The sequence below is a fragment of the Streptomyces sp. SLBN-118 genome (assembly GCF_006715635.1).
Taxonomy (GTDB): domain Bacteria; phylum Actinomycetota; class Actinomycetes; order Streptomycetales; family Streptomycetaceae; genus Streptomyces.
Genome location: NZ_VFNP01000001.1, coordinates 1,373,948 through 1,488,538, shown reverse-complemented (window position 1 = coordinate 1,488,538; position 114,591 = coordinate 1,373,948). Strand labels below are relative to the sequence as shown.

The window sequence follows — 114,591 nt, the reverse complement described above, 5'->3', positions numbered from 1 at the left end:
CTGGGAGCAGCTGCGGCAGATCCCGTACGGCGAGACACGGACCTACGGGGAACTGGCCGAGGCGCTCGGCAACGCCGGTGCCTCCCGCGCGGTGGGTCTGGCCAACGGCAAGAACCCGATCGGGATCATCGTCCCCTGCCACCGTGTCATCGGCTCGAAGGGCAGCCTCGTCGGCTACGGCGGCGGACTCAACCGCAAGCACCGGCTGCTGGCGTTCGAGTCCGGCACGCCCGACGACGCGCTCTTCTGACAACCGGGTCCGGCGGCGCTCACAAGCGCTTGAGCAGGGCCGGCAGCGACTCACCGATCGGCTCGCGCACGACCTCGTCCGCCAGCTCGTCGTACGGCGTCGGCTCGGCGTTGACGATGATCAGCCGGGCGCCGTGCTCGGCGGCGACACCGGCAAGCCCGGCGGCGGGCTGCACCTGGAGGCTGGTGCCGACGGCGATGAAGACCTGGCATGCCTTGGTGATCGCGAGAGCCTCGCCCAGTACCACGGGGTCGAGCCGCTCGCCGAACATCACCGTGGCCGACTTGAGGATGCCGCCGCACTCCATGCACGGCGGATCCTCCTCACCGGCCTCGACTCGCGCGAGCGCTTCCTCCATCGGTGCCTTGGCATGGCACTTGGTGCACACCACGGTCCGTGCGGTGCCGTGCAGTTCGAGCACCTTGCGCCCGGGCAGGCCGGCCAGCTGGTGCAACCCGTCCACGTTCTGCGTGATCACCCGCACCGGCACCCCGGACCGCTCCAGCTCCGCCACGGCCCGGTGCGCCGTGTTGGGCTCGGCCTGCAGCGTCCGGTTCTTCCGCCGCATCTGCCAGGACCGGCGGCGGATCTCCGGATCGGCCATGTAGTAGTCGTAGGTGACGAGCTTCTCGGCCTCCGGATCGCGCCGCCACAGGCCGTTCGGCCCGCGGTAGTCGGGGATGCCGGAGTCCGTGGAGACACCGGCGCCGCTCAGGATCACGACGAGAGGCTTGTTCATGGGCCGAGGGTAGGACGCCTGTCCGCACGAGGCGAACGGAAATCGGGGCGGGGACCATGGCCGGCACGGTTCGGCTGTTCGACACCGGCTGAGTGGGCACTGCCGATCGGATGGGTGGAGGCTGGAGGCAGGGGCGACACCGGTCCCCGCGGTCACCAGCGATGCCCCCGCGGCGGCGGTAGCGCGAGCGGGCAGGAAGGAGAAGCCCATGAGGGTCGGTGTGCTGACCGGCGGTGGTGACTGCCCCGGGCTCAATGCCGTGATCCGCAGTGTGGTGCGCAAGGGCGTCCAGGATTGGGGGTACGAATTCATCGGCTTGCGCGACGGCTGGCTCGGCGCGATCGAGGACAGGGTCGTCCCGCTGGACATCTCCGCCGTACGCGGAATCCTTCCCCGAGGGGGGACCATCCTCGGCTCCTCCCGTACCAATCCGCTCAAGGAGGAGGACGGGGAAGGCCGGGTACGGGACACCCTTGCGGCGCACGGCATCGACGCGCTGATCGTGATCGGCGGCGAGGACACTCTCGGCGTCGCCACCGAGCTGAGCCGCCGGGGAATCAAGGTGGTGGGGGTACCGAAGACCATCGACAACGACGTGTCCGGGACGGACTACACCTTCGGTTTCGACACCGCCGTCGGCATCGCCACCGAGGCGATCGACAGGCTGCATACCACTGCCGAGTCGCACATGCGGGCGCTGGTGGTCGAGGTCATGGGCCGGCACGCGGGCTGGATTGCCCTGTACGCCGGCGTTGCGGGTGGCGCCAACGCAATCCTCATTCCTGAGCGGCCGTTCGACATCGATCAGGTCTGCCGCTGGGTGGAGAGCCGATTCAAGATCAACTATGCGCCGATCGTCGTCGTGGCGGAGGGGGCGATGCCCAAGGAGGGCCAGATGGTTCTCAAGGACCGGACGGTCGACGAGTTCGGGCACGTACGGCTGTCCGGCATCGGTGAGTGGGTGTCCCGGGAGATCGCCGATCGCACCGGAGAGGATGCTCGCACCACGGTCCTGGGCCACGTCCAGCGGGGCGGTACGCCGAGCCCGTACGACCGGTGGCTCGCGACGCGCTTCGGTCTGCACGCCGTCGAAGCGGTCAGGGACGGGGCCTTCGGCATGATGGTGGCCGTACGCGGTACGGACATCGTCCGCATCCCCCTCACCGATGCCACGGCCAAGGCCAAGACGGTCGATCCTTCGCTCTACGACGAGTTCGAAGTCTTCTTCGGCTGACCGGCCGGGCCGCAATTCCTGTCGCGGTCAGCCGGCATACGGCACGATCGCCACCGGGCAACGAGCGTGGTGCAGCACCGCGTGGGCGACCGGCCCGAGCCGCCCCTCCGGCGCCCCTGACTCAGTGTGCCGCCCGATGACCAGCAGGTCCGCACCCGAAGACGCGGTCAGCAGTGCCACCGCCGGATGGAGCAGCCGGACATCGGGCTGCACGGCGACCTCGGGGTACTTCTCACGGAACGCCCGCAGGGCGTCGGACAGCAACAGGAGCTCCTGATCCTCCCAGGTGGCGCGGTCCTCCTCAGTGACGTCGAGCATCAACGGGGACACGGAGTCGGCGGGAAGCGCCCACGCGTGCACCACCCGCAGAAGCGCGTCGTGCCCCCGGGCGGCAGCGAAGGCGAAGTCCGCTGTCTCGTTGATCGGTTCGTGCGCGTCAAGACCTGTCACCACGCGCGCCGGCCCGTCCGCCGCCGGGGCCTCCTCCTTGTCACCTTTATCCGCTGCCTGCCCGGGAACCACCACCACGGGACAGGCGGCGGATGCTGCGGTGCTCAGCGCCACCGATCCCATCACGAGGCCGTCGAAGCCGCCCGTACCCCGGGCTCCGACGACCAGGAGCCCGGCGCTCGCCGCAGCCGACAGCAGGGTCTCGGCCGGATACCCGGACATGTGCTCGCTCCGTACGACGAGGTCCCGGTACCGCTCACCGAGGTCGGCGACCGCGTGCTGGAGCACCTCTTCCCCGACTTGCTGCCATGCCTCCGCGGCGGTCACTGGCATGACCAGACCGGGCGCAGGCGGTGTGGCGTGCACCAGCCGGAGCGGCGCCCGGCGAAGTGTCGCTTCCCGGGCAGCCCAGTCGGCCGCTGCCATGCTGCGTGCTGAGCCATCGATCCCCGCTACCACCGGCAGTCTCATCGCGCCTCCTTCGCCTCGCCGGATGCCTCTGACGCGCCGCACACCCGAGCGGTACTCCCACTGTTCCACGGCCGGCCCCATCCAGCCGCTCCCCCCCGCCGAGTCGGGCGCTCCCAGGGTCCCGGCAAGCCGTTCGACCTCCGCGTCGGCCGTCGATCCCGCCGTTGCCCTCACCGCCAACGTACGCAGCGAGTCCTCGCTGCCGCGAGCCGATTGGATCCGGTCCGGCATGATCGGCGGGACAGGACTCAGGCGGGCGGCAGCCCGTTCTCCAGCTCCACCGTCCCACTGCCCTTCTCCAGCGCGTCCAGAGCCGCCAGTGCACGGTGACCCAGCGAGCCCAGCAGGTGTACCGGGATCTCGTCACGGGACACCAGCCGCCAGGAGACCAGCTCATCCTCCGGCAGCCGGATCGCCACGAACTGAGCCTCGGTCAGCACTCCGCCGTCGTACACGTACGCCGCGATCGGCGGTCGTGCGGCGCCCTGCACCCAGTCCACCGCCAGCAGCGCGCCCGGCTCCACATCGAGTCCGATCTCCTCAAGGGTCTCCCTGCGGGCGGCCTGTCGCGGGGTCTCGCCCAGATCCGACTCGACGGTTCCGCCGGGAAGTGCCCAGCCCTCACGGTAGTTGGGCTCGACGATCAGTACACGTCCCTCGCCGTCACGGATGAGGGCGGCGGCGCCCGCGAGGATGCGGGGCAGGGAGGCGATGTACGTGGCGTAGTCAGAGGTAGTCATTGTGGGAAGCGTAACGGGGGTGCGGGCGTCAGCCCTTGGTGCCGGGTGGGCGTTTCCGGCCGAGCGGCTCTCCGGCCCCCGACAGCTGAAGGCACACCTGCGAACCGTCCGACAGCGCAAGCTCCATTGTGTCCGTGTCGCGTCAACTCGCTACGAGCGCCGCCAACCGCACCGTACGCTCCGCCAGTTCGCTGATCCGTACGCCGTCGAACCCGAATACCGCGGTACGCAGCCGGTCCTCCAGAGGCTCCGTCCACTGCGCGGGGATGGCGGCCGCCCCGCCCAGCACACCCGCCACCGAGCCCGCCGTCGCCCCGTTGGAATCGGTGTCGAGGCCGCCGCGGACCGTGAGGGCGATGGTGGAGGTGAAGTCGCCCGCGCCGTACAGCAGTCCGGCCGTGATGACGGCAGCATTCGGAACGGTGTGGATCCAGCCCAGGCCGCCCGTCTCCGCGGCCAGCTCGCCGAGCGTGTCGGACCAGGACGTGCCGGAGGCGTGCAGGGCCACGGTGTGGCGTACCGCGCGCGCGAGCCGGCAGCCCGCGGGGATACGTTCCAGCGCCGCCTCGACCGCATCGCGCGGGATGTTCGCGGTGAACGCGGCGGCGATCAGGGCGGCCGCCCACATCGCCCCGTACACGCCGTTGCCCGTGTGCGAGAGGACCGCGTCACGGCGGGCGAGCGCGGCGGCGCGGCGCGGGTCGCCGGGACAGGTCCAGCCGAAGATGTCGGCGCGGATGAGCGCGCCGATCCACTCCTGGTAGGGGTTGTCGCGCGTGGCGCTGACCGGGGGCGTGAGACCGTTCGCGAGATTGCGGTAGGCGGCCCGCTCGGCGGTGAACGTCTGCAGGAACGGCAGATGCAGCAGCCAGGCCTCGCCCACCTGCTCGGTGGTGAACCCGAAGCCGCGGCTCTCCAGAAGATGCAGCCCGAGGACGGTGTAGTCCACGTCGTCGTCCCGGCAACTGCCGTGGATCCGGCCCCGTACGCACTCACGCCACTCGGGACGCAGCTCGAATTCGCCGGGCATCGCGTCGGCCGGCGGCCCGGGGAGGTAGTCGGTGAGCGGGAGCGCGTCGGTGCGGCGCAGATACCGGTCGATGCGGTCGCGGGTCCAGTAGTCGCCGCGCTCGACGGGCTTGCCGAGCATGTTGCCTGCGACCCGGCCCAGCCAGCCGCCGAGGATCCGGTCGGCGAGGTCGACGTGCTGTAGGCCCATACGTCCGGTTTACCGAATCGGCGCCGGAATCGCTCGGCAGTGCCCCAGTATGGTGCGAAATGTCAGATCATGATCAGGTGGCAGACCATCTGAACGTCCGGATAGGGTCGGGGCGGCGCGACTGCCTGTTCGAAAGCAAGGGATAGCAAGGTGACGGACGGAGCAGTTATTCAGCCCGCGCATGTGCTCGTCGCGGCTGACAAGTTCAAGGGCTCGCTCACGGCCGTAGAGGTCGCGGAACGGGTCACCGCGGGCCTCCTGCGGGTCGTACCCGGTCTGGCGGTCGAGACCCTGCCCGTCGCGGACGGCGGCGACGGCACGGTCGCCGCGGCGGTGGCGGCCGGTTTTGAACGCCGCGAGGTCCTGGTGACCGGGCCGCTCGGCGAATCCCTCACCGCGGCGTACGCCCTGCGGGAAGGCACCGCGGTGGTGGAGATGGCGGAGGCCTCCGGGCTCCAGCACCTCCCCGAGGGCGTCTTCGCCCCCCTCACCTCGACGACGTACGGCTCCGGCGAGCTACTGCGCGCCGCGCTCGACGCGGGAGCCCGGACGATCGTCTTCGGCGTCGGCGGCAGCGCGACCACGGACGGCGGCGCGGGCATGCTCGCGGCCCTCGGCGCGCGCTTCCTGAACGCGGACGGCGAGCCCGTCGGCCCGGGCGGCGGCGGCCTGCGCGATCTCGCGTCCGCGGACCTGTCCGGCCTCGACCCCCGTCTCAAGGGCGTCGACCTGGTCCTCGCAAGTGATGTCGACAACCCGCTGACCGGGCCGAAGGGCGCGCCCGCGGTGTACGGCCCGCAGAAGGGCGCGACGCCCGAGGACGTCGCCACGCTGGACGCCGCGCTCACCCACTACGCGTCCGTCCTCGGCCCCGAGCAGGCCCGGCTCCCTGGCGCTGGGGCGGCCGGCGGCATCGGCTACGGCGCGCTCGTCGCCCTCGGCGCGAGCTTCCGGCCCGGCATCGAGGTCATGCTCGACGTCCTCGGCTTCGCGCCGGCACTGTCCCGGGCGACCCTCGTGATCACCGGCGAAGGCTCCCTCGACGAACAGACCCTCCACGGCAAGGCTCCCGCGGGAGTCGCGGCGGTGGCCCGCGCCCAGAACATCGAGGTCGTCGCGGTCTGCGGCCGCCTGGCGCTGCCTCCCGAGGCGCTGGGCCGGGCGGGGATCCGCCGGGCGTATCCCCTGACGGCGCTGGAGCCGGACCCGCGGAAGTGCATGGCGGAGGCGGGGCCGCTGCTGGAGCGGGTGGCGGAAGGTATTGCGCGGGACTTCCTGCGGTAGGGGTTCCCCCACCCCGCCCCCTTCGAGGGTCCTGGTTTCGCGGGCGTACCCCGCCGCCCGGAGCGCTGTTTGAACCTCGGCTCGGTGGCGCCGGGGTGTTCCTCCCCCTACGGCCTGGCGGCCGTGGGGGGCACCCCCGCCCCGAAAACTTGGGGGCAGGCCCCAACCCCGGAGCGGCCCGCACACGGTCACCGATACCGAACCGCGCAAGCCCAGACCCGCACCGAAACCCCCTCACCCTTGTGCCCGTGCACAATCCGCACGCCGCATCGCTGGTCATGCGCAGCGATTCGGGCATACCGCCTGGACGGTACGCCCGGCCGGTGCTGGTGTGTGCCCCCACAGGGCAATTTCGAACAAGCCCGGAAAGGGGGTCCACATGGCTGCCACCTCTCTCGAAGTGCGCGAGCTGTCCGTCGGCTACGGGCCGGTACGGGCACTGCGCGACATCTCCATCGATGTGCCTCAGGGCACGATCGTCGCCGTCCTCGGCGGCAACGGTGCCGGCAAATCGACCCTGCTGCGCGCCGTCTCCCGCACCCTTGGCTTTCAGCGTGGCCGCGTCACGTCCGGCAGCATCAGCTTCGACGGCCGTCCGCTGGAAGGCCTGAGCGCGGCCGGGGTCGTCGCCGCGGGCGTCGTCCAGGTCCCGGAAGGGCGGCAGGTCTTCGCACGGATGACCGTCGCCGACAATCTCCGGGCGGGGGCGCTGGGCGCGACCGGCGGGCGCCGGTCGAGCGCCGAGGCTCTGGCGCGGGTGCATGAGCTCTTCCCCGTCCTCGCCGACCGCGCGCATCAGCGTGCGGGACTGCTGTCGGGCGGCGAGCAGCAAATGCTCGCGATGGGAAGGGCGTTGATGGCCCGGCCGCGGCTTCTGCTGCTCGACGAGCCGTCGCTCGGCCTCGCCCCGCTGATGGCGGAGCGCATCGCCGAGACCGTGCAGGAGATCAACGCCACCGGAACGTCGGTCCTGCTGGTCGAGCAGAACGCGGCGATCGCGCTGCGGCTTGCCTCGGCGGCGTACGTACTCGACGTCGGCGAGGTCGCTCTCTCGGGCCGGGCGGACGAACTCGCCGCCTCGGACGAGGTACGGCGCCGGTATCTGGGCGTGGTCGACGAGACGGCGGCGGCCGACGCAGTCACCGCGCAGGCGTCGGCTCCGGCCCTGAGCAGGTGGTCGGCGTGAGCGAACCCCGTCCCCTGGAGGAAGGCGCGGCAAACCCCAGCGGCCCCGCCGTGCCCGCCCTCGACGTCACGGACCTCACCGTCCGCTTCGCCGGGCTCACCGCCCTCGACTCGGTCTCCTTCACCGTCCAGCCGGGCAGCGTCCACGCCCTCATCGGCCCCAACGGCGCTGGAAAGTCCACCACCTTCAACGTCCTGTCCGGCGTCTACCGGGCCACCTCCGGCAGCGTCCGCTTCGGCGAGAAGGAGCTCACCGGGCTCCCTCCCGACCGCATTGCCGCACTCGGCATCGCCCGTACCTTCCAGAACCTCGCGCTCCCTCCGCACGCCACCGTCGCCGACAGCCTGCTGCTCGGCCGCCACAGGCTCACCCGCGCCGGGTTCCTCGCCGCCGGGCTGCGACTGCCGTCCGCCGCCCGCGAGGCGCGCCAACACCTGGACCGGGTACGGGAGATCGCGGAGTTCACCGGACTCGGCGGCGATCTGGACCGACCTGCGGGAGCACTCCCGTACGGAAAGCAGAAGCTCGTCGAACTCGGCCGCGCCCTGTGCATGGAACCGCGGCTGCTGCTCCTCGACGAGCCCGTCGCAGGGATGACCGCCGACGAGCGGCGGCAGACCGCCTCCGTCATCGCGGGCGTACGAGACAGCCTCGGCATATCCATCGTGCTTGTCGAACACGACATGGGGGTGGTGATGCGGCTCGCGGACGCCGTGACCGTACTGGACTTCGGGCGCCGGATCGCCGACGGCACTCCCACCCAGGTACAGAGCGACCCGGCCGTCGTACAGGCCTATCTAGGAACGGAGGCCCAGGTATGACGACCTTCACCGAACTACTCCTCGGCGGACTGTCCATCGGCTCCGTCTACGCGCTGATCGCGCTCGGCTTCGTCGTCATCTTCAAGGCCACCGAAGTCGTCAACTTCGCCCACGCGTCACTGCTTCTCGCGGGCGGATATGTCACCGCCGTACTCCACGACGACATCGGCTTCTGGGCCGCGCTCGCCGTCGGCATCGCGGGCGCCGCCCTCGTCGGCGCGGCCGTGGAATTCCTCGTCATGCGGCGTTACCGGGGCTCCGACCACAGTGTCCTGGCCATCGTCACCATCGGCGTGGACATCCTGCTGACCACCGAACTCACCCGCCGTATCGGCACGGACGTCCTCGCACTCGGAGACCCGTGGGGCGATCGCGTCGTCACCATCGGGGACATCACCGTCGCACAGACCCGTATCGCCGCCTTTGTGTCCGCGGCCCTGCTCATCACGGTGTTCCTGCTCGCGTTCCGCTACACCTCGTGGGGCGTGTCGATGCGCGCGGCGGCCGAGAATCCGGAAACCGCGGCGCTGATGGGCGTACGTCTGGGCCGGGTCTCGCTCGCCGCCTGGGCGGTCGCGGGCGCGCTCGCCGCCGTGGCCGCGCTCTTCCTCACCGTCTTCCCCACCCCGGGGCTGGAACGTGCCACATCCCTCGCCGCACTCAAGGCCTTCCCGGCGGCGATCCTCGGCGGGCTCGACTCCACCACCGGCGCGCTCGCGGGAGGTCTGATCGTCGGTGTCACCGAGTCGTTCGCCACCGGCTACCAGGGCGAACTGTCCTTCCTGGGCCGGGGGATCGGCGATCTCGCGCCGTATCTGGTGATGGTGCTCGTCCTGCTGCTCAGGCCGGCCGGACTCTTCGGTACGAAGGAGCCCGCCCGTGTCTGAGACGCTGAAGAACCCCGAGACAGAAGTGACGACGAGCCCCCGGGCGGACGTGAAAAGCCCCAGAGCCTACGTCACGTCTCCCCAGGCATATCTCTGGGTCGCCGGCACCGTCTTCCTCCTGGCTCTGCCCCTCTACCTGGACCGCTTCTGGCTGCAGGCCGGACTCTTCGCGATGGCCGCCGCGATCGGCGCGATCGGCATCAACCTCCTCACCGGCGCCACCGGGCAGCTCTCCATGGGGCACGCCTTCTTCCTGGCGGTGGGCGCGTACAGCTACTGCGTCCTGGCGGGCGAGAGCGGAGTGGAGAACGGCCACCGCCTCACCGGCCTCGGCCTGCCTACCTGGCTCGCCGCCGTGCTGGCGGTGCTCGTCGCAGGCGTGGCAGGCGGCCTGTTCAGCCCGATCGCGGGACGGCTGCGCGGCGCGTATCTCGGCATCGCGACGCTCGCGCTGATCTTCATAGGCCAGCACGTCCTCTTCAACGCCAGTGATCTGACAGGAGGATTCAACGGCCGGGCCGTTCCACCCCTCTCGCTCTTCGGCATCGACTTCGACGACAGCGAGACGGTCATCGCAGCCGTCCCCTTCCAGTCCGCCGAGAAGCTCTGGTACGTGGCGCTGCTCGCCCTCATCGGCTGCGGCCTCTTCGCCCGGGGAGTGCTACGAGGCCGCCCCGGCCGCGCGATGAACGCCGTCCGTGACCACCGCATCGCCGCGGGCGTCATGGGCGTCCCGGTCGCCCGCTACCGGGCCGCCGTCTTCGTCCTGTCCTCGATGTACGCGGGACTCGCGGGCGTACTGATCGCCCTGGTCTTCCAGCGCACCGTCCCCGAGTACTTCGGGGTCATCCTCTCCCTCGAATTCCTCGCCATGATCGTGATCGGGGGCCTCGGCACGGTCGCCGGCGCCGTCGTGGGCGCGGTCTTCGTCTCCCTGCTGCCCCAGATCCTCACCCACTACAGCGACACCCTCCCGCTGGTCTCCGCCCCCGGCACGGGCGGCGTCGCACCCGGAGAGGCATCTCGCTACCTGTACGGCGCCGCGGTCGTCGCGGTCGTCCTTTTCCTGCCCGGCGGACTCACCCGTCTCATCACCTCGCGCAAGACCCCACGGGAGTAGACATGAAGCCACGTCTGTACCTGGCGGCGCTGGCCGCCGCCCTGACCCTGACCAGCTCAGCCCTCGCCGGATGCAGCTCGAAGGCCACCGAAGGCGGCGGTTCCGAGAAGGACGCCGCAGGAGTGAAGACCGGCGAAGGCGTCACGGCCAAGACCATCAACCTGGGCGTGCTCACCGACATGACCGGCGTCTACGCCTCACTCGGCAAGAGCGTCACCCAGGCGCAGCAGCTGTGGGCGAAGCAGACCAACGCCGCCGGCGGCATCTGCGGCCGCAGCATCGAACTGACCGTCCGCGACCACGGCTACGACCCGCAGAAGGCCGTCGCCGGGTACACCGAACTCGAACCGAAGGTGCTCGGCTTCGCGCAGTTCATCGGCTCGCCCTTCGTCGCCGCGGTCAAGGGCCGTATCGACGGCCAGGACAAGGCGCTCGTGGTGCCCCAGGCCTGGTCGGCATCGCTGCTGGGCAGCCCGTACATCCGGGTCGTGGGTGCGACGTACGACATCGAGACGATCAACGCCGTCGACTATCTCCTCAGCCAGAAGCGCATCGCCAAGGGCGACAAGATCGGCCATGTCTACTTCGAGGGCGACTTCGGGGAGAACGCGCTGAAGGGCTCCAAGTACGCGGCGCAGCAGGCCGGTCTCACGGTTGTCGAGCAGAAGATCAAGCCGACCGACAACGACATGTCCGCACAGGTCGCGGCGCTCAAGAAGGCGGGCGTCAAGGCGGTCCTCATCAGCGCCGGGCCGCGCCAGGCGGCCTCGCTGGTCGGCGTCGCCGCGGCAGGCGGGTTCAACGTCCCGATGGTCGGCAACAACTCCGCCTTCGCTCCGCAGCTGCTGGGCACGCCGGCGGCACCCGCGCTGACCAAGGACTACTACGTCGCCGCCTCCACCCTCCCCATCGGTGACCAGGGGGCGGGTCCGGCGAAGCTGGCGAAGGAGTACAAGGCCGCCTACCCGAAGGACGGCCTCGACAACGGCGTGGTCGCCGGTTACACGGCGGCGAGCGTCTACGGCGAGGTGCTGAAGAAGGCTTGCGCGGCCAAGGACCTGACACGAGAGGGCATCGACAAGGCGCTGCTGACCATCTCTGCCTACGACAACGGCTTCGGCATCACGAACAACTTCTCCGACCCGGCGGCTCCGTCGACGCGGCAGAGTCTGATCATGAAGCCGGACCTCAAGGTGCCGGGCGGCCTGAAGGTGGTGCGGCCGGCGGCGGTGTCCAAGTCGGCGGAGTCGTACAAGTCGGGCAGCTGAGGGGCCGCAGGCTCGCACGCGACCATCGGCCGCGTTGTCCTCAACCGCCGGACGGGCTTCTTTCGCCCGTCCGGCGCGTTGGTGTGTGCGGGCGTCCCCTGCGGGTCGCTCGCGGAAATCGCCTGTCTCGCATGAGCTGCTGAGGCCGCGAACGACGCCTGGGCCGCCCCGGGCACCGAGGCCGGGCCGCTCGGTGTGCTCCGGGGCCCAGGACGGCACCTGCCCGGCCCTTGAGCACGTCCAGGACAGCGACCAGCACATCCGGGGCGCTTACGGTGCGTAGGGCGACCGGGCCCACCCGGCGGGGAGCCGATCACCAGAGGGCGCGGGACGTGACGAGGGCCCGAGTGCGGATCGCGCGGATCGCACCCGGGCCCTCGTCGTACGTACGCTTCGCGCTACGGCAGCTGCGCCGCCCGCGCCTCGCGGTTCTCGCGGCGGTTGTCACGGAACGTGTTCACACGTCGCGCCGTCGCGAAGAGCGGAATCGTCGCCGCCATCACGATCTGCAGCGCGCAGCCGGTCTGGAGCAGCACCTGACCGCCCGGGGCGTCGAACGCCCACGCCGCCAGCATCCCCATCGCGGCGACGATCCAGCCGAGCATCGCCACCGCGAGGACGCCCCGCGGCTTGGGGTACTCGACCCTGCTCACCATCAGCCATGCCGTGCCGATGATCGCCAGCAGCGTCGGGATGAACGGCAGCTCGAGCAGCACGATCGAGACCACCGTGAGCGCTCCGAAGGGGCTCGGCATGCCCTGGAACATGCCGTCCTTCATGGTCACGCACGAGAATCTGGCAAGCCTCAGCACCACCGCCAGCAGCACGACGATCGCGGCCACCGCCGAGACCTTCTGCTGGGCGTCGTCCGCGACCATTCCGTACACGAGCACGAAGTAGGCAGGGGCGAGCCCGAAGCTGATCAGGTCGGAGAGGTTGTCCAGCTCCGCGCCCATCGGCGAGCTGCGCAGCTTGCGCGCCACGAGTCCGTCGCAGAGGTCGAAGATCGCGGCCAGCAGCATGAGGATCACGGCGGTCGCCGCGCTGTTGCGCGCCATGCCGCTCTCGTTGCTGCCGGTGAGGTGCGGGATCAGGATCCCGGTGGTGGTGAAGTACACCGCCATGAATCCGCACGTGGCGTTACCGAGCGTGAGGGTGTCGGCTATCGACAGCCGCAGTGAGAGCGGCATCTCCTCGGTGTCGTCCTCGGCCTCTGCCTCGGCGACCCAGCCTGCCTGTGTGTCGGGATCAATCACGGTCAATTCGAGTCACCCCCGCGGTCGTGGTCTGACCGACCTCGACGGCGACGTCGACACCTTCCGGAAGGTAGATGTCAACGCGCGATCCGAAGCGGATCAGACCAATGCGCTCGCCCTGCTCGACCTTCGTCCCCTGGGGGATGTACGGCACGATGCGCCGGGCGACAGCACCCGCGATCTGCACCATCTCGATGTCGCCGAGCTCGGTGTCGAAGTGCCAGACAACGCGCTCGTTGTTCTCGCTCTCCTTGTTGAACGCCGGCACAAAACCGCCGGGTACGTGCTCGACGGACGTCACCGTGCCCGCGAGGGGGGCGCGGTTGACGTGGACGTTCAGCGGGCTCATGAAGATCGCGACGCGGGTACGTCCGTCCTTCCACGGCATGATGCTCTGCACCACACCGTCGGCGGGGGAGATGACGCGGCCCTTGGCGATCTCTCGCTCGGGGTCGCGGAAGAACCACAGCATGCCCGCCGCGAGCGCGGTGGTGGGCACGGCGATGGCCGCCGCACGCCGGGAGCGACGCGAGCGGGCAAGGCTGAGTGCAGCGGTGGCGACGGTCGGCAGAAGCCACGGCGATGCTCCGCGCGCAAGGCGGACGCGGCCGCGTGGTGCAGAGGTTTGGCTGTGGGGCATGGATGACCTTCGTAGCGGATGATGCCGCGCAGGCAACGGGGGACGGCGGCTTTCTGGGCGATGCTATCGGTTGCGGGCCGCAACTGGGAAAGCAAGAGCCCGAGTCGGCGGCCGGAAGACGATGACAGGGCGTGATCGCCTTCGCGGCCGAACCGGCTCATACGCGACAATCAACCCTGGAATCGGTACTCCTCGAGCAGCCGACGGCCGATGATCATTTTCTGGATCTCGGCGGTACCTTCGCCGATCAGCAGCATCGGAGCCTCACGGTAGAGGCGCTCGATCTCGTACTCCTTGGAGAAGCCGTAACCGCCGTGGATACGGAAGGCGTCCTCGACGACTTCCTTGCAGTACTCGGAGGCGAGGTACTTCGCCATCCCTGCCTCCAGGTCGTTTCGTTCCCCGGAGTCCTTTTTGCGTGCCGCGTTCACCATCATGGCATGCGCGGCCTCGACCTTGGTAGCCATCTCGGCCAGCTTGAACTGAATCGCCTGGTGCTGGGCGATCGGCTTGCCGAAAGTGTGACGTTGCTGGGCGTAGGAGACGCCCAGTTCAAAGGCACGCTGTGCGACGCCGCAGCCACGTGCGGCGACATTCACGCGACCGACTTCCACGCCGTCCATCATTTGGTAAAACCCTCGGCCGGTGGTGCCGCCGAGTACCCGATCGGCCGGAATGCGCAGTCCGTCCATGATGAGTTCGGTCGTGTCGACGCCCTTGTAACCCATCTTGTCGATCTTCCCGGGGATGGTGAGGCCGGGGCGGACCTCTCCGAAGCCGGGCTCCTTCTCGACCAGGAAGGTCGTCATCGACTTGTGGGGGGCGGTGCCCTCCGGGTGTCCTTCGTCACTCCGGCACAGAACGGCGACCAAAGTGGACGTTCCGCCGTTCGTCAGCCACATCTTCTGGCCGTTCAGGACGTACTCGTCGCCGTCCTTGACGCCCTTGGACGTGATGGCCGACACATCGGAACCAAGACCCGGCTCCGACATCGAGAACGCGCCACGGACCTCGCCGAGCGCCATGCGCGGCAGGAAGGTGTCCTTCTGTTCCTGGGTGCCGTGCTGCTTGAGCATGTACGCCACGATGAAGTGCGTGTTGATGATGCCCGAGACGGACATCCAGCCACGCGCGATCTCCTCGACGCAGAGCGCGTAGGTGAGCAGCGACTCGCCCAGGCCGCCGTACTCCTCCGGGATCATCAGCCCGAACAGGCCGAGTTCCTTGAGGCCTTCGACGATCTGCGTCGGGTACTCGTCGCGGTGCTCCAGCTCGGTGGCGACAGGGATGATCTCCTTGTCGACGAAGTCCCGGACGGTGGCCAGGATTTCCTGCTGGATGTCGGTCAGACCTGCGGTCTGGGCGAGACGCGCCATGGCTACTTCTCCTGTGCCTTCAGCTCCGGGCGGCCGGGCTGCTCGCCGCCGCGCTCCTTGATGTACGTCTCGGTCGGGACCATCACCTTGCGCCGGAACACGCAGACGAGGGTGCCGTCCTGCTTGTAACCCTTCGTCTCGACATAGACGATTCCGCGGTCGCTCTTGGAGCGTGACGGGGTCTTGTCCAGGACGGTCGTCTCGCCGTAGATCGTGTCGCCGTGGAAGGTCGGCGCGACGTGCCTCAGCGACTCGATCTCAAGGTTGGCGATGGCCTTGCCGGAGACGTCCGGGACGGACATGCCGAGGAGCAGCGAGTAGATGTAGTTGCCGACGACGACGTTCTTGCCGAAGTCCGTCGTCTTCTCCGCATAGTTGGTGTCCATGTGGAGGGGGTGGTGGTTCATGGTGAGCAGGCAGAAGAGGTGGTCGTCGTACTCGGTGACCGTTTTTCCGGGCCAGTGCTTGTAGACAGCGCCGACCTCGAACTCCTCGTAGGTGCGTCCGAACTGCATGATCAGGCCTCCGGGGCTTCGAACTTCGAGGTGCGCTGCATGCCGGCGGCGCGGCCCTTGCCGGAGATGACCAGCGCCATCTTGCGGCTCGCCTCGTCGATCATCTCGTCGCCGAGCATCGCCGAGCCCTTCTTGCCGCCCGCCTCGGAGGTGTAGTACTCGTACGCGTCAAGGATCAGCTCGGCGTGGTCGAAGTCCTCCTGCGAGGGCGAGAAGATCTCGTTCGCGGCGGCGACCTGGTCCGGGTGCAGCACCCACTTGCCGTCGAAACCGAGGGCGGCCGCGCGCTGCGCGACGGCGCGGTAGCCCTCCGGGTTGCGGATCTGCAGGTAGGGGCCGTCGATCGCCTGGAGGTTGTTGGCGCGGGCGGCCATGAGGATCTTCATCAGGATGTAGTGGTAGGCGTCGGCCGGGTAGCCGGGCGGCTGCTCGCCGACGACCAGGGACTTCATGTTGATGGACGCCATGAAGTCGGCCGGGCCGAAGATGATCGTCTCCACGCGCGGGGAGGCCTGCGCGATCGCGTTGACGTTGTTCAGGCCCTGCGCGTTCTCGATCTGCGCCTCGATGCCGATCTTGCCGACCTCGAAGCCCATGGTCTTCTCGATCTGGGTGAGCAGGAGGTCGAGGGCGACGACCTGCTGGGCGTCCTGGACCTTCGGCAGCATGATGCAGTCGAGGTTCTGCCCGGCGCCCTCGACGACGGTGACGACGTCGCGGTAGGTCCACTCGGTGGTCCAGTCGTTGACCCGCACGACCCTGGTCTTGCCCGTCCAGTCGCCCTCGTTGAGGAACTTGACAATGGTGTGCCGGGCCTCGGGCTTGGCCAGCGGAGCGCAGGCGTCCTCCAGGTCCAGGAAGACCTGGTCGGCCGGCAGGCCCTGGGCCTTCTCCAGGAAGCGAGGGTTCGAACCCGGGACCGCCAGGCACGAGCGACGCGGGCGGAGACGGTTGACGGTCATGCGGGGACCTCCAGAGGGTCGAGCTTGTTCGCTTTCCGGATCTCGTCGACGATACGGCCGATGATCTCGGTGATGCCGAAGTCCTTCGGGGTGAACACGGCGGCCACACCCGCCGCCTTCAGATCGATGGCGTCGCGTGTCGGGATGATCCCGCCGACGATCACCGGAATAGGGGTATCTCCCGGGCCGCCAGGCCCAGGGGAAGCCGCGGCGCCGGCTTCGCGCAGCCGCTCCAGCACATCCGGCACCAACTCGGCGTGCGAGCCGGACAGGATCGACAGGCCCACACAGTGCACGTCCTCGGCGAGGGCCGCGTTGACGATCTGCTCGGGTGTGAGCCTGATGCCCTGGTAGACCACCTCGAAGCCCGCGTCGCGGGCCCGTACGGCGATCTGCTCGGCACCGTTGGAGTGCCCGTCCAGACCGGGCTTGCCGACAAGGAGCCGCAGCCGTCCGGAGCCGAGCTCGTCGGCGGTACGCGACACCTTCTCGCGGACGAGGGCGAGCGGCGTGCCCGCCTCGGCGGTGACGGCGACAGGTGCGCTGGAGACGCCGGTGGGCGCGCGGAACTCGCCGAAGACATCGCGCAGCGCCCAGGACCACTCGCCGGTCGTGACGCCCGCGCGGGCGCATTCGACGGTGGCGGCCATCAGGTTCGTGGACCCTGCGGCGGCCTTCTTCAGTGCGGCCAGCGCCTCGGTCGCCCGGGCCTCGTCGCGGTTGTCGCGCCACTCGTGGAGCTTCGCGACCACCCGCGCCTCGTTGGCCGGGTCGACCGTCATGATCGCCTCGTCCAGGTCCGCGGTGAGCGGGTTGGGCTCGGTGGTCTCGAATATGTTCACGCCGACGATCTTCTCGTCGCCCGCTTCGATCCGGGCGCGCCGTTCGGCGTGCGAGGAGACCAGCTGTGACTTGAGATAGCCGGACTCGACGGCCGCCATCGCGCCGCCCATCTCCTGGATCCGGGCGATCTCGTCGAGGCACTCGTCGACGAGGGTGTCCACCTTGGCCTCGATGACGTGCGAGCCCGCGAAGATGTCCTCATACTCCAGGAGGTCGCTCTCGTGAGCCAGCACCTGCTGGATACGCAGCGACCACTGCTGGTCCCAGGGCCGGGGCAGGCCCAGGGCCTCGTTCCAGGCGGGAAGCTGGACGGCACGCGCGCGTGCGTCCTTCGAGAGGGTCACGGCCAGCATTTCGAGGACGATGCGCTGGACGTTGTTCTCGGGCTGGGCCTCGGTCAGGCCGAGAGAGTTGACCTGGACGCCATAGCGGAAGCGCCGCTGCTTCTCGTTCTCGATGCCGTACCGCTCGCGGGTGACCTTGTCCCAGATGCGGCCGAAGGCGCGCATCTTGCACATTTCCTCGATGAAGCGGACGCCCGCGTTCACGAAGAAGGAGATACGGGCGACCACATCGCCGAACTTCTCGGCGGGCACCTGACCGGAGTCGCGGACGGCGTCCAGCACGGCGATCGCGGTGGACATCGCGTACGAGATCTCCTGGACCGGTGTGGCGCCCGCCTCCTGCAGGTGGTAGCTGCAGATGTTGATCGGGTTCCACTTGGGGATGTTGGCCACCGTGTACGTGATCATGTCGGTGGTCAGCCGGAGAGAGGGGCCGGGCGGGAAGACATGCGTCCCGCGCGACAGGTACTCCTTGACGATGTCGTTCTGCGTCGTCCCCTGGAGCTTGGTGATGTCGGCGCCCTGCTCCTCGGCGACCACCTGATAGAGCGCCAGCAGCCACATCGCGGTGGCGTTGATCGTCATCGAGGTGTTCATCTGCTCCAGCGGGATCTCCTGGAACAGCCGCCGCATGTCACCGAGATGCGAGACGGGGACCCCGACCCGGCCCACCTCGCCGCGGGCGAGGATGTGGTCCGGGTCGTAGCCCGTCTGCGTCGGCAGGTCGAACGCGACCGACAGGCCCGTCTGGCCCTTGGCGAGGTTGCGCCGGTAGAGCTCGTTGGACGCCTCGGCGGTCGAGTGACCGGCGTACGTCCGCATGAGCCACGGCCGGTCCTTCTGACGCTCTGTCATGTGTGCGTCTCTCAGACGTTGCGGAAGCGATTGATGGCGTCGATGTGCTTGGCGCGCATCTCCTCGTCGCGGACGCCCAGTCCCTCGCGCGGGGCGAGGGCGAGCACTCCGACCTTGCCCTGGTGGAGGTTGCGGTGCACGTCGTACGCGGCCTGGCCGGTGTCGTCGAGCGAGTAGACCTTCGACAGGGTCGGGTGGATCTTGCCCTTGGCGATCAGGCGGTTGGCCTCCCACGCCTCGCGGTAGTTGGCGAAGTGCGAGCCCACGATCCTCTTCAGCGACATCCACAGGTAACGGTTGTCGTACTCGTGGTTGTAGCCGGAGGTGGAGGCGCACGTCACGATCGTGCCGCCCTTGCGGGTGACGTACACGCTCGCGCCGAAGGTCTCGCGGCCCGGGTGCTCGAAGACGATGTCGACGTCCTCACCGCCGGTGAGTTCACGGATGCGCTTGCCGAAGCGCTTCCACTCGCGCGGGTCCTGGTTGTGCTCGTCCTTCCAGAACTTGTAGCCCTCGGCGTTGCGGTCGATGATCGCCTCGGCGCCCATCGCGCGGCAGATGTCCGCCTTCTGCGGGCTGGAGACCACACAGATCGGGTTGGCGCCGCCGGCCAGCGCGAACTGGGTGGCGTACGAACCGAGTCCGCCGCTCGCGCCCCAGATCAGCACGTTGTCGCCCTGCTTCATGCCCGCGCCGTTGCGCGAGACGAGCTGGCGGTACGCGGTGGAGTTGACCAGGCCCGGAGACGCGGCCTCCTCCCAGCTGAGGTGCTGCGGCTTGGGCATCAGCTGGTTGGACTTCACCAGCGCGATCTCGGCCAGACCGCCGAAGTTGGTCTCGAAGCCCCAGATGCGCTGCTCGGGGTCGAGCATCGTGTCGTTGTGGCCGTCGCTCGACTCGAGCTCCACGGACAGACAGTGCGCGACGACCTCGTCGCCCGGCTGCCAGGCGTTGACTCCGGGGCCCGTGCGCAGCACGACACCCGCCAGGTCGGAGCCGATGATGTGGTACGGCAGGTCGTGCCGCTTGGTGAGCTCGGAGAGCTTTCCGTACCGCTCCAGGAAGCCGAAGGTGGCCATCGGCTCGAAGATGGAGGTCCAGACGGAGTTGTAGTTCACCGAGCTGGCCATCACTGCCACCAGAGCCTCGCCCGGCCCGAGTTCGGGCACCGGCACGTCCTCGACATGGAGGGACTTGCGGGGGTCCTTCTCGCGGGTCTCGAGACCCGCGAACATCTCGACCTCGTCCTTGTGCACGGTCACCGCGCGGTACGAGTCGGGGAGGGGCAGTGCGGCGAAGTCGGCGGACGTGCTGTCCATCGACTGGATCGCGTCCAGGATTTCCTTCACGGGGTGCCTCCGGCGAAGCGCGTTCGGGGAACGCTGAGGGGGAACGTCGGGTTGCTGCTGTGGAGGTGTGCCGTCGGTTCGGCGGGGTGGTGCTGTTGGCAGCGCTGGTGGGCGCGAGAGGTTGCCTGTGACGCAGGCGTCCGGGCGCACAAACCGATGGTTTGCGGGGACAGCCGGCGTACGAATCGTCTCTGCACGCCGGCCGCCCGGACTCCTTCAACGTATGGCACGCCGTGCCAGCTCGCAAGACACTGCGTGCCAACAATTTCTCTTCGATGTCATCTGACGGGCATGTGCGAGCAGCAACGGCCGCCTGAGGAGAGGCGGCCGTTGCGGTGCGTGTTCACTTGCGTGCGGGGGGTGAGGGTGGCGGGGTGCCGCGCGGGGCTTGTCCCTCGCGCGGTCAGGCCCGGTGGTTGCTCAGGGCGCGCTCGATCGTGCGCATGACCTCGTCCAGGGGCGCATCCGTCCGCGCCACCGTCACCAGGACGTCGTCGCTCGTCCGCGTCGAGACCGCCGCCGGACCGGTCCGTTCGCCCTGCGGCGTGCGGCCCGCGCCGATGCCCGAGCCGAAGGTGTCGCGGACGATCGCGAAGGCGTGGTCCAGCTGGGACTCGACGTCCCCCCGGCCGCCCGCCCGCAGCCAGCGGCGCAGCACGTGATTGTGCGCGGTGACGACCGCCGACGCGGCCACCTCCGCAAGCAGCGGGTCGTCATTGCCGTCGTGGTGGTCGCGCTCGTCGAAGTGGCCCAGCAGATAGCGGGTGAACAGCCGCTCGTAGCGGGCCACCGAGGCGATTTCCCGCTCCCGCAGGGTGGGCACCTCACGGGTCAGGCGGTAGCGCTCGACGGAGACCGCCGGGGAGGCCGCGTACATCCGCATGACCTCCTTGATGCCCCGGCACACCGTGTCCAGCGGATGCTCGTGCGCCGGAGCCGCGTTGAGCACCGCCTCTGCGCGTACGAGCGTGTCGTCGTGGTCCGGGAAGATCGCCTCTTCCTTGGAGCGGAAGTGGCGGAAGAAGGTCCGCCGGGCGACCCCGGCCGCCGCGGCGATCTCGTCGACGGTCGTCGCCTCGTAGCCCTTGGTCGCGAACAGCTCCATCGCCGCGGCTGCCAGCTCGCGGCGCATCTTGAGGCGCTGGGCTGCGGCGCGACTGCCCGCGGCACTTTCCGGAGCGTCGGGAGTGGCTTTCGTGCGGGTGGGCTTGGCGGGCTGGGGCATGAGCTGAACGTACTGCATTCGTGCAGCCGAGTGCGCCTGTGGGTGCGGTGCCCCGGGGGCATCGGGCGGGCCGCCCGAGGGATCGAGCAGCCCGCCCCAGCCCGCTTCGCGATCAGCGCCGGGCATATTCGCGGAAACCACGGCCCGTCTTGCGGCCGAGGCAGCCCGCGGCCACCAGGTGCTCCAGCAGCGGCGCCGGGGCCAGGCCCGGGTCGCGGAACTCGCGGTGCAGCACCTTCTCGATGGCGAGGGAGACATCGAGCCCGACCACGTCGAGCAGCTCGAAGGGGCCCATCGGATAGCCGCCGCCCAGCTTCATCGCGGCGTCGATGTCGTCCAGGGTGGCGTAGTGCTCCTGGACCATCTTGATCGCGTTGTTGAGGTAGGGGAAGAGCAGGGCGTTGACGATGAAGCCGGCCCGGTCGCCGCAGTCCACCGGGTGCTTCCGGATCTTCGTGGTGACCTCGCGGACCGTGGCGTGGACGTCGTCGGAGGTCAGGACCGTGCGGACCACCTCGACCAGCTTCATCGCCGGGGCCGGGTTGAAGAAGTGCATTCCGATGACGTCCTGCGGGCGCGAGGTGGCGCGGGCGCAGGCGACGACGGGCAGCGAGGAGGTGGTGGTGGCGAGCACCGCGCCCGCCTTGCAGATCTTGTCCAGGGTGGCGAAGAGCTGCTGCTTGATCTCCAGATCCTCGGCGACCGCCTCGACCGCGAGGTCGACCTCGGCGAAGGCGTCGAGCGAACCGGCCGGGGTGATCCTCGCGAGCGTTTCGTCGCGGGCCTCGGCCGTCATCCTGCCCTTGTCGACGGAGCGTGAAAGCGACTTGGCGATACGGGACTTGGCGGTCTCGGCCTTCTCCAGCCCGCGGGCGGCGAGCACCACGTCGTATCCGGCCTTGGCGAAGACCTCGGCGATACCGCTGGCCATCGTGCCGGAACCGGCGACGCCGACGGAGCTGACCTCGCGGCCGCCCGAAGCCTCGGCGGCGGGCTGCGGGGTGAGCGCGTCCCGCACCACGTCGCCGGTGCCAGGGGCGGCGTAGGTGTAGAAGCCGCGGCCCGACTTGCGGCCGGTCAGGCCGGCCTCGCTGAGCTGCTTGAGGATGGGTGCGGGGGCGTGCAGCCGGTCGCGGGACTCGGAGTACATCGCGTCCAGCACGGTACGGGCCGTGTCGATGCCGATCAGGTCGAGCAGAGCCAGCGGGCCCATCGGCAAACCGCAGCCGAGCTTCATCGCGGCGTCGATGTCCTCGCGGGAGGCGTACTTGGCCTCGTACATCGCGGCGGCCTGGTTGAGATAGCCGAACAGCAGACCGTCGGCGACAAAGCCGGGCCGGTCTCCGACCGCGACGGGCTCCTTGCCGAGCTCACGGGCGAGTGCGGTGACCGCCTCGACGGCGGCCGGGGCGGTCAGCACCGAGGAGACGACCTCGACCAGCTTCATCGCCGGGGCGGGGTTGAAGAAGTGCAGGCCGAGCACGCGCTCGGGGTGCTCGGAGTCGGCGGCGAGCCGGGTGACCGACAGTGCGTTGGTGCCGGTGGCGAGAATGGCGCCGGGACGGACGACGGAGTCCAGGGCGCGGAACACCTGCTGCTTGGCCTCGTACGACTCGGACACGACCTCGATCACGAGGTCCGCATCGGCAGCGGCCTGCAGATCCGAGAAGGTGCGGAAACGCGCGAGGGTGTTCCGGCGCTCCTCCTCGGTCATCCGCTCGCGTTCGACGGCCCGGGCGGTGGAGGCATCCAGGGCCGTGACGGCCCGGCGGGCGGCGGCATCGCTGATGTCGATGCCGATGACCTCACGGCCGGCGCGGGCGAGGACTTCGGCGATGCCGGTGCCCATGGTGCCGAGGCCGACGACGGCAATGGTGTGGAGAGGGGTGTCCATCGTGGGACTCCAGGGATGAGTGACGACTGATGAGGGGGCGCGCGGGCGGAGCGCGCGCCGGTGAGAGCGCGACGAGGCGCGAGGCGCGACGAGCGCGACGAAGCGCGGGGCGCACGGAGAAATCGCCGCACCGGACGACATACGCGTCGTGGTGCGGGCCGACGGACTCTGTCCCGGAGTCGCGCCGAACGTCGTGCAGGAACTGCCGAACCGACAAACACTCGCGGCGGCTGCGTCACCAGGCCACCGTGAGCTGCGGGGGTTACCCGCTCACTTGAGATTAACTTGCGAGTAACGAGCGCGCCAGAGGTGAGGCGATGTGATCTGGATCGCTGAGGCGGCGCCGCTACCCTGGCCGCCATGGATGAGGAATTACGGGCGCTGGCTCAGCGGCTTCGGGGCGAGTCGGGCGGCTCGATCGCATACGAACGCCTGCTGACCACACAGGACCGGGAGGAACTCGCGGGCGTCCTCACGGAACAGGAAAGGCCCCTGTGGGCGCGCGAGATGGCCGCCTTCCGGCTCGGCTGCGTGGGGGACCGGCGGGCCTTCGAGTCCCTGGTCCTGCTCCTCAACCACCGCGATCCCGAACGTTGTGTCGCTGCCGCGCACGCCCTGTCCCGGCTGGCCGACCCCCGCACGCCGCGTGCCGCGGCCGCGCTCGCGACGAACGAGCTGCGGGTCGCCTATGCGCTGGTCCCCGTACGCCTGCTCACGCGCATCAGGGCCCCCGAGTCCGTACCGGCCCTGATCACCGTGCTGCGGCGCAGGCTCGCCCCCGGCGACCCGCACTGGAGGCTGGCGCTCGCCTGTGTCGAGGGGCTGGGCGCGCTGGGCGACGAGCGAGCGGGGGAGGTCCTCAGGTCGGCGTGCACGCATCCCCGCCTGGCTGCGGCGGCGGAGGCGGCGCTGGCACGTCTCGGCTGACGCGGGGCCGGCGCCTGGCGCCTGCGGCGGGCCTTCACCCCACCCCGCCTCCCCCTATGGCCTGCCGGAAAACCAGCCCGTCCGGCGTTTGAGGACATGCGGCCGAAGGTCGCATACGGGGGTCTGGGGGCTCGCCCCCAGTTCAGGGATGGGGGTACCTCCCATGGCCGCCAGGCCGTAGGGGGAGGGCGGGTAGGGGAACAACCCCCAGGACCCGCCTAGCCCTTGAGGCGTCGCGCGTAGCGGACTTCCGGGACCGCGACGCCCTCTACCTCGAACGGCTCCTCCACTCCGTCCGGGGCGAAGCCCGCCTTGGCGTAGAAGCGGCGCGCGCGGTCGTTCTCCTTCAGGACCCACAGCAGCATCCGCTCGAAACCGTCCGCCTCGGCCCGCCCCGTCAGCTCGTCCATCAGCGCCCGCCCCACCCCCGTGGAGACCCTGTCCGGCAGCACGTACAGCGCGTAGAGCTCGCACACCCCGGCGGCCGGCTGGCCCTCGCCCCTGCTCGGTCCGAAGCAGCCCCAGCCGACCACCTCGCCCTCGCGCTCCGCGACCACATTGGTCACCACGCCGTCGCCCTTGGCGAGCATGTCGCGGCGCCGCGCCGCATCCATCTCCACGCTCATCGCATCGAGATACGACGTCGGTATCAGCCCGTCGTAGGCGAACTGCCACCCCCGCACCCGGATGGTCGCGACGGCCTCACAGTCGTCGAGCGTCATGTCCCGCACCCGGGCGTCCATCACTCGCCCTCCTCCCCGAGGAGCGCGAACGCCTCAATCTCCACGAGCAGTTCGGGGCGGAAGAGCGCGGCCACCTGGACCGCCGAGCTCGCCGGGAGCCGCCCCGCGTCGATCACCGCGTCGCGCGCCGCCCGGACCGCCGGCAGATGCGCCACGTCCGTGACGAAGTAGGTCAGCTTGACCACGTCGTCGAAGGACGCGCCCGCCGTGGCCAGGCAGCGGCGGAGGTTCTCGAAGACCTGCCGGGCCTGCGCCGCCGGGTCCCCCTCGCCCACGACCCTGCCGTCCTCGTCGAGGGCGCACTGCCCGGAAATCGCCACGAACCGGCCGGTGCCCCAGACAACATGGCTGTATCCGCTGCCGGGGGCCACGCCTTCGGGGGCATGTACACGGGTGAGTTGCGACGTCATGCGTCCATCCTTGCGTACGCCACTGACAATCCCGTCCGAATTTCGCCCAGTTCAGAGCAGCGTCAGCTGCGTCGGCTCCGGAAGAACCGCCGGATCGGGCTCCAGCGGCACCCGGACACGCCGGGGCATGCCCCGGTCCGCCGGCCCTATCCCGAACTCCGTGGCCAGCTCGTGGACATGGCGCGTGATCCGGCGCTGGTACCACTTCGGCGCGTAGGCTCCTTCCGCGTACAGCCGCTCGTAGCGCTGCACCAGATGCGGATGGTGCCGCGCCACCCAGGCCATGAACCACTCGCGCGCGCCGGGCCGCAGGTGGAGAACGAGCGGGGTCACCGATGTCGCCCCCGACGCGGCGATCGCACGGACGGTCGCGCGCAGTTGGTCCGGTTGGTCGCCGAGGAAGGGGATGACCGGCGCCATCAGCACCCCGCAGCCGATGCCGTTGTCGGTGAGGGTGCGCACCACGTCGAGGCGGCGCTCGGGCGAGGGCGTGCCGGGCTCGACGGTGCGCCACAGTTCGCGGTCGGTGAATCCTACGGAGACGGAGATGCCCACCTCGGTCACCTCCGCCGACTGTCGCAGCAGCTCCAGATCGCGCAGGATCAGCGTGCCCTTGGTGAGGATCGAGAACGGATTGGCGTGGTCGCGCAGGGCGGCGATGATGCCGGGCATCAGGCGATAGCGGCCCTCCGCCCGCTGGTAGCAGTCGACGTTCGTCCCCATGGCGACATGCGCGCCCTGCCACTGCCGGGACGCGAGCTGCCGGCGCAGCAGCTCCGGAGCGTTGATCTTCACGACGATCTGGGAGTCGAAGTCGAGCCCGGTGTCGAGGTCCAGATAGCTGTGGGTCTTGCGCGCGAAGCAGTAGACGCACGCGTGCGTGCAGCCCCGGTAGGGGTTGACGGTCCACTCGAACGGCATCCGTGAGGCGCCCGGCACCCGGTTCAGGATCGAGCGGGCGCGGATCTCATGGAAGGTGATGCCGCGGAATTCGGGTGTGTCGAAGGTTCTGGTGGTCACCGCGGACGTCGCGAAGAGCGCGGTGTCCCCGGCCGCCCGGGGGTTCTCGGCCAGATTGTCCCAGCGCATGGCGCCTCCTCGGTAGCACTGACCACAGAATAGAACACTTGTTCCCTCGATCGCCGCAACCCTGTTCCCCGAACCGGACCGAACCGGGCAGGGGTCGGACCCGAAGCGGATTTGGGCGGCTGGTTGCGAGGTGATTGGCTAGCGGCACCCCCGAAGAACCAAGTGCTGGAGGAACAGGAATGGCGCAGGTCGAGGCCACCACGGAACGGATCATCTCGGCGGACGCGGAGAAGGTGTTCGACGCGCTGGCCGACTACGAGAACACCCGCGCGAAGCTCCTGCCCGAGCACTTCAGTGAGTACGAGGTCCGCGAGGGCGGCGACGGCGAGGGCACCCTCGTCCACTGGAAGCTCCAGGCGACCAGCAAGCGCATCCGTGACTGCCTTCTCGAAGTGACCGAGCCGACCGACGGCCGGCTGGTCGAGAAGGACCGCAACTCCTCGATGGTCACCACCTGGACGGTCACCCCGGCGGGCGAGGGGCGGTCCAAGGTCGTCGTCAGCACGGTCTGGAACGGCGCGGGTGGCATCGGTGGATTCTTCGAGAGGACCTTCGCCCCCAAGGGACTTGGGCGCATTTACGACGCGGTGCTCGCCAAGCTGGCCGCCGAGGTCGAGAAGTAGTCCACAGGCGGTCGAGCAGTGGGTCGGGAAGTAATCGACCCGAACACTCACCGTTTCGAGTGGTTTTCCCCGCGGCTTTGTGATGCGCCCGCGCGTCACGGGTCGCGGGAAAGCCCCTGATGAGCGCCCGACGCGCCCCCCTCCAGGGCGAGTTGGCCCCGCGAAGTGTCCCCGCTCTCAATTGCGTCCCGCTTGCTCCCCGTTGGCGTGGAATGCGAAGAATTACGCCGCGCAGTCGCGACGAGGGGAGCAGTTACGTGGGCGGGATCACTCTGGTGAAGGACGAGCAGGCCGCGGCCGCAGCGGCTCCGCCTCCACCGCCCGGGCCCGCCGACAGCACCGCGCTCAGCCCCCGCCGCGTACGCCTCGTCTTCACCGGTCTGATGCTCGCGCTGCTCCTCGCCGCGCTGGAGCAGATGATCGTCGCCACCGCCCTGCCGAAGATCGTCGGTGAGCTCCAGGGCGTGGAACGGATGCCGTGGGCGATCACCGCCTATCTCCTCACGGCCACCATCGCCCTGCCCCTCTACGGCAAGCTCGGCGACCTCTTCGGCCGCAAAGGTGTCTTCCAGTTCGCGATCGTCGTCTTCGTCGTCGGCGCCGCACTGGCCGGCCGGTCGCGCAGCATGGACCAGCTGATCGCCTTCCGTGCCGTCCAGGGCCTCGGTGCCGGCGGCCTCATGATCGGCGTGCAGGCGATCATCGCCGACATCGTCCCGGCCAGGGCACGCGGCCGTTTCATGGGACTCATCGGCGCGGCCTACGGACTCGCATCCGTGACGGGACCCCTGCTCGGCGGCTTCTTCACCGACCATGTCTCCTGGCGCTGGTGCTTCTACTTCAACGTGCCCCTCGGCCTGGTCACCCTGCTCGTGATCACCGCGGTTCTGAAGCTGCCGAAGCCCGCGGTCCGCGGACGGCTCGACATCCTCGGTGCCCTGTTCCTGGCCGCAGCCTCCACTTTCCTTGTCCTGCTGACGAGTTGGGGCGGCACTCAGTACGCATGGGGCTCGCGCGTCATCCTGGGACTGGCTGCCGGGGCCGCGGGCTGCACCCTGCTGTTCATCGTCGTGGAGAACTACGCCACCGAGCCGATCATCCCGCTGCGGCTGTTCCGTGACTCGGTCTTCCTGGTCACCAGCCTCCTCGGCGCTGTCATCGGCGTCGCGCTCTTCGGCGCGGCCAGCTATCTGCCGACCTTCCTCCAGATGGTCGACGGCGTCAGCGCCACCAAGTCCGGGCTCCTCATGCTGCCCATGACGGGCGGCATCGTCGTCGCCTCGATCGTCTCCGGACGGCTCATCACCCGTACCGGCCGCTACAAGATCTATCCGGTTCTCGGCAGCGCGGTCTCGGCCGCCGGGATGTGGCTGCTGTCCCGCCTGGACGGGGGCGCCCCGCGGCTGGAGCACAGCATCGGGCAGGCCGTACTCGGTATTGGCATCGGACTGGTGATGCCGGTTCTGGTCCTGGCCGTGCAGAACTCCGTACTGCCCGCCCAACTCGGCACCGCCACCAGCGCCGGCATCTACTTCCGGCAGATCGGCGGCAGCATCGGCGCCGCTGTCTTCGGCACCCTCTTCGCCCACCGCCTCACCCGCGCCCTCGCCGACCGCCTCCCGGCCGGCGCCTCCCTGCCGGACCCGCGGTCCATCACCCCCGAGCGGGTCCATGGCCTGCCGCCCGCCCTGCGCGACGGCTATGTCCAGGCCTACGCAGACGCGATGCCGCGGATCTTCCTCTATCTGGTGCCGGTGCTCACGCTCGGCGTGTTCATCGCCTTCTTCCTCAAGGAGAAACCGCTGGTGTCCCACATCGCCTCCGCCGAAACCGCGTCCGTGCCCAGGGCCCGCAGCGCGCCCGCGTACAGCTCCGGCGTCCCGGTCTGCGGAACCGTCCAGCACCACGACGGCAGCGGCGTCTCGCGCGCCGCCCTGACCCTCATCGACGTCTACGGGAGCCAGATCGGGCGCGGCGCGAGCGGCGAGGACGGGCGGTATGCGCTGAGCGTGCCGGGCTCCGGTTCGTATGTGATGATCGCGGCGGCCGGCGGGCATCAGCCGCAGGCGGTCACCGTCACCGTCGGCGAGCGGCCTGTCGAGCTCGACGTGGTCCTCGGCGGTGCCGGACGCCTCGCCGGGACCGTCGTCACCGCGGACGGCTCACCCGTGCGGGACGCGGCCGTCACGCTCACCGACGTACGCGGCGAGGTCGTCGCCTCGACCCGCAGCTGCCGTGAAGGCGGCTACCAGTTCACGGAGCTGGTGGCGGGGGAGTACACCCTCGCGGCGAGCGCCCCCGCCTTCCGTCCGGCCGCGCTCCCGGTGAGCGTGCAGGCCTCCCGCGAGACGAGGCAGGACATCGAGCTGGCGGGCGGTGCGATGCTCAAGGGGACGGTACGGGCGGGCGGCGGGCGGCCGGTCGAGGATGCGCGGGTCACTCTGCTCGATGTGGCGGGCAATGTGGTGGACACCCTCACCACGGGCCCCGACGGCACCTTCCGGTTCGTCGACCTCTCCTCGGGGGAGTACACGGTCATCGCCGCAGGTTACCCGCCGGTCGCCACGGTTCTGCAGGTCGCGGGCGGGGGGCGCACCGAGCGCGATCTCCAGTTGGGGCACGAGGACTGATCCGTCGTCAGTTGCGAGCGGGCGCACTACCTATTCCTCCGTTGCCCGGCGCAGCGCGTGCGCGGCGCCGTACCGTGGTGGTAAGGCCGCAGGAACTGCGGCGGGGAAGGAGCCTGTCACCCATGGACAGTGGTGTTCCGCCGACACCGCCACAGCAGTACGCCGTGGCCGGCCGGATTCCGCTTGCCGTGGTCGTCGTGGACGGTGACGGCCTGGTCTCGCACTGGTCGACCGGTGCGCGGCGGCTTTTGGGCACCACCAGGGACGAGGCGGTGGGCAGGCCCGCCGTGGACCTGCTCCCGGTCACCGGAGCGCTGGCCCCCGAGGGCGAGTACGACGCGTACGACGGCTATGGCGGCCTCGGCCCCGGACTCGACGCCTCGCTGAACGGCCTGACCTCCTATCCGGCGGCGGGCAGGGCCCGGCTCTCCGAGCCCGGACGCGACCGGGTCGACGTGCTGTGGTGGGCCTATCCCATGGTCGGCCCCGGCGAGGAGCGGCTGCTCGTACTGGCCGCGGACGCCGCGCAGTTCGCGGGCGAGGACGAGAGCGTCGAGCGGATCGCTCCGGGATTCGCCCTGCACACCGAGTTCTCCGGCTCCGACGAACTGGCGCGCAGGCTCCCGGAGATCCTGCCGAGCATGAGCGTTCGGCAGTCGACGCGGATCGTCTCCCAGGTCCTCGAACTGGGCTATCCCGTACTCGAGTTCAGCCATCACGACCGGGTGCCGGTCACACCCGACTGGGGCGTGCCCCGGCGCGCGGAACGCAAGGCGCGGCAGCGGGCCGCCGAAGCCGCGGCCGCCGCGGGCCGGGCGGTGGACACGGCCGATCTCGAGCAGGACCTCGAGTACGCCGCGGTGCGTGAACGGCTCGAGTTCCTCAACGAGGTGAGCGGCCGCATCGGCTCGTCCCTCGACCTCGCCCGTACGATCCAGGAAGTCAGCGCGGCCGTCGTGCCGCGCTTCACCGATGTCGCGGGCACCTACCTGCGCGAACAGGTCGTCGCCGGCGAGGGTTTCCCGGACGGACCGCCCGACGCGACCACGATGTGGCACCGCGTCGCGGTCGAGCATGTGGACGAGCCGGGCCGCTGGGACGATGTGGTGCCGGTCGGCGAATCCATGCCGTTCCCCGAACACACCCCGTTCTTCCAGTGTATGACCACCGGCGATCCGGTACTGGTGCCGCGCATCAGCGAGCAGATGGGCACCGCCATCGCCTCGCAGTTCGAGAAGCGTGACATACGGCCGCTCATCAGCGGGCGCTCCATGCTGGTCGTTCCGCTGAAGGCGCGCAATGTGGTGCTCGGATTCATGATTCTGCTGCGCCACCCCGAGCGCGCCCTGTTCAACGACATGGACCGAGTCACCGGGGCCGAGCTGGCCGCGCGCGCCGGGCTCGTCCTCGACAACGCCCGGATGTACACCTACCAGGAGAATGTCGCCGAGACCCTCCAGGACTCGATGCTGCCGCAGGTCACCCCGCGGATGGCCGGATGCGACACGGCCACCCGCTATCTGCCGGGCACCCTGCTCGGGCGGGTCGGCGGCGACTGGTTCGACTCCGTCAAGCTGCCCGGTTCCCGCACGGCGCTGGTGGTCGGCGACGTGATGGGCCACGGCCTCAACTCGGCAGCGATGATGGGCCAGTTGCGTACGGCCGTACAGACCATGGCCGCGCTCGACCTGCCGCCCGAGCAGCTGCTGCGCAATCTCGACGACCTGGCCCAGCGCCTGGGCGAGCACTATCTCGCGACCTGTCTGTACGCGGTGTACGACCCGATCGGCAATGAGCTCCAGATGGCGAACGCGGGCCATGTGCCGCCTGTGATCGTCCGGGCGGCCGACGGGCGCAGCGAACTCCTCGACCTGCCGACCGGAGCGCCGATCGGTGTCGGCGGAGTGCCCTTCGAGAGCGTCCGTGTGCCGGTGGCGTCCGGCGACCGCCTGGTGATGTGCACGGACGGCCTGGTCGAGGTGCGGGGCGAGGACATAGGCGTCGGGCTCGCGACGCTGTGCGAGTCCGCCGCGCACCCCGCCGCCTCCATGGACGACGCCTGCGACACCATCATCCGCTCGCTGAACACCCGCGGCGGCCGCAAGGACGACGTGGCCCTGCTGATGGCCCGGCTGAACGGCATCGATCCCGAGGACGTGGCCGTCTGGGAGCTCTCCCGTGAAGCGCGCGAGGCGGGCAGGGCACGGCGCCTGGTCCGCGGGCAGCTGCGCTCCTGGGGGCTGGCCGAGCTGACGGAGACCGTGGAACTGCTGGTCAGCGAAGTGGTCACCAATGCGGTACGGCACGCGAGCGGCCGGAGGGCGGAGCTTCGCCTCGTCCGGGCGGGATCACTGCTGTGCGAGGTGGCCGACGAGGACCACAACCTGCCGACCATGCTGGACGCGCGCCCGGCGGACGAACTCGGACGCGGACTGCGGGTGGTCAGCGCCCTGGCCCGGGAGTGGGGCACGAGCCGCACGACCGATGGGAAGACGGTCTGGTTCGACCTGGCGCTGCCGTAAGTCACTGCGCGGAGTCCCGGCCGGTCGCTCGAACGTCACGTGAAGGAATGCGCCGGGTGCTTTTCGCGGCAACCATGGAGCGATAGACCGAACTTGACGTTGTGTCACCACCCCTGGGGAGCAGGTCATGAGCGTGACGACTCGGTACAAGGACGCCTGGGAGGGCTTTTGGGGCGAAGCCTCCGCGGAGCCCGGATCGGTCTTCTGGGACGCGGAGCCGACGCTGACCGCGGGACTGCATCTCGCGCTCTACGAACCGTATGTGGACCATCCCGCGCTGACGCTCCTTGACCTGGGATGCGGCAACGGAACCCAGACGCTGTTCCTGGCCGACCGTTTCCCGAAGGTGCTCGGCGTCGACCTGTCGTCCGCCGCGATCGGCCTCGCCCGAAGGCAGGACAAGCAGGGCGGCGCGCAGTTCCGGGTGATCGACGCAGTGGACGGTGAGCAGGTGGCGCGGCTGCATGCGGAACTGGGCGAAGCCAACGTCTACATGCGGGGCGTCCTGCACCAGTGCGACCCCGAGGACCGCCAGCCGCTGGCGGACACGATCGCCACACTCGTCGGCGAGCGCGGACGCGCCTTCGTGGTGGAACTCGCCGAGGCGGCCGGCCAGAAACTGATGGGCCTCGCGAAGTCGCCGTCGGGCCCTCCTGCGAAGCTCCAGCCGGTCTTCAAGCACGGCATCGTGCCGGGCGCGGTGGCCGACGCGGAAGTGGCCGAGTTGTTCACAGCAGCCGGTCTCGACGTGCTCGCGAGCGGTGAACTGCCCCTGACGACAACGGAGTACGCCCCGGACGGCTCGCGCATAGAGCTTCCGTCGACGTGGCTGATCGTCGGCAGGAACGGATAACGCCCCGCGGACGCGGCGGCGCCCGGCGGCCGGTCGGCGGACCTTCGGTGGACCGGACCACTGGCACCCGAATCGGTCCTGGCCCGGGCGTTGAACGACGCGTACCGTGATGCCGTGAAGATCCTCATCAGCGCCGACATGGAAGGCGCGACCGGTGTGACCTGGCCTGCCGATGTGCTGCCCGGCACGCCCCAGTGGGAGCGCTGCCGGACCCTGTTCACCTCGGACGTGAACGCCGCGGCACTCGGTTTCTTTGACGGTGGCGCCGACGACGTGCTCATCAACGAAGCGCACTGGACCATGCGCAATCTGCTGCTGGAGCATCTGGACGACCGGGTCCAGATGCTCACCGGCAAACACAAGTCGCTGTCGATGGTCGAGGGTGTGCAGCACGGCGACGTGGACGGTATCGCCTTCGTCGGGTACCACACGGGCGCGGGCACCGAAGGCGTGCTCGCACACACCTATCTCGCCAACTCGATCACGGGCGTGTGGCTGAACGGCATGCGCGCGAGTGAAGGGCTGCTCAACGCGCACGTGGTCGCGGAGTACGGCGTGCCGGTGGTGCTCGTCACCGGAGACAATCTGACCTGTGTGGACGCCGACGGATATGCGCCGGACGCCCGCAAGGTCGCCGTGAAGGACTATGTGTCACGGTACGCGGCGGTGTGCCGCACCCCTGGCCGGACCGCGTCCGACATCCGCGCGGCGGCAAAGGAGGCGACGACCCTGGCCGGGCGCCGCGAGCCGGTGCGGGCCGGCCCGTTCACCGTGGAGCTGGAGTTCGACGCGGAACATCTCGCCGCGGCGGCCACCGTCGTTCCGGGGGTTGCGGGCAGCGGTGAGCGCAGGGTCGCGTACACCAGCGAGACGATGTATGTGGCCATTCGTACCTTCAAGGCGGTCACGACGATCGTCTCGGCGGCAATGGAGGAGCAGTATGGCTGATGTGACAACCCCCATCGACGTTCAGGCGCTCGACGAGGTGGTGACCTTCACCTCCGAGCTGATCCGGATCGACACCACCAACAGGGGCGGCGGCGACTGCCGGGAGCGGCCCGCCGCCGAGTACGCCGCCGAGAGGCTCGCCGGTGCCGGACTCGAGCCCACCCTGCTGGAGCGCACACCGGGGCGCACCAATGTCGTCGCCAGGATCGAGGGAACCGACCCCTCCGCCGACGCCCTGCTTGTCCACGGCCATCTGGACGTGGTGCCCGCCGAGCCCGCCGACTGGGCCGTGCACCCCTTCTCCGGGGAAGTCCGCGACGGCGTCGTCTGGGGCCGCGGTGCGGTCGACATGAAGAACATGGACTCGATGATCCTCGCGGTCGTCCGGGCCTGGGCGCGGGCCGGAATCAGGCCCCGGCGCGACATCGTGATCGCGTACACCTCCGACGAGGAGGCCAGTGCCATCGACGGCTCGGGCTTCCTCGCCGACCACCACCCCGGCCTCTTCGAGGGGTGTACGGAAGGAGTCAGCGAATCCGGGGCCTTCAGCTTCCACGCCGGACCCGGGATGACGCTCTACCCGATCGCGGCCGGTGAGCGCGGCACGGCCTGGCTCAAGCTCACCGCACACGGCACGGCCGGACACGGCTCCAAGGTCAACCGTGCCAACGCGGTGACCCGGCTGTCCGCAGCCGTCGCGCGGATCGGTGAGTACCAGTGGCCGGTGCGGCTCACCCCGACCGTACGGGCCGCGCTGGCAGAACTCGCCCGGCTGCATGGCATCGAGGCCGATGTCGAGGCGGACGGTTTCGACGCCGACGCGCTGATGGCGAAGTTCGGCAGGGCCGCCGCCCTGGTCCAGCCGACCGTCCGCAACAGCGCGAATCCGACGATGCTGGAGGCGGGTTACAAGCTCAATGTGATCCCGGGGCACGCGACCGCCTATGTGGACGGGCGGATGGTGCCCGGCGGCGAGGGCGAGTTCAAGGACACCCTCGACCGGCTGACCGGTCCCGACGTCGAGTGGGAGTTCCACCACCGCGAGGTGGCTCTGCAGGCACCCCTCGACTCCCCGGCGTACGCCAAGATGCGCGCGGCCGTCGAACTCTTCGACCCGGACGGCCATGTCGTGCCGTACTGCATGCCGGGCGGCACCGACGCCAAGCAGTTCTCGCGCCTCGGCATCACCGGATACGGATTCTCGCCGTTGAAGCTCCCCGTCGGCTTCGACTACGCGGCCATGTTCCACGGGGTCGACGAGCGCGTCCCGGTCGAGGCGCTGCACTTCGGGGTCCAGGTTCTCGACCACTATCTGCGGTCCGCATAGGGGGAGTCGGTCATGCTACCCACGGGAGCCTATGGAACCTGGCCATCGCCGATCGGCGCGGCACTCGCCGCCTCGCACGACGGCCGCCCCGAGTTCCTCGGCCTGATCGGCGACGAGGTGTGGTGGACGGCGCCGCGCCCCACCGAGGGCGGCAGACGCACGCTCATGCGCCGACGCGCCGACGGCGCCGAGGAGTCTGTACTCCCCGCCCCGTGGAATGTACGCAGCAGGGTCATCGAGTACGGCGGGCACCCCTGGGCCGGGGCCCGGCGCCCCGGCGGCGGTCCGCTCGTCGTCTTCGTACACTTCCCCGACCAGCGGCTGTACGCGTACGAGCCGGACGCACCGGGGTCCGCGCCGCTACCGCTCACCCCCATGTCCCCGGTCGGCGGCGGACTGCGCTGGGCCGAACCCCAGCTCCACCTGGAGCGGGGCGAAGTCTGGTGCGTACTGGAGGAGTTCACCGGCGAGGGGCCCACGGACGTACGCCGGGTGATCGCGGCCGTGCCCCTGGACGGCTCAGCGGCAACGGACCGCGGCGCGGTACGGGAACTCTGCGACGACCGGCACCGCTTCGTCACCGGGCCCCGGCTCTCGCCGGACGGGCGGCGCGCCGCCTGGATCGCCTGGGACCATCCGCAGATGCCCTGGGACGGCACCGTCGTCATGCTCGGCGAGGTGAACGAGGACGGTCCCTTCGGCGGGGTCCGGCCGGTCGTCGGTGACACGGACGAATCGGTCTGCCAGGTCGACTGGGCTCCGGACGGCTCGCTGCTCTTCGTCTCCGACGTGAGCAACTGGTGGGAGCTGCAAAGGATCCGGCCGGACGCGCTGGGGCCGGATGCGCCCGTGTCCGGCGTCGTGCCGAGCACCGCCCTGTGCCCCGGCCGCGGGGAGGAGTTCGGCGGACCGCTGTGGAAGATCGGCCTCAAGTGGTTCCATCCGCTGGGGAACGGACTGATCGCGGTCATCCACGGCAAGGGCACCACCGCCCTCGGGGTACTCGACCCCGAGACCGGGGAAGTCGTCGACGCCGCGGGGCCCTGGACCGAGTGGGCGTCCACCCTCGCCGTGCAGGGAGACCGGGTGATCGGCGTCGCGGCCAGCCCGCGCAGCGCGTACGAGGTCGTGGAACTCGACACCCGCACCGGGCGGACCCGGGTCATCGGCTCGGCGCACGACGACCCCGTGGACCCGGTGTACTACCCGGAGCCGCAGATCCGCACCTTCACAGGGCCCGACAGCCGCGAGATCCACGCCCATATCTATCCGCCCCACAGCCCCGACCGGATCGCGCCCGACGAGGAACTGCCGCCGTTCGTGGTGTGGGCGCACGGCGGCCCCACCGGGCACGCCCCTCTCGTCCTCGATCTGGAGATCGCCTACTTCACCTCGCGCGGCATCGGCGTCGCCGAGGTCAACTACGGAGGCTCCACGGGATACGGCCGCGAGTACCGCGACCGGCTGTGCGAGCAGTGGGGTGTCGTCGACGTCGAGGACTGCGCGGCCGTGGCCGAGACCCTGGCCGCCGAGGGCACGGCGGATCCCGGGCGACTGGCCATCCGCGGCGGCAGTGCCGGCGGCTGGACCACCGCGGCCTCCCTCGCCACCACCGACCTCTACGCCTGCGGCACCATCATCTATCCGGTTCTCGACCTGATGAGCTGGGCGACCGCGACCCATGACTTCGAATCCCGGTACCTGGACTCGCTGATCGGCCCGCCCGCCGAGGTGCCCGGCCGCTACCGCGAGCGCTCGCCGCTCCAGCACGCCGACCGGATCGGCGTGCCGTTCCTGCTGCTCCAGGGACTCGACGACGTGATCTGCCCACCCGTGCAGAGCGAGCGCTTCCTGGCGCAGATGGCGGGCCGCGGCATACCGCACGCGTACATCGCCTTCGAGGGGGAGGGCCACGGCTTCCGCAGGGCCGACACCATGGTCCGCGCGCTCGAGTCCGAACTGTCCCTCTACGCCCAGACCTTCCGCATCAGCCGCCCCGACATCCCCCTGCTGGAGCTGAAGAAGTGACCCTCGAGCCCCTGACGCGTCCGGAGCGATTGAGGCCGGGAGCCAGGATCGCTGTCGTGGCGACCAGCGGCCCCGTCGCCGACGACCGGCTCGAAGCGGGCCTGGAGATCCTTCGTGGCTGGGGCCTGGACCCCGTCGTGATGCCCCATGTCCGCGACCGGCACCCGCGGCTGCCGTATCTCGCGGGGACGGACGAGGACCGCGCCCGCGATCTGACCCGGGCCTGGTGCGATCCGACGGTCTCGGCGGTGATCTGTGCCCGCGGCGGATACGGCGCGCAGCGCATGGTCGACCTGCTCGACTGGAGTGCCGTCCGCGCGGCCGGTCCCAAGATCTTCATCGGCTACAGCGATGCCACCGCACTCCATGAGGCCTTCGCCGTCCGGGCGGGCCTGGCCACTCTGCACGGGCCGATGGCCGGCGCACTGACCTTCCTCAAGGACGAACGCACCCGCGAGTCGCTGCGCGCCACGCTCTTCGAGCCCGATTCGGTACGCACTCTGGGCCTGGAGACGGCCCGGACCCTGGTCCCCGGCCGGGCCCGGGGCGTCACCCTCGGCGGCTGTGTGAGCCTGCTCGCAGCGGAACTCGGCACGCCGCACACCCGGCCGTCGGCGCGCGGCGGTCTGCTGCTGATCGAGGACGTGGGCGAGGAGGACTACCGGCTCGACCGGATCCTCACCCAACTGCTGCGCTCCGGCTGGCTGGAGGGTGTCGCGGGCGTCGGGCTCGGATCGTGGGAGGACTGCGGTCCGTACGAGACGGTGCGGGCGGTGCTGCTCGACCGGCTCGGCGGCCTTGGCGTGCCGGTCGTGGAGAAGCTGGGCTTCGGGCACGGCGCGCCGGCGCTGACGATGCCGTTCGGGGTGCGGGCGGTGCTGGACGCGGACGCGGGCACGCTGACGCTGGACGAGCCGGCTCTGCGGTGAGGGGTTGCGGGGGTGGTGCGCCTGCGGCAGCGTGTTCCCCACCCCACCCCACCCCACCCCGCCCCATTCCGTAGGTAACCGGGGCTCCGCCCCGGACCCCCGCGCCTCAGTCGCCGGCCTGGCGGAAAACCAGCCCGTCCGGCGTTTGAGGACATGCGGCCGAAGGTCGCATACGGGGTCTGGGGGCTTGCCCCCAGTTCAGGGATGGGGGTACCTCCCACGGCCGCCAGGCCGTAGGGGGAGGGCGGGTGGGGAACAGGCCCGCCGCAGGCGCCACGCACCCCCGACGCCGCCTAGTCGGCCGACAGCGCCGCGTACCCCGGACGGATCACCTCGTCGATCAGCCGGCGCCGCTCCGGCAGCGGCAGGAACGCCGACTCCACCGCCGCGACGGTGAAGTCCTCGAAGACCCCGGGCCCGTAGCCGAACGCGTGCACCATGTGCTGGAACTCCTCGCTCATCGTGGTGCCCGACACCAGCCGGTTGTCCGTGTTGAGCGTGACGCGGAAACCGAGGCGGCGCAGCAGGTCGATGGGGTGCGTCGCATAGTCCTTGGCTGCGCCCGTCTGGAGGTTGGACGTCGGGCACACCTCCAGAGCGATGCGGTTGTCGCGTACGTACGCGGCGAGATGGCCCAGGTCCACGGTGCCGTCGTCGTGCACCGTGATGTCGTCGGTGATGCGGACACCGTGACCGATCCGCTCGGCGCCGCAGATCTGCACAGCCTCGTGGATGGACTCGGCGCCGACGGCCTCGCCCGCGTGGATCGTGAAGTGACAGTTGTGCCGCTTCAGATGCTGGAAGGCGGGCAGGTGGCGGGACGGCGGGTTGCCGATCTCGCCGCCCGCGATGTCGAAGCCGGCGACCCCGCTGTCCCGGTGGGCGACCGTCAACTCGGCTATTTCCAGGGAGCGTTCGGTGTGGCGCATGCCCGTGAGCAGGGCACGGACGGTGATCCGGCCGTCGCTGCGGCGCTCACCCTCGCGGAAGCCCGCGTTGACCGCGTCGACGACCTCCTCGAGGGTCAGGCCGCGCTCCAGGTGCTGCTCGGGGGCGTACCGCACCTCGGCGTACACGACCCCGTCCGCCGCCAGGTCCTCGGCGCACTCCGCCGCGATGCGCTCCAGCGCCTCGCGGGTCTGCATCACCGCGCAGGTGTGGGCGAAAGTCTCCAGGTAGCGCTCCAGCGAACCGGAGTCCGCGGCGTCGCGGAACCAGACCGCCAGCTCGGCCGGGTCCTCGGTGGGCAGCCCGCGGTAGCCGCACTCCCGGGCCAGCTCGATGATCGTGGCGGGGCGCAGACCGCCGTCCAGATGGTCGTGGAGGACCGCCTTGGGTGCGCGGAGGATGTCAGACAAGTGCATCCCGGGAGTGTACGGCACGTCCGGGGGCGATGCCGTGACGGGCGTCTCCCGCGCTGTGGCCGCTCTCAGGCCGACTGGAGTACGGGCAGGGCGGGCGCCCCGGTCGGCAGCATGTGCTTGGCCGCAAGGATCGGGGTGTCCTCGACCCGCACCACTTGGGTGACCAGCACCGCAGGAGTGTCGGCCGCCCGGCCGAGCTGTTCGCCGCGACGCTGTCCGAGAAGCGTCGCGCTCACCCCGCTGTGGCCGGACAGCGTCACCCCGCGGGAGGCCCCGACGAGGACCGCGAGCATCGAGGCGGCCGGAGCGGGCGCGGCCCGCAGCGCATCGGCGAAGGCCGGATGCGCCCGATTCAGGACCTCCTCGGCGGCCGCCCACTCGTGGCTCAGCGCCGCGGCCGTGCCCTCCCCGGCCAGCAGTGACTCCCAGAACCGCAGCTCGGCCCCGGCAGGCGCGAGCAGGTGCTGGGTGGTGAAGTCGGTGGGTTCCTCCACGGCACGCAGCAGGGGCCGCACCCTCAGCGGTGAGCCGGGCGACAGCAGCTCTTCCAGTGGCTGGATGTGCTCGTAACCGCGGCGCGGGGGGCGGTCATTGACGGTCCGGCCCACTCCCCGGCGTACCGAGAGCAGTCCGTCCTCCTGGAGCAGTAGCAGCGCCTCGCGCAGGGCGGGCCTGCTCACCCCCAGCTCGGCCGCGAGCCTGGGCTCGGACGGCAGGGTGGAGCCTGGCGGATAGATGCCTTCGTGGATGGCGTCCGCGATCCGCTCGTACAGGACGACGACCGGCCTCCGCTGCTGCCCGCTGACTGCCACTGACCCTCCTCGGCTCATTTGTCAGCAAGTAGATACCAATCTATGCGGCTGCTACTTGTCAGACAAGGTTGATCGATGTGCGGGACGAGCCGTGCTCCCCGCCGCTGACGCACCGGGCACCTCACCCGTACGGCCCGCTTCACCACCCCCACGGGACCGGGATCCCTTTAGGCTGGCGCGATGCCCGAGAATTCCCCCGCCTCTCCGTACCTCGCCACGGGCCCACGGGTCGGCGTCCGCCACTACACGTACGAGGACGGCGAGGAATTCACCGAGCTGGTGCGCCGCAGCACTGAGCACCACCGGCCCTGGCTCTTCCCGCCCACCACGGCCGAGACCTATGCCCTCTACGCGCAGAGGCTCATCGAGGACCCGACGCGGGCCGGATTCCTTGTCTGCGAGCGGGAGTCCGGCGGGATCGCGGGCTTCATCAACATCAACAACATCATCGCGGGCGGCTTCCGCTGCGGGGCGATCGGTTACGGCGCTTTCGCGCATGCCGTCGGGCGCGGCCTGATGGGCGAGGGCCTCGGACTGGTCGTGCGATACGCCTTCGGCGTCATGGGGCTGCACCGTCTGGAGGCCAACATCCAGCCGCTGAACACGGCGTCCATCGGCCTCGTGCGCCGGGCGGGCTTCCGCCTTGAGGGCTTCTCGCCCGACTTCCTCTTCATCGACGGCGCCTGGCGCGACCACGAACGCTGGGCGATCACCAGCGAGTTGCTCGTGCGCCGGCCGCCGGCGCATTGAAGTTCTGTGCCTTTGCCGAAGCCTGACGGAAGCCTGACCCACGGATCCCCTGGTCAGGGTGGCGACCTCCGTGTTCCATGGGCGTCATGACAACCGTGCGGCGTACCGTAGTGTCCCTGCCCGCCGCCCCCGTGGGGCCGCCGAATCCGCTGCCCGCGCTGCGTCCGCTCGACGAGATGCACGCCATCGACGAGCGCACCAAGCGGGAGCTGCCGCGCGAGATGGCACGGCAGATCGGGTACGAGCCACTGCGCACGCTGCTGCCGGTGCGGGTACTCGACGGCTACGGCCGCCGGCGCACCGAGACACCCCTCGACGCGATCGTGATTGAGAACGAGCGGCTGCGGGCGACGGTACTGCCGGGCCTCGGCGGCCGTGTCCACTCACTGCACCACAAGCCGACCGGGCGTGAACTCCTGTACCGCAACCCGGTTTTCCAGCCCGCCGACTTCGCTCTCAACGGCGCCTGGTACTCCGGCGGCATCGAGTGGAACATCGGCGCCACCGGACACACCACGCTGTCCTGCGCACCGCTGCACGCCGCCGTCGTACCCGCGCCGGACGGGGGCGAGATGGTCAGGCTCTGGGAGTGGGAGAGGCTGCGCGATCTGCCCTTCCAGGTCGATCTGTGGCTGCCCGACGGCTCCGACTTCCTCCATGTCGGCGTACGGATACGCAATCCGCACGAGCGCCCCGCGCCCGTCTACTGGTGGTCCAACATCGCCGTCGAGGAGCACGAGACGACCAGGGTGCTCGCACCCGCCGAGGAAGCCTGGCACTTCGGATACGAACGCAGCCTGCGCCGCGTGCCCGTGCCCCCATTCCGGGGCGCGGACCGTACGTACCCGCTGCGCAGCGAGTATCCCGCCGACTACTTCTACGAGGTGCCCGCCGAGGCCCGTAAGTGGATCGCCTCGCTGGACGCACACGGTCACGGCCTCGTCCAGACCTCGACCGATGTGCTGCGCGGCCGCAAGCTCTTCCTGTGGGGCTCGGGGCGCGGCGGACGGCGCTGGCAGCAGTGGCTGACCGAGCCCGGTACAGGAGGCTATGCGGAGATCCAGGCCGGGCTCGCGCGCACGCAGCTGGAGCACGTACGCCTCGACGGGGGCGGGGAGTGCAGCTGGCTGGAGTCCTACGGACCGCTCACCGCCGACCCTGCGGCCGTCCACGCCGAGGACTGGGCCGCGGCGCGTGCCGAGGTGGAAACCCGGCTGGAGCAGGCCCTGCCACGGGAGGCGGTGGACGCCGCGTACGAGGCCTGGCGGTCCTGTGCGGACGCCGAACCGGGCGAGCGGCTCGCCACCGGATCGGGCTGGGGAGCACTGGAGGTGCTGCGCGGCGGACACAAACTGCCCGGCACACCCTTCGACGAGTCGACGCTCGGCGAAGAGCAGGCGCCCTGGAGGGAGTTGCTGAGGACCGGCGTCTTCCCGGCGCCTCGCAGGGTCGTCCCGCCCGGCCCCTCGCTCGTCGCACCGCACTGGCGCGACATGCTGGAGACCGCGCCTGCGGAACCGCTGACCGAGTACCACCTGGGTGTCGCGCAGTGGCACGCGGGCGACCTCGCCCAGGCCGTACGCAGCTGGGAGCGCGGACTCGGACTCGCGCCGTCCCGCTGGCCGTTGCTGCGCTGCCTCGCGGTCGCCGACCTGGAAGGCGGCCACATGACGCGCGCCGCCGAACGCTACGCCGAAGCCTTCGACGACCTGTGCCAGGAGCGCCGCGACAACGGAGAGACCTGGACCTCGGCAACGGCAGCCCTCGGCCGGGAGGCCATCGCGGCGCTGCTCGCCGCCCGCCGCACCGACCAGGCCCGCGCGGTCTGGGAGCGTCTGCGTCCGGCGGTCCAGCAGCGCGGCCGCTTCCGGCTCGTCGAGGCCCAACTCCTCGTCGCCGAGGGCCGCAAGGACGAGGCCCGCGCCATTTTCGACGCGGGCTTCGAGGTGGCGGACCTGCGGGAGGGGACGGAGATCCTCGAAGAGGTGTGGTCGCGGATCACCGACGAGCCACTGCCCGAGGAGTACGACTACCGGATGCGCCCTTCAGGGGGCTGAGGCCTCCACGCAGGGCGGGTCACGCTTCGGCCTTGCGGTCCACGTACTCGAACACCGCACCGTCCGGGTGCACGGCGATCAGATTACGGCCCACCGGGGTCGGCACCGGACCCGCGATGATCCTCGCGCCGACCTCGGAGAGCGTGGCGTACGCCTCGTCCACGTCCTTCACCGCGATCGTCGCCGTCACCTTGCGCAGCACCTCCAGCTCCGACTCCGGTCCGCTCATCAGCAGGAAGCAGCCGACGGCAGCCACCGAGACGCCGCCGCGCTCGAAGCGCAGGGGCGTGGCTCCGGTGAGCCGCTCGTAGAAGGCAGCCGCGGCCTCAAGGTCGTCGACGCAGATGCGAAGCGTGGTTCCGAGGATCTCCATACGAGCGAGCGTAGTTCGCGGCGGCGGGCCGCGAAATCGATTGTCACATTTGTTCTCGATCAGGCCCGGCAGAGCACTTCGCCGTGCGGGACCATGAACCAGGCGTCGTCGTCGGCGCCCCATTCCCGCCAGCCGCCGGAGATCGCCGCCAACTGCTCCGCTGTCGCATGTCCGCCGTCGACGGCGAGCTTCGCGTACACCGACGCGGTCGTGCGGTCCGCCCACAGGCCGCTCCACCAGGCGCGCTCGTCGCGCGCGGCGAAACACCAGGCCGCGGCGGACGCGGTGATCTCGCTGAAGCCTGCCGCCCGGGCCCAGGACAGCAGCCGGCGGCCGGCGTCGGGCTCGCCGCCGTTCGCACGGGCGACGCGCCGGTACAGCCGCTGCCAGTCGTCGAGCGCCGGGATTTGGGGAAACCAGGTGAACGCGCCGTAGTCGCTGTCGCGTGCAGCGACGATGCCGCCGGGGCGGCAGACCCGCCGCATCTCGCGCAGCGCCTGCACCGGATCGCCGACATGCTGCAGCACCTGGTGGGCGTGGACGACATCGAAGGAGTCGTCGGGGTAGTCCAGCGCGTGGACATCGGCGACCGCGAAGCGGACGTGGGCGACACCCCGCCCGGCGGCGGTCTCGTGCGCCTGGACCAGTACGTCCTCGGCGGCGTCGACGGCCGTCACCCGGCCCGGCGCCACCAACTCGGCCAGATCGGCGGTGATGGTGCCGGGACCGCAGCCCACGTCCAACACGTCCATGCCCGGGCGGAGTTCACCGATGAGATACGCGGCGGAGTTCGCGGCTGTCCGCCAGCGGTGCGAACGCAGCACCGACTCGTGGTGCCCATGGGTGTAGACGGCGGTCTCCTTCGGCATGGCCGGTCTCCTTCTCCGGAAGCGGGTAACGCCACCGTATGCCGGTATCCCGTATTCCGAGACCTGCGTCTTGACATATGGGACGGCCCCGGCTCAGAGCAGGGCCTGCGGGCGATAGACGGTCAGCGCCTCGACCTGCTTGTCCACGATCAACTCCCTGGGCGCCGGGGTCACTTCACCGTCATAGGCCATCACCGTGCCCGGTTCGAGCCCGGAGACCCGCACCTTGTGCAGCAGCTGCGCCGCGTGCACCGGCGAGCGGCTCAGCGGCCCGGCGAGCGCCGCGGCCAGCAACCTCAGCCCGGGCCAGCGGCCGCCGTGCACCACGCGCACATCCATCAGGCCGTCGGCCAGATCCCGGCGGTGGCCGGGAGCGGGGCCCATCGGCCGATAGATGCCGTTGCCGGCGAACAGCAGCCACATCGGGCGGCGGCGGCCCTGGACCTCGGCCTCCAGCGGGTGTTCGCCGCGCAGCACCCGCGCCGCCGCGAGCACCCCGGCCGGCCAGCCGCCGATGAGCGGCGACCAGCGCTCACGGATGCGCACCAGCTCCGGATAGACGCCCAGGCTGAAGGTGTTGAGGAAGTGGCCCGGCTCGCCGCCGGGTCCCGGTGTGAAGCGCCCCAGATCGACGCGGACCGCCTCGCCGCCCGCGAGAGCCCGGCAGGTGTCCTGAACCGTCTCGATGCCCAGGTCGTACGCGAAGTGGTTGAGCGTGCCGCCCGGGAAGACGGCGAGCGGAACATCGCGCGCGGCGGCGACGGCCGCCGCCCGGTTGACGGTTCCGTCGCCGCCCAGGACGCCCAGCGCCCGGCCGCGGCCCGCCGCCTTCTCCAGCTCCGCCGACAGCTCGCCGGGCGCGCACTCCACCACTTCGGCGAGAGGCAGCAGCTCACGCACCAGCCGGGCCGAATCCGCCGAGCCCGCCTGCCGGTTGACCACGACGACCAGGCCCTTGCCCGCGCGCAGCGCGGGTGCGTCGGCGTGCGGCCTGCCGGGCGGCGGAAGCTGAGAACGGGTCGGCACCGCGCCGCGGAGCGCGAACGCGGCACCCACCCCCAGCGCCGCGCCCACCAGCACGTCGCTCGGATGGTGCACGCCCGTGTAGACGCGTGAGAACGCGACAGAGGCGGCCACCGGCGCGACGACCGCGCCCCAGGCCTTCGACTCCAGCGCGACGCCGGTCGCGAAGGCCGCCGCCGATGCGGCGTGCCCGGAGGGGAAGGACGTGGTGAACGGCTGCCGCTTCAGCTGCCGTATCACGGGCACCACGTCGAGCAGGGGCCGCGCCCTGCGCACCGAACGCTTGCCGATCGTGTTGATGGCGGCGGAGGCGAGCGCGAGCGAGGCCATACCCCGTACGGCGGCCCGCCGCGAGCGCGCTCCGCGCCCGAGCGCGGCCATACCGGCGGCCGTGCCGAACCAGAGCAGCCCGTGGTTGGCGCTGCGGCTCAGCCGTGGCAGCACCGGCTCGGCGAGCGGCCAGTGCCGGGCGGCGACGGCATGGTGGACCTGCCTGTCCCACGAGCCGAGCAGCTCAGAGACCCGGGCGCGGATCTGCGGCATTCCCTGTGTGTGAGTCTGTGTCTGCGGGTCGAACATGGAACGCGGGTACCCGGTGGGCGGCGCCGCCACGCCGTACGGCGCCCCGCCGATCGCGGCTCCCGCACGGCGGGCTCGCGCAAACCTCCGTATAAAGGGCTCGTGGGGGCCGGTGACCGGTCCTGGGGACACACGGAGGTGACGGCAATGCAGATGGCTCCGGAAGACCATGGCCCTGTCCGTTACGGTCCTCCCGCCCCCGCGTCCGGACTGCCCGCGCTGCCCGAACTCGTCGATGTGCTCGCGGCCGCGTCGGGCCGTGCCGTGGGCGAGCCGCCCGGCGGCGGCCCCGAACTGCGTGAGGCTGCCTGCGGCTACTGGTGGCGGCGCGGCCTGCGCTCCCGGCCCGAGGAGGTGGCCGCGGCCTCCGGCGCGCAGCCCCTGCTGCTCGCCCTGATCGGGGCGCATGACGGCGATGTGCTGATGCCGCGCCCGTGCCCCGCCTGGTGGACTCCGCAGGTCCGGCTGCTGGGCAGGCCCGCCTACCATGTGCCGACCCCGGCGGAGTGCGGCGGTGTGCCCGACCCGTTCGCCCTGCTCGAGACCGTACGCAGAGTGCGCGCCGAGGGCGGCAAACCCCGGCTGCTGCTGATCTCCGTCGCCGACGATCCCACTGCGACCGTCGCCCCGCCCGAGACCGTGCGCGAGGCGTGCGAGGCCGCCGTGGCCGAGGGGCTGCACATCATCAGCGACGAGACCTGGCGCGACACCCTGCACCGGCCCCACGACACGGTGCTGCTCAGCCCCGCGGAGATGTGCCCCGAGGACGTGACGATCATCAGCGATCTGGCAGGAGCGCTCACGCCCGACTCCTGGCCGGTGGCCGTCGCCCGCTTCCCCAGCACCGACGAGGGCGCACTCAGGCGGGCCAGGGCCCTCGACATCCTCACCGCGCTGGGCGCGGTCGTCGCCGAACCGATCGCGGTGGCCGCGGCCCACGCCCTCGACGAGCCCGGCCCGGTCACCGAAAGGGCCGAGCAGGCGACCGCGCTGCACGCGCGCGTGGCCGCGGCAGTGCACCGCACGGTGCTTGCCTCCGGGGCCCTGGCCCGGCCGCCGCAGGCGGGCCGCCACCTGTATGCCGACCTCGGGCCGCTGCGCTCCCGCCTCGCCGAGCGGGGTGTGACCGACTCCATGGAACTCGAGGAGTATCTGAGCGACCGCGTCGGTGCGCCCGTTCCCGGCGGTCACCGGTTCGGGGACCAGCTGGGCGCGCTGCGGGTACGGCTGACCACCGGGCCGTTGCTGGGATCGACTCCCGAGCAACGGCAGGAGTCACTCACCTCACCGGCACCTCTGGAATTGCCGCACGTGGCCGGGGCGTTGAGCATTCTTGGAACGGCCTTCGACGAACTGCGTTGAACGGAGCCCCGGGATGACGGAACAGACGGAGCAGGCGGAGCACTCGGGCCAGGCGGACGACGCGGCACAGACAGACCACGCGAGACAGGCACACGACGCGGCACAGGCGACCGGCCCCGCGTCGGCAGACGATTCGGCCCAGGTAACCCACCCGGCACAGACAACCCAGCCCGCACCGCTGGACCACCGCGCACCGCTGGACGACCCCGCACCGCTGGACGACCCCGCACCGCTGGACCACCGCGCACCGCTGGACCACCGCGCACCACTGAACCACCCCGCACCGCTGGACGGCCCCGGCGTGCGCTCCCGGCCCCGCCCCCTCGGAGAGGTCCGCAGCTGGCCGAGGACCTTCGCCGACCGGCTCACCGCACCCCTGCCCGGCGTGCGCGCCATGGCCCGCCTCGCCACGGAGGGTGCCGTGCGCCCCGGCCCCGACGGGCTGCGCGACATTCCGCTGCTGCCCTTCGCGCCGGGGCCGCTGCCCGCCGTGGACACCGCGACCGTCGCCGTCACCTGGGCGGGACACGCCAGTTGGGTGCTCGCCATCGGCGGGCTCACCGTCCTCACCGACCCCGTCTGGTCCCGTCGCATCCTCGGCACCCCGGCCCGGATCACGCCTGTCGGAGTGCGCTGGGAGGATCTGCCGCCGATCGACGCGGTGGTCATCAGCCACAACCACTTCGACCATCTGGACGCCCCCACCGTGAAGCGACTGCCGCGCCACACCCCGGTCTTCGTCCCGGCGGGCCTCGCCGGCTGGTTCCGGCGCCGCCGCTTCACCCGCGTGACCGAACTGGACTGGTGGGAGTGTGCGGAGCTGGGTGATGTCCGCTTCGATTTCGTCCCTGCCCACCACTGGTCCAAGCGCACCCTCATGGACACCTGCCGCTCGCTCTGGGGCGGCTGGGTGCTGACCGACCGGCTCGGCCAGTCCGTGTACTTCGCGGGTGACACCGGCTACGGCCACTGGTTCAAGGAGATCGGCCGTCGCCACCCGGACCTCGATATCGCGCTGCTGCCGATCGGTGCGTACGACCCGCGCTGGTGGCTCAGCGACGTGCACACCGACCCCGAGGAGGCGGTACGCGCCTTCGAGGATCTCGGCGCGCGCCATATGGCGCCGATGCACTGGGCGACGTTCGTGCTCTCCGCTGAGCCTGTCCTGGAGCCGCTCAGCCGGGTCCGCGCCGCCTGGGAGAGAACCGGCAGGCCGCGGGAGCGGCTGTGGGACCTGCCGGTGGGCGGCTCACGCCTGCTGGCCGGTTGAGCCCGCCGAGCCGGGGCGCGACCCGCGCCGCATCCGGCGCCACAGCGTTGGCGCCCCGCTGATCACCACGGTCAGTGTCACCGCAACCACCACGCCCTTCCACGGCTCGTCGAACAGCGAGCCGCCGAGTATCCCGATCAGCCCATACGTCGCCGCCCAGGCCAGGCATGCGGGGATGTCACCGCGTACGAAGAAGCGCAGCGGCATGCTGCTCAGCAGACAGGCCAGCATGACCGGGATGCGCCCGGCCGGCACCAGCCGGGAGAGCACCAGCACCGTCACCCCGTGCTCGTCCAGTTTGGTCTGCGCCTGGTCGAGCCGGTCGGGCGCGGCGCGGTCGGTCAGCGCCGCGAGCCACCGTGAACCGTTCTTGGAGCGGATCCCGCGCTGGCCGAGCCAGTACAGCGTCACATCCCCGAGGAAGGCGGCGAACGACGCCACCAGAAACACGAACAGCAGCGACAGCGGGGCTGTCTGATGAAAGGCCACCACCGCCGCCGAACTCACCACTGCCCCCGTGGGCACCACCGGCACCAGCGCACCCAGCGCCACCAGGAGAAACAGCGACGGATAGCCGACCGCCTGCTGTGTCGACTCCGGCGGCAGCCTGCCGACGATCTCGGACAGCTGCCCGAGCGACTCCCAAGGCTTCGAACTCACCGGGCAGCCTCCGGCCTGACCCGCTCGCCGTGCCCCAGCCTGTGAACCGCCACCCGTGGAGCCAGCCGCGCCGCCTTGCGTTCGAACTCCTCGCCCGGGGCGTAGAACTCGTGCGGCCGTATCCCGTCCATCCCGATCGGCCAGTACGTGCCGTAGTGCACGGGCACGGCCGCGCGTGGCGCCAGCGAGGCCAGCGCCTGCGCCGCCCGGCCCGGGTCCAGATGCCCGTGGCCGAGAAACGGCCCCCAGCCACCCACCGGCAGCAGTGCCACATCGACAGGGCCGACGTCGTTCGCCATCGAGTCGAAGAGCCCGGTGTCCCCGGCGAAGTACGTGCGCGCTTCGCCGCTGATCACATAGCCGAGCGCCGGTGAACGGTGCGGCCCGAGCGGCAGCCGCCGCCCGTCGTGCAGGGCGGGCACGGCCCGCACCACCAGATCCTGGACCCGTACCTCGTCACCGGGTGCCACCTCGGTGACCCGCAGACCCAGCCGGGCCAGCCCCGGCACCGACCGTGTCGCGGCGCGCGGCACCACCAGCCGGGTGCCCGGAGCCAGCCGGGCCAGCGAGGGCAGATGCAGATGGTCGGAGTGCAGATGCGACACGAGGACCGCCTCGGCGACCGTCGCCTCCGCGGGCGGCAGCTCACCGCGCCGCCTGCGCAGATGCGCGAGCCTGCGCACGAAGAGCGGATCGGTCAGCACCCGGACGCCGGAGTCCTCGACCGTGCAGGTGGCATGGCCCCACCAGGTGACCTCCACGTGCGCCTCCTCCCTGCTCCCGTACGCCCCGAGCCTAGATGCCTGCTCCGGGTCCTGGAGCCCCGAGCCCGGAGTAGGGTCGGCGTCCGGTGACCGCGAGTGCAGAGGGATCTTCCATGGACGGCTTACGAGTGGCGGCCATCGCCAGCTTGACCCCCCTAGAAGAGCTGGACCGCGATCCCTTTCTGGTCGACACCCGCAGCCAGCACGCCATGTGCGCCCGCTGGGCCTCCGAAAAGGGCTATGTCGTCACCCGGCAGCTCCTCTGCTACGGACTGCGCCCCGACCACTGCGCGCTGTGGAGGGACATCGGCACGGGCAGCGCCGATCTGTTCCTGGCGCCCAACGAGCGGGTGCTCGCCCACGCCGTGACGTCGTTGCCGGACTTCGTCGCCGAGTGTGAACGCAGAGGCGTACCGCTGGAGACGGCGAACCTCGACGAGCCCGTCTACGACGCTGCGATGAAGGCCAATGTGCATCGCAGGCTCTCCATGCCGACCGCCGGTTACAACGGCTGCTGACCACACCGCCAGGCCCGCAGGACATCCGGCCGGACAAGCTGCGCCCCTGTGCCAGGCTGGAGACCTGATCCAGGGGTGAGGTGAAGGCGACGTGGGCGAAGGGCGATGGCGTACGGCCGGCAGAGCCCTGGTGCGGGTGATCGTGGTGTGGGCGGTGTCCACGCTGACGATGCTGGCGCTCGCCGGGCTGCTGCCCGACTTCCAGCTGCAGTCCGGCGACGGGGACTCCATCACCAGGACCGCCGTCACCGCGGCCTGGGGCGCGGGCGCCTTCGGTCTGCTGACCGCGCTGGTCTGGCCGGTCGTCGTTCGTGCGCTGCTGCTCGTACCGGCCCTGATACTCGGCCTGTTGGTGTTCTTCCTCAACGGCTCGCTGCTGCTGATCGCGCTCTGGCTGATCCCCGACGGGCGCGGCGCGGCCGATCCGGAGACCGCGGTCGTCGTCGCCGCCGTGATGTCCGCCGTCGCGTCCGCCACCTCCACCGCGCTCGCCGTCCGCGACGACAACGCCTACCGTCGTCGGCTCTCCCGGCTCGCGGACCGGCGAAGACGAAGACGCGGCGAGGACGAAGGGCCCCCTCAGCCGCCCGGCATTGTCTTCCTTCAGCTCGACGGGGTCGGACACGAGGTCCTGCGGAACGCGGCCGACGACGGCGTCATGCCGACCGTCGCCGGGTGGATCGGCGCCACCCACCGGCTCAGCGCCTGGCGCACCGACTGGTCCAGCCAGACCGGCGCCAGCCAGCTCGGCATCCTCCACGGCTCCAATCATGACGTCCCCGCCTTCCGCTGGTACGAGAAGGACAGCGGCCGGGTCATGGTCAGCAACCGGCCCGCGAGCGCCGTCGAACTCCAGCGCCGCGCCGTCGAGCGCTCCGGCGACGGCGGACTGCTCACCGTCGACGGCGCGAGCCGCGGCAACCTGTTCAGCGGCGGAGCCGACCAGCTCGCGCTCGTCCTGTCCGTGGCCGCCAGACGAGGCAAGGCCAACCGCTCTAGGGCGGGCTACTTCGCGTACTTCTCCGACCCCGCCAATGCCGTGCGTACCGCGCTGTCCTTCGTCGCCGAAGTCGCCCGTGAGACCGGGCAGTCGACGCGGGCACGCCTGCGCGGCGACCGGCCGCGGGTGGGGCGCGGCGGGCTCTACCCCTTCATCCGGGCGTTCGCGACGGTCATCGAGCGCGATGTGGTGGTCGCCGCGGTGATGGGGGACATGCTCGCCGGACGCTCCGCCGTCTACGCCGACCTCGTCGCGTACGACGAGGTGGCACACCACTCCGGGCCCCACAGCAAGGACGCCTCGCAGGTCCTCGAACGCCTCGACCGGTCGATCGCGCTGATCGCCAAGGTCGCAGAACACGCGCCGCGCACCTACCGGATCGTGCTGCTGTCCGACCACGGCCAGAGCCCCGGAGAGACCTTCGAGAGCGTCTACGGACTCACCCTCAAGGATCTTGTGCGCGCCGGGTGCGGACTGCCCGTCCCGCGCCGGGCCGAACGCTCCAAGAGCGGTGCGGAGGCACGCGACGCCGCGGGCGTCGCCCTGCGCACGGCGCTGCATCGAAGGCGCGCCGAAGAAGCGGACGAGCATCCGCAGGCAGGCTCGGACCCGATCGTGCTCGCCTCCGGCAACCTCGCGCTGATCTCCTTCCCCGACACGAAGGAGCGCCTCAGCCGCGAGCAGATCGAGCGCCGCCACCCGGCGCTGCTCCGGACGCTCGCCAGCCATCCGGGCATCGGCTTCCTGCTGGTACGCAGCGAGGAGTACGGCTCCCTGGTTCTCGGCCCCGACGGCGCCGAGGTACCCGTCGGAGCGCTGGCCGACAACGGCCCGCTGGATGTCTTCGGCCCCGGCGCCGCGGAGGCCGTACGGCGCACCGACTCCTTCCCGCACGTCGCCGACATCATGGTCAACTCGATGTACGACCCGAAGACGGGCACCGTGCACGCCTTCGAGGAACAGATCGGCTCGCACGGCGGGCTCGGCGGCGAACAGTCCGAGCCCTTCCTGCTGTCGCCGCTGGACCTGTCGGCGCCCGTCGAACCCGGCGCCGAACTGGTCGGCGCCGAGCGTGTGCACCGCGTGCTGCGGCGCTGGCTGCGCGAGTGCAATGGGCCGCAGGCGCCGATCGGGCCTGCCGCAGAAGCCTCACCTCCGGATACGTTGACGCCGTAGGAAGTCCGGCGGACCGGGAGTGTGCCCCTTGCGTGCTGTGATGTTCGAGGAGTTCGGCAAGCCGCTCGACGTACGCGAGGTGCCCGATCCCGTGGCGGCACCCGGCGGCGCGGTGATCAGGGTCGAGGCGACCGGGCTGTGCCGCAGCGACTGGCACGGCTGGATGGGCCACGACTCCGACATCACCCTCCCGCACGTCCCCGGGCACGAACTGGCAGGTGTCATCGAATCGGTGGGCGAAGGCGTCGTCAACTGGCGCCCCGGCGACCGCGTCACCGTGCCGTTCATCTGCGCCTGCGGCCGGTGCGCGGCGTGCGCGCGCGGTGCCCAGCAGGTGTGCGAGCGCCAGGAGCAACCCGGCTTCACCCACTGGGGGTCCTTCGCCGAGTACGTGCCCGTCCACCACGCCGACACCAATCTGGTCGCCCTGCCCGATGCGATGTCCTTCAGTACGGCCGCGAGCCTGGGCTGCCGGTTCGCGACCGCCTTCCGCGCGGTGGTGGCGCAGGGCAGGGTGCGGCCGGGGGAGTGGGTCGCCGTGCACGGCTGCGGCGGCGTCGGCCTGTCCGCGGTGATGATCGCGGCGGCCTGCGGGGCGAGGGTCGTCGCGGTCGACGTCTCGCCGGACGCGCTGGAGCTCGCGCGGACTGTCGGCGCGCAGGTGTGCGTGGATGCGTCGGCTGCCGGCGCGGGCGTCGCCGATGCGGTCCGCTCCGTTGCCGGCGGGGGTGCGCATCTGTCACTGGACGCGCTGGGCGCGCCGGTCACCTGTGTCAGTTCCGTCCAGAGCCTGCGCCGTCATGGCCGCCATGTCCAGGTCGGCCTGCTGCCCCAGGGCGTCCACCTGCCGATGGACCGGATCGTCCCGCTGGAGCTGGAGATCCTCGGGAGCCACGGCATGGCGGCGCACGCGTACCCCGAGATGATGGCGATGGTGGCGTCGGGGGCACTGCGGCCGGGCATGCTGGTGACGAGGACGATCGGCCTCACGGAGGCGCCAGGGGCGTTGGCGGCGCTCGGAGGGGGGTCGGGGACCGGGGTGACGGTGATAGTCCCGCCCGGGCGGTAGGGACTTCCGCCCCGTGGGGGTCCCCCCGGACGAAGTCCGGGGGAGTTCGAGGCGCGGGGTCTGGGCGGAGCCCCATCGGGAGTCCCGCGCCGCCAACCACCCCGCCACCGCCCCGTTTTGGATCGCCGCGCGATCATCAATACCATCCGGTGATGATCACAAGAAATCGGCTGGCGGCCGCCATGTGCGGCCTGCTCGCCGCCCTGGCCGTCGCCCTCCCCCCACCCGCCGCCGCCGACGAACCGGCAGCCAAGCCGCCTTCCCCCAAGGTCGAGCTCGTCCTCGACGTCAGCGGCTCGATGCGCGCGCGGGACATCGACGGCCAGACCCGGATGTCCGCCGCCAAGCAGGCGTTCAACGAGGTCCTCGACGCGGTTCCGGGCGAGGTCGAGCTCGGCATACGCACCCTCGGTGCCAACTACCCCGGCAAGGACAGGAAGGTCGGCTGCAAGGACACAAAGCAGCTCTACCCCGTCGGGCCGCTGGACCGGACCGAGGCGAAGACCGCCGTGGCGACCCTCGCCCCCACCGGCTGGACCCCGATCGGTCCCGCCCTGCTGGGCGCGGCCGAGGACCTCAAGGGCGGTGACGCGACCCGGCGGATCGTCCTCATCACGGACGGCGAGGACACCTGCGCCCCGCTCGATCCGTGCGAGGTCGCCCGCGACATCGCCGCCAAGGGGATCCATCTCGTCATCGACACGCTGGGCCTTGTTCCGGACGCCAAGACCCGTAGCCAGCTCACCTGCATCGCCGAGGCCACCGGCGGTACGTACACCTCCGTGCAGCACACCGACGAACTCTCCGGCAGGGTGAGCCAGTTGGTGGACCGGGCCGCCGAGCCGGTGATCACGCCGGTGGCCACCGAGGGCGCGGCGGAGTGCGCGAAGGCCCCGCAGCTCAAGGCCGGTTTCTACAGCGACCGCGAGAAGTTCGGCGAGCACCGCTGGTACCGCGTGGACGTCCTGCCCGGCCAGGAGTTGCGCGCCTCGGTGAGCGTCGCGGCCGACCGGGCCGTCAACAACGACTACGGGGTGCTGCTGCGGGCTGTTACCGTCCACGGCCGCGAGATCGTCCGCGGCTCGGAGGCGGGCGACGGACGCACCGATGTGATTTCCACCGGGCTGCGCTATCCGAAGGCCGAGCCGGCGGACTCCGACGGGGTGAAGCCCGCGTCGGAGACCGTCTGCCTCCAGGTCAGCAACTCCTTCTCGGCGCCCGCGTCGGTGAAGACGGAGCCCGGGATGCCCGTCGAGCTCACGGTCGACGTCGTGGACGCGCCCGACGAGGCGGCCGACGTCGCCGCCTTCGGTCTCGGCCGTGGCTGGTGGCTGCTTGCCGTCCTGGTGCTCACCGGCCTGGTGGCCGGTCTGCTGTGGGGCTGGATCTCACGCTGGCGCATCGCCGTATGGAGGACCAACTGATGCGTATCGCACATGTGTTGACGACCGCGCTGCTGGCTGCCGCCGCGCTGACCGGCACCGCCGGCTCAGCCGTGGCGGACGATCCGAAGCCCAGCCCCGGCACGAGCGGGGACAAGGCCGGACCGACCGAGGCCGGCACCGGCTTCCGTGACGCGACCGCCGTCGAGCAGGGGCAGAAAGCCACCGCCGAGGCGTCCGAGGGAGACTACCTGTACTGGGTGTTCCCTGCCGACGCGGGCAGCCGGACCACGGTGAGGGCCACGATCACGCTGCCCGAGCCGGCGGCCCGGCACGGCGCCTCGACGTGGCGGCTCGATGTGTACGACGGACTGCGCAGGCGCCAGTCCTGCATGTACGGCATGCAGAGCAGGGGCGCGGCCAAGGAGGCGGCGTCGGTCGAACTGTCCTGCACCCTGCGTACGGTCCGCTCCTGGGCCGAGCCGTGGGACAACGACCCGTTGCCGGGCAGCTATTACATCCGGCTGACGGTCACCGATCTGCCCGAGGAGGACCTCGGCCTGCCGGTGAAGGCAGAGGTCGAGGCCACATCGGTCGACGCGGGCGGCGCGTACGCGGGCGACGGTTCGCTCTCCGCCCCGCTGGTCCCCGGCACGGCCACCCGTGTGCGGGACGCAGGGAGCGCGCCGAAGCCGGCGGCGGCCACACTCGGCGAGCCGGACGGCGGCTGGACGGCGGGATGGTGGTCGGACCGCTGGCTCTGGACCGCGGCAGGGGGCCTGCTCGGCGCGCTGGCGGCCATCGGCGGCTACTCCCTCACCCGGGGATCCGGACGCCCCTCGCGCGTACCACCGGCGGGCTGAACAGGGCGGTGGCCACGGCGCGATCCCGTGGCCACCGCGCCGTGCACATCACGCGTCCTGGAGCGCCGCGAGCTGTCGGGCCAGCGTCTCCTTCGACTGGAACGTCGCCCCGAACAGAGCCACATGCTTCCAGTGCAGCGTCCCGTCGGCCGCTATGACGAAGACGGCACGCCGCAGACCGATGCCCGGCGCCGCGATACCGAAGGCCCGCGAGACGGCCCTGTCGGTGTCGGCGAGCAACGGCATCCGCAGCCCGTACTTGCGGGCGAACGCCTCATGGCTGTCGACACTTTGCGGGCTGACCGCCCAGACCTCGGCCCCGCAGTCCGTGAACGTCTCCAGACCACTGGAGTACGAGCACAGCTGCTTGGTGCAGACGGTGGTGTCGTCGCCGGGATAGAACGCGATGACCAGCGGACGGCCCCGCTGCTCGCTCAGCGTGAAGTCGCGTCGCTCGAAGACGTCGTCGACCAGAATCCCGCCGGGGAGGGTGAAGTCGGCGACGGACTGGCCGTGTTCAGGTGATGCTGCCAAGGGAACTCCTGCGGCTGAGGGGGCTGGACGGACGGGCGTGCTGCCCGGCCCTTCGCCGATGGCGTCGTCGAAGGGCCGCGTACCCACACAGTCCACGCCGAAGCGGGTCCCGGATGGAAGACGAACCGGCGATCGTGGCCGGGTTGCAATCCAAGGTCATCGGCACAACCGATGATGTGGAGAGTCAGCCGCCTGCCGCGGGGGAACACGTCGCGGATCTCCTGGAGCGTCAGCTCCCGGTCGTCGGCGAGCGTTGCGACATCCATGAACAGAACGGTGAAGCCCTCGGCCTCCCGCAGGCGCAGCGCCTGAGCCAGCATCGGAGCGGTGGACCGGGCCAGCCGGCCGCTCACGGCGAGCCATACCTGCGGCCCGTCCACCGCCAATACACGTACCCGTACGGTCGCTCGCACCTGCGCCCCCAGAACCCGGTCCGGCGCACCGCCGACCGGTGCCCCGCCACGCGACTGTGATTCGGCGCCGGCCAGGCCCGGGATTGCTCAGAGTCCGGTGTCTTTACCCGTGAGGGAACACTCTTCGAGCAGCAGGCCCGGACCGGCACCTTCTGGGCGAGGCACGGTCCGGCTCGGCGCGGGCGCCCTGCCGTGTCCGATCCACGCCTCCAGCGCCGTGAATGCCGAGCGGTGGCAGGGCGTCAACGGCCGGAGTCTGCCCGGAAACACGTCGTACAGCGAGTCGACATGCGTGCCGCCCTCGATCCGGTAGTAGCGCAGCAGCCCGCCGCGGCCGGCGTTGCGCACCATCCGGGCGTACACATCGGAGTCCCGGCCGATGGGAAGCAGGACATCGAGAGTGCCGTGCAGGGTGATCAGCGGCTTTCCGATCCGGCCTGTCAGTCCGATCGCGTTGACGGCACGGCGGACCTCCGGGGGCCGGGCGGCGTACACATAGTCCGCGTCGCACGCGGGCGTGCCGGGCGCACAGTACGGGGTGCCCGCCTCGGTTGACCCGTCGTAGCCCGGGTCCAGCTCCTCGCGGTAGATCCGCTGGGTCAGATCCCAGTAGTACTGATGGTGGAACGGCCACAAGACCTCCGACCCCACCGGATACCCGGCGGCAATCATGGCACGGTGCGCCTCGTCCGCGCCTGGTCCGCCCGCGGCATACACCGGATAATGGCGCAGCGCGGGCGGCAGAAAGGTCAGCAGATTGGGTCCGCTCGCCCGCCAGAGCGTCCCCTCCCAGTCGACACCGCCGTCGTACAGCTCCGGATGGTTCTCCAGCTGCCAGCGCACCAGATAGCCGCCGTTGGACATGCCTGTGGCGAGGGTGCGGGACGGCGGGCGGTGGTAGCGCTGGGCGACGACGGCGCGTGCGGCCCTGGTCAACTCGGTGACCCGGTCGTTCCATTCGGCGATCGCCTCGCCGGGCGCCTCGCCGTCGCGGTAGAAGGCGGCCCCGGTGTTGCCCTTGTCGGTCGCGGCGAACGCATAGCCGCGGGCGAGGACCCAGTCGCCGATGGCACGGTCGTTGGCGTACTGCTCGCGCACGCCGGGAGAGCCCGCGACGACCAGTCCGCCGTTCCAGCGGTCGGGCAGCCGGACGACGAACTGCGCGTCGTGCTGCCAGCCGTGGTTGGTATTGCCGGCGGACGTGTCGGAGAAGTAGCCGTCGATCTGGATGCCCGGCACACCGGTGGGCGTGGCAAGGCCCGCCGGGGTCAGCCCGGCCCAGTCGGCCCTGTCCGTGTGACCGGACACGACCGTCCCTGCGGTCGTCAACTCGTCGAGACAGGAGACCGCTTGGTGCTCGGCGCCCGGCACATGCAGGCGGGCGATCCGGGTGCAGTGGCCGGACGGCGATGTGTCCGGCTGCTGGGCGACGGCCGGGAGCGCGGCGACCGAGAGCATGAGCGCCGCCGCGTAGGGAACGGCGAGGGGCAGGGGCACGGAGAGACCTCCTGTGGCGTACGGACTGTGGCGTCAGGGGCAGTTGCCGTCGGCGACGACGTAGTGGCCGACGGGGGATTCCTTGAGCGTGTGTGTGACGAAGGTGTTGTAGAGGCCCATGTTCTGTTGGGAGCCCTTGGCGTACGCCTGGCTGCCGTCGGTGGTGGCCCGCCCCGCCTGCACCTGGCGGTAGTTGTCGGTGGTCCAGCAGGTCGCCTTCGCCCCTCCGGCGGTGGTGGCTGTGACCGTGCCGGAGCGGGCGCCCTCAATTCCCGCGGCGTCGCGGGCGGCCACGCTGTAGCCGTGGGCAGTGCCCGGGGCCAGACCCGTGTCGGTGAGAGCCGCGGCCGGCGGGGTGGCGACACGCGTCCCGTCCCGGTACACCGCGTAACCCGCGGCTCCTTCAACTGCCGTCCATGTCAAGGAGATCGACGTGTCCGTGACACCTGTCGCCGCGAGCCCGGACGGAGCCGGGAGACTGCCGGGGCCCGGACTCGTCGTGGAGAGGCCGAAGAACTCGGTGATCCAGTAGCCGGAGCAGATCGAGTCGATGAAGTTCGCGGTACCGGTCTGCCCGCACTGCTGAGGCCCGCTGCCCGGATCCACGGGTGTCCCGTGACCGATCGCGGGCACCCGGTCGACCTCGACGACGACCGTGCCGCTGCCGTCCGCCGCAAGATACTGCTCCCGGCGCGTCTGATTCGGCCCGATCGTGGACGTACGGTCCGGGCTCTGGTCCACACCGTGCACCGCGGTCCACTGGTCCCTCAGCTCATCGGCGTTCCTCGGCACTACCTTCGGGTCGTTGTCGCCGTGCCAGATCGCCACCCGCGGCCGGGGCCCGGAGTACGAGGGATAGGCGTCCCGCACCCGCTGTGCCCACACCTCAGGCGTACGGTCCGCACCCGGGTCCATACAGGTGAGGGCACCCATGTCCCTGGTGCAGTCGTACGGCAGCCCCGCGACCACCGCGCCCGCCTCGAAAACGTCCGGATAGGCGGCGAGCATCACCGCGGTCATGCCGCCACCGGCCGACAGGCCGGTGACATACGTACGCGCCGCATCGCCGCCGTAGGCACTCTCCGCATACGCGACCATCTGGCGGACGGACGCGGCCTCGCCCTGTCCGCGCCGGTTGTCGGCCGTCTGGAACCAGTTGAAGCAGCTGCTCACATTGTTGGCGGAGGTCGTCTCGGCGAAGACCAGCAGGAAGCCGTGCCGGTCGGCGAAGGTCGTGAGACCGGAGTTGTCGGCGTAGACCTGGGCGCTCTGCGTGCAGCCGTGCAGCGCGACCACGACCGCCGGGTGCGCGGGCAGGCCCGCGGGCCGGTACACGTACATGTTCAGAGCGCCTGGATTGTCGCCGAAGCTGCTCACCCGCTCCAGAGGCACGGCCGCCTGGGCATCGGGCGCCGGCGCGAGCCACAGGGCGGCCACGAGCAGCACGAGGACGGCGGCCAGACGGCCGACCGGCTTGGACAGACGTTCACGCAACGGCATCAGGGCCTCCCGCAGGCGTACCGAGGTGCGGCCACAGTAGGAACGCGGCGGTGGGGGAGGAATGGTGACGGGACCCATAGGGCGATGCGGGGACGGCGGTGCGGGGACTGTTGCGGGGGTGGGGGTGGGGTGCTACGCGGGTGCGGTGCACGTGTAGGTGCCGCTGCGCGGGGCCCATTACCTCCGGTGTAATCGACGGCCCCCACTCCACCCCGCCACCCTTGGCTCACTGGAACTCGCGCGGCGCGCTCCGTGCGAGCTCCGGGTCCGACCAGCCCGAACCACGACCTCGATGGAGGCTGATCCGCCATGTCCGCCACCCTGCTCGCCGGCATCTCCCGCACCACCGAGCCGCAGACGATGCTGCGCCGGTTCCTCACTCTCGACGCCGTTGTCACCGGACTGAACGGGCTGGCATACGCCGCGGCATCCGGCCCCCTCGGGCGGCTGCTCGGAGTCGACGCGGCCCTCCTCCTCGAAGTGGGCGTCTTCCTCGCCCTGTTCGGGGTCGGAGTCGGCTACCTGGCCGCGCGCAGCCGGCCCCCGCAGCTGCCCGTGAAGCTCGTCATCGACGCCAATCTGCTGTGGGCCGTCGTCAGCGTCGTCGCGCTCGCGCTCTGGTTCGACCCGACGACCGCAGGGGTCGTCTGGATCCCCTTGCAGGCCATGACCGTCGCCGGGTTCGCCGCTCTGCAGTGGTCGGCGCTGCGCGCGGCCACTACTCCATGAGCGACTGCAGATACTTGGCCGTCGCCGGATCCGCGGGGAGAAGGGTCTCGATGGCCAGCTCGGCGACGGTCACATCCATCGGAGTGTTGAAGGTGGAGATGGACGAGACGAAGGACAGCACCCGCCCCTCGTGCTCGATCTGCAGCGGAAGCGCGAAATACGGATGGGGCACCGGGTCCTCACCGTCCTCGGGGTCGGCGCCGGTCCCCGGAAGGGGATAGGCGGCGACCTCGTCGTACAGCGCGCGCAGCGGCCCGGAGCGGACCAGTGCGATCTGCCGTTCCATCTGGGCCAGCAGGTGAGCGCGCCACTCCCGGAGATTGCGGATCCGCGGGGCGAGGCCCTCGGGGTGGAGCGTGATCCGCATGGCGTTGAGGGGCGGCGTGAGCAGGTGCTCCGGCAGCCCCTCCAGCAGCATCGCGATGCCCCGGTTCGCGGCGACGACGGTGTACGAGCCGTCGACGACGATCGCCGGATACGGTTCGTAGCCCGTCAGCAGCCGCTCCATCCCCTCGCGCAGTGCGCCCATCGACGGATCGTCGAGAGGCGTCTCGGTGAATCGGGGCGCGTAACCGGCCGCCAGGAGCAGGGCGTTGCGCTCCCGTACGGGAACGTCGAGGTGCTCCGCGAGGCGCAGGATCATCTCCTCGCTCGGGCGGGAGCGTCCCGTCTCGATGAAGCTGATGTGCCGCGCGGAGGAGTCGGCCCGCAGGGCCAGTTCCAGCTGGCTGATCCGGCGCCGGTCGCGCCAGCCACGCAGCAGCGGGCCCACTCCGGTGCCGGACGCGACAGTTGTCATACCCGAAACCGTAGTACGGCCCGTCTGCGGCGCGCGAAGGCCATACGGAGGCGATCTAGGTCAATGTGACCTGCGTCACAAAATTATGAAGCCGGAGGCTCGCTGGTTACGCTCGGGAGCTTCGGATTCATAGCAAATGGGACAGGAGTCTCCTTATGTCCGAGAGTCCCGCGACATTGGACTCGGACGAGTACGCGCGGCTGTATTCAGGGCGGCAGCCACAGCTCGTCGCGTACGCACGCTCCCTCACCGGCAATCCCTGGGTGGCCGACGATCTCGTCGCCGAGGCGCACTTCCGGGTCTGGCGGCAGCTGTCCTCGGGGTACTCGGTCGACGACGTGCCCGCATATCTGGCGACCACTGTGCGTAACCTTTCTGACGCGGACGGGGATCCGGACCGTCGGATCGCGTACGTCGAGCTCCTCGCGCGCGTCCTGCGACAGCTGCCGGAGCGCTGGGTCAAGGCGCTCTGGCTGGCCGAGGCCGAGGATCACCCCCTTGACGTGGTGGGACACCGTGTGGGCGCCGGACACGGAGCGACGGCGGTGCTGCTGCACCGGGCGCAGGAGGGCATGCGGCAGGCATTTCTTCGCGCGCACCCCGGGGTACCCGACGACCCCGGGTGCGGGAGGCACTGGAAGCGGATACCCGCGCATGTGGGGGAGGCGGCCGAGTCGCCGAGGCAGGCCGGGGAGATGTGCCTCCACATGGAGGACTGCGAGGATTGTCGCGCCCGGCTGGACCTGCTGACCTGCGCGAACGACCGTCTGTCCGCGCTGGTCGGACCTGCGTTGCTGGTGCTCGAGAAGGAAGCCCCGGCCGGAACGGGGGTTTCCGGCCGGGGCGGCACAGGGTGGGGACGACTCTCGTCTCCCCGCATGCGTGAACGATAAACCATCCCGGCCGCTCCCTGTTACCGCGGGTTAGGCCTAAGAAGGGCGTAACGTTCCGTCACTGACCGCTGCCCCTCGGTACCACCGTCGCGAGCACCGACGGCAGGGGGTACCAGTCGGCCGAGGCGACGCTCGCGTAACGGCCCGCCAGCAGATTGACGCGGTCCCGCGCCTGCGTCTCGGTCGGGTTGGTGTCGTCGATCGCCGGCGCCACGTTGTGTGCGTCCGTCATGACGACGAGGTAGTGGTTCCGGTCGTACCACGAGGTGTCGACGGTCCCGCCCGTGTACGTACCGGCGTCGCCGTCGAAAAGCACGAACCAAGGGCGGATACCCGCGTCGGCGTACCGGGTACGGGGATCACCCGCGGCGGCGCCGTGCACAGCAGGGAACGCGGCCGCATCCCGGAGGCGTCCCGCGGCGGCGAGAGCGCGCAGATGCATCGCGTACTCGCGGTCCGTCCACAGTGAGTCCGCAGGATTGCCCTCCTCGACCGTGCCGGGGATGAGCTCCACCACGAACTTGCCCGCCATGGCCGAGCGGGCGGGCCAGCCGTTCGTCCTGACCGCCGTGTCGAGATCCGGGAGACCCCCCGCCAGATCGGCCGGGCGGAACAGGGCGTCGCCGAGCCGGGCGGAGAGCAGCGCGTCGAGCGCGGCGGGGCCGCGGCCGTTGTTGTTCTGGAAGCCGTCCTTCATCTCCACCTTGATGAGGATGGGCCGGTGGCCGGGGTGGGCGTCGTGCCATGCCTTCATGTCCGAGAGACAGCCGCCGAGGTCCTGATTTCTGGCCCTGGTGCGCAGTTGGGCGGGGCTGGAGGCGTTCTCGCAATTGTTGTTGTTGCCAAGGGGGTTGCTGTGCGACACGCGCCACGACCGGCCGAACACGTTGGTCCAGACGTCGAGTTCGAGCATCCCGGCGCCGGAGTCGAGTGCGTCGGCGAAGTACGGGTACTTGGCCTTCTCGTAGGCATTGTGAACGCCGACCCAGGTGGCGGAGGAGTAGGGCAACTGCCCCGGATCCACCGAACCGGGCGTGGCCGCCTCCGCGGGCGCGAGCAGCGCGGAGGCGAACAGTCCGGCCGCGACGGTGGTTGTCAGGGCCGCGCGCTTGAGGTTCCCCATGGTTTCCCTGCCTTTGTGTCGAATGCGTCGATGCGATCAAGTCGACGTAAAGGTAGGGGAGTTGAGTGAACCGAGGGGAGACGTGGATCAGCCGTTACGGATGCGGCGGATGTGTGCGGGGGCCTGTTCCCCAACCCCTCCCTCGCTCCTGCGGCCTGGCGGCCGTGGATGTGCTGGGTACACCCCCGCGAATACTGGAAGCCGCAGCCGAGGAAGTAGACGCATTGCCAAGTGGGCTGTGGACTGACTGCTAACGACTCCCGCCTCCCTTTTCGAAATCATTGATTCCGCACGGTTCGAGCAAGGGCTCGAGCCGCCTGGAAGGAGTCGTGACAATGCGTTTGGCTGCCCGTATGGGGACCCTGGCCGCTGCCGGGTCCATGCTCGCCGGAACTCTCCTGATCCAAGGAGCCGCTCCCGCGAACGCCGCCGGCATCACCTTCTCTTCGTTCTACTACGGCAACGGCCGTATGATCACTGCCTACATCGACGGTAATTACGCCGCCACCGCCGAGTGGGTCCAGGACCCGCCCGCCGGCGGAGGGCCCGGCGACAACCTGTGTGTCACCGACGACCGCGGCGACGGCTTCTGGGCGACGGCAGGGATCAGCGCCAACCGGAGCGTCAGCAGTAAGGGAAAGCCCTCACCCTCCCGCACGTGCAAGGGTGGCGACCTGCCCGAGGACCACACCTTCGTCATGAAGCTGTGTGTCACCAACGGCGCCCGGGCAGCCTGCTCCAAGGCCTACGACATCAGCTCCTGACCCGGACAGGCCCTAACTGCGAGTCGACTTCGGTCCACTCATCGCGTGGTGCCGGTAATCCTTCGGCGGAAGGTTGTACGCAGTGCGGAACGCACGGCTGAAGTCGGCCGCGCGGAAGAAACCCCAGCGGGCGGCGATGGCGTGGATGGGGGTGGACTGCAGTGCCGGATCGGTGAGGTCGCGGCGGGCGGCCTCCAGGCGCCGCAGACGGATCCAGGCAGCGACGGTGGCCTCCTCGTCCTCGAAGAGGCGGTGCAGATAGCTGATGGAGATGTGGTGCGCCGCAGCGATCACGGCCGGAGTGAGCTGCGGGTCGTGCAGATGCTCCTGGATGAAGTTCTTGATGCGCAGGACGAGGGTCCGTCGGTGGGTGTCCGGGGGGAGGACGCTCTCGGCTTCGAGGGTGTGGGCGAAGAGTGCGGCGACCAGATCGGTCAGGACCGTTCCCAGCCGAGCGCCGTCGGAAGGCTGGTAGGGGGTGGTGTCCGCGATCAGCTGGGTGAGGAACTGCGTCAGCAACGCGCCGATCCCCGCCCCGGCCGGTACCCGCCGTGGGATCGTGCGGCCGGTCACGCCGTGCGGGAGTGCCAACAGCGATTTGGGGACCTCGAGTCCCACAGCCGTGACGGGGGCACTGCCGGTGCGGATCTCCCACGGCACCGAGGTGTCGTTGATGTGCAGGTCGGACGGCCGGTAGACGGCCTCGTGGCCGTCCCACCTGCCAATCCCCGTCCCGCCCACGACAAGTGAGAGGTGGTACAGCTCCGGATCGGACTGACGGATCAGTTTCGGCGTGCGCCGGATGACCAGCTGCTGGAACGTGGCCGGCCACACCGACACGGCACCGAGGTCCAGCACACGCTGGGTGGCCCGGAAGTCGTGGGCGTGGTCGCTGCTCATGCGCACAGGAGCATGGGTTTGCCCCACACGCTCGGCCCAGTAGTCCAACCGGTCCGCCGCCGGCACGTCCTCACTGCGGAAAACCATCTCGTTCAGCACGCGTTCGCCCCCTGGATCGTGGGTCTCAGAAGATCACACAGGGCGCCGATAAGCGTCTGATGAACGGATGCGTGCACCGCACGCCGCGCCCCGAAGGGCAGGGGCGCTGATCAGCCGGACCTTTGCCCGCCATCGGGATGCGCCGAAGCAGCCGGAGCAGCCGGACGGACGGACCGCGGGCCGAGCGGTGTGCGGCAGCGCGTGCGCTCACCCCTGCCGCGAGGGACCATGGCCCCATGCTTCTCGTACGGCTCGCCGACGCGTCGCGCGACGTCGCCGCCACCTCCGCCCGCTCGCGGAAGATCGCCGCGCTCGCTGGGCTGTTCGCCGAGGCCGAGCCCGATGACGTCGGGCTCGTCATCTCCTATCTCGCCGGACGCCTCCCGCAGGGACGTATCGGGATCGGCTGGAGCGTACTCAAGGAACCCGTGCCTCCTGCCGGGACTCCCAGCCTCACCGTGTCGGACACCGACGCCGCCCTGACCCGGCTCGCCGGTGTCACGGGGCTCGGGTCACAGGCCGAGCGCAAGCGCCTCGTGCGTGAGCTGATGGCCGCCGCCACCGCCCGGGAACAGGAGTTTCTGAGGCGGCTGCTCATCGGCGAGGTCCGCCAGGGCGCGCTCGACGCGGTCGCGCTGGAGGCTGTCGCCAAAGCCGCCGCCGCGCCCGCCGCCGACGTGCGCCGGGCCGTCATGCTCGACGGATCGCTGCCCCGCGTCGCCCGCGCCCTGCTGGCCGACGGGCCGGCCGCCCTGGCGCGGTTCCGGCTGCGCGTCGGTACCCCCGTCCTCCCGATGCTCGCCCACACGGCGAAGTCGGTCACCGAGGCCGTCCGGGTCCTCACGACCGCCTGCGTCGTCGAGGAGAAGCTCGACGGCATCCGGGTTCAGGTGCATCGCGCCGGTGAGGACATCCGTGTGTACACCAGATCACTGGACGACATCACCGACCGGCTCCCCGAAGTCACCTCCGCGGCACGAGACATGACAGGTGATCGGTTCATCCTGGACGGCGAGCTCATCGCCCTGGACGCGAACAGCGGACGCCCCGTCTCCTTCCAGGACATCGCCTCCCGCGTCGGCTCCCGCGTCGACGTGGACGCCGCCCGGGCCACCCTCCCCCTCTCACCCGTCTTCTTCGATGTGCTCGCCGCCGACGGGGAGCCGACGCTCGACCTCACCGGCGCCGAACGGCACGCTGTGCTCTCCCGCCTCGTACAGGAGCCGATGCGTGTGCGGCGCAGGGTCGTCGAGGACCCGGCGGAGGCGGGGCAGATCGCCGCCGCCGAGGAGTTCTTCGCCGAGACCCTGCGCCGCGGACACGAGGGCGTCCTCGTCAAAGCTCTCGACGCGCCCTACACCGCAGGCCGCCGCGGCCGCTCCTGGCTCAAGGTCAAGCCCGTCCACACCCTCGACCTCGTCGTCCTGGCCGTCGAACGGGGCCATGGCAGGCGCACCGGACTCCTGTCCAACCTCCACCTCGGCGCACGCGCCGCCGACGGCGCGTACGTCATGCTCGGCAAGACCTTCAAAGGCCTCACCGACGAGATGCTGCGCTGGCAGACGGAACGGCTGGGCGAACTGGCCACCGCGGACGACGGGTTCACGGTCACCGTTCGTCCCGAGCTTGTCGTCGAGATCGCGTACGACGGAGTCCAGCGCTCCTCGCGCTACCCGGCCGGCGTCGCGCTGCGCTTCGCGCGCGTACTGCGTCACCGCCCCGACAAGCCCGCCGAGCAGGCCGACACCATCGAACAGGTCCTGGATTCCCGAGCCTGAACTCGGGTCGGCTGTCAGCGCAGGCCCTGCACCTTGTCGGCGAAGGCGGTCAGGTTGTCGACCGTGCGGGTGATCCGTTCGTCCAGGGTGAGCGTCTCCTCGTGCAGGCCGCCGCGCACCTTCGGCAGCTTCCGCCCGCGGACGTAGAGCGAGCAGGCGAGGTCGGCGCAGAGATACGAGCCCACCGTGTTGCCCTCCCGGCCCGCCGCGCCGGCCAGGGGCGCGGCGAAGAGGGTCACGCCGGACGAGGCATGCCCGGTGAGGCAGACCTGGCACATGCTGGACTTCACGGCGCTGGTCCGTCCGGTGGAAGGCACGCGCAGGGTGATGCCGACCGGCCCGTCCTCGCGGGGAAGGACGATATGCGCGCGCAGGGGAGCGCCGGGATCGGTCCAGCCGAGGAAGTCGAGGTCGTCCCAGGGGAGTTCGGCGAAATCGGCGGGCAGCTTCATGCGCGCCGCCTCGCCCTTCGTACAGTTGACGAAGGATCCGCGTATCTGCTTTTCGGTCAGTGTTTCCACCGGTGGAACGTACACAGAGCGCCTTCGGGCGGGCATCCCAATTATGGTGGCCGACATCGCCGCCGCTTCCTCAGCCGACTCCTTGAGCGCTTCCCGAGCCGCTTCCTGAGCCGTTTTCCGAAAGGATCCTGGTCATGCCCACAGAGCCGCTGTCGCAGAAGGAGATCGAGGACCGCCTGCGGGAGCTCCCCGGCTGGTCCCAGGAGGGCGACCGCATCGCCCGCGCCTACCGCCTGTCCACGCATTTCGCGGCGACCGCGATGGTCGTGCACATCGCCCAGATCCAGGAGGAGCTGAACCACCACTCGGATCTGACGCTCGGCTACAACACCCTGTCCCTGTCCGTGAACAGCCATGACGCGGGCGGCGCGGTCACCGAAAAGGACTTCGAGCTGGCCCAGCGGGTGGAAGAGATCGCCGCGGGCCACGGCGCGAGCTGACGGCCGGGGGGCAGGGCCACCCGGCCCTGCCCCCGTGGCTGCGGGGAGGAGCCCCCGCCCTTACGCCCACGCACCCCCGCCCGCCGCGTCCCGCGCGAAGTCCGCGAAGTCCTTCGGCTCGCGGCCCAGCACGCGGCGCACCCCGTCCGTCAGCGACGCGTTGTGCCCGTCGAGCAGCACCGTGAACAGTTCCGACAGCCACTCCGACTCCGGTCCGGGGAACCCGAACTGCTGGAGCATCTCGGCGTACTGCACCCCGGACACCGGGACGTAGCGCACCTCGCGGCCCGATGCCCGGCCTATCTCCGCCGCCACCTCGCCGAAGGTGAGCAGCCGGGGACCCGTCAGCTCATGGATCCGTCCGGCATGACCGCCCTCGGTGAGCGCGGCGACCACCACGTCCGCCAGGTCGTCCGCGTCGACGAAGGGCTCTGCGGTCTCGCCCGCGGGGAAGGGGATCTCGCCGGTGAGCACCCCCTCGTACATCGCGCCCTCGCTGAAGTTCTGGGCGAAGAAACTGGCCCGTACGACCGTCAGGTCCACGCCCGACTCCCGCAGCGCACTCTCCGCGACCACCGCGTCCGGCTCGCCGCGGCCGGAGAGCAGCACCAGACGTCCCACTCCGCTCTCGGCCGCCACCCGGCCGAGGGCCCGCATCGCCCCGGGCGCGCCCGGGGCCGCGAGGTCCGGGAAATACGCGACGTACGCCGCATCCGCGCCCCGCAGCGCCGGTCCCCAGGTCGACTCGTCCTCCCAGTCGAAGACGACCGGTCCCTTGCGCGACCCGGCCCGCACGTTCACACCACGCGCCGCCAGCCGCTCCGCCACGCGTCGGCCGGTCTTGCCCGTGGCCGCTGTCACCAACACCGTTTCCTGCTTCAGGTTCTCTGTCATGCCTCAAGGTTCGCGGCCGCCGCCTGGACTCTCCATGCGCCAAAGGCTCAATGCCATATGCGTCCGTCTACGCTGAGGGGCATGGACGCTCTCGCGGGACTTCTGGACGGACCGCGCGCCAGGGGAGCCTTCCTCCTGCGGATGGTGATGGAGCCGCCGTGGTCCGTACGGATCGAGGACCGGGCCCCGCTCTCCCTGCTGTGCATGACCGCGGGCGAGGCGTGGATCGTGCCGGACGACGGTGACCCGGTGCGCTTGCGTCCCGGCGATGTCGCGATCGCCCGTGGCCCGGGCCCCTACACCGCGGCGGACCAGCTGACCCGCGAACCGACGGCGCTGATCGGTCCCGGCGGCACCTGCCACACACTCCAGGGCGAACCTCTCGCGCAGTCAATGCACTTGGGCGTGCGCAGCTGGGGCAACGACCCTCATGGCTCGGCCACCATGCTGGTCGGGACGTACCAGATGAAGGGCGAGGTCAGCGCGCGGCTGCTCGACACGCTGCCCGAGCTGCTCCATCTGCCCGCCGACGTCTGGGACTGCCCGCTGATGCCGGTGCTCGACGACGAGATCTCCCGGGACGAGCCGGGCCAGAGCGTGGTGCTCGACCGGATCCTGGATCTGGTGCTGATCGCCATGGTGCGGGCCTGGTTCTCGCGCCCCGGCGCCGAGGCGCCCGCCTGGTATCTGGCCATGGGCGACCCGGTGGTGGGCCGGGCGCTGCGGCAGCTTCAGGACGACCCGGCGCACCCGTGGACGGTGGCTTCGCTGGCCGCCGCATGCGGGGTCTCCAGGGCGGGGCTCGCCCGCCGCTTCAACGATCTGGTGGGGGAGCCGCCGATGGCGTACCTCACGGGGTGGCGGCTCGCGCTCGCGCGGATCTTCTCCGCGACACCGACGCGACGGTCGAGGCGGTGGCCAGAAATGTCGGCTACAGCGGCTCGTTCGCGCTGAGCGCCGCCTTCAAGCGCGTACGCGGCATCAGCCCGCAGGAACACCGCACCGGCGCGGCCTTGCCGGAACGGCAACAAGACTCGCGCTGACGGCACCGTGGCGCGACGCTGGGTGTATGAGTCATCACCACGACAATCACGACACGACGCAGATCGACTGGGACGAGATGAGCGGGCTGCTCGAGCGCAACGCGCAGTTCCAGGGCCCGCTGTACGAGCAGGCGACGGCCTGGCTCGGCGAGTTGGTGCCGGCTGCCGGGGTCCGGCGGATCCTGGACATCGGCAGCGGGCCGGGAGTCATGACCCTGCTCTTCGCCGAAGCGTTCCCGTACGCGGAAGTGGTGGCAGTCGACGCCACCGAGCCGCTGCTCGAACGGGCCCGCGCCCGCGCCGAGCGCGCCGGGCTCGGCGACCGTGTCCGTACCCGCCACGCCGAACTCCCCGACGGCATCGAAGAGTTGGGCGAGGCGGATCTGATCTGGGCGGGCAATTCGCTGCACCACATCGGCGACCAGCGCGCCGCGCTCGGCGGCTTCGCCCGGCTGCTGCGTCCGGGCGGGCTGATCGCGATCGCGGAGGGCGGACTGCCCATGCGTCATCTGCCGCGCGACATCGGCATCGGCAGGCCGGGGCTGGAGAGCAGGCTGGACGCGGCCCAGAGCGAGTGGTTCAACGAGATGCGGGCCGGGCTGCCCGGAGCGAAGGACGAGGTCGAGGACTGGCGGGCGCTGATGGGCGCGGCGGGCCTCACGCCGAGCGGGACGCGTTCGTTCCTGCTCGACATCCCCGCGCCGGCGCCCGAGGCCGTACGCGAACATCTGGTCACGGGCCTTGCCTGGCAGCGCAAGCTGCTGGAGGGACGGCTGGCGGCGGAGGATGTCGCCGTGCTCGACCGGCTGCTGGACCCGGAGGACCCGCAGGGCCTGCTTCACCGCCCGGACGCCTACTTCCTCACCGCGCGCACGGTGCACACGGCACGCCGGGACTGATTCAGGACGAGAGGGGTGGGCGAAGCCCTCGCCGGACGCCTGACGGCGGCGAGGGCTTCGCTTGTCGTTCGAGCCGTGGGGACTCAGTGCACCCGCACCTTGAGGGGCGGCGAAACGGTGCCTCCGCCGACGATCCGGAGCGTGTTGCGGCCCTTGAGACCGAGGTAGACCCGCATCTTGTAGGTCGACCGGTGCGTGAGGTTCATGGAGGCGGGCAGGGTGACCCACCTGCCGTTCTGCTTCTGCTGCAGCGTCACCCGGGTCCCCGGAGGCAGATTCTTGGCCTTGCCGTACACCCGGAACTCCTGCCAGGCCTGGACGCCGTCGGTCGTGGCTCTCGCCGTCAGCGTCGGGACTTCGTGGGCCGGTCTCGCGTTGTCACGGCCGGTGCCCGTCGCGGTTGGCGCGGGGGAGACGACGGCCATGGCCACTCCGACCGAACCGGCCAGCACGGCGGCTGTCGCGATTCCGGTCACCGACGCACGTTTGAAACGCTCCATTGGATCTCTCCAGGGGGAAGGGGACTGCGGAGCACCAACCCTAGGCATATGGGGCGTAAATATGAGGAATCGACGCGCTCGCCGCGGAGCGGCCTTTGGTTGCATTACGGAGCAATCGCATCCCCGCTGGAAGGCAGCCGTCCGGGCGGTGCGGTGTACCTTGCGAAAGCGTCTCGGCAGTCGGGAACGAAAGGCCACTGATCCAGTGCCTCCCGCAGCGCGGGTTCGGGCAGCCAGTCGTACCACGCGATCTCCCGTGGATCCGGCCTCACCTCGCCCTCGATCACGGCCTCGTGCACACCGAGCCAGTACGGGCTGATCACGCCCTGACAGAGGAACTTGAAGGCGAACCGGACCGGGGCTCGTATCCCGGCTTCTTCGGCGAGTTCCCTTGCGGCGGCTTCCGCGTAGGACTCGCCCGCTTCCACCGCTCCGCCGAGCAGCCAGTTGTACTGGCCCGGGAAGCGCGAGGTGTTCGCCGGTCGCCGGTGCATGAGGATCCGGCCCGAAGCGTCGCGGCACACGACGGTCGCCACCCGGTGCAGCCACCGATTGCGGATGGCGTCACCTCGGTCGACCACGCCCAGCTCGCGGTCCCGCTCGTCCACGCGATCCACCAGTTCGGACACGATGTCGGTCACCGGCCGCCCGAGACCCTCACAACCGTGCCCGTCGTGTACGAGGCTTCCGGCGACATCAGCCAGGCGACCGCCGCGGCGATTTCCTCCGGTTCGCCCGGGCGGCCGAGTGGGATCGTGGCGGCCGCTTTGGCGGGGCGGTCGGGGTCGCCCATGGTGGCGTGCATGTCTGTGTAGATGACTCCGGGCGCGACCGCGTTGACCCGGATGCCGTCCGCGCCGAGCTCCTTGGCCAGTCCTACGGTCAGGGCGTCGGTGGCCGCCTTGGTCGCGGCGTAGTGAACGTACTCGCCGGGGCTGCCCAGCGTCGCGGCCGCGGAGGAGATGTTGACGATGGCGCCGGAGCCGAGCGCCGCCATGTCGCGGGCGGCCCGCCGACAGCACAGCAGGTAGCCCAGGAGGTTCACCTCGACCACGCGGCGCAGGTCCGAGGTGCGGGTGTCGGTGAGTCTGCCGAGCGGGCCGGTCACTCCGGCATTGTTGACCAGGCCTGTCACCGGGCCGAGTTCGCGCGCGGCGGTGTCGAACACCCGCTCCACGTCGGCCTCGTCGGATGTGTCCGCCTTCACCGTGACGCAGCGGGCGCCGGCCGCACGTACAGCGGTGGCGACCTCGTCCGCCGCGGCACTGTTGCTGACGTACGCCAGGGCCAGGTCGTGGCCGTCGGCCGCCAGCCGGACGCATGTCGCTGCGCCGATACCCCGGCTGCCTCCTGTGACGATGGTGACCGGACGTGACACGTGCCGCCTCCTGTACTCGCTGCTCAGTGCGTGGTTCGACAGCAAGTCGTATCTCATCAGGGGGTCCGTCGGCGGGAGCCGACCCCTGCCCTGGCCGCCAACGGGCGTGCCCCCGGCCGCTGTTCGGCAACCGGGGCGCGCCCCTTGCGTTGATCGGGGACGTCAGTTCCAGTCGAAGCCGTCCGGGTCGGGGCCCAGCCGCCTGCCCTCGTCCAGGGCCGCCATGGCCTGCATGTCCTCGTCGTCCAGCTCGAAGCCGAACACATCGAAGTTCTCGGCGATACGCGACGGAGTGACCGACTTGGGAATGACCACGTTCCCCGTCTGCAGGTGCCAGCGCAGCACCACCTGGGCGGACGTCCTGTCGTGCTTCTGCGCGATGGCGACGACCGTCGGGACTTCGAGGAGGCCCTTGCCCTGGCCCAGCGGGGACCATGCCTCGGTGCGGATGCCGTGCTCGGCGTGGAAGGCGCGCAGCTCCGCCTGCTGGAGCTGCGGGTGCAGCTCGACCTGGTTGACGGCCGGGACGACGCCGGAGTCCTCGATGAGGCGACTGAGCTGCGGCGCCTTGAAGTTGGAGACACCGACCGCCTTCGCTCGGCCGCTCTGCTCGATCTCGGTGAACGTCTTCCAGATCGTGAGGTAGTCCTCGCGCATCGCGCGCGGCCAGTGGATCAGGTAGAGGTCGACGTGGTCGAGGCCCAGCTTCTTCAGCGAGGCGTCGAATTCACGCAGGACGGCGTCACGCGTCCATTTCTCGGACGAGCTGTTCCACAGCTTCGTCGTGATGAACAGTTCGTCGCGGGCGATCCCGGATGCGGCCACGGCACGTCCGGTGCCCTCTTCGTTCTCGTAGATGGCCGCTGTGTCGATGCTGCGGTAGCCGGCTTCCAGAGCCGTGCCAACCGCCTTCGCCGCCTCGTCGTCGGGTACCTGCCAGACACCGAAGCCGAGCTGCGGCATCGCGACGCCATTGTTGAGGGTGAGGGTGGGGACCTTGCTCACGAGCGGTCGATCCTTACGTCGTCGGTTGGTACTCCCATGGTCAACGACCACCTTGGGGGACGCATTCCCGACGCCGAAGTTGGCCTGATACAGATCCGACCTTATCGGTCCGGACCATTGACCACGCCTCACCAAGACGCAACCCTATGGCACATAGCTGAACGTCGGACACTCATGTGAACGGACGAGACCGGCGGCGACGGCCGCACCAATCTCACCGACATCTCCCTCGGGACGAATGTCGGGGACTACAGCATCAACCGCGACCGGAAGACCAATGGCTTCCACGGTCTCGGCGCCTTTCTCATCATGAACGATCAACTCCGGGCCAGGTGACAGCAGATGACCCCCACCAGAAGAACCGTCCTGGGCGCCGCGCTGGGCGGTGCCGCCGCGGTCGGCATGCCCGCCCTCCCCGCCAGCGCCGCCTCCTGGCAGCTGCGCTGGTCGCCGTCGGCGAGCCGCGACAGGCTCAAGGCTTTCGAGACGATCGAGGACGACCGGGCGGGCTCCCACCCGGCGGGCGCGCCGCACATCGCCGCCGAGGGGGACCACTTCCGGTTCACCATGCACACGGTGGACCGGGACACCATGAGGGACCGACAGCGCCACGAGGTCACCGGCTGCCGCAACGGCAGCTCCTACCTCCAATGGAAGTCCGGCCAGACCTGGCGCGTCACGTACTCGATGTACATCCCCAGCACGCTGAAGGCGACCACGAGCTTCACGCACATCATGCAGATGAAGCAGCCCGGCACCGGATCGTCGCCGATCGTCGTGCAGTCGCTGCGCCGCGTCAACGGCGTACAGACCATCGAGCTCAGGGTCATCGAGGGCGATGTCCTCGTCGGCCGGACGAACCTGGAGCCGCTGCACAACAAGTGGACCGATGTCGACTTCCAGATCAAGATCGGCAGCGGTACGTCGGGTTCGGTCCGCTGGGTCCTCAAGAGCGGCGGCACGACGGTGGTCGACAAGTCGAAGTCGGGCGTCGACACCTTCCTCGCGGACCGGGTGCGCCCCAAGTGGGGCATCTACCGCTCCCTCGGCGACAGTTCGGGCTCGCTTCAGAACTGTCACATGCTCCTCACCAATCTGCGCGGCTACCAGCTCGTCTGAGGAGGACGACCAAGAAGCGCTTACGGAGAACCGCAGCCACCGCCTTACTGGGCTTCGCGCTGGCGCTGGGCGTCGCCCCCCCGGCGGGAGCCCGGCCCCAAACGCCGCAGCTCGCGGCCGCTACGGCACCCGCACCCGGCGCGGCCGGATTCAACGTCCGTGACCACGGAGCGGTGGGCAACGGCTCCACCAACGACACCGCGGCCATCAACAAGGCCATCACCGCCGCCAACGCGTCGGGCGGGGGAGTCGTCCGCTTCCCCTCGGGAACCTACTTCGCCCGGCCGGTGCTTGGGGGCGCGCTGCTCCTCGGCGCACTCAGCCTCCAGGGCCCCGCCCGCGCCGATCTGGAACACCCGCGCCAGCCCTTGCTCAGCGAGGACGGACGGCATCGGCCTGGACAGCGGGTCCGCTGCCCGGCGTGGAACTGCTGCTCCACGCCGGGCAGTTCACCTCACTCGTACAGCGCGTCCACCTCGACCGAGTACGCCGCCTCGATCGCCTTCCGCTTGAGCTTCAGCGAGGGGGTGAGCAGCCCGTGCTCCTCGCTGAAGGGGTGTGCCAGGATCCGGAACGTACGGATCGACTCGGCCTTGGACACCAGGGTGTTGGCGGCCACCACGGCCCGGCGGATCTCCATCTCCAGTTCCGGGTCGCGCACCAGCTCGGCGGGCGGCAGTGGCGCCTTGTTCTGCATGGCGAGCCAGTGGTCGACGGCCTCCTGGTCCACGGTGACCAGCGCGGCGATGTACGGACGGTCGTTGCCGACGACGATGCACTGCGCCACCAGGGGATGGTTGCGCACCCGCTCCTCCAGACCCACGGGCGAGACACTCTTGCCGCCCGAGGTCACCAGGATTTCCTTCTTGCGGCCGGTGATGGTCAGGTAGCCGTCCTCGTCGAGTGCCCCGAGGTCGCCCGTGGCCAGCCAGCCGTCGTTCAGCACGGCGTCGGTGGACTTCGGGTCGCCGAGATAACCGCCGAAGATGTGCGCTCCGTGCAGCCACACCTCGCCGTCCTCGGCGATGTGCACCGTGGTGCCGGGGATCGGCTGGCCGACCGTGCCGTAGCGCGTGCGCTCCGGCGGGTTCGCTGTTGCCGCCGCGGTCGACTCGGTGAGCCCGTACCCCTCGAAGACGGTGACGCCCGCGCCCTCGAAGAAGAGCCCGAGCCGCCGGTTCATGCCGGAGCCGCCGGACATCGCGTGCCGTACCCGGCCGCCCATCGCGTCGCGGACCTTCCCGTACACGACCTTCTCGAAGAACTGGTGCTGCATGCGCAGCCCCGCCGACGGTCCCGGGCCGAGCCCGAAGGCACGGTGCTCCATGGCTTCCGCGTATCGCACCGCGACCTCGACGGCCTTGTCGAACGGGCCCGTCTTCCCGTCGGCCTCCGCCCTGCGGCGCGCGGCGTTGAAGACCTTCTCGAAGATGTACGGCACGGCCAGGATGAACGTCGGCCGGAACGCCGCCAGGTCCGGCAGCAGCGCGCTCGCCTGCAGCACCGGCTGATGGCCGAGCTTGACCCGGCCGCGCACCGCCGCGATCTCGACCATCCGCCCGAAGACATGGGCGAGTGGCAGAAAGAGCAGGGTCGAGGCCTCGTCGCCGGGTTTGGAGTGGAAGACCGGCTCCCAGCGCTGGATCAGGGTGTCGGTTTCGAACATGAAGTTGGCGTGGGTGATCACACAGCCCTTGGGGCGGCCGGTGGTGCCGGAGGTGTAGATGACGGTGGCGATCGAGTCGGGAGTGACCGCACGTCTGTGCCGGTGGACCACCTCGTCGTCGATGTGCACGCCCGCCTCCATCAGTTCGGCGACGGCCCCGGCGTCCAGCTGCCACAGCCGTTTCAGCTGAGGCAGCCGGTCGATCACCGAGCCGATGGTCATGGCGTGGTCCTCGTGCTCGACCATGCAGGCCGAGACCTCGGAGTCGTGCAGCATCCAGAAGACCTGCTCGGCGGAGGAGGTGGGGTAGACGGGCACCGACTGGGCGCCGACGGTCCACAGCGCGAAGTCGAAGAGCGTCCACTCGTAGCGCGTACGGCACATGATCGCGACGCGGTCCCCGAACCGCACGCCGTGCGCGAGCAGCCCCTTGGACAGGGCCAGCACCTCGTCGCGGAACTGCGCGGAGCTCATGTCCTGCCAGGTGCCCGCCGCGTCCTTGCGACCGAGGGCGACCCGCTGGGGATCGTCCTCGGCATGGTCGAAGACCGCGTCCGCAAGTCCGCCTACCTGAGGCGCCGCGGCCATGGGTGGGACAGTGAACTCGCGCAATGGCCTGCTCCTCGTGGCGCTCCCCGCACAGCGCCGTGACGGTACCCCACACTGCGGCGGGGCGGGAGAGGCTTCACGAACTGTGGACGAAATGGCATCACCACAGGTCAGGCGCAGATGTCCGGCAACATGGTGCAGGCTCCTGCGCCATTCTGACCGCCCGGTAAGTACGCCGGACGGGAATCTCCACCGAATCTGTACGGTGCGATCACCGTCGCTCTACGGATACGAGCCTTGGTCTGAACCTGTGTCGCCTGCGCCGCCTGTGTGGTGAGCCGGGCGATCGCGATCGTACCGAAGATCACGACACCGCCGCCCTGGTGAGCCCGCTGTCACCGCCCGCGGTGCAGCCGGTCCCCGCCCGCGAGGATCGACGCCGCCAGAGCGTCCGCCGCGCCCCGCGCCTCGCGGCCCGCTCCCGCGCGGCGGCCGTGCAGCAGGACGAAGTCCACATCGCCGAGCTCGGGCAGACCCGCACGGGCCGGAACCGGAACCAGGCCGGGCGGAATCAGCCCGCGGGTGTGGGCCATCACGCCGAGCCCGGCCCGCGCGGCGGCGATCAGTCCGCTCAGACTCGTACTCGTACAGGTGATGTGCCAGGCGCGGCCGTCGGCCTCAAGGACCTCCAGCGCCCGGGCACGCGTGATCCCCGGCGGCGGAAAGACGATCAACGGCACCGGGCGGTCCGGATCCAGCCGCAACTGCGGGGCGCCGATCCAGGTCAGCGTGTCCTGCCAGACCAGCTCGCCATGCGTGTCACCCGCGCGTCGCTTGGCCAGCACGAGATCGAGCCGGCCCGCCTCCAGCCGCTCGTGCAAGGTGCCCGACAGCTCGACCGTCAGCTCCAGATCGACCCCCGGGTGATCGCGCCGGAACGCCTGAAGGATCTCCGGGAGCCGTGTCAGTACGAAGTCCTCCGACACCCCGAAACGCAGCCGCCCGCGCAGCCGCGTTCCCGCGAAGAACGCGGACGCGCGCTCGTGTGCCTGAAGGATCGTCCGGGCGAAACCGAGCATCGCCTCGCCGTCCTCGGTGAGCTCCACGCTGTGCGTGTCCCGCGTGAACAACGGGCGCCCGGTCGCGTCCTCCAGCCGCCGCACATGCTGGCTCACCGTCGACTGACGCAGACCGAGCCGACGGGCGGCCTGGGTGAAACTCAGGGTCTGGGCGACGGCGAGGAAGGTACGCAGCTGAGCCGGGTCGTACACCTTCCGAGGTTAACGCGTCATCGTGATCCGTGATGACAGTCAGAGCGGTATACGGGATTCCCGATCACCTCCATCGGGAGGAGCATGGAGAAGAACACCCCGGACCGAGAGCAAGTGGAGTACATGAGCCGCCGCACGTTGCAGCTGCCGTCCTGGCTGCCGTTCGACCCGTACATCCTGGCGCTGCTCGGGACGGTCGCCCTCGCGGCGCTGCTCCCGGCGTCGGGAGGAGCGGCTGAAATCGCTGGGGGAGCGTCGACCGGAGCGGTCGCCCTGCTCTTCTTCCTGTACGGCGCGCGACTGTCCACGCGCGAGGCCCTCGACGGCCTGCGGCACTGGCGACTCCACCTGACGGTCCTCGGCGCGACCTTCCTGGCCTTCCCGCTCCTCGGTCTCGCCGCCCGAGGCCTCGAACCGCTCGTGCTCACCCCACAGCTCTACAGCGGCCTGCTCTTCCTCTGCCTCGTCCCGTCGACGATCCAGTCCTCGATCGCCTTCACGTCCATCGCCCGCGGCAACGTCCCCGCGGCGATCTGCGCGGGCTCCTTCTCCAGCCTCGCGGGCATCGTCCTGACCCCGCTCCTCGCGGCCCTCCTGCTCGGCGGCACCGGGGGCGGCTTCTCCGCGGACGCCCTCGTGAAGATCGTCCTGCAACTGCTGGTGCCGTTCCTGGCAGGGCAGTTGCTCAGGCGGTGGATCGGTGGCTTCCTGATCCGCCACAAGCAGGCGCTCGGCCATGTCGACCGGGCCGCGATCCTGCTCGTCGTCTACACGGCCTTCAGTGAAGGCATGGTCGCCGGCGTCTGGCACCAGGTGACGCCCCTGCGCCTGGGCGCGCTGCTCCTGGTCGAGGCGCTGCTACTTGCGGCGATGCTCGCGCTGACCTGGTACGGCGCGAAGCGGCTCGGCTTCGGCCGGGAGGACCGGATCACGATCCAGTTCGCGGGCTCGAAGAAGAGCCTGGCGGCGGGGCTGCCGATGGCGAGCGTGCTGTTCGGGGCGCAGGCGAGTGTGGCGGTACTGCCGTTGATGCTTTTCCACCAGATGCAGCTGATGGTGTGCGCGGTGCTGGCGAAGCGCCGGGCGCGGGACGCGGCGGTGACCGCGGTGCCTTTCCCCCACCCCGCCCTCCCCCTACGGCCTGGCGGCCGTGGGAGGTACCCCCATCCCGAAACCGGGGCTGCGCCCCGAACCCCTTGACTGCGCGGCGGCGGCGCGGCGCGGCTGATCCCACCCCCGCCCCTTCAAGGGACTGAGGGCAAGCCCCCAGACCCTCAAGGTGCAAGGGAAAGTGGGGGCTGGCGCCCCGGCATCCCCCAAGCGCCGGCTTCGCGGCGCAGCCTGGCACCCACGTACGTGGCCCGGCGGTCGGCTTCGCGGCGCGACCAACTGCCGAGCCCGGCAAGGGGCCGCGGAGCGGGTGGGGTCGGGACGTAGAGCGTGATGTGTGGCGCGGGGACGCCCGCTCTCAACGGCATGGCAGAGACGCGCCGTAAATCATGCAGTCCCGGCTCCACCCCGGAGCGGACCCGGGCGCCCACCTCCGCGGCACCGGGCACCCCGCACCCCAGACGGCCACCCTCCGCACCGGACAACCCCGTACCCCCAGCCCCCGCCCCCCTCCCTGACTGACAAGATCGCCACGTGACGACGTACGCGATCCGCCCCTACGGCTCCCGCCCCTGCACCCTGGTCGTATGCCGCGGGTGCTGCTGCGGCGACCCCGGCAAGAACCCCGGTACCGACCACGAGGGCCAGTTGGCGCGGCTGCGCGCCGCAGCCGCGGACTCCGGCGGGCGGCTCGCGGTGCGTACGAGCGAATGCCTCGGCCCCTGCGGCCAGGCGAATGTGATCGTGGTCCAGCCCTCCACGGAGGGCCGTCGCCGAGGGGCCCGCGCCGCCTGGATCGGCTGGGCGCTCGACGACGACGCGACGGACGACGTCCTGGCCTGGGCACGGGCCGGCGGCCCCGGCCTCGCGGAACTCCCGGCCACGCTCGAACTTCAGACGATCCCGGCCCCGGCGGAAACCCGCCGCCGCGCCCGCACCTCGCGCCGTGCCTGACCCCTGCGTTGCAGCATGGAGTCAGGCCCCCGGAAGAGGTGCACGCGCATGGCTTCGAAGCCGCACAGCCACGACGAGCGAACCGAGGCCGTCCATGACGTGGACCGGGCAGTGCAGCATGCCCTGGACCGGCTGACGCTGCTGACCAACGCCTCTGAAGCGCTGGCCAGCACCCTCGACATCGACGAGGGTCTGCGACGCCTGTGCCGCACGGTGGTTCCGGGTCTCGCGGACTGGTGCGCGGTGGATCTGCTCGACGAACGCGGCCGCCTGTGCCGCCAGGTGGTCGAGCACCGTGAGCCGGATCTGCTGTCACCGGGGCTGTACGAGGGTGAGCTGCCACCCGCCGAGAAATCGGCCGCCTCGGTGGCCCGAGCGCTGCGCGGTGCCGGGCCACTGCTCGTCACGACGTTCACCGCCCCTGCGGGCGCGGCCGATCCACTGCATGCCAGGGAGCTGGAACTGTTCGACCACCTGGGAGCCGACACGGTGGTGATCGCACCGCTGCGGGCCCGCCGCCAGGTGCTGGGCGCCCTCACCCTGGCTCGCACAGAGGCCACCGGCGGGCTGGGAGAGGACAGTCTTCCGCTGGCGGAGGACCTGGCCCACCGCGTCGCGCTCGCTGTCGAGAACGCACGTTTGCATGGCGAGGTACAGCACACAGGGGAGCGCATCCAACGCTCCCTGCTGCCCGATCTGCCCATCGACGGCCCTCTCGAGTTGGCCGCCCGCTACCAGCCCGCACTGGCCACCAACCAGGTCGGTGGCGACTGGTACGACTCGTTCGTGCTGCCCGGCGGTGCCATGACCCTCATCATCGGGGACGTCGCAGGCCACGACCTGCAAGCCACCGTGGCCATGAGCCATATGCGCAACATGCTGCGCGGCATCGCCGCCGACCGTAAAGAGCCACCGGGCAAGATCCTGGGCCGACTGGACGCGGCCATCGGCATTCTCTACCCTCACCGGACCCTGACCTGCATCTACGCACTGGTGGAGAAGCCCGCCGAGGCCCAGCCGTGGAAGCTGCAGTACGCCGCCGCCGGCCATCCCACTCCGCTGTTGATCACCGCGGAAGGTGACACGCGATTCCTGACCGAGGGCCGCAGCATGCTGCTGGGGGTGGAACCCACCCAGCGACGCTCTGACGCCACCGAAGTCCTGCCGTGGAACTCGACCGTCCTGTTCTACACCGACGGCCTCATCGAACGACGTGCAGAAGACCTCGACCGCGGCGGTGCCCGGCTGCGCCAGCACGCCGCCGCTCTCGCCCAGGAACCCCTCGAGTCCTTCTGCGACGAATTGCTCAGCGGCCTCGCAGAGGCCAGCAATGACGATGTGGCACTCATCGCCGTCCGTATCCCTCCACGTCACGAAAGCCCCGAGTCGGCCACCGCCACCTCCGACTGAGGTCAGCACGCCCACGGCCCGCCCGGCTCGAACGACCCAATCCAGCCACCCGCATTCACGAACTCTTCGCTCAGCCGTCGCCGTTACCGCACCGCTGACGACGAACATACGGAAGGACCCGGCCTGGGCGCTCCCCATCGGCCGGGTCCTCATCCCGTGCGGCGCGGGCGCCTCAGACCCCGGTGCCCAGGGCGATCCGCTCGTCGCCCGCGTAGACGTTCATATTGGCGCCGCGCAGAAAACCGACCAGGGTCAGGCCCGTTTCGGCGGCCAGGTCGACGGCGAGCGAGGACGGCGCGGAGACAGCGGCCAGCACCGGGATTCCGGCCATGACCGCCTTCTGCGCCAGCTCGAACGATGCCCGCCCCGACACCAGCAGGATCACCCGGGACAGCGGCAGCCTCCCGTCCTGGAGGGCCCGGCCGACGAGTTTGTCGACGGCGTTGTGCCGGCCGACGTCCTCCCGTATGTCGAGCAGCTCGCCCTCCTCGGAGAACAGCGCCGCCGCGTGCAGACCCCCGGTCCGGTCGAAGACCCGCTGTGCTGCCCGCAGCCGGTCGGGGAGGCCGGCGAGCAGTGAGGGCTCGACGCGGAGCGGGGGAGTGTCGGCGATCGGGAAGCGGGCCGTGGTGCGTACGGCGTCGAGGCTGGCCTTGCCGCACAGACCGCAGGAGGACGCGGTGTAGACGTTGCGCTCAAGGGTGATGTCGGGCACGGGCACACCGGACGCGAGCTGCACGTCCACCACGTTGTAGGTGTTGGTGCCTCCCCCAGCTACCGCTGGGGGTGCCCCCACCGCGGCCCCGGCGCAGTACACGATCGACTGCAACTCGTCCGCGGACCCGAGCACACCCTCGCTGACCAGGAAACCCGCGGCGAGTGCGAAGTCGTCGCCCGGGGTGCGCATGGTGATGGCGAGCGGTTTGCCGTTGAGACGGATCTCCAGCGGCTCCTCGGCCACGAGGGTGTCCGGGCGGGACGAGACAGCGCCGTCCCTGATGCGGATGGTGCGGCGGCGCTCGGTGACCCGTCCCATGGCGATCAATTCCGATTCTGTACGGTCGTGCGGCGAGGTGACCTGGACGATCTCATTCTCCTGCACAAGCGGGGTGAGCAGTTCCTGGTGCCGCACTTCCTGCTGGACGCGCTCGGCGCCGGACTTTTCGTGGCCGTTCCCGGCAGTCAAGCGACTCAGCACCCTTCGGAAGGCTCCAAATTCCGGCCCCCGAATCCTGTGGGATCACCTGCCGTCGTACCGGGTGGTAGCCGCCAAGACTGGGTGATTCCACTGTCCGCACCCAGGGGGAACCGCTCATGACCGGCTCACGCATCGTCGCGCTCGGCCACTACCAGCCCGCAAAGGTGCTCACCAACGCCGACCTGGCGAAGGTGGTCGACACCAGCGACGAGTGGATCCGCAGCCGCGTCGGGATCGAGACCCGGCATGTGGGGGGACCCGACGAGCCGGTCGACGAGCTGGCCGCGCACGCCGCCGCGAAGGCGCTCGCCTCCGCCGGTCTCACGCCCGCCGACATTGACCTTGTACTGGTCGCCACCTCCACCGCGATCGACCGCTCGCCCAACATGGCCGCCCGCGTCGCAGCCCGCCTCGGCATGGGCTCGCCCGCCGTCATGGACCTCAATGTCGTCTGCGCCGGCTTCACCCACGCGCTCGCCACGGCCGACCATGCCGTACGTGCCGGAGCCGCCACCCGCGCACTGGTCATCGGCGCCGACAAGATGGCGGACATCGTCGACTGGAGCGACCGCTCCACCTGCGTGCTCGTCGGCGATGGCGCAGGCGCGGCAGTCATCGAGACGAGCGCGGAACCGGAGATCGGACCGGTGCTGTGGGGCTCGGTGCCCGAGATGGGCCACGCCGTACGGATCGAGGGCACCCCGTCCCGTTTCGCGCAGGAGGGCCAGTCCGTCTACCGCTGGGCCACCACCCAGCTCCCGCCCATCGCCCGCAAGGTCTGCGAGCGGGCGGGCGTCACCCCCGAGGAACTGGCTGCGGTCGTCCTCCACCAGGCGAACCTCCGGATCATCGAGCCTGTCGCCCAGAAGATCGGCGCGGTCAACGCCGTCATCGCCCGCGATGTGGTGGAGTCCGGGAACACCTCCGCCGCCTCGATCCCCATGGCGTTCTCCAAACTCGTCGAGCGCGGGGAGATCGAGTCGGGCGACCCGGTGCTGCTCTTCGGCTTCGGCGGCAACCTCTCGTACGCGGGTCAGGTCATCCGCTGCCCGTGAGCGGGGCACACTGAACGGCATGGTGGCGAAGCGAAGCGCGGGCCTGCTGCTGTATCGCAGGCGGAGTCCTGGCATCGAGGTGCTCCTCGGCCATATGGGAGGGCCGTTCTGGCAGGGGCGTGACACCGCGGCATGGTCCGTGCCGAAGGGGGAGTACCTCCCGGAGGAGGAGCCGATGGCCGCCGCCCGGCGGGAGTTCGAGGAGGAACTGGGCCTGGCGCCGCCCGAGGGTGAGTGGCAGCCGCTCGGTGATGCCCGCCAGACCAGCGGAAAGATTGTCACCGCGTGGGTGCTGGAGGGCGACCTCGACACGGACCTCGTGGTGCCCGGAACTTTCACCATGGAATGGCCGCGGGGCTCCGGCCGTATCCAGGAGTTCCCGGAGATCGACCGGGCGGAGTGGTTCGGCCTGGACGAGGCCAGGGAGAAGCTGGTGACGGGCCAGCGGGTCTTCATCGACCGGCTGGAAGAGCTGCTCGAATCCGGCCGGACGTGACGCGGATTGCGCCGTGGCGGGGCTCGGCGGGCTTCTGACGATCCACCCCGTGCGCGCGGCGCGAGGCGGGCCGCGGCGCGTCGCGCGGGGCGGGTCGGGGAGGCCGGTAGCCGTCGATGGCCGGGCGGGGGACCGGGATGTTGTCCGCAGGACTGCCGCAGAGAACCGTGCCCACGCGTAGGCACGAGGCAGCTGCCGGGGGGCTGTCAGTTGCTGCCTGTTCAATGTGCCTCATGGAGATGGATACGCATAGGCGCGGCTTGTTCTGGGATGTGCAGGCGGGGCGGGTCCCACCGCCACCTGCGGCGGTGCTTCTCGGCTGGGAGCTGGTGGAGGTGGATCCGGAGCAGGGGACGATCGAGGTCGCGTTTTTGGCGGGCGATCAGTTCGCGAACCCTGTCGGTGTGATCCAGGGCGGGTTCTTGGCCGCGATGCTCGATGACACTCTGGGCCCGGCGCTGGTCGCGACGCTGCCGGAGAACCAGTTCGCGCCGACTGTCGATCTTCATGTCCAGTTCCTCCGCCCTGCCCGCCCCGGCCGGCTCACGGGGCGGGGGCGGATTGTGCAGCGCGGCAAGGATGTCTGCTTTCTCGCCGGTGAGCTCATAGGTCCTGACGGCAGGCCGGTGGCTGTGGCGACCGCGACCGCGCGAATCCAGACCGTTCGTCAGGGGTCGTAGGCGAGCAACGCCCGTTCAGGCGAAGGCCGAGGCGTGTGCCTCGGCCCACGCCCGGAACGGCCTCGGCTCCCGCCTCCGTCCTGAGTCTCCAGGACTCGATCGACGGCGATCAGATCTTTGTCCCGAGTGTGGGGAAAGTTGCACCCGAACCCCGCGCAAGTTCTTCCCAGTTGGGCAAAGCGCTGCTACGTTCCCCTCGAAAGAACAACGAACGCGGCCGAATCGGCGGGGAGGGGCACGTGAGACGCATGACGGCTCGACCCGCGAACGCGCACCAGGCGCGACTGCTCCGGCTATTGCGCGACGGCGGGCCCAACTCCCGTGCCCAGCTGGGCGACCAGGTGGATCTGTCCCGTTCCAAGCTCGCCGTCGAGGTCGACCGGCTGCTCGAGACCGGGCTCGTCGTCGCGGACGGTCTCGCCGCATCCCGCGGCGGGCGTCGCTCCCACAACATCCGGCTCGCCCCCGCGCTGCGCTTCCTCGGCGTCGACATCGGCGCCACCTCCGTCGACGTGGCCGTCACCAGCGCCGAGCTCGAAGTGCTCGGCCACCTCAACCACCCCATGGATGTCCGCGAGGGCCCGGTCGCCGTCTTCGAGCAGGTGCTGTCGATGGCGGCGAAGCTCAAGGCATCCGGACTGGCCGAGGGCTTTGACGGCGCGGGCATCGGCGTCCCCGGGCCGGTCCGTTTCCCGGAAGGCGTGCCGGTCGCGCCGCCGATCATGCCCGGATGGGACGGCTTCCCCGTCCGCGAGGCGCTCAGCCAGGAACTCGGCTGCCCGGTCATGGTCGACAACGATGTGAACCTGATGGCGATGGGGGAGCAGCACGCGGGCGTCGCGCGCTCCGTGGGCGACTTCCTCTGCATCAAGATCGGCACGGGCATCGGCTGCGGCATCGTCGTCGGCGGCGAGGTCTACCGCGGTACGACGGGCAGCGCCGGCGACATCGGCCATATCCAGGTCGAACCCGACGGCCGCGGCTGCGCCTGCGGGAACAAGGGCTGCCTGGAGGCCTACTTCAGCGGTGCCGCGCTCGCCCGGGACGCCGAGGATGCGGCCCGCACCGGCCGGTCGGACGAGCTCGCCGCCAGGCTGGAGGGGGCGGGCCGGCTCACGGCGATCGACGTCGCGGCCGCCGCTGCCGCGGGAGACACCACCTCGCTCGAACTCATCCGTGAGGGCGGCAACCGCGTCGGCCAGGTCATCGCCGGACTGGTCAGTTTCTTCAACCCGGGGCTCGTGGTCATCGGCGGCGGGGTGACCGGCCTCGGCCATACGCTCCTGGCGAGCGTGCGCACCCAGGTCTACCGCCAGTCGCTGCCCCTGGCAACCGGCAATCTCCCCATCGTCCTGGGCGAGTTGGGGCCGACCGCCGGAGTGATCGGCGCGGCCCGGCTCATCAGCGACCACCTGTTCTCACCGGCCTGATCCGCCCCTATCGACCCGGCCGGTAGGTACGACCCGCACGTGCACCTGGAACCGCCCTGCCCGCTCACCGGCCGCACCCGCCGAGGGGATAGTCATGGCACCAGAACCACCCCTGCTCACCATGTCCGGCATCACCAAATGGTTCCCCGGCGTCCGCGCGCTCGAGGGAGTGGAACTGGAGGTTCAGGCCGGCGAGGTCCACTGCCTCCTCGGCCAGAACGGCGCCGGTAAATCAACCCTCATCAAGGTGCTCGCCGGAGCCCATCAGCCCGACGGCGGAGAGATCACCTGGCGTGGCGGGAAGGTCTCCCTCCCCTCGCCCATCGCCGCCATGCGGCTCGGTATCGCCACCATCTACCAGGAGCTCGACCTCGTCGAAGGACTCTCCGTCGCCGAGAACGTCTTCCTCGGACACGAACCGACCTCCGCCGGTTTTGTCGTGCGAGGCAAGGAAGCCAGGTCCGCAACAGCCGTGATTCTCAAGCGACTTGGCCACCCCGAGATCGACCCGGGCCGTATCGTCGGCGACCTTTCCGCCGCCCAGCAGCAGATCGTCTCGATGGCCCGCGCGCTCTCCCACGACGTACGCCTGATCGTGATGGACGAGCCGTCCGCCGCCCTCGACCCGGACGAGGTCGACAATCTCTTCCGTATCGTCGGCAATCTGACCGCCGCCGGAGTCGCCGTGGTCTACATCTCCCACCGTCTCGAAGAGATCCGCCGCATCGGCGACCGGGTGACCGTCCTCAAGGACGGCCGGGCGGTCGCCGTCGGACTGCCCGCACGGGACACTCCCACCCACGACATCGTTGCCATGATGACCGGCCGGACCGTCGAATATCTCTTCCCCGACCGGCCCCACGCGGCACACGCCGCGGACCGGCAGCCGGTCCTGAAGGTCGAAGGACTCGCCGGGGAAGGGGAGTTCGCGCCCCTCGACCTCGAACTGCGACCGGGAGAGATCGTCGGACTCGCCGGACTCGTGGGCTCCGGACGCTCCGAGATCCTGGAGACGATCTACGGCGCCCGCAAGCCCAGCGCCGGACGCGTCCTCGTCGACGGCAACGTGCTGCGCCCCGGAAGCGTCCGTGCCGCCGTGCGCGCCGGAATCGGGCTCGCCCCCGAGGAGCGCAAGGCGCAGGGCCTGCTGATGCAGGAGTCCGTCACCCGCAATGTCTCCGTCTCCTCCCTCTCCCGCTTCTCCCGCGGCGGCTGGCTCGACCGCCGTGCGGAACGGGCAGTGGCACAGCAGGCGACCAGGGAACTCTCCCTGCGCCCCGACAACCCCGACGCACCGATCCGCACCCTCTCCGGCGGCAACCAGCAAAAGGCCGTGCTCGCCCGCTGGCTGCTGCGCGGCTGCCGGGTGCTGCTCCTCGACGAGCCCACCCGCGGCGTCGACGTCGGCGCGCGCGCCGATCTGTATGCCGTGATCCGCCGGCTGGCCGACGAAGGGCTCGCCGTACTTCTCGTATCGAGCGAGGTGCCCGAAGTCCTCGGCCTCGCCGACCGGGTGCTGGTGCTCCGCGAGGGAAGCGTCGTGCACAGGGCCGACGCCCGGGAGCTGGACGAGCACCGCGTACTCGACCTTGTGATGGAAGGGAGCCCCACGGCATGACGCAGCCGGCATCTCCGGCGCGGCAGGACGCGCCGATACCCACCACCAAGTCCGCACCGGCAGCGGGAGGTTGGCGTCGACCTCTGGGACTGCGCACGGACGTCCGCAATCTGTCGCTGCTCGGCGTCCTTGCCGTACTGATCGTGGTCGGCGGCATCACCAAGCCCGACGCGTTCCTCGCCACCAGCAATCTTCAGCTCGTCCTCACCCAGGCGTCGATCATCGGTGTCGTCACCGTCGGCATGACCTTTGTGATCACCAGCGGAGGCATCGACCTGTCGGTCGGCGCGATCGTGGCCCTCGCGTCGGTGTGGGCGACAACGGTGGCGACGCAGGAGTACGGCTTCGCGGGCATCCTCTTCACCGCCGTGGTCGTCGGCCTGGGCTGCGGTCTGGTGAACGGTCTGCTCATCGCGTACGGCGGGATGGTGCCGTTCATCGCGACCCTCGCGATGCTCGCATCGGCCCGCGGTCTCGCCCTGCAGATCACCGACGGCAAGACCCAGATGGTCACCGTCAACTCCGTGCTGGACCTCGGTATCAAGGACGCGTACATCCTCGGCATCCCGCCCCTCGTCCTCGTCTTCGCGGCGGTCACGGTCGTCGGCTGGCTGCTGCTGAACCGCACCACCTTCGGACGGCGCACCGTCGCAGTCGGCGGTAACGCGGAAGCCGCCCGCCTCGCCGGTATCGACGTACGCCGCCAGCGGCTCTACCTCTATCTGCTCTCCGGACTGTGCTGCGGCATCGCCGCGTTCATGCTGATCGTCCTGGCCGGTTCGGGACAGAACACCAACGGCAATCTCTACGAACTCGACGCCATCGCCGCGGCGATCATCGGCGGCACGCTGCTCAGCGGCGGCAGGGGCACCATCGTCGGCTCGGTGCTTGGCGTCCTCGTCTTCACCACGATCACCAACATCTTCGCCCTCAACAACCTGGAGAGCGCCGTCCAGCAGATCGCGAAGGGCGCGATCATCGTCGCCGCCGTCCTGGTGCAGAACCGCACCCTGCGCGGCTCAGAACACTGACCCCGGTCACACCCACTTCCCCCATCTGCCGCCCCGCCCAGCCGAAGGGTTGATCCGTCATGCCACACATCCCAGCCCACAGCCGCAGAGGACTGCTCTTCGGCACGGCCGCCGTCTCCGCCGGCGCGCTGCTGTCCGCCTGCACCAGCAATGAGCCCAAGAAGTCGGAGGCGGCCACCAACAACGTGCCCGCGGCGGACGACAAGCCGGGCAAGGCCGTCACCATCGGCTTCGCCGGACCGCAGGCCGACCACGGCTGGCTCAACGCGATCAATGAGAACGCCAAGTCGCGTGCGAAGAAGTACTCCGAGGTGAAGCTGGAAATCACCGAGGGCTCCAACGACACCGCCGCCCAGATCGGCCAGGTCCAGACCCTGATCAACAAGAAGGTCGACGTCCTCGTCATCCTCCCCGCCGACGGCAAGGCCCTCACCCAGATCGGCCTGCAGGCCATGAAGGCGGGCATCCCCGTCATCAACCTGGACCGGATCTTCGCCTCCCCGCAGGCGTACCGCTGCTGGATCGGCGGCGACAACTACGGCATGGGCCTCAACGCCGGCAACTACATCGGCGAGCAGCTCAAGGACAAGCCGAACGCCAAGGTCGTAGAGCTGGCCGGACTCGACAACCTGGAGCTTACCAAGCAGCGCACCCAGGGCTTCGACGACGCCTTGAAGAACTACCCCAACATCAAGAAGGTGGCCCGCCAGGCGGCCGAGTTCACCGTCGAGTCCGGGCAGGCGAAGATGGCACAACTCCTCCAGGCCCAGAGCCGGTTCGACGCTCTGTGGAACCACGACGACGACCAGGGCGTGGGCGCACTGCGCGCGATCGCGCAGGCGGGCCGCAAGGACTTCCTCATGGTCGGCGGCGCCGGTGCCAAGTCCGCGATGGACGCCATCAAGGCCGACAACAGCGTCCTGAAGGCCACCGTCCTGTATCCGCCGACCATGGCCGCGTCCGCCATCGACCTCGCCCGCGCGCTGGGCCAGGCGAAGGGCGTGAGCGGCATGTCGGAACTGGAGATCCCCGCCTCGATCACCCTGTACTCCGCCGTCGTGACCAAGGAGAACGTCGAGGAGTACCTGCCCACGGGGTTCAGCTGACCGGCCTGCCCGCCCCACCGAGCAACCGAGGAGGAGGAACCCGTATGGAACAGAGGGACAGTGAGGCCGCCGTCCCGGCACCCGTCGGTCCGCCGGGCGCTGGTCGCCCTGCGCTCGGCGTCGGCATGGTCGGATACGCGTTCATGGGCGCCGCCCATTCACAGGGGTGGCGCACCGCCGGCCGCGTCTTCGACCTGCCGCTGCGGCCGGTCCTCGCCGCGATCGCCGGCCGTGACGCGACGGCCGTGCGAGCCGCCGCCGACCGGCACGGCTGGGCGGCGGCGGAGACGGACTGGCGCGACCTCGTGACCCGCGACGACGTGCAGCTGGTCGACATCTGCACGCCGGGGGACAGCCATGCGGAGATCGCCGTCGCGGCGCTGGTGGCGGGTAAGCACGTCCTGTGCGAGAAGCCACTGGCCAACTCGGTGGCCGAGGCCGAGACGATGGTCGCGGCAGCCGAACGAGCCAGGCAACACGGTCAGTTGGCGATGGTCGGCTTCAACTACCGGCGGGTGCCCGCGATCGCGTACGCTCGCCGGCTGATCGCCGACGGCAGGCTCGGCGCCCTGCGGCATGTGCGCTTCACCTATCTCCAGGACTGGCTGGTCGACCCGGAGTTCCCCCTCACCTGGCGGCTCAGGCGCGAGCACGCGGGCTCCGGAGCGCTCGGCGATCTGGGGGCGCACATCGTGGATCTTGCGCAGTATCTGGCGGGGGAGCTGCTGGTGGGAGTCTCGGCGCTCGCGGAGACGTTCGTGCGCGAACGCCCGCTGCTCGCGGGGGCGTCGACCGGTCTTTCCGCGCCGGGCGGGGCTGGGCGGGGGCCGGTCACCGTGGACGACGCGGCGGTGTTCACCGGGCGCCTCGCGTCGGGGGCCCTCGCCTCCTTCGAGGCCACCCGGATGGCGTCGGGACGCAAGAACGCCCTGCGACTGGAGATCAACGGCGAGCTCGGCTCGCTCGCCTTCGACCTGGAGCGGCTGAACGAGCTGTTCTTCCACGAACACACCGAGCCCGCCGCATCCTCCGGCTTCAAGCGCATCCTGGTCACCGAGCCGGACCATCCGTATCTGGCGGCGTGGTGGCCGCCCGGCCATGCGCTCGGCTACGAGCACACCTTCACCCACCAGGCCCGCGATCTGGTCGAGGCGATCGCGGCGGGCAGCGACCCGGCGCCGTCGTTCGCGGATGGGCTGCAGGTGCAGCGGGTGCTCGCGGCGGTGGAGGAGAGCGCCGAGAAGAACGCCGTCTACACCCCCGTACCGACATCCGCGACATCCATGACATCCGCTCGAACACAGGCCTAGGAGGTCGCATGCCCCGCCCGTTCACGCTTTTCACCGGCCAGTGGGCTGATCTGCCGCTGGAGGAGGTCTGCCGACTCGCCCGCGACTTCGGCTACGACGGCCTCGAACTCGCCTGCTGGGGCGATCACTTCGAGGTCGACAAGGCCCTCGCCGACCCCTCGTACCTCGACGGGCGCCACGCGCTACTGGAGAAGTACGGCCTCACGTGCTGGGCGATCTCCAACCATCTGGTCGGTCAGGCGGTCTGTGACAGCATCATCGACGAACGCCACCAGGCCATCCTGCCCGCCCGTATCTGGGGCGACGGCGGGGCCGAAGGCGTAAGGCAGCGGGCCGCAGCCGAGATCAAGGACACCGCGCGGGCCGCTGCGGCCTTCGGGGTGCGGACCGTCATCGGTTTCACCGGATCCTCCATCTGGCACCTGGTGGCGATGTTCCCGCCGGTGCCCGAGCGGATGATCGAGCGGGGCTACGAGGACTTCGCCGAGCGCTGGAACCCGATTCTCGACGTCTTCGACACGGAGGGCGTCCGCTTCGCGCACGAGGTGCATCCCGGCGAGATCGCGTACGACTACTGGACCACCCGGCGGGCTCTGGACGCCGTCGGCAGCCGGCCCGCCTTCGGGCTCAACTTCGACCCGAGCCACTTCGTATGGCAGGACCTGGACCCGGTCGGCTTCCTGTACGACTTCCGGGACCGGATCTACCACGTCGACTGCAAGGAGGCGCGCAAGCGTCTCGACGGCCGCAACGGGAGACTCGGCTCCCATCTGCCGTGGGGAGATCCGCGGCGCGGCTGGGACTTCGTCTCGGCCGGGCACGGTGACGTCCCCTGGGAGGACGTCTTCCGGATGCTCCGCTCGATCGGCTACGACGGTCCCGTGTCGGTGGAGTGGGAGGACGCCGGAATGGGCCGCCTGACGGGTGCTCCACACGCGCTCGCTCACCTGAAGCGGTTCGATTTCGACCCGCCCACCGCATCCTTCGACGCGGCATTCGGAGCCAACGACTGACGCTGTACGGCACATTGCGGCAGCTGAGAGCCCGGCGGCGCGTACGCCGCCGGGCCGGCCCAAGGTGCTCAGGCAGGTCTTTGTCCTGCGGAGGGAAGAAGTTGAACTTCCTTACTGCACAAGGGCTTTCCGTCCCGGACGAACCCGACTACCGTCCCATGATGTGTACACGACATAGGTGATTTCCCCGGTGTGACGGCGCACTCCGGTTCCAGGACAGGCCCGCCCCGCGACTGGGGGCAGGCCACAGCAGCCCGTTCGACCGGCTATCCCGGAGGACATCCGTGCACAGGAAACGGCACAGAGCCCGCAAGGCACTCGCACTCCTCACCGGCGGCCTTCTCACCGCCGGCTCGCTCGCCCTCACCGCGCCGCAGACCGCATCCGCCGCCGACCCGGCCCCGGCCGCCGAGGAATTCCAGCAGGTCACTCTCGCCAAGGGTGCTGAGGAGACCGGCGAACCCATGTCGCTGGCGGTCCTGCCCGACCGCAGCGTGCTGCACACCTCCCGCAACGGCGAGCTGCGGATGACCGACAGCGCGGGCAACACCCGCCTCGTCGGCACCATCCCCGTCTACTCGCACGACGAGGAAGGCCTCCAAGGCATCGGTCTCGACCCCAAGTTCCGCGAGAACCGCTTCGTCTACCTCTACTACGCGCCCCCGCTGAACACCCCCGCGGGCGACGCCCCCAATGAGGGCACCGCCGAGGAGTTGGCGAAGTTCGACGGCGTCAACCGGCTCTCGCGCTTCGTGCTCAGGGCGGACGGAACCCTCGACAACGCCAGCGAGAAGAAGATCATCGACATTCCCGCGACCCGTGGCATCTGCTGCCACGTCGGCGGCGACATCGACTTCGACGCGCAGGGCAACCTCTATCTGTCGACCGGCGACGACTCCAACCCCTTCGCCTCCGACGGGTACACCCCGATCGACGAACGCCCGGGACGCAACCCCGCGTACGACGCACGCCGCACCTCGGGAAACACCAACGACCTGCGCGGCAAGATCCTGCGTATCAAGGTCAAGGACGACGCGAGCCACTCCGTCCCCGACGGCAACCTCTTCGCGCCCGGCACCGCCAAGACCCGTCCCGAGATCTACGCCATGGGCTTTCGCAACCCCTTCCGGCTCAGCGTCGACAAGAAGACCGGCATCGTCTACGTCGGCGACTACGGGCCCGACGCGGGCGCGGCCGACCCCGAACGCGGCCCCGGAGGACAGGTCGAGTTCGCCCGGATCACCAAGCCCGGCAACTTCGGCTGGCCCTTCTGCACCGGCAAGAACAACCCGTACGTCGACTACGACTTCGCGACAAAGACATCCGGAGCGACCTTCGACTGCGCGGCGCCCAAGAACGAGTCGCCGTACAACACCGGCCTGGTCGACCTGCCGCCCGCGCAGCCGGCCTGGATTCCTTACGACGGTGGTTCCGTGCCGGAGTTCGGCAGCGGCTCCGAGTCCCCGATGGGCGGACCCGTCTACCGCTACGACGCCGCATCCACCTCCCCGGTCAAGTTCCCCGCGGCGTACGACGGAGACTTCTTCGCCGGTGAGTTCGGCCGCCGCTGGATCAAGCGGATCGAGCAGGGCGAGGACGGCGCGGTCCAGGCCATCAACCCGGTCCCGTGGACCGGCACCCAGGTCATGGACATGGCCTTCGGCCCCGATGGTGCGCTGTATGTGCTCGACTACGGCACCGCCTGGTTCGGCGGTGACGAGAACTCCGGCCTCTACCGCATCGAGAACGCGACCGGCGGACGCTCCCCGGTCGCCGCAGCGACCGCCACCAAGACCTCCGGCAAGACCCCACTGCGGGTCGGCTTCTCCTCGGCCGGCACGAGCGACGCCGACGGCGACGCACTCACCTACGTCTGGGACTTCGGCGACGGCGGCACATCCACCGAGGCCGGCCCCACGCACACGTACAAGAAGAACGGCACCTACACCGCGACCGTCACCGCCATGGACCCCAGCGGCCGCACCGGCTCCGCCGGCGTCCATGTCGTGGTCGGCAACACCGCGCCCAAGGTGACCTTGCAACTTCCCGCCGAGGGACAGCTGTTCAGCTTCGGCGACGAGATCCCCTTCAAGGTCAGGGTCACCGACCCCGAGGACGGGACCATCGACTGCGCCAAAGTGAAGGTGACATACGTCCTCGGCCATGACAGCCACGGCCACCCCGTCACCTCGGCCAACGGCTGCACCGGCACCATCAAGACATCCGCCGACGGCGGCCACGACCCCAACGCCAATATCTTCGGGGTCTTCGACGCCGAATACACCGACGGCGGAGGCGGCGGCCAGGCCGCGCTCACCAGCCACGACCAGGCCCAGCTCCAGCCCCGCCACCGGCAGGCCGAGCACTTCACCACCTCATCGGGCATCAAGCTCCACGACAAGGCCCCCGCTCACGGCGGCAAGACGGTCGGCGACATCGACAACGGCGACTGGATCGCCTTCAAGCCCTACAACCTCACCGGCTCCACCAAGCTCACTGCCCGGATCTCCTCGGGTGGAGCGGGCGGCTTCCTTGAGGTGCGCACCGGATCGGCGAGCGGTCCGATCCTCGGTTCCACACCCGTGCCCGTCACCGGCAGCTGGGAGACCTTCCAGGACGTCGACGTCCCGCTGAGGGCCGTACCGAGGAAGACCACCGAACTGTTCCTGGTGTTCAAGGGCGGACAGGGAGCGCTGTACGACGTGGACGACTTCGAAATCTCCAACACGCCCCTCGACCGGACCGCCAAGCGTGTGCTGGTCTTCTCCAAGACCGCCGGCTTCCGCCACGACTCCATCCCGACCGGCATCGCAGCCCTGAGCGAACTCGGCGCGAGCAGCAATATCACCGTCGACGCCACCGAGGAGGCGGCACAGTTCACCACCAGCAACCTCGCCCGTTATGACGCCGTCGTGTTCCTGTCCACCACGGGGGATGTCCTGGGCGCCGACCAGCAGAAGGCGTTCGAGAGCTATGTCGCCGCAGGCGGCGGCTACATGGGCGTGCACGCCGCGGCCGACACCGAGTACGACTGGGCCTTCTACGGCGGGCTCGTCGGCGCGTACTTCCAGTCGCACCCGCAGATCCAGCCCGCGACCGTGCGGGTCGAGGACCACACCCATCCGGCGACCAGCCACCTCGACAGCGCCTGGGACCGCACCGACGAGTGGTACAACTACCGCGCCAACCCCCGTGAGCAGGCGCGGGTCCTGGCCACCCTCGACGAAACCACGTACCAGGGCGGCACCATGAAGGGCGACCACCCCATCGCCTGGTGCCAGACCTACCAGGGCGGCCGCGCCTTCTACACGGGAGGCGGCCACACCAAGGAGTCCTACGCCGAACCGGCCTTCCGACAGCACCTGCTCGGCGGACTGCGCTACGCAGCAGGGCAGGTCAGGGCCGACTGCAGGCCGAACACCGGATACCGGCCGATCTTCAACGGAAAGACCTTGGACGGCTGGAAGCAGGCAGGGCCCGGAAAGTTCACTGTCGTCGACGGTGAACTGCGCACCGAGGGCGGCATGGGCATGCTCTGGTACCAGGCCAAGGAGCTGAAGTCCTACTCGGTCAAGCTCGACTGGAAGCTGGACGGTGACGACAATTCCGGGGTCTTCGTGGGCTTCCCGGCCTCCGACGACCCCTGGTCGGCAGTGAACAACGGCTATGAGGTGCAGATCGACGCCACCGATGCGCCCGACCGCACGACGGGCGCCGTTTACGGCTTCAAGTCGGCCGACCTCGCGGCCCGTGACCGCGCCCTGCGGCCGCCCGGCCAGTGGAACAGCTACGAGATCCGGGTCCAGGGGGAGCGGCTGCAGATCTTCCTCAATGGCGTGAAGATCAACGACTTCACCAACACCGACCCGGCCCGCAGCCTCAAGGAAGGCTATATCGGCCTCCAGAATCATGGCGCCGACGATCAGGTGTCCTTCCGCGACATCCAGCTCAGGGAACTGCCCACATAGGCGCATCCCGCCAGACGACGGCGGGCGGGGAGGCGCCGTACCCCCCGCCCGCCGTCCTCCACCACACCGAAAGGCAGGGAGGCAGCCCGTGACGAACGGGAATGACCGCACGACACGCACCGGAGTCTGGTTCGTGGGAGCGCGCGGTTCCGTGGCCACCACGGCCGTCGCGGGGTGCGCGGCGATCACCGCCGGACTCCATCCCCCGAGCGGCATGGTCACGGAAACCGCACCATTCGCCGGATCGGGGCTGCCTCCCCTCGCGTCGCTGGTCTTCGGCGGCCACGACACCGAACACTGCCCGCTGCCCAAACGGGCCGAGGCGCTTGCCGCCGGCGGAGTGCTGCCGCACAGCCTCACCGCAGCCGTACAGGGTGAACTGGCCGCCGCGGACACGGAGATACGTCCCGGTGGGCCGCAGTCCGACGACTCGCGGACCGACGAGGAACTGATCGCCGCTTTCGCCGCGGACATGAGTGACTTCCGGGCCCGGCGGCGGCTGGCCCGGGTCGTCGTCGTCAACGTCTCCTCCACCGAGCCGGTGCCCGAACCCGATGCGCTGCGGCTGCCGCCCAGCTCGCTCTACGCCGCCGCGGCCCTGCGGGCAGGGTGCCCCTTCGTCAACTTCACCCCCTCCACCGGGCTGCGCACCGCCGCCCTCACCGACGTCGCCGTGACACGTGGACTTCCCCACGCGGGCCGCGACGGCAAGACGGGCCAGACACTGCTCCGTTCCGTGCTCGCCCCGATGTTCGTACAGCGCGCCCTGACGGTACGGGCGTGGTCGGGTACGAACCTGCTGGGCGGCGGGGACGGAGCGGCGCTGGCCGACCCGGGCGCGGCGGCCGCGAAGAACGCGGGCAAGAACCGGGTTCTCAACGACACCCTGGGCATGGTGCCCGAGGGCGAGGTCCATATCGACGACGTCCCGGCGCTCGGCGACTGGAAGACGGCCTGGGACCACATCGCGTTCGAGGGTTTCCTGGGCTCGCGGATGGTCCTCCAGACGATCTGGCAGGGCTGCGACTCGGCACTGGCGGCCCCGTTGGTTCTGGATCTGGCGCGACTGGTGGCGCGGGCGCATGAGGTCGGCCTCGCGGGCCCCCTGCCGGAGCTGGGCTTCTACTTCAAGGATCCGGACGGGGGTCCGGCGGCGCTGGGTGAACAGTTCGAGACGCTGCTGTCCTTCGCGGGCCGACTGCGGGAGGCGCGGTGACCTGGCGGGCCTGGGCGGAACTGCTGCGGGTGTCGGCGCTGTTCACGGTGCCGGGCGATGCGCTTGCGGGCGCGGCGGCGGCGGGCGTGCGAGCGAATGGCCGGACTCTGCTCGCCGTCGGCAGCTCGCTGTGCCTGTACGAGGCGGGGATGGCGCTGAACGACTGGGCGGACAGGGAGGAGGATGCGGTGGAGCGACCGCATCGGCCGATCCCGTCGGGCCGCGTCAGTCCTGCGGCGGCGCTCGGGGCCGCCGGCGCGCTGACGGGTGCGGGCCTGGTGCTGGCGTCCCGCGCGGGCCGCCCGGCATTGGCCGTGGCGTCGGCATTGTCGGCGACGGTCTGGTCGTACGACCTCTACTTCAAGCACACGGCAGGCGGCCCGGCGGCGATGGCGGCGGCGCGGGGGCTGGACCTGGTGCTGGGCGCGGTGGCGACTAGTTCGGGCGCGGCCCGGCCGGGCGCCGGCTCCGGCGCCGGCGTCGGCGGGGCGGGGGTCCCCGGCGTGCTGCGGGGCGCGTACGCGGCGGGCGTTGGCCGACCGGGGGTTCTCGCCGCGGTGCCGTCCGCCGCGGTCCTCGCGGCGCACACGTACGCGGTCACGACCGTCTCGCGTCACGAGGCGCAGGGCGGCTCGACAGTCGCACCCCTCGTCGCGCTTGCGGCGACGCTCGGGCTCGGCGCCCTCGCGGCCGGTGTTCCACACGGCCCGGACGCGCCGACAAGCGCGCGTGCCGGGCGGGGGCGGGTGCGAGGGCGGGAGCTGCCCGCGCTGCCCGTCCCCGCCGAGTGGCCTGAGGGCTTGCCCGCGGCTTCGGGAAGGGGCGGGGCAGGGGAGAGCCCCCGCCCGTCACCCCGACCCCCCGCCCCGCAGGCGACGCTCACCACGGCCCGGCTCGCCAGCACCGCACTCGCCGCCGCCTACGTCCGCACCGCCGCCAAGCCCCTCCTCCACGCCGCACTCAACCCCTCCCCGCCGCTCACCCAGCGGGCCGTCGGCGGCGGCATCCGGGCCATGATCCCTCTCCAGGCGACCCTCGCCGCCCGCACCGGCGCCGGTGCCACGGCCCTCGCGGTGATGGCACTCGTCCCGCTCGCCCGCAATCTCGCACGGAAGGTCAGCGTCACATGAGCCTGCACTTCGGCTACGGCACCAACGGCCTCACCGACCTCCGCCTGGGCGACGTCCTCGCCCTCCTCGCGGACCTCGGATACGACGGTGTCGGACTCACCCTCGACCATATGCACCTGGACCCACTCGCCCCGAACCTGTCCGCCCGCACCAGTCAAGTAGCCGACAAACTGGCCCAGTTAGGACTGGGCGTCACGGTGGAGACCGGCGCCCGCTATGTCCTCGACCCCCGCCGCAAACACGGCCCCTCCCTCCTCGACCCGGACCCCGACGGCCGCTCAGCCCGTACCGCCCTGCTCACCACCGCCGTGCAGGTCGCCGCCGACCTCGGCGCCCATGCCGTGCACTGCTTCAGCGGCATCGCCCCACCCGGGGTCGACGACGAGACGGCATGGAAACGGCTGGCCGACGCGCTCACCCCGGTCCTGGCCGCCGCGGACGAGGCCGGGGTGCCGCTCGCCATCGAGCCCGAGCCCGGCCATCTCCTGGCCACCCTGGCCGACTTCCACCACCTTCGCGGCATCCTCGGCGACCCCGAACCCCTCGGGCTCACCCTCGACATCGGCCACTGCCAGTGCCTCGAACCGGCCCCGCCCGCCGACTGCGTACGCGACGCCGCCCCCTGGCTGCGCCATGTCCAGATCGAGGACATGCGCCGCGGCGTCCATGAACACCTCCCCTTCGGGGATGGGGAGATCGACTTCCCGCCCGTACTCGAAGCCCTCGCCTCCACCGGCTACCAGGGACTCACCGTCGTCGAACTGCCCCGCCACTCCCACGCGGGACCCGAACTCGCCCGCGCCTCCATCGACTTCCTCCGATCGCAGACCCCACTGAAGGGAGCACCGGCATCGTGACGCCGACCCACAAGGAACTCGACACCCTGCTCCCCGACGACGCCCGCGCCTGGCTCGACGAAGCCCTCGCCGAGGCCGCCGACGCCGCTGAGGCCGCTGGGGCCGCCGACGTCGCCGGAGCTGCCGAGGCCCCACCCGCCCCCGCCGTCAGGCCCCCGACTGAGCCGTCCCCCCACGCCGTACCCCTCTGGGAGCTCCGCTTCGCCTCAGCCGGCCGGGCCTGCGGCCCGCACTTCGCAGACTCCGTACGCACCCTGCTCCTCGTCGAGGCCCGCGCCGACAGCGCCACCCTCGCCCGCCTCTACCGGCAGGGCACTGCCGCCGAACGCCGTGCCGTGCTCCTCGCCCTGCACCACCTCCTCGAAGGTCCCTCCGCCCTCACACTTGTCGAGGACGCGCTGCGTACCAACGACACCCGGCTGGTCGCCGCAGCGGTGGGCCCGTACGCAGCCGAGCACCTCGATCAGCATGCCTGGCGCCACGCCGTCCTCAAGTGCCTGTTCACCGGCGTCCCCGTCGACGCCGTCGCCTGCCTGGAACGACGTACCGCGGGCGACGACGAGCTGGCCAGGATGCTCGCCGACTACGCCGCCGAGCGCACCGCCGCCGGCCGCGCCGTGCCCCCCGACCTCAATCGCGTGCTGACCTTGACCGGCGAGCAGTCCGAGGAGTTCTGATGCGCATCTTCGACCCCCATATCCATATGACCTCCCGCACCACCGACGACTATCAGGCGATGCACGCCGCAGGTGTGCGGGCCCTGGTCGAACCGTCCTTCTGGCTGGGCCAGCCCCGCACCTCGCCCGCCTCCTTCTTCGACTATTTCGACGCCCTGCTCGGCTGGGAGCCCTTCCGCGCATCCCAGTACGGCATCGCCCACCACTGCACGATCGCCCTCAATCCCAAGGAAGCGAACGACCCCCGCTGTACCCCCGTTCTGAAGGAGCTGCCCCGCTATCTCGTCAAGGATTCCGTTGTCGCCGTCGGCGAGATCGGCTACGACTCGATGACCCCGGCCGAAGACACCGCACTCGCCGCCCAGCTGCAACTCGCCGCCGACCACGACCTGCCCGCCCTCGTCCACACCCCGCACCGCGACAAGCTCGCGGGCCTCCACCGCACGGTGGACGTCATCCGCGAATCCGCGCTGCCCACGGACCGCGTTCTGCTCGACCACCTCAATGAGACGACCGTAAAGCACGCCACTGACAGTGGCTGCTGGCTCGGCTTCTCCATCTACCCGGACACCAAGATGGACGAGGACCGGATGGTCGCGATCCTCAAGGCGTACGGAACGGAGAAGGTGCTGGTCAACTCGGCCGCCGACTGGGGCAAGAGCGACCCGCTCAAAACCCGCAAGGTCGGCGAGGCCATGCTCGCCGCAGGCTTCACCGGGGACGACGTCGACCAGGTCCTGTGGCGCAACCCCGTCGCCTTCTACGGCCTCAGCGGCCGCCTCCAGCTCGACATCCCCGAACCGGAGTCCCTGCACGAGGGCAACTCCATCCTCCGCGGCGGGGAATGAGGAGGCCGGCGCATGCGGTTCCGCCACCCCGACGGCACCACTGTCCACCTGTCCTACTGCACCAATGTCCACCCCGCGGAGACCCTTGACGGCGTCATCGCCCAACTGCGCCGCCACTGCGAGCCGGTACGCAGACGCCTGGGTCGTGACCGTCTCGGAATCGGCCTGTGGCTCGCCAAGGACGCCGCCCGCTCCCTGGTCACCGACCCGGCGGCACTGCGGAGACTGTGCGCCGAACTCGACCGCCGCGGCCTGGAAGTCGTCACCCTCAACGGCTTTCCCTATGAAGGCTTCGGCGCCGAGGAGGTCAAGTACCGGGTCTACAAGCCGGACTGGGCCGATCCCGAACGGCTCGCCCACACCACCGACCTGGCCCGCCTTCTCGCCTCCCTGCTGCCGGACGATGTCACCGAGGGCACCATCTCCACCCTCCCGCTGGCCTGGCGTACCCCCTTCGGCGATGCGGCCGCCGAGGCCGCGCACGCCGCACTGGCCACCCTCGCCGAGCGCCTGGACGCTCTGGAGGAGCTGACCGGGAAGTCGATACGCATCGGACTGGAGCCGGAGCCCGGCTGCATCGTCGAGACCACCGCGGACGCCATACGTCCCCTTGCCGTGATCGCTTCCCCCCGCATCGGCATCTGCATCGACACCTGCCACCTCGCCACCTCCTTCGAAGAACCACGTACCGCCCTGACCGCACTCACCGCAGCGGGCATCACCATCCCCAAGGCGCAGCTGTCCGCCGCGCTCCATGCCGAACAACCCCACCTCCCCGACGTGCGGGCCGCGTTGGCAGCCTTCGCCGAGCCGCGTTTCCTGCATCAGACCCGTACCCGCACCGCGGCCGGCCTGCGGGGCACGGACGACCTCGACGAAGCCCTGGCGGGCCCGGCGCTGCCCGAGACCGCCCCCTGGCGCGCGCATTTCCATGTCCCGCTGCACGCCCCGCCCGCCCCTCCGCTCACCTCCACCCTCCCTGTGCTCCAGGACACGCTGACCCGGCTGGTCGGCGGTCCGGTCCCGCTCACCCGCCACCTCGAGGTCGAGACCTACACCTGGCAGGCCCTGCCGCCCGAGCTGCGCCCCCGTAGCCGCACCCAGCTCGCCGACGGCATTGCAGCCGAACTCGCCCTGGCCCGCGGCCTGTTGGCCAACCTCGGACTCAAGGAACTCCCATGACCGACGCCGAACAGCCCACGCCCACCCCCCTGCTGGTACTGGACGTCGTCGGCCTCACCCCACAGCTGCTGGCAAACATGCCCAACCTCCAAGCCCTCGCCCGAAACGGCTCCCAGGCCCCCCTTTCCACGGTGCTGCCCGCCGTCACCTGCGCCGCGCAGTCCACCTTCCTCACCGGTGCGCTGCCCGCCGAGCACGGCGTCGTCGGCAACGGCTGGTACTTCCGCGAACTCGGCGAGGTACTGCTGTGGCGCCAGCACAACGGGCTGGTCGGCGGCGACAAACTCTGGGACGCCGCCCGCCGCACCCACCCCGGCTACACCGTCGCCAACATCTGCTGGTGGTACGCCATGGGTGCCGACACCGACATCACCGTCACCCCACGCCCCGTCTACTACGCCGACGGCCGCAAGGAACCCGACTGCTACACCCGACCCCCCGCCCTGCACGACGAACTCACCCACACACTCGGCACCTTCCCCCTCTTCCACTTCTGGGGCCCGGGCGCCGACCTGGTCTCCAGCCAGTGGATCATCGACGCCACCCGGCACATCATGCGCACCCGCCACCCCGACCTGACCCTGTGCTACCTCCCCCACCTCGACTACGACCTGCAGCGCTACGGACCCGACGACCCCCGCTCCCACCAGGCCGCCACCGACCTGGACGCCGCCCTCGCCCCGCTGCTGGAGGACGCCCGGCGGGAGGGCCGCACGGTGGTGGCGCTGTCCGAGTACGGCATCACCCCGGTCAGCCGCCCCGTCGACATCAACCGGGCCCTGCGCCGCGCGGGCCTGCTCGAGGTCCACACGCAGGACGGCATGGAGTACCTCGACCCGATGGCCTCCCGTGCCTTCGCCGTGGCCGACCACCAGCTCGCCCACATCTACGTCCGCCGCCCCGAGGACCTCGACGCCACCCGCCGAGCCCTCGCGGACCTGCCCGGCATCGAGCAAATCCTCGACGACGAAGGCAAGAAGACCCACGGCCTGGACCATCCCCGGTCCGGCGAACTCGTCGCCGTCGCCGAACCGGATGCCTGGTTCACGTACTACTACTGGCTCGACGAAACCCGTGCCCCCGACTTCGCGCAGCTCGTCGAGATCCACCGCAAACCGGGCTACGACCCCGCCGAACTGTTCATGGACCCGCTCGACCCCTACGTACGCGTCAGGGCGGCGAAGGCGATCGCCCGCAAGAAGCTCGGTATGCGCTACCGCCTCGCTGTCGTGCCCCTGGACCCCTCACCTATTCGCGGCAGCCATGGCCGCCTCCCCACGAGCGACGAAGAAGGTCCGCTCATTGTGTGCTCCACCCCCCGCGGTGTAAGCGGCCGCGTGAAAGCGACCGACGTGAAGTCCCTGCTGCTTCACCTCGCTGGACTCCACTGAAGCAGACGCCACTGACAACGAGGAGTTATCCACATGAGCCGCTCCGCCGCCAACAGCGACCCCGAGCTCGCCCACAGGCTCAGCAGACGAGGCATGCTCGGCGTCGCCGCCGGTGCGACCGCCGCCGGCCTCATCGGCGCCGCCGCGGGCCCGGCCTGCGCCGCGGCCCCGATGACATCCCAGGCGACCGCCCCCGGCCGAGGCCGGAGGAAGCACCAATGACGAAGGCCCCGTTCGTCGCCATGGCCGCCGGTACCGCAGCGCTTGGGACTGCGCTTGGTTCCCTTGCGCTTCAGCTGCGCGCAGACGGCTACGAGCAGTACGTCGAGTCCGTAGCCACCTTCAGCGTCCTGATGTACGTCACCGCAGCCCTGGTTGTGGTGACATGGGTCCGAGACGGTCGGCCGCACTCGAACTGAGTTCCTCGCGGACAAGCGCCGGGCTGATGCCCTGGCGCCCGCGCGGCTCTTCGTGGCCCTGTAGCGCCTGTCGATCCGTAATCACTGAGTAGTCCAGGGCTTCGTGGCCCAAAGGGGCCGAACGTAGCCGCGCACCGGATCCGGGGTTCGCCGTTGGCCTGCCCGTAGGCGCAGAGTTCAACTTCGGTTTGATGCAGCCGAGTCAGTCACACTGGCTCTGCCTCGCTGATCCGCAGCCACACAAGATCACCGGGTACCTCCGAGGACGCCCCGGACTGGCTTTCGGACCGCCGGTCCCCAGCCGACGTGAGGCAGGAATCCCCTCCCTTTGGGGAGAGAAGGAATCAAGTCACCCGCTTCGATAGTGACAGGAGGCCGAACGCTCGTGCCGGATCAGCGTGTTGTGGTCGTGACCGGGGGAGGAACGGGGATTGGTGCGGCAACTGCACGGCTGCTTCGGGCGGCCGGGCACGACGTTGTCATCTCCGGGCGACGACAGGAGCCTTTGCACCGCGTCGCCAGGGAAACCGGAGCCCTGGCCTGCCCGGCTGATACCGCCGACCCGGACGCTGTTCTCCGCCTCGTCGAAACCGCCGTCGCGCGATTCGGTCGACTCGATGGGTTGGTCGTCAATGCGGGAGTGGGACGCAGCGGGGGTGTGGGGGAGTTGTCCGATGAAGACTGGGATGCAGTGCTTCGTATCAATCTCACCGGCCCCTTCCTTCTGATGCGGGCGGCATTGCCGCACTTGCTCCGGGCCCGAGGATCCGTCGTCGCGGTCGCTTCGGTCTCTGCCCTGCGTAACGGGGTGGGCAACGCCGCCTACGCAACGTCCAAGGCGGCACTGCTGCAGTTGTGCCGTTCGCTGTCTGTGGACTACGGGCCTCAGGGCTTGCGGGCCAACACCGTTTGCCCCAGTTGGGTGCGCACGGAGATGGCCGACCGCCGCATGGCCCGGTTCGCCGAGGACTTTGGATTGGCCTCGGGTGAGGTCGACGGAGCATATGAGGAGGCCACCCGGCTGCTGCCGGCACGCCGTCCCGGGGAGCCTCGTGAGGTCGCCGAGGCCATCGCCTGGCTGCTGTCCCCGGCTGCGTCCTTCGTCAACGGCGCTGTACTGACCGTGGACGGGGGTGTGACTGCGCTGGACCCCGGGACTGTTCCCTTTGCTTTCCGCATTACCCCGCGCGACAACGAGGGTTGATCTTGCCGCCCTTGCTGTGACAGGAAACGATCAACGGGTCATGTTGGCGGCCCTGGTGATGGCCCTGGTGGGGGTGGCGGCACAATAACGCCGTGGATCCGACCAGCCAGATCATCGTCGCCTTGGATTGCGACAATCGCGGAAGGCCGGCTGCCATGGCGTGATCGCCTCGCCGCCGGACGTCGCGGCCTTGCGCAGCGCCCTGGGTCCCGACGCCGTGATCGTCACTCCGGGAGTCACACTGCCTGGCGAATCCCCGGCCGAGCACGCCCGCCCCGGGACGCCGCGTGCGGCGATCATTGCTGGCGCCTCGCATGTCGTCGTCGGCCGGACGGTCACCCGTGCCACGGACCCGGCGGCCGCATTCCGTTTCGTCCGAGCCAGTCTCACTCCGTAGCAGACGCGCCCCGCCAGGGGTTTGGCTTTCTGGGCCGTCGGAGGCAGTCGATCCAGCAGGCGAGTTCGAGGGCCCTGGGCGGATGCGGGGCCCGGTCGTCGCCGCACCGAGGTGGCGGAATCGCGCGGCGGCTCGCACCGCGGGGTAGAGTTCCGTACGACTTGGCTGTTCAGCTGCCAGGGCATTGCCGGACCGCAGCGGCAGTCACCAGGCAAACAGCCGCCACTTCCCGTCTGGCACGAAGGGATGCTTCCGGCGTGCTGTGCATGGCTTGCGGAAGCCGAGACCTCGCCGTCCGTGTCAGGCCTGAGGGTGCGAAATGTACGTGCTGATGTACGAGTACGAAGTCGATGCGACTCGCCATTCGGAATTTGAGCGTGTCTACGGCTCAGCCGGCGACTGGGCGGACTTGTTCGGAAAATCGCCCGGTTACTTGGGAACTGATCTGTTTCGTCGCGTCGATGAGACCGCGGATCGATATCTCGTTGTCGACCGGTGGAGCAGTGAACAGGCCTTTCTTGCCTTCAAGGCGTCATTCGGTGGACCGTACGAGCGCTTCAGCGATCAGACACGTGGGCTGTACCGCACCGAGGTGCGGCTGGGGGCTCTGGAGACAGGGCACTTTTGAGGAGGCACCTCTGTCTCGCCGGTGGGGCGCTGCCCTCAGCTGTCCGGAAGGTTCGTGCCGATGCGGGCGATGAGCAGGGCGATGTCGTCGTCGGCGGCGGTTGGGGAGAGGTGGCTGATCAGCGCGTCGCACAGGTGATCCAGTGGCTGTCCGGGCTGTGCGGGCTGTGCGGGCTGGGCGAGGAGGCGAGTCAGTTCGTCCAGCCGCTCGTCGATGTCGCGGTTGCGGGCTTCGACCAGTCCGTCGGTGTAGAGGACCAGGAGGCTCCCCGGCTGCGTGGTGATCTCGATGGTGGTGAAGTCCGTTCCGCCGACCCCCAAAGGGGCGCCCGGCGGGACGTCCAGCAGGCGGACGGTGCCGTCCGGCTCCACGAGGGCCGGTGGCGGGTGTCCGGCCCGGGTGATGCTGCAGAGCCCGGTGGCCGGGTCGCAGACGGCATAAAGGAACGTGGCGAGCATCGGCTCGCTGAGGTCGGCGAGGACGGATTCCAGCTGCCGCAACACGTCGATGGGGGAAAGATCAAGGCGCCCCAGGGCTCGTACGGTGGAGGACAGCCGTCCCATCACCGCAGCGGCGGCGATGCCGTGACCCATCACGTCACCGATCAGCAGTGCGGCCTTGCCGTCGGGCAGGGCCAGGACGTCGTACCAGTCGCCGCCGACCTCGTTGACGTCGCTGGCGGGCAGGTAGCGGTGGGCCACCTCGATGCCGGGCGGCGAGGTGATGTGCTGCGGCAGCATGCTGCGCTGGAGGACCACTGCGGTCTCGTGCTCGCGGTGGTAGAGGCGCGCGTTGTCGACGTTGATCGCCGCCAGGGCACACAGCTCGTCGGCGAGAGTGACGTCGTCGGGCAAGAATGGGCCTACGGGGCGGGAGCGGTAGAACGAGGCCACGCCCAGCACCACGCCCCGTGCGACGAGCGGCGCCATCATGAAGGAGTGCACGCCGATCCGGAGCAGCTGTGCGGGCTTGGCGGAGTGGCGCGCTGCGGGGGCGATGGCCCGTTCGTCGAAGTGAGCTATCAGGAACGGCTGCCGGCCGATGAGCGCCTGGGTGTAGGGGGCGGACGCGGGGAACGTCAGAGTTCTGCCGAGCGGAGCGAGTATGTCGGCGACCTGTGAGCCGGTCAGCGGTGCCTTGCCCAGGCGCCGCAGGGCGACGCCGCCTATAAGCCCCGTGCCGAGTTCGTCGCTGCCGGCGAGGGAGTCCAGGACATCGACGGTGACGGCGTCCGCGAGGCGGGGGACGGCGAGCTCGGCAAGTTCCTGGGCGGTGCGCTCCAGCTCCAGGCTGGCACCGATGCGGAGGCTGGCCTCATTGAGCAGGGCGAGCCTGCGGCGGCTCGCTTCAGCTTCCGCGTGATCCTGCTGCTGTTCGGTGATGTCGAGGATCGAGGCGATCACACCGACCGGCTGGCCGGCCGGGTCCTCCACGCGGACGTACGAGCAGGACCACACGCGGTCATGGTGCGGGTCGGCCGGCGTACGGCCGGTACGGCGGCGGTCCAGGATCGGCTCTCCCGTGTCCAGGGACCGGCGCATCGGTTCCTCCATCTCGCCCGCGTTCACCGCCGGGAGCACCTCAACCAGGCGTCGTCCCACGTGAGCGGACTCCGGAAGACCGTTCATGGCCTCAAGCGCTGAATTCACCTGAAGGAAGCGCAACTGCGTGTCGAAGACCGCGATACCGACCGGCGAGCGCGCAAACAGCCCCTCCCACACCGCCGACGACCCACGGATGCGGCGTACCCCATGCGCATCGGCGGCGAAGACCAGCACCGTGGAGGCTTCGCGCTGCCGGCCGGGCACCGGGCACGCCCAGATTTCCAGTTCCAACGGGTGCCCTTCACGGTGCCAGGCCGTCACCGTGCCCATCACACCCCGGCCGGTCGCCGCGGTCTCCCACAATGAGCGCCCCAGGCTACGGTCGGCTCCGGGGTGGAGGAGGTCAGCGATGTGGCGGCCCACCACCTGCGGCGGCTCGTAACCGAGCAGCTCCTGCGCGGCACGGTTCCAGCGGACGATCGTCCCGTCGGCACTGGTGGCCAGCAATGCCACCGGCAGTTCCCCCAGCCAACCACCGGCGTCCCGGGCAGCCCCGCTGATCAGCTCCTCGATCGGTATCTGCTCGTTCATCACAGGCACCCGCACGGCCTTTGCCCAAACCCGTCCCTTCAATAGGAGCACACGATCATGTACCGGGCACCATATGTGCGCCCGCATATGTGAGGCGCTGATCTTGCAGGCCCACGCCGCACAGCGCGGCACCGAGGTCATCGCCCCCAATTGCCTGGGTCTGATCAGCCCGGCAGGTCCGACGCCGACATCATCCCGCCGACATCAAAGCCCGGCCGCATCGGATTCGTCTCCAGTCCGGCACGCTCAGCCGTCAACTCATGTACGAGTTGCGGGACATAGGTTTCTCGTCCGCAGCCGGCGTCGGCGTCTACCCAGTCGTCGGCACCGGGCCCATCGACGGTCTCGCCGCCTTCGAACAGGACCCGAACCGGAACTCACCGTGCTCCTCGGGGACAGCGGGAGATCGGAGGTGAGGCCGAGGGGGCGCGCAGCGGCGTACACCAAGAGGAGGTGCTCGAAGCGGCAGGGGTACGTGTCGGAGTGACCCCCACCGTGACCTCGCGCCTGGTCCTCGAACGGCCTCGCGCGTCCCGCTGACACGGCCACATAGTCCCGTTGACGTCCCGCTGACGTCGTGACGCGGCCGCGTTGACGCAGTCCCGCACTCCATGGTCCCGTTGGCGTCACCGCCCCATGACGCCGAGTGCGTGCCACACACTCATGGCCCACCGACCGGCCCCTCCCGCCCCCTTTCGAGCGGAGACCACCCTCATGGCACCCACCCTCCCTGCAGCATCCACTCTCATCCTCAAGCCCGGCACAGCCTGGTCCGACGCCTGGCAGCGCGCTCTCGCCGTCGCCCCCGAGGCCTTCCGGGACGAGCGTGTGCTCAACCTCTGGTCTGCGCAGTGGCAGGCCGACGGCAGCGCCCTGCCCGCGACCAGCCCCGTCGACGGCAGCCCCATCGCGGGCCCGCCGCGACTCGACGCCGAGACAGCCCAGCAGGCGGTACGCGCCTCGCTGGACCAGCACCGCGCCTGGCGGCACGTCCCCCTCGAAGAGCGCAGGGCCCGTGTCGGTGCCGCACTCGACGCCCTGACCGAACACCGAGAGCTGCTCGCCCTGTTGCTGGTCTGGGAGATCGGCAAACCGTGGCGGCTCGCCCAGGCCGACGTGGACCGTGCGATCGACGGAGTGCGCTGGTACGTCGACGGCATCGAGCCGATGCTTCAGGGCCGCACACCGCTGCCCGGCCCTGTCTCCAACATCGCCAGCTGGAACTACCCGATGTCCGTGCTGGTCCACGCCATGCTGGTGCAGGCGCTCGCGGGCAACGCGGTCATCGCCAAGACCCCGACCGACGGTGGCGTCGCCTGCCTCACCCTGGCCTCCGCGCTCGCCGCCCGCGAGGGCATCCCGCTCACCCTGGTCAGCGGCAGCGGCGGCCAGCTCTCCGAAGCGCTGGTGCGCGCCCCGGAGATCGGCTGCGTCTCCTTCGTCGGCGGCCGTGACACCGGGGCCCGTATCGCCACCGCCGTCGCCGACCTCGGCAAGCGGCACATCCTGGAGCAGGAGGGCCTGAACACTGGGGCCTGTGGAACTTCAGCGACTGGGACGCACTCACCGCCGTGATCCCCAAGCTCTTCGACTACGGCAAGCAGCGCTGCACCGCATACCCGCGATTCGTGGTCCAGCGCGAGCTGTTCGCCGACTTCCTGGCGGCCTGTCTCCCCGCCGTACGCTCCATCCGTACGGGACACCCCCTCGCCGTCGAGAGGGCCACCGACCCGCTGCCGAACCTTGACTTCGGCCCGCTGATCAACGCGGCGAAGGCCAAGGAACTGGGCGACCATGTGGCCGAGGCGATCGACCGCGGGGCTGTGCCGCTGCACCGTGGCAGGCTGGCCGATGACGCGTTCCTGCCCGGCCAGGACACCTCGGCGTACCTCCCGCCGGTGACGCTCCTGGGCCCGCCGCCGTCCTGACGACCCCTTGCCGCCTGAAGACGACACCGATGAAGGTCATCATCGCCGAGCTGATCGTGGCGACGATGGTCTTGGCATCGTCGGCGAACGCGATGAGGTCGTCGATGGCCTCGTACTCCTGCTGGTCCTGCAGAGAGGAGACGATCCATGTGTCCAGCTCCGCGGCCGCCCCCCACAGCACGAGAACGCAGACCAGTCCCGCGGTCGGCGCGAACCAGAAGGTGTCCCGCAGATGCTCGCGCAGGGGCGTCAGGACGTGGGGTCGTGGATAGCTGCGATCACTCACGCAGCCGACGGTAGCGTTACGGTGTGCATCGTTGCGGATACACGCTGTACCGCCGGTTGTGATGGCCCGAGCGTGGCCGGCGAGCCCTCAAGGGAACGGTCGGCACCATGGGCTCGGCTCAAGACCGCCGACCCTGCAATGGTCCGGCGGCTGACCTCGCCAAACGGCTCGTTTTGCCACTTCTCGCCATCTGCGTTGCTGCGTTCGGCGACCGCGGAAGAATGGCTTATGACCTACCCGGGCGCCGGACGGAAGGATTGCGAGGGATTGACCGTGGCACTGCCCGCACGGAACGGGCGTGGGGCGGTCCACATCTTCCAGTCCGCAAACGGAACGAGGAGAGGACCATTGACATGACGCAGACGCCGAAGCAGGGCGGCTATGCGGCCGAGTACCGGCGCAGTCTGGAGGATCCGGAAGGCTTCTGGCTGGACGCCGCCCGTGCCATCGACTGGGCCGTGGCGCCGACCCGTGCCCTCGACGAGTCACAGGCTCCGCTGTACCGGTGGTTCCCCGACGGGCAATTGAACACGTGCCACAACGCACTGGACCGCCATGTCGACGCCGGGCGCGGCGAACAACTCGCCCTGGTCTACGACAGTCCGGTCACCGGCAGCAAGGTGTCTTTCACCTTTCGGGAGTTGCGTGACCAGGTCGCGCAGTTCGCCGGAGTCCTGGCCGGACTCGGTGTGGCCAAGGGCGACCGCGTCGCGATCTATATGCCGATGATTCCCGAAGCGGTCGTCGCCATGCTCGCCTGTGCCCGCATCGGCGCCGTCCACTCGGTCGTCTTCGGCGGATTCGCCGCGCACGAGCTCGCCGTGCGCATCGACGACGCCCGCCCCAAAGTCGTCATCGCCGCATCGTGCGGCATCGAACCGACCCGCGTCGTGCCGTACAAGCCCCTGCTGGACGCCGCCCTCGCCCTGGCCGAGCACCAGCCGGAGCACTGCATCATCCGCCGGCGGCCACAATCCATGGCCGACCTGACCGACCGTGATCTCGACTGGGACCAGGCCCTGGCGACAGCCAAGCCGGTGGACTGCGTCCCCGTGGGCGCCACCGACCCGCTCTACATCCTCTACACCTCCGGCACCACCGGCCGCCCCAAAGGCGTCGTGCGCGACAACGGCGGCCACGCGGTCGCGCTGCAATGGTCCCTGGAGAACATCTACGACACCCACCCCGGCGAAGTCTTCTGGGCGGCCTCCGACGTCGGCTGGGTCGTCGGCCACTCCTACATCGTCTACGCCCCCCTGATCACCGGCTGCACCACCGTGCTCTACGAAGGCAAGCCCGTGGGCACGCCGGACGCCGGTGCGCTGTGGCGGGTGATCGCCGAACACCGCGTAACCGCACTGTTCACCGCGCCCACCGCAATCCGCGCAGTGAAGAAGGAGGACCCGCACGGAGCACTTCTCCCCGCCCACGACATCGGATCGCTGCGCCACTTGTTCCTGGCCGGCGAACGTCTGGACCCGGAGACCCACCGCTGGGCGACCGACCTGCTCGGTGTGCCCGTGGTCGACAACTGGTGGCAGACCGAGACCGGATGGCCGATCGTCGCCAATCCCATGGGCGTTGAGCCACACCCGATCAAGGCAGGCTCACCCACGGTGCCGATGCCCGGGTACGACGTACGCATCCTCGACCAAGCGGGCAGCGAAGAGCCCCCTGGCACCGACGGCGCGGTGGCCATCCGGCTGCCGCTGCCACCCGGAACGCTGCCCACGCTGTGGCAGGACGACGAGAGGTATGTGCGCTCGTACCTGTCCGCGTACAGCGGCTACTACCTCACCGGCGACGGCGGCCGCAAGGACGAGGACGGCTACGTCTACATCATGGGCCGCATCGACGACGTGATCAACGTCGCCGGACACCGGCTGTCCACCGGCGCGATGGAGGAAGTGCTCGCCGCCCACCCGGATGTCGCCGAGTGCGCAGTCGTCGGCGTGGCCGACCCGCTCAAGGGACAGGTGCCACGCGGATTCGTCGTGCTCAAATCCGGCCTTGACCGCGACGCGCCCGAAGTCGCCGCGGAACTCGTCACCGCAGTAAGGGAGACGATCGGCCCCGTGGCGGCGCTGCGCCAGGTCGACGTGGTCGCCGCGCTGCCCAAGACGCGATCGGGAAAGATCCTGCGCCGCACCATGCGCGACATCGCCGACGGCCACGACCCCGAACTCCCTTCCACCATCGAAGATCCCACGGTGATCGAGACCCTGCGCCCGGTACTCCGCGACGATGTCTGAGGCGTTTATGATGGCTCTTGCGGTGGGGCGACCAGCGCCTGGGCTGAGCATGTGCGCTTTGTGGTGCGGCGACATGAGCTCACGGATGCGCAGTGGCAGTGCGCCGCAGGTCGGCCTGTTCCCGGAGGACTACCCCCGGCTGAGCCGCGGGGCGCCGCGGGCGTTGTCGGAAGCGGTGATGGCCCGCATCCACCTCGTCAAGAACTCGATCAAGGAATCCGGGCTACTCAGCGAATGGCGCGGGGAGCACTTCGTGGCCATCGACGTACCTCCCGGGCACGGACCTGAGTCCGTTGTTCGCCCTGCTGCAACGGGAAGTCGACGATGCCGGCGCTTTCGGGGAATGGGCCGACGCCATGCCGCTCTCAACCACGCGGAGCTGACCGCGCCGCGGCTGGTCCCGGCACAAGCCAATTCCCGGGGCCACTTCAGGATGTCGGGAAGCTACAGAACCCTCACCAACTGGGGCCGCTGGAAGCCGACATGCCGGGGCCGCTGAACAACGTCACAGCCACCGCAGATGCTCGGCTGCCTATGTTCGTGCAGGTGGGCGACCTGACGAGGTGAGAATGGCAGTGCGACAGGTGTCACGCCTGGTGCCACGCTGTATCGACCTCACGCTGACACGTGATTGCTTGGCGACCGCGACATTGTCGTGTCCGAGGACGAACAACTCGGCCGCCAGCATCCGGATGTGCTCGCGAAGGACAGGGCACGCTCGCCGAGCATCCTGCTGAGTAACCACGGCGACGCTGCCGGCTCCAAGCTGGACGTACCCGGCACGATCCTCGTCGCCACCGGCCTCTTCTCGCTGGTCAACGGCTTCTCCCACGCCGAGACTCATGACTGGGGCTCGCCGCTGACCTGGGGCTTCCTGATCGCGGGCGGTCTGCTCCTGGCGGCCTTCGCCTGGTGGCAGAACCGAGCGGAACACCCGCTGCTGCCGCTGCGGATCCTGCTCGACCGCAACCGGGCGGCCTCGTTCCTCGCGGTGTTGATCGCCGGCGCGGGCATGTTCGGCGTGTTCCTCTTCCTCACCTACTACCTGCAGCTCAACCTCGGTTTCAGCCCTACGAAAACGGGCGTGGCGTTCCTGCCGATGGTGGGCGCGCTGATGGTGATGGCGCAGCTCGGCACCACCGTCCTGCTTCCCCGCATCGGCTCGAAGGCGGTCATCCCGCTGGGCTTCGCCGTGGCCACGGCCGGCATGGCCTGGCTGACCGGCATCGGCGTCGGCTCCCACTACCTGAGCGCGGTGCTGCCGCAGCTGGTCGTCATCGGTCTGGGCCTGGGCCTGGTCATTCCGCCGGCCATGCAGCTGGCCACTGGTGGGGTCGCGGCCGAGGACGCGCGTGTCGCCTCGGCGACCGTCAACGCCATGCAGCAGGTGGGCGGTTCGATCGGTACGGCCCTGCTGAACACCCTCGCCGCCAGTGCCGCGACCGACTACCTGGCCGGCCGTGACGCGACCGGCAAGCTGGTCCGGGCGCATGCGACCAT

General features: G+C 70.2%; 99 protein-coding genes and 7 pseudogenes (2 of these 106 only partly in view). 66 read left to right on the top strand and 40 right to left on the bottom strand.

The window, feature by feature from the left end:
• Positions 1-250: the 3' portion of a methylated-DNA--[protein]-cysteine S-methyltransferase gene (locus FBY35_RS06800; RefSeq protein WP_142212915.1), read on the top strand. It extends 245 nt beyond the left edge of the window; 250 of the gene's 495 nt are visible here — the last part of the coding sequence; its start codon lies beyond the left edge, outside the window; it ends in the stop codon at positions 248-250.
• 19 nt (positions 251-269) lie between these two features.
• Here the strand turns inward: FBY35_RS06800 and FBY35_RS06795 are convergent, their stop codons facing one another.
• Positions 270-989, bottom strand: a complete 720-nt coding sequence (locus tag FBY35_RS06795; RefSeq protein ID WP_142212914.1) for a Sir2 family NAD-dependent protein deacetylase — start codon at positions 987-989, stop codon at positions 270-272.
• A gap of 208 nt (positions 990-1,197) precedes the next feature.
• On the opposite strand from FBY35_RS06795, the gene FBY35_RS06790 reads away from it, so the two are divergent.
• Entirely contained in the window at positions 1,198-2,223 is a 1,026-nt protein-coding gene (locus FBY35_RS06790) for a 6-phosphofructokinase (RefSeq protein WP_142212913.1), read from the top strand.
• A 27-nt stretch (positions 2,224-2,250) separates the two neighbouring features.
• Here FBY35_RS06790 and FBY35_RS06785 read toward each other — a convergent pair whose 3' ends face one another.
• The 3 genes from FBY35_RS06785 to FBY35_RS06775 all read right to left on the bottom strand — a co-directional run bounded on the left by FBY35_RS06785 (position 2,251) and on the right by FBY35_RS06775 (position 5,103).
• The gene (locus tag FBY35_RS06785) at positions 2,251-3,144 is read right to left on the bottom strand and encodes a universal stress protein (RefSeq protein ID WP_142212912.1); all 894 of its coding nucleotides are present in this window, start codon (positions 3,142-3,144) and stop codon (positions 2,251-2,253) included.
• A gap of 248 nt (positions 3,145-3,392) precedes the next feature.
• Positions 3,393-3,884, bottom strand: coding sequence for an NUDIX hydrolase (locus FBY35_RS06780; protein WP_142212911.1), 492 nt, complete (start codon positions 3,882-3,884; stop codon positions 3,393-3,395).
• A 142-nt stretch (positions 3,885-4,026) separates the two neighbouring features.
• Entirely contained in the window at positions 4,027-5,103 is a 1,077-nt protein-coding gene (locus FBY35_RS06775; protein WP_142212910.1) for an ADP-ribosylglycohydrolase family protein, read from the bottom strand.
• Positions 5,104-5,271: 168 nt separating this feature from the next.
• On the opposite strand from FBY35_RS06775, the gene FBY35_RS06770 reads away from it, so the two are divergent.
• The 6 genes from FBY35_RS06770 (at position 5,272) to FBY35_RS06745 (ending at position 11,669) form a co-directional block, all read left to right on the top strand.
• On the top strand, positions 5,272-6,387 hold the full coding sequence (locus FBY35_RS06770) for a glycerate kinase (RefSeq protein WP_142214938.1): 1,116 nt from the start codon (positions 5,272-5,274) through the stop codon (positions 6,385-6,387).
• A 379-nt stretch (positions 6,388-6,766) separates the two neighbouring features.
• Entirely contained in the window at positions 6,767-7,573 is an 807-nt protein-coding gene (locus FBY35_RS06765) for an ABC transporter ATP-binding protein (protein ID WP_142212909.1), read from the top strand.
• A gap of 14 nt (positions 7,574-7,587) precedes the next feature.
• Positions 7,588-8,394: an ABC transporter ATP-binding protein gene (locus FBY35_RS06760; protein ID WP_186356971.1), complete on the top strand. Its 807-nt coding sequence runs from the start codon at positions 7,588-7,590 to the stop codon at positions 8,392-8,394.
• Positions 8,391-9,281, top strand: coding sequence for a branched-chain amino acid ABC transporter permease (locus FBY35_RS06755; RefSeq protein WP_142212908.1), 891 nt, complete (start codon positions 8,391-8,393; stop codon positions 9,279-9,281). Before FBY35_RS06760 ends, FBY35_RS06755 begins: the two co-directional genes overlap by 4 nt.
• 49 nt (positions 9,282-9,330) lie before the next feature.
• Positions 9,331-10,401 carry a branched-chain amino acid ABC transporter permease gene (locus FBY35_RS06750; RefSeq protein WP_260848670.1) on the top strand — a complete coding sequence of 357 codons (1,071 nt, stop codon included), beginning with the start codon at positions 9,331-9,333 and terminating at the stop codon, positions 10,399-10,401.
• Between the two features lie 2 nt (positions 10,402-10,403).
• Entirely contained in the window at positions 10,404-11,669 is a 1,266-nt protein-coding gene (locus FBY35_RS06745) for an ABC transporter substrate-binding protein (protein ID WP_142212907.1), read from the top strand.
• Between the two features lie 398 nt (positions 11,670-12,067).
• Here FBY35_RS06745 and pssA read toward each other — a convergent pair whose 3' ends face one another.
• The 9 genes from pssA to FBY35_RS06700 all read right to left on the bottom strand — a co-directional run bounded on the left by pssA (position 12,068) and on the right by FBY35_RS06700 (position 22,928).
• A complete protein-coding gene (gene pssA, locus FBY35_RS06740; protein WP_142214935.1) occupies positions 12,068-12,925 on the bottom strand; it encodes a CDP-diacylglycerol--serine O-phosphatidyltransferase in 858 nt (285 codons plus the stop codon).
• A complete protein-coding gene (locus tag FBY35_RS06735; RefSeq protein ID WP_142212906.1) occupies positions 12,918-13,565 on the bottom strand; it encodes a phosphatidylserine decarboxylase in 648 nt (215 codons plus the stop codon). Before FBY35_RS06735 ends, pssA begins: the two co-directional genes overlap by 8 nt.
• Before the next feature lie 170 nt (positions 13,566-13,735).
• Entirely contained in the window at positions 13,736-14,941 is a 1,206-nt protein-coding gene (locus FBY35_RS06730; RefSeq protein WP_142212905.1) for an acyl-CoA dehydrogenase family protein, read from the bottom strand.
• 2 nt (positions 14,942-14,943) lie between these two features.
• Positions 14,944-15,456: a MaoC family dehydratase gene (locus FBY35_RS06725; RefSeq protein ID WP_142212904.1), complete on the bottom strand. Its 513-nt coding sequence runs from the start codon at positions 15,454-15,456 to the stop codon at positions 14,944-14,946.
• A 2-nt stretch (positions 15,457-15,458) separates the two neighbouring features.
• Complete coding sequence (locus FBY35_RS06720; RefSeq protein WP_142212903.1) at positions 15,459-16,418, bottom strand: CoA ester lyase; 960 nt, start codon at positions 16,416-16,418, stop codon at positions 15,459-15,461.
• A complete protein-coding gene (locus tag FBY35_RS06715) occupies positions 16,415-18,460 on the bottom strand; it encodes a protein meaA (RefSeq protein WP_142212902.1) in 2,046 nt (681 codons plus the stop codon). The genes FBY35_RS06720 and FBY35_RS06715 overlap by 4 nt, the downstream gene beginning before the upstream one ends.
• A gap of 11 nt (positions 18,461-18,471) precedes the next feature.
• Entirely contained in the window at positions 18,472-19,809 is a 1,338-nt protein-coding gene (gene ccrA / locus FBY35_RS06710) for a crotonyl-CoA carboxylase/reductase (protein ID WP_142212901.1), read from the bottom strand.
• Between the two features lie 403 nt (positions 19,810-20,212).
• Positions 20,213-21,034, bottom strand: coding sequence for a TetR family transcriptional regulator (locus FBY35_RS06705; RefSeq protein WP_399208238.1), 822 nt, complete (start codon positions 21,032-21,034; stop codon positions 20,213-20,215).
• A gap of 112 nt (positions 21,035-21,146) precedes the next feature.
• The gene (locus tag FBY35_RS06700) at positions 21,147-22,928 is read right to left on the bottom strand and encodes a 3-hydroxyacyl-CoA dehydrogenase family protein (RefSeq protein ID WP_142212899.1); all 1,782 of its coding nucleotides are present in this window, start codon (positions 22,926-22,928) and stop codon (positions 21,147-21,149) included.
• A 360-nt stretch (positions 22,929-23,288) separates the two neighbouring features.
• Here FBY35_RS06700 and FBY35_RS06695 point away from each other — a divergent pair, with 360 nt between their 5' ends.
• A complete protein-coding gene (locus FBY35_RS06695) occupies positions 23,289-23,855 on the top strand; it encodes an adenylosuccinate lyase (RefSeq protein WP_142212898.1) in 567 nt (188 codons plus the stop codon).
• A gap of 218 nt (positions 23,856-24,073) precedes the next feature.
• Here the strand turns inward: FBY35_RS06695 and FBY35_RS06690 are convergent, their stop codons facing one another.
• From FBY35_RS06690 to FBY35_RS06680, 3 genes are read right to left on the bottom strand one after another with little or no spacing between them, the layout of a single operon-like run.
• Complete coding sequence (locus tag FBY35_RS06690) at positions 24,074-24,598, bottom strand: GNAT family N-acetyltransferase (RefSeq protein ID WP_142212897.1); 525 nt, start codon at positions 24,596-24,598, stop codon at positions 24,074-24,076.
• Positions 24,598-25,008 carry a RidA family protein gene (locus FBY35_RS06685; protein WP_142212896.1) on the bottom strand — a complete coding sequence of 137 codons (411 nt, stop codon included), beginning with the start codon at positions 25,006-25,008 and terminating at the stop codon, positions 24,598-24,600. Before FBY35_RS06685 ends, FBY35_RS06690 begins: the two co-directional genes overlap by 1 nt.
• A 51-nt stretch (positions 25,009-25,059) precedes the next feature.
• Entirely contained in the window at positions 25,060-26,097 is a 1,038-nt protein-coding gene (locus FBY35_RS06680; protein ID WP_142212895.1) for an Rv2578c family radical SAM protein, read from the bottom strand.
• 179 nt (positions 26,098-26,276) lie between these two features.
• Here FBY35_RS06680 and FBY35_RS06675 point away from each other — a divergent pair, with 179 nt between their 5' ends.
• The 8 genes from FBY35_RS06675 to FBY35_RS06640 all read left to right on the top strand — a co-directional run bounded on the left by FBY35_RS06675 (position 26,277) and on the right by FBY35_RS06640 (position 37,957).
• Positions 26,277-26,720: an SRPBCC family protein gene (locus tag FBY35_RS06675; RefSeq protein ID WP_142212894.1), complete on the top strand. Its 444-nt coding sequence runs from the start codon at positions 26,277-26,279 to the stop codon at positions 26,718-26,720.
• Between the two features lie 257 nt (positions 26,721-26,977).
• The gene (locus FBY35_RS06670) at positions 26,978-29,350 is read left to right on the top strand and encodes an MFS transporter (protein ID WP_260848539.1); all 2,373 of its coding nucleotides are present in this window, start codon (positions 26,978-26,980) and stop codon (positions 29,348-29,350) included.
• Positions 29,351-29,472: 122 nt separating this feature from the next.
• A complete protein-coding gene (locus FBY35_RS06665; RefSeq protein WP_142212892.1) occupies positions 29,473-31,872 on the top strand; it encodes a SpoIIE family protein phosphatase in 2,400 nt (799 codons plus the stop codon).
• Positions 31,873-31,999: 127 nt separating this feature from the next.
• Positions 32,000-32,725: a class I SAM-dependent methyltransferase gene (locus FBY35_RS06660; protein WP_142212891.1), complete on the top strand. Its 726-nt coding sequence runs from the start codon at positions 32,000-32,002 to the stop codon at positions 32,723-32,725.
• 114 nt (positions 32,726-32,839) lie between these two features.
• Complete coding sequence (locus tag FBY35_RS06655; protein ID WP_142212890.1) at positions 32,840-33,673, top strand: M55 family metallopeptidase; 834 nt, start codon at positions 32,840-32,842, stop codon at positions 33,671-33,673.
• Entirely contained in the window at positions 33,666-35,000 is a 1,335-nt protein-coding gene (locus FBY35_RS06650) for a M20/M25/M40 family metallo-hydrolase (protein WP_142212889.1), read from the top strand. Before FBY35_RS06655 ends, FBY35_RS06650 begins: the two co-directional genes overlap by 8 nt.
• A gap of 12 nt (positions 35,001-35,012) precedes the next feature.
• Positions 35,013-37,028 (top strand): prolyl oligopeptidase family serine peptidase, encoded by a 2,016-nt coding sequence (locus tag FBY35_RS06645; RefSeq protein ID WP_142212888.1) that lies wholly within the window; start codon positions 35,013-35,015, stop codon positions 37,026-37,028.
• On the top strand, positions 37,025-37,957 hold the full coding sequence (locus FBY35_RS06640; RefSeq protein ID WP_142212887.1) for an LD-carboxypeptidase: 933 nt from the start codon (positions 37,025-37,027) through the stop codon (positions 37,955-37,957). Before FBY35_RS06645 ends, FBY35_RS06640 begins: the two co-directional genes overlap by 4 nt.
• A 293-nt stretch (positions 37,958-38,250) precedes the next feature.
• Here FBY35_RS06640 and FBY35_RS06635 read toward each other — a convergent pair whose 3' ends face one another.
• Both FBY35_RS06635 and FBY35_RS06630 read right to left on the bottom strand, forming a co-directional pair.
• Positions 38,251-39,321 (bottom strand): adenosine deaminase, encoded by a 1,071-nt coding sequence (locus tag FBY35_RS06635; RefSeq protein ID WP_142212886.1) that lies wholly within the window; start codon positions 39,319-39,321, stop codon positions 38,251-38,253.
• Between the two features lie 65 nt (positions 39,322-39,386).
• Positions 39,387-40,133: a GntR family transcriptional regulator gene (locus FBY35_RS06630; RefSeq protein WP_142212885.1), complete on the bottom strand. Its 747-nt coding sequence runs from the start codon at positions 40,131-40,133 to the stop codon at positions 39,387-39,389.
• Positions 40,134-40,313: 180 nt separating this feature from the next.
• Between FBY35_RS06630 and FBY35_RS06625 the strand changes: the two genes are divergently transcribed.
• The gene (locus tag FBY35_RS06625; protein ID WP_142212884.1) at positions 40,314-40,883 is read left to right on the top strand and encodes a GNAT family N-acetyltransferase; all 570 of its coding nucleotides are present in this window, start codon (positions 40,314-40,316) and stop codon (positions 40,881-40,883) included.
• 86 nt (positions 40,884-40,969) lie between these two features.
• The gene (locus FBY35_RS06620; RefSeq protein ID WP_260848538.1) at positions 40,970-42,940 is read left to right on the top strand and encodes a DUF5107 domain-containing protein; all 1,971 of its coding nucleotides are present in this window, start codon (positions 40,970-40,972) and stop codon (positions 42,938-42,940) included.
• 19 nt (positions 42,941-42,959) lie between these two features.
• Here FBY35_RS06620 and FBY35_RS06615 read toward each other — a convergent pair whose 3' ends face one another.
• The 3 genes from FBY35_RS06615 to FBY35_RS06605 form a co-directional block, all read right to left on the bottom strand.
• Positions 42,960-43,313: a VOC family protein gene (locus FBY35_RS06615; protein ID WP_142212882.1), complete on the bottom strand. Its 354-nt coding sequence runs from the start codon at positions 43,311-43,313 to the stop codon at positions 42,960-42,962.
• 59 nt (positions 43,314-43,372) lie between these two features.
• Positions 43,373-44,182, bottom strand: coding sequence for a class I SAM-dependent methyltransferase (locus FBY35_RS06610; protein ID WP_142212881.1), 810 nt, complete (start codon positions 44,180-44,182; stop codon positions 43,373-43,375).
• Positions 44,183-44,275: 93 nt separating this feature from the next.
• Entirely contained in the window at positions 44,276-45,748 is a 1,473-nt protein-coding gene (locus FBY35_RS06605; RefSeq protein WP_142212880.1) for a bifunctional phosphatase PAP2/diacylglycerol kinase family protein, read from the bottom strand.
• A gap of 183 nt (positions 45,749-45,931) precedes the next feature.
• On the opposite strand from FBY35_RS06605, the gene FBY35_RS06600 reads away from it, so the two are divergent.
• On the top strand, positions 45,932-47,146 hold the full coding sequence (locus tag FBY35_RS06600; protein WP_142212879.1) for an aminotransferase class I/II-fold pyridoxal phosphate-dependent enzyme: 1,215 nt from the start codon (positions 45,932-45,934) through the stop codon (positions 47,144-47,146).
• A gap of 13 nt (positions 47,147-47,159) precedes the next feature.
• The gene (locus tag FBY35_RS06595) at positions 47,160-48,416 is read left to right on the top strand and encodes an MBL fold metallo-hydrolase (protein ID WP_260848537.1); all 1,257 of its coding nucleotides are present in this window, start codon (positions 47,160-47,162) and stop codon (positions 48,414-48,416) included.
• On the opposite strand, the gene FBY35_RS06590 is transcribed toward FBY35_RS06595, so the two are convergent.
• Both FBY35_RS06590 and FBY35_RS06585 read right to left on the bottom strand, forming a co-directional pair.
• Complete coding sequence (locus FBY35_RS06590; RefSeq protein ID WP_260848536.1) at positions 48,396-49,076, bottom strand: DedA family protein; 681 nt, start codon at positions 49,074-49,076, stop codon at positions 48,396-48,398. The two genes, FBY35_RS06595 and FBY35_RS06590, sit on opposite strands and share 21 nt — an antisense overlap.
• Complete coding sequence (locus tag FBY35_RS06585) at positions 49,073-49,837, bottom strand: MBL fold metallo-hydrolase (protein WP_142212878.1); 765 nt, start codon at positions 49,835-49,837, stop codon at positions 49,073-49,075. The genes FBY35_RS06590 and FBY35_RS06585 overlap by 4 nt, the downstream gene beginning before the upstream one ends.
• A gap of 116 nt (positions 49,838-49,953) precedes the next feature.
• On the opposite strand from FBY35_RS06585, the gene FBY35_RS06580 reads away from it, so the two are divergent.
• From FBY35_RS06580 to FBY35_RS06560, 5 genes are all read left to right on the top strand, one after another.
• Complete coding sequence (locus FBY35_RS06580; protein WP_142212877.1) at positions 49,954-50,358, top strand: hypothetical protein; 405 nt, start codon at positions 49,954-49,956, stop codon at positions 50,356-50,358.
• 91 nt (positions 50,359-50,449) lie between these two features.
• Entirely contained in the window at positions 50,450-52,534 is a 2,085-nt protein-coding gene (locus FBY35_RS06575; RefSeq protein WP_142212876.1) for a phage holin family protein, read from the top strand.
• 28 nt (positions 52,535-52,562) lie between these two features.
• Positions 52,563-53,603, top strand: coding sequence for a zinc-dependent alcohol dehydrogenase family protein (locus FBY35_RS06570; RefSeq protein ID WP_142212875.1), 1,041 nt, complete (start codon positions 52,563-52,565; stop codon positions 53,601-53,603).
• Positions 53,604-53,755: 152 nt separating this feature from the next.
• A complete protein-coding gene (locus tag FBY35_RS06565; RefSeq protein ID WP_142212874.1) occupies positions 53,756-55,027 on the top strand; it encodes a VWA domain-containing protein in 1,272 nt (423 codons plus the stop codon).
• A complete protein-coding gene (locus tag FBY35_RS06560) occupies positions 55,027-55,848 on the top strand; it encodes a hypothetical protein (protein WP_186356870.1) in 822 nt (273 codons plus the stop codon). The genes FBY35_RS06565 and FBY35_RS06560 overlap by 1 nt, the downstream gene beginning before the upstream one ends.
• Before the next feature lie 48 nt (positions 55,849-55,896).
• Here the strand turns inward: FBY35_RS06560 and FBY35_RS06555 are convergent, their stop codons facing one another.
• On the bottom strand, positions 55,897-56,382 hold the full coding sequence (locus tag FBY35_RS06555; RefSeq protein WP_142212872.1) for a peroxiredoxin: 486 nt from the start codon (positions 56,380-56,382) through the stop codon (positions 55,897-55,899).
• A 113-nt stretch (positions 56,383-56,495) separates the two neighbouring features.
• On the opposite strand from FBY35_RS06555, the gene FBY35_RS06550 reads away from it, so the two are divergent.
• On the top strand, positions 56,496-56,855 hold the full coding sequence (locus FBY35_RS06550; protein ID WP_142212871.1) for a hypothetical protein: 360 nt from the start codon (positions 56,496-56,498) through the stop codon (positions 56,853-56,855).
• A 27-nt stretch (positions 56,856-56,882) separates the two neighbouring features.
• Here FBY35_RS06550 and FBY35_RS06545 read toward each other — a convergent pair whose 3' ends face one another.
• Positions 56,883-58,253, bottom strand: a complete 1,371-nt coding sequence (locus FBY35_RS06545) for a 3-hydroxybutyrate oligomer hydrolase family protein (protein ID WP_142214932.1) — start codon at positions 58,251-58,253, stop codon at positions 56,883-56,885.
• A gap of 72 nt (positions 58,254-58,325) precedes the next feature.
• On the bottom strand, positions 58,326-59,792 hold the full coding sequence (locus FBY35_RS06540; RefSeq protein ID WP_142212870.1) for a PHB depolymerase family esterase: 1,467 nt from the start codon (positions 59,790-59,792) through the stop codon (positions 58,326-58,328).
• Positions 59,793-60,101: 309 nt separating this feature from the next.
• Between FBY35_RS06540 and FBY35_RS06535 the strand changes: the two genes are divergently transcribed.
• Positions 60,102-60,521, top strand: a complete 420-nt coding sequence (locus tag FBY35_RS06535) for a hypothetical protein (RefSeq protein ID WP_142212869.1) — start codon at positions 60,102-60,104, stop codon at positions 60,519-60,521.
• Here the strand turns inward: FBY35_RS06535 and FBY35_RS06530 are convergent.
• Complete coding sequence (locus FBY35_RS06530; RefSeq protein ID WP_142212868.1) at positions 60,511-61,320, bottom strand: helix-turn-helix domain-containing protein; 810 nt, start codon at positions 61,318-61,320, stop codon at positions 60,511-60,513. The two genes, FBY35_RS06535 and FBY35_RS06530, sit on opposite strands and share 11 nt — an antisense overlap.
• 155 nt (positions 61,321-61,475) lie before the next feature.
• Between FBY35_RS06530 and FBY35_RS06525 the strand changes: the two genes are divergently transcribed.
• Complete coding sequence (locus FBY35_RS06525) at positions 61,476-62,213, top strand: RNA polymerase sigma factor (RefSeq protein WP_142212867.1); 738 nt, start codon at positions 61,476-61,478, stop codon at positions 62,211-62,213.
• A 58-nt stretch (positions 62,214-62,271) separates the two neighbouring features.
• On the opposite strand, the gene FBY35_RS06520 is transcribed toward FBY35_RS06525, so the two are convergent.
• The gene (locus tag FBY35_RS06520; RefSeq protein WP_142212866.1) at positions 62,272-63,336 is read right to left on the bottom strand and encodes a phosphatidylinositol-specific phospholipase C domain-containing protein; all 1,065 of its coding nucleotides are present in this window, start codon (positions 63,334-63,336) and stop codon (positions 62,272-62,274) included.
• Between the two features lie 335 nt (positions 63,337-63,671).
• Between FBY35_RS06520 and FBY35_RS06515 the strand changes: the two genes are divergently transcribed.
• Positions 63,672-64,100, top strand: a complete 429-nt coding sequence (locus FBY35_RS06515) for a hypothetical protein (protein WP_142212865.1) — start codon at positions 63,672-63,674, stop codon at positions 64,098-64,100.
• 12 nt (positions 64,101-64,112) lie between these two features.
• On the opposite strand, the gene FBY35_RS06510 is transcribed toward FBY35_RS06515, so the two are convergent.
• Entirely contained in the window at positions 64,113-65,099 is a 987-nt protein-coding gene (locus FBY35_RS06510; protein ID WP_142212864.1) for a helix-turn-helix domain-containing protein, read from the bottom strand.
• Positions 65,100-65,335: 236 nt separating this feature from the next.
• Here FBY35_RS06510 and FBY35_RS06505 point away from each other — a divergent pair, with 236 nt between their 5' ends.
• Positions 65,336-66,877 (top strand): ATP-dependent DNA ligase, encoded by a 1,542-nt coding sequence (locus FBY35_RS06505; protein WP_142212863.1) that lies wholly within the window; start codon positions 65,336-65,338, stop codon positions 66,875-66,877.
• Between the two features lie 14 nt (positions 66,878-66,891).
• On the opposite strand, the gene FBY35_RS06500 is transcribed toward FBY35_RS06505, so the two are convergent.
• Positions 66,892-67,398 carry an FBP domain-containing protein gene (locus tag FBY35_RS06500; protein ID WP_142212862.1) on the bottom strand — a complete coding sequence of 169 codons (507 nt, stop codon included), beginning with the start codon at positions 67,396-67,398 and terminating at the stop codon, positions 66,892-66,894.
• 134 nt (positions 67,399-67,532) lie between these two features.
• Here FBY35_RS06500 and FBY35_RS06495 point away from each other — a divergent pair, with 134 nt between their 5' ends.
• Complete coding sequence (locus FBY35_RS06495) at positions 67,533-67,838, top strand: 4a-hydroxytetrahydrobiopterin dehydratase (RefSeq protein WP_142212861.1); 306 nt, start codon at positions 67,533-67,535, stop codon at positions 67,836-67,838.
• 60 nt (positions 67,839-67,898) lie between these two features.
• Here FBY35_RS06495 and FBY35_RS06490 read toward each other — a convergent pair whose 3' ends face one another.
• Complete coding sequence (locus tag FBY35_RS06490) at positions 67,899-68,732, bottom strand: NAD(P)H-binding protein (protein ID WP_142212860.1); 834 nt, start codon at positions 68,730-68,732, stop codon at positions 67,899-67,901.
• 81 nt (positions 68,733-68,813) lie between these two features.
• On the opposite strand from FBY35_RS06490, the pseudogene FBY35_RS06485 reads away from it, so the two are divergent.
• Both FBY35_RS06485 and FBY35_RS06480 read left to right on the top strand, forming a co-directional pair.
• A pseudogene (locus tag FBY35_RS06485) lies at positions 68,814-69,775 on the top strand (AraC family transcriptional regulator).
• Positions 69,776-69,801: 26 nt separating this feature from the next.
• Entirely contained in the window at positions 69,802-70,674 is an 873-nt protein-coding gene (locus FBY35_RS06480) for a trans-aconitate 2-methyltransferase (protein WP_142212859.1), read from the top strand.
• Positions 70,675-70,757: 83 nt separating this feature from the next.
• On the opposite strand, the gene FBY35_RS06475 is transcribed toward FBY35_RS06480, so the two are convergent.
• The 4 genes from FBY35_RS06475 to FBY35_RS06460 form a co-directional block, all read right to left on the bottom strand.
• Complete coding sequence (locus tag FBY35_RS06475; RefSeq protein WP_142212858.1) at positions 70,758-71,174, bottom strand: hypothetical protein; 417 nt, start codon at positions 71,172-71,174, stop codon at positions 70,758-70,760.
• A 104-nt stretch (positions 71,175-71,278) separates the two neighbouring features.
• Entirely contained in the window at positions 71,279-71,803 is a 525-nt protein-coding gene (locus FBY35_RS06470; RefSeq protein WP_142214931.1) for an NUDIX domain-containing protein, read from the bottom strand.
• Positions 71,804-71,811: 8 nt separating this feature from the next.
• On the bottom strand, positions 71,812-72,552 hold the full coding sequence (locus tag FBY35_RS06465) for an SDR family NAD(P)-dependent oxidoreductase (RefSeq protein WP_142212857.1): 741 nt from the start codon (positions 72,550-72,552) through the stop codon (positions 71,812-71,814).
• 162 nt (positions 72,553-72,714) lie between these two features.
• Positions 72,715-73,557, bottom strand: coding sequence for an aldo/keto reductase (locus FBY35_RS06460; RefSeq protein ID WP_142212856.1), 843 nt, complete (start codon positions 73,555-73,557; stop codon positions 72,715-72,717).
• Between the two features lie 192 nt (positions 73,558-73,749).
• On the opposite strand from FBY35_RS06460, the pseudogene FBY35_RS36975 reads away from it, so the two are divergent.
• The 3 genes and pseudogenes from FBY35_RS36975 to FBY35_RS36970 form a co-directional block, all read left to right on the top strand.
• A pseudogene (locus tag FBY35_RS36975) lies at positions 73,750-73,893 on the top strand (glycoside hydrolase family 88 protein); the annotation flags it as partial.
• A gap of 6 nt (positions 73,894-73,899) precedes the next feature.
• A complete protein-coding gene (locus tag FBY35_RS06450; protein WP_142212855.1) occupies positions 73,900-74,676 on the top strand; it encodes a heparin lyase I family protein in 777 nt (258 codons plus the stop codon).
• Positions 74,583-74,942 (top strand): annotated as a pseudogene (locus tag FBY35_RS36970) (glycosyl hydrolase family 28-related protein); the annotation flags it as partial. The gene FBY35_RS06450 and the pseudogene FBY35_RS36970, both read left to right, overlap by 94 nt.
• A 188-nt stretch (positions 74,943-75,130) precedes the next feature.
• On the opposite strand, the gene FBY35_RS06440 reads toward FBY35_RS36970, so the two are convergent.
• Both FBY35_RS06440 and FBY35_RS06435 read right to left on the bottom strand, forming a co-directional pair.
• Positions 75,131-76,930, bottom strand: a complete 1,800-nt coding sequence (locus FBY35_RS06440; RefSeq protein WP_142212854.1) for a long-chain fatty acid--CoA ligase — start codon at positions 76,928-76,930, stop codon at positions 75,131-75,133.
• Positions 76,931-77,286: 356 nt separating this feature from the next.
• Positions 77,287-78,162: a LysR substrate-binding domain-containing protein gene (locus FBY35_RS06435; protein WP_142212853.1), complete on the bottom strand. Its 876-nt coding sequence runs from the start codon at positions 78,160-78,162 to the stop codon at positions 77,287-77,289.
• A 123-nt stretch (positions 78,163-78,285) separates the two neighbouring features.
• Between FBY35_RS06435 and FBY35_RS06430 the strand changes: the two genes are divergently transcribed.
• The 3 genes from FBY35_RS06430 to FBY35_RS06420 all read left to right on the top strand — a co-directional run bounded on the left by FBY35_RS06430 (position 78,286) and on the right by FBY35_RS06420 (position 81,636).
• Positions 78,286-79,362, top strand: a complete 1,077-nt coding sequence (locus FBY35_RS06430) for a bile acid:sodium symporter family protein (protein ID WP_142214930.1) — start codon at positions 78,286-78,288, stop codon at positions 79,360-79,362.
• A gap of 444 nt (positions 79,363-79,806) precedes the next feature.
• Positions 79,807-80,226: a (2Fe-2S) ferredoxin domain-containing protein gene (locus FBY35_RS06425; protein WP_142212852.1), complete on the top strand. Its 420-nt coding sequence runs from the start codon at positions 79,807-79,809 to the stop codon at positions 80,224-80,226.
• A 48-nt stretch (positions 80,227-80,274) separates the two neighbouring features.
• Positions 80,275-81,636, top strand: coding sequence for a PP2C family protein-serine/threonine phosphatase (locus FBY35_RS06420; protein WP_260848535.1), 1,362 nt, complete (start codon positions 80,275-80,277; stop codon positions 81,634-81,636).
• 172 nt (positions 81,637-81,808) lie between these two features.
• Here the strand turns inward: FBY35_RS06420 and fdhD are convergent, their stop codons facing one another.
• The gene (fdhD, locus tag FBY35_RS06415; protein ID WP_142214929.1) at positions 81,809-82,672 is read right to left on the bottom strand and encodes a formate dehydrogenase accessory sulfurtransferase FdhD; all 864 of its coding nucleotides are present in this window, start codon (positions 82,670-82,672) and stop codon (positions 81,809-81,811) included.
• A 278-nt stretch (positions 82,673-82,950) separates the two neighbouring features.
• Between fdhD and FBY35_RS06410 the strand changes: the two genes are divergently transcribed.
• The 22 genes from FBY35_RS06410 to FBY35_RS06305 all read left to right on the top strand — a co-directional run bounded on the left by FBY35_RS06410 (position 82,951) and on the right by FBY35_RS06305 (position 106,490).
• Complete coding sequence (locus FBY35_RS06410; RefSeq protein WP_142212850.1) at positions 82,951-83,889, top strand: beta-ketoacyl-ACP synthase III; 939 nt, start codon at positions 82,951-82,953, stop codon at positions 83,887-83,889.
• Between the two features lie 19 nt (positions 83,890-83,908).
• On the top strand, positions 83,909-84,385 hold the full coding sequence (locus FBY35_RS06405; protein ID WP_142212849.1) for an NUDIX domain-containing protein: 477 nt from the start codon (positions 83,909-83,911) through the stop codon (positions 84,383-84,385).
• Positions 84,386-84,618: 233 nt separating this feature from the next.
• A complete protein-coding gene (locus tag FBY35_RS06400; RefSeq protein WP_142212848.1) occupies positions 84,619-85,065 on the top strand; it encodes a PaaI family thioesterase in 447 nt (148 codons plus the stop codon).
• Between the two features lie 248 nt (positions 85,066-85,313).
• Positions 85,314-86,495, top strand: a complete 1,182-nt coding sequence (locus FBY35_RS06395; protein ID WP_142212847.1) for an ROK family transcriptional regulator — start codon at positions 85,314-85,316, stop codon at positions 86,493-86,495.
• A 94-nt stretch (positions 86,496-86,589) separates the two neighbouring features.
• Positions 86,590-88,113, top strand: coding sequence for a sugar ABC transporter ATP-binding protein (locus tag FBY35_RS06390; RefSeq protein ID WP_142212846.1), 1,524 nt, complete (start codon positions 86,590-86,592; stop codon positions 88,111-88,113).
• The gene (locus FBY35_RS06385) at positions 88,110-89,144 is read left to right on the top strand and encodes an ABC transporter permease (RefSeq protein ID WP_142212845.1); all 1,035 of its coding nucleotides are present in this window, start codon (positions 88,110-88,112) and stop codon (positions 89,142-89,144) included. The genes FBY35_RS06390 and FBY35_RS06385 overlap by 4 nt, the downstream gene beginning before the upstream one ends.
• Before the next feature lie 59 nt (positions 89,145-89,203).
• Positions 89,204-90,250 (top strand): substrate-binding domain-containing protein, encoded by a 1,047-nt coding sequence (locus FBY35_RS06380; RefSeq protein ID WP_142212844.1) that lies wholly within the window; start codon positions 89,204-89,206, stop codon positions 90,248-90,250.
• A gap of 44 nt (positions 90,251-90,294) precedes the next feature.
• Positions 90,295-91,560, top strand: coding sequence for a Gfo/Idh/MocA family protein (locus FBY35_RS06375; protein ID WP_142212843.1), 1,266 nt, complete (start codon positions 90,295-90,297; stop codon positions 91,558-91,560).
• A gap of 8 nt (positions 91,561-91,568) precedes the next feature.
• The gene (locus tag FBY35_RS06370) at positions 91,569-92,573 is read left to right on the top strand and encodes a sugar phosphate isomerase/epimerase (RefSeq protein WP_142212842.1); all 1,005 of its coding nucleotides are present in this window, start codon (positions 91,569-91,571) and stop codon (positions 92,571-92,573) included.
• Between the two features lie 284 nt (positions 92,574-92,857).
• Complete coding sequence (locus tag FBY35_RS06365; protein WP_142212841.1) at positions 92,858-96,541, top strand: ThuA domain-containing protein; 3,684 nt, start codon at positions 92,858-92,860, stop codon at positions 96,539-96,541.
• Positions 96,542-96,629: 88 nt separating this feature from the next.
• Entirely contained in the window at positions 96,630-97,757 is a 1,128-nt protein-coding gene (locus tag FBY35_RS06360) for an inositol-3-phosphate synthase (protein ID WP_260848534.1), read from the top strand.
• Positions 97,754-98,887 carry an SCO3242 family prenyltransferase gene (locus FBY35_RS06355; RefSeq protein WP_142212839.1) on the top strand — a complete coding sequence of 378 codons (1,134 nt, stop codon included), beginning with the start codon at positions 97,754-97,756 and terminating at the stop codon, positions 98,885-98,887. Before FBY35_RS06360 ends, FBY35_RS06355 begins: the two co-directional genes overlap by 4 nt.
• A complete protein-coding gene (locus FBY35_RS06350) occupies positions 98,884-99,744 on the top strand; it encodes a sugar phosphate isomerase/epimerase (protein ID WP_142212838.1) in 861 nt (286 codons plus the stop codon). The genes FBY35_RS06355 and FBY35_RS06350 overlap by 4 nt, the downstream gene beginning before the upstream one ends.
• The gene (locus FBY35_RS06345) at positions 99,741-100,421 is read left to right on the top strand and encodes an EboA domain-containing protein (protein WP_142212837.1); all 681 of its coding nucleotides are present in this window, start codon (positions 99,741-99,743) and stop codon (positions 100,419-100,421) included. The genes FBY35_RS06350 and FBY35_RS06345 overlap by 4 nt, the downstream gene beginning before the upstream one ends.
• The gene (locus tag FBY35_RS06340) at positions 100,421-101,269 is read left to right on the top strand and encodes a TatD family hydrolase (protein ID WP_142212836.1); all 849 of its coding nucleotides are present in this window, start codon (positions 100,421-100,423) and stop codon (positions 101,267-101,269) included. The genes FBY35_RS06345 and FBY35_RS06340 overlap by 1 nt, the downstream gene beginning before the upstream one ends.
• Before the next feature lie 12 nt (positions 101,270-101,281).
• Positions 101,282-102,451, top strand: a complete 1,170-nt coding sequence (gene eboE / locus FBY35_RS06335; protein WP_142212835.1) for a metabolite traffic protein EboE — start codon at positions 101,282-101,284, stop codon at positions 102,449-102,451.
• A complete protein-coding gene (locus FBY35_RS06330) occupies positions 102,448-103,842 on the top strand; it encodes a nucleotide pyrophosphatase/phosphodiesterase family protein (protein WP_142212834.1) in 1,395 nt (464 codons plus the stop codon). The genes eboE and FBY35_RS06330 overlap by 4 nt, the downstream gene beginning before the upstream one ends.
• 33 nt (positions 103,843-103,875) lie before the next feature.
• Positions 103,876-104,064, top strand: a complete 189-nt coding sequence (locus FBY35_RS36380) for a hypothetical protein (protein ID WP_186356869.1) — start codon at positions 103,876-103,878, stop codon at positions 104,062-104,064.
• Positions 104,061-104,261: an SCO3870 family protein gene (locus FBY35_RS06320; protein WP_142212833.1), complete on the top strand. Its 201-nt coding sequence runs from the start codon at positions 104,061-104,063 to the stop codon at positions 104,259-104,261. The genes FBY35_RS36380 and FBY35_RS06320 overlap by 4 nt, the downstream gene beginning before the upstream one ends.
• 385 nt (positions 104,262-104,646) lie before the next feature.
• Complete coding sequence (locus FBY35_RS06315) at positions 104,647-105,465, top strand: SDR family NAD(P)-dependent oxidoreductase (RefSeq protein WP_142212832.1); 819 nt, start codon at positions 104,647-104,649, stop codon at positions 105,463-105,465.
• Between the two features lie 127 nt (positions 105,466-105,592).
• The gene (locus FBY35_RS06310; protein ID WP_142212831.1) at positions 105,593-105,862 is read left to right on the top strand and encodes an orotidine 5'-phosphate decarboxylase / HUMPS family protein; all 270 of its coding nucleotides are present in this window, start codon (positions 105,593-105,595) and stop codon (positions 105,860-105,862) included.
• Between the two features lie 319 nt (positions 105,863-106,181).
• Positions 106,182-106,490: an antibiotic biosynthesis monooxygenase gene (locus FBY35_RS06305; RefSeq protein WP_142212830.1), complete on the top strand. Its 309-nt coding sequence runs from the start codon at positions 106,182-106,184 to the stop codon at positions 106,488-106,490.
• 35 nt (positions 106,491-106,525) lie between these two features.
• Here FBY35_RS06305 and FBY35_RS06300 read toward each other — a convergent pair whose 3' ends face one another.
• Positions 106,526-108,625, bottom strand: coding sequence for a SpoIIE family protein phosphatase (locus FBY35_RS06300; RefSeq protein ID WP_142212829.1), 2,100 nt, complete (start codon positions 108,623-108,625; stop codon positions 106,526-106,528).
• A gap of 136 nt (positions 108,626-108,761) precedes the next feature.
• On the opposite strand from FBY35_RS06300, the pseudogene FBY35_RS37970 reads away from it, so the two are divergent.
• Positions 108,762-109,005, top strand: a pseudogene (locus FBY35_RS37970) (succinate--CoA ligase subunit alpha); the annotation flags it as partial.
• Positions 109,006-109,339: 334 nt separating this feature from the next.
• A pseudogene (locus FBY35_RS06295) lies at positions 109,340-110,550 on the top strand (aldehyde dehydrogenase family protein); the annotation flags it as partial.
• A 19-nt stretch (positions 110,551-110,569) separates the two neighbouring features.
• Here FBY35_RS06295 and FBY35_RS06290 read toward each other — a convergent pair.
• Positions 110,570-110,839: pseudogene (locus FBY35_RS06290) on the bottom strand (DUF2254 family protein); the annotation flags it as partial.
• 353 nt (positions 110,840-111,192) lie between these two features.
• Here FBY35_RS06290 and FBY35_RS06285 point away from each other — a divergent pair.
• The gene (locus tag FBY35_RS06285; protein WP_142212828.1) at positions 111,193-113,091 is read left to right on the top strand and encodes a propionyl-CoA synthetase; all 1,899 of its coding nucleotides are present in this window, start codon (positions 111,193-111,195) and stop codon (positions 113,089-113,091) included.
• 727 nt (positions 113,092-113,818) lie between these two features.
• A pseudogene (locus FBY35_RS06280) lies at positions 113,819-114,591 on the top strand (MFS transporter) (its annotated part continues 22 nt past the right edge of the window); the annotation flags it as partial.

What these genes read in the sequence shown, in the direction of transcription:
- FBY35_RS06450 (WP_142212855.1), top strand. Translation starts at nt 73,900, where the DNA reads ATGACCCCCACCAGAAGAACCGTCCTGGGCGCCGCGCTGGGCGGTGCC.
- FBY35_RS06525 (WP_142212867.1), top strand. Translation starts at nt 61,476, where the DNA reads ATGTCCGAGAGTCCCGCGACATTGGACTCGGACGAGTACGCGCGGCTG.
- FBY35_RS06540 (WP_142212870.1), bottom strand. Translation starts at nt 59,792, where the DNA reads ATGCCGTTGCGTGAACGTCTGTCCAAGCCGGTCGGCCGTCTGGCCGCC.
- FBY35_RS06475 (WP_142212858.1), bottom strand. Translation starts at nt 71,174, where the DNA reads ATGGAGCGTTTCAAACGTGCGTCGGTGACCGGAATCGCGACAGCCGCC.
- FBY35_RS06320 (WP_142212833.1), top strand. Translation starts at nt 104,061, where the DNA reads ATGACGAAGGCCCCGTTCGTCGCCATGGCCGCCGGTACCGCAGCGCTT.
- FBY35_RS06550 (WP_142212871.1), top strand. Translation starts at nt 56,496, where the DNA reads ATGGAAGACGAACCGGCGATCGTGGCCGGGTTGCAATCCAAGGTCATC.
- FBY35_RS06565 (WP_142212874.1), top strand. Translation starts at nt 53,756, where the DNA reads ATGATCACAAGAAATCGGCTGGCGGCCGCCATGTGCGGCCTGCTCGCC.
- FBY35_RS06505 (WP_142212863.1), top strand. Translation starts at nt 65,336, where the DNA reads ATGCTTCTCGTACGGCTCGCCGACGCGTCGCGCGACGTCGCCGCCACC.
- FBY35_RS06685 (WP_142212896.1), bottom strand. Translation starts at nt 25,008, where the DNA reads ATGACGTCGCAACTCACCCGTGTACATGCCCCCGAAGGCGTGGCCCCC.
- FBY35_RS06690 (WP_142212897.1), bottom strand. Translation starts at nt 24,598, where the DNA reads ATGGACGCCCGGGTGCGGGACATGACGCTCGACGACTGTGAGGCCGTC.
- FBY35_RS06330 (WP_142212834.1), top strand. Translation starts at nt 102,448, where the DNA reads ATGACCGACGCCGAACAGCCCACGCCCACCCCCCTGCTGGTACTGGAC.
- FBY35_RS06620 (WP_260848538.1), top strand. Translation starts at nt 40,970, where the DNA reads ATGACAACCGTGCGGCGTACCGTAGTGTCCCTGCCCGCCGCCCCCGTG.
- FBY35_RS06730 (WP_142212905.1), bottom strand. Translation starts at nt 14,941, where the DNA reads ATGGCGCGTCTCGCCCAGACCGCAGGTCTGACCGACATCCAGCAGGAA.
- FBY35_RS06285 (WP_142212828.1), top strand. Translation starts at nt 111,193, where the DNA reads ATGACGCAGACGCCGAAGCAGGGCGGCTATGCGGCCGAGTACCGGCGC.
- FBY35_RS06695 (WP_142212898.1), top strand. Translation starts at nt 23,289, where the DNA reads ATGGATGAGGAATTACGGGCGCTGGCTCAGCGGCTTCGGGGCGAGTCG.
- FBY35_RS06795 (WP_142212914.1), bottom strand. Translation starts at nt 989, where the DNA reads ATGAACAAGCCTCTCGTCGTGATCCTGAGCGGCGCCGGTGTCTCCACG.
- FBY35_RS06520 (WP_142212866.1), bottom strand. Translation starts at nt 63,336, where the DNA reads ATGGGGAACCTCAAGCGCGCGGCCCTGACAACCACCGTCGCGGCCGGA.
- FBY35_RS06410 (WP_142212850.1), top strand. Translation starts at nt 82,951, where the DNA reads ATGACCGGCTCACGCATCGTCGCGCTCGGCCACTACCAGCCCGCAAAG.
- FBY35_RS06645 (WP_142212888.1), top strand. Translation starts at nt 35,013, where the DNA reads ATGCTACCCACGGGAGCCTATGGAACCTGGCCATCGCCGATCGGCGCG.
- FBY35_RS06420 (WP_260848535.1), top strand. Translation starts at nt 80,275, where the DNA reads ATGGCTTCGAAGCCGCACAGCCACGACGAGCGAACCGAGGCCGTCCAT.
- FBY35_RS06665 (WP_142212892.1), top strand. Translation starts at nt 29,473, where the DNA reads ATGGACAGTGGTGTTCCGCCGACACCGCCACAGCAGTACGCCGTGGCC.
- FBY35_RS06400 (WP_142212848.1), top strand. Translation starts at nt 84,619, where the DNA reads ATGGAGATGGATACGCATAGGCGCGGCTTGTTCTGGGATGTGCAGGCG.
- FBY35_RS06675 (WP_142212894.1), top strand. Translation starts at nt 26,277, where the DNA reads ATGGCGCAGGTCGAGGCCACCACGGAACGGATCATCTCGGCGGACGCG.
- FBY35_RS06765 (WP_142212909.1), top strand. Translation starts at nt 6,767, where the DNA reads ATGGCTGCCACCTCTCTCGAAGTGCGCGAGCTGTCCGTCGGCTACGGG.
- FBY35_RS06535 (WP_142212869.1), top strand. Translation starts at nt 60,102, where the DNA reads ATGTCCGCCACCCTGCTCGCCGGCATCTCCCGCACCACCGAGCCGCAG.
- FBY35_RS06490 (WP_142212860.1), bottom strand. Translation starts at nt 68,732, where the DNA reads ATGACAGAGAACCTGAAGCAGGAAACGGTGTTGGTGACAGCGGCCACG.
- FBY35_RS06375 (WP_142212843.1), top strand. Translation starts at nt 90,295, where the DNA reads ATGGAACAGAGGGACAGTGAGGCCGCCGTCCCGGCACCCGTCGGTCCG.
- FBY35_RS06340 (WP_142212836.1), top strand. Translation starts at nt 100,421, where the DNA reads ATGCGCATCTTCGACCCCCATATCCATATGACCTCCCGCACCACCGAC.
- FBY35_RS06625 (WP_142212884.1), top strand. Translation starts at nt 40,314, where the DNA reads ATGCCCGAGAATTCCCCCGCCTCTCCGTACCTCGCCACGGGCCCACGG.
- FBY35_RS06440 (WP_142212854.1), bottom strand. Translation starts at nt 76,930, where the DNA reads ATGGCCGCGGCGCCTCAGGTAGGCGGACTTGCGGACGCGGTCTTCGAC.
- FBY35_RS06745 (WP_142212907.1), top strand. Translation starts at nt 10,404, where the DNA reads ATGAAGCCACGTCTGTACCTGGCGGCGCTGGCCGCCGCCCTGACCCTG.
- FBY35_RS06700 (WP_142212899.1), bottom strand. Translation starts at nt 22,928, where the DNA reads ATGGACACCCCTCTCCACACCATTGCCGTCGTCGGCCTCGGCACCATG.
- FBY35_RS06725 (WP_142212904.1), bottom strand. Translation starts at nt 15,456, where the DNA reads ATGCAGTTCGGACGCACCTACGAGGAGTTCGAGGTCGGCGCTGTCTAC.
- FBY35_RS06635 (WP_142212886.1), bottom strand. Translation starts at nt 39,321, where the DNA reads ATGCACTTGTCTGACATCCTCCGCGCACCCAAGGCGGTCCTCCACGAC.
- FBY35_RS06480 (WP_142212859.1), top strand. Translation starts at nt 69,802, where the DNA reads ATGAGTCATCACCACGACAATCACGACACGACGCAGATCGACTGGGAC.
- FBY35_RS06300 (WP_142212829.1), bottom strand. Translation starts at nt 108,625, where the DNA reads ATGAACGAGCAGATACCGATCGAGGAGCTGATCAGCGGGGCTGCCCGG.
- FBY35_RS06615 (WP_142212882.1), bottom strand. Translation starts at nt 43,313, where the DNA reads ATGGAGATCCTCGGAACCACGCTTCGCATCTGCGTCGACGACCTTGAG.
- FBY35_RS06680 (WP_142212895.1), bottom strand. Translation starts at nt 26,097, where the DNA reads ATGCGCTGGGACAATCTGGCCGAGAACCCCCGGGCGGCCGGGGACACC.
- FBY35_RS06660 (WP_142212891.1), top strand. Translation starts at nt 32,000, where the DNA reads ATGAGCGTGACGACTCGGTACAAGGACGCCTGGGAGGGCTTTTGGGGC.
- FBY35_RS36380 (WP_186356869.1), top strand. Translation starts at nt 103,876, where the DNA reads ATGAGCCGCTCCGCCGCCAACAGCGACCCCGAGCTCGCCCACAGGCTC.
- FBY35_RS06560 (WP_186356870.1), top strand. Translation starts at nt 55,027, where the DNA reads ATGCGTATCGCACATGTGTTGACGACCGCGCTGCTGGCTGCCGCCGCG.
- FBY35_RS06595 (WP_260848537.1), top strand. Translation starts at nt 47,160, where the DNA reads ATGACGGAACAGACGGAGCAGGCGGAGCACTCGGGCCAGGCGGACGAC.
- FBY35_RS06370 (WP_142212842.1), top strand. Translation starts at nt 91,569, where the DNA reads ATGCCCCGCCCGTTCACGCTTTTCACCGGCCAGTGGGCTGATCTGCCG.
- FBY35_RS06715 (WP_142212902.1), bottom strand. Translation starts at nt 18,460, where the DNA reads ATGACAGAGCGTCAGAAGGACCGGCCGTGGCTCATGCGGACGTACGCC.
- FBY35_RS06600 (WP_142212879.1), top strand. Translation starts at nt 45,932, where the DNA reads ATGCAGATGGCTCCGGAAGACCATGGCCCTGTCCGTTACGGTCCTCCC.
- fdhD (WP_142214929.1), bottom strand. Translation starts at nt 82,672, where the DNA reads ATGGGACGGGTCACCGAGCGCCGCCGCACCATCCGCATCAGGGACGGC.
- FBY35_RS06380 (WP_142212844.1), top strand. Translation starts at nt 89,204, where the DNA reads ATGCCACACATCCCAGCCCACAGCCGCAGAGGACTGCTCTTCGGCACG.
- FBY35_RS06545 (WP_142214932.1), bottom strand. Translation starts at nt 58,253, where the DNA reads ATGCTCTCGGTCGCCGCGCTCCCGGCCGTCGCCCAGCAGCCGGACACA.
- FBY35_RS06580 (WP_142212877.1), top strand. Translation starts at nt 49,954, where the DNA reads ATGGACGGCTTACGAGTGGCGGCCATCGCCAGCTTGACCCCCCTAGAA.
- FBY35_RS06790 (WP_142212913.1), top strand. Translation starts at nt 1,198, where the DNA reads ATGAGGGTCGGTGTGCTGACCGGCGGTGGTGACTGCCCCGGGCTCAAT.
- FBY35_RS06530 (WP_142212868.1), bottom strand. Translation starts at nt 61,320, where the DNA reads ATGACAACTGTCGCGTCCGGCACCGGAGTGGGCCCGCTGCTGCGTGGC.
- FBY35_RS06395 (WP_142212847.1), top strand. Translation starts at nt 85,314, where the DNA reads ATGACGGCTCGACCCGCGAACGCGCACCAGGCGCGACTGCTCCGGCTA.
- FBY35_RS06405 (WP_142212849.1), top strand. Translation starts at nt 83,909, where the DNA reads ATGGTGGCGAAGCGAAGCGCGGGCCTGCTGCTGTATCGCAGGCGGAGT.
- FBY35_RS06430 (WP_142214930.1), top strand. Translation starts at nt 78,286, where the DNA reads ATGAGCCGCCGCACGTTGCAGCTGCCGTCCTGGCTGCCGTTCGACCCG.
- FBY35_RS06650 (WP_142212889.1), top strand. Translation starts at nt 33,666, where the DNA reads ATGGCTGATGTGACAACCCCCATCGACGTTCAGGCGCTCGACGAGGTG.
- eboE (WP_142212835.1), top strand. Translation starts at nt 101,282, where the DNA reads ATGCGGTTCCGCCACCCCGACGGCACCACTGTCCACCTGTCCTACTGC.
- FBY35_RS06515 (WP_142212865.1), top strand. Translation starts at nt 63,672, where the DNA reads ATGCGTTTGGCTGCCCGTATGGGGACCCTGGCCGCTGCCGGGTCCATG.
- FBY35_RS06605 (WP_142212880.1), bottom strand. Translation starts at nt 45,748, where the DNA reads ATGCCGCAGATCCGCGCCCGGGTCTCTGAGCTGCTCGGCTCGTGGGAC.
- FBY35_RS06775 (WP_142212910.1), bottom strand. Translation starts at nt 5,103, where the DNA reads ATGGGCCTACAGCACGTCGACCTCGCCGACCGGATCCTCGGCGGCTGG.
- FBY35_RS06350 (WP_142212838.1), top strand. Translation starts at nt 98,884, where the DNA reads ATGAGCCTGCACTTCGGCTACGGCACCAACGGCCTCACCGACCTCCGC.
- FBY35_RS06785 (WP_142212912.1), bottom strand. Translation starts at nt 3,144, where the DNA reads ATGAGACTGCCGGTGGTAGCGGGGATCGATGGCTCAGCACGCAGCATG.
- FBY35_RS06705 (WP_399208238.1), bottom strand. Translation starts at nt 21,034, where the DNA reads ATGCCCCAGCCCGCCAAGCCCACCCGCACGAAAGCCACTCCCGACGCT.
- FBY35_RS06390 (WP_142212846.1), top strand. Translation starts at nt 86,590, where the DNA reads ATGGCACCAGAACCACCCCTGCTCACCATGTCCGGCATCACCAAATGG.
- FBY35_RS06735 (WP_142212906.1), bottom strand. Translation starts at nt 13,565, where the DNA reads ATGCCCCACAGCCAAACCTCTGCACCACGCGGCCGCGTCCGCCTTGCG.
- FBY35_RS06755 (WP_142212908.1), top strand. Translation starts at nt 8,391, where the DNA reads ATGACGACCTTCACCGAACTACTCCTCGGCGGACTGTCCATCGGCTCC.
- FBY35_RS06385 (WP_142212845.1), top strand. Translation starts at nt 88,110, where the DNA reads ATGACGCAGCCGGCATCTCCGGCGCGGCAGGACGCGCCGATACCCACC.
- FBY35_RS06610 (WP_142212881.1), bottom strand. Translation starts at nt 44,182, where the DNA reads ATGCCGAAGGAGACCGCCGTCTACACCCATGGGCACCACGAGTCGGTG.
- FBY35_RS06780 (WP_142212911.1), bottom strand. Translation starts at nt 3,884, where the DNA reads ATGACTACCTCTGACTACGCCACGTACATCGCCTCCCTGCCCCGCATC.
- FBY35_RS06305 (WP_142212830.1), top strand. Translation starts at nt 106,182, where the DNA reads ATGTACGTGCTGATGTACGAGTACGAAGTCGATGCGACTCGCCATTCG.
- FBY35_RS06720 (WP_142212903.1), bottom strand. Translation starts at nt 16,418, where the DNA reads ATGACCGTCAACCGTCTCCGCCCGCGTCGCTCGTGCCTGGCGGTCCCG.
- FBY35_RS06495 (WP_142212861.1), top strand. Translation starts at nt 67,533, where the DNA reads ATGCCCACAGAGCCGCTGTCGCAGAAGGAGATCGAGGACCGCCTGCGG.